The sequence below is a fragment of the Ignavibacteriales bacterium genome (assembly GCA_026390815.1).
Classification (GTDB): Bacteria; Bacteroidota; Ignavibacteria; order Ignavibacteriales; family SURF-24; genus JAPLFH01.
In genome coordinates, this window is sequence record JAPLFH010000007.1 from 115344 (window position 1) to 230686 (window position 115343).

Consider the following 115343-nt stretch of genomic DNA (forward strand, 5'->3'; position numbering starts at 1 on the left):
CGGAGCAATTCAGGATGTACTAAGAGCATTGCAATCGCTTCCAGGGGTGCTTGCTATTAATGATTTTTCATCTCAGTTGGTTATACGCGGAAGCGGTCCAGATCAGAACTTAATTGTAATGGACGATATCGAAGTATTCAGTCCATACCGGTTATATGGTGTTATCAGTATGTTCAATCCGGAAGCTGTTTCGGATATAAGTTTAATAACGGGTGGTTTCCCGGCAAGATATGGGGATAGACTTTCTGCTGTTCTTGATGTAACAAACAAAGAAGGAACTAAGAATAATCTTTTCAAAGGAAATATTAATGCAAGCATTGTAAGCGCAAATTTAGTTCTCGAAGGAAAAAATCCATTCAACATAAAAGGAAGCTGGTTGTTTAATTCTCGAAGAACTTACTATGATTTAATTATAGAACCGTTTGTTAAAAAGGCTGGACTCGTGGAAGATAATGTGGCATTCCCAAACTTTTATGATTTTCAAGCAAAGCTTACATTTGGACCATTTAGCGGGCACCGGTTTTTACTTAACGGAATTTTATCGCGTGATGCAGTTCATGTTGTAAGCGGAGCAAAAAGAGTAACCCCGGATAGTGTGGCAATACAAGATCAAACTAAAAATGATCTGGCAGGATTCGCATGGCATTATTCTCCAACACAAAAATTTCTTAATAAAGTAATTTTATCCTGGTATCGCAATGGAGGCGATTCTGGTTTGGATGCAGAAGTTCTGGATCCATCTATCGATCGCGATAGATTTAAAGGAGCAATACCGGATACGCTTGCTGCATACCTGGTTGGGTTTGGTTTTAATTCAACTTACGCATACCGCAAATATTCCATTGATGATAAATTTATTATCAATTGGGGAAGCAATGAGTTTGAAGCTGGTGCTGGGTATGATTTAATGCAAACCACTATCGATTTAAACTTCAAACTCTCACCGGAATTTCGGGCGGTACTTGTAAACAATCCAAGCTTTCGTGCGGCATTTAGCAGTTTAAAAGATGTTAAAGATTATTCACGCAGCCGGTTCTATGTCCAAAATAATTTTAAGGTTTCGCAAAATTTATTTCTGCAACCTGGTTTACGTTTTGATTATTCCGGTATTCTGGATAAATATTATATTGCTCCAAGATTTTCCTTCTCGTACGCATTTAATAATATAACAACGCTGCGTGCTGTCTGGGGAATTTATTATCAATCACCCGGATATGAAAAGATGCGGGACGCATATGTTCTTTTTGATTTAAGTGAAAAAAATACTAAAACTCTGCAGGCAGAAAAAGCAACTCATTATGTTTTAAGTTTAGAAAGATGGCTTAGCGAAGAATGGCATGCAAAATTTGAAACTTACTTCAAAAAGTTTGATGATCTGATAGTTCAAAAAAGAATTGTTGGAACAAAGTTTTTTACTGAGTCAATTCCCGGTAAAGACCTTCGCTTTAAAGATGCCTGGACAAGTCCCGTTCCGATTCGTGCTGATTCAACTACCCAAGTTCCAGTTAATAATTCTAATGGAGAAGCTTATGGATTTGAGTTTCTTTTAGAAAAGAAAAACGTAGTTGGTTCAAATATTTTATCCGGTTGGATTTCCTACACACTGGCATGGGCAAATAGATACGAGGAAAATTATAATTTCCCATTTAGGTTCGATCAAAGACATACTATAAATATTGTTCTTGATTACCAGGCTAACAATTGGTTGACAATTGGATTACGATTTCAGTTTGGGTCTGGATTTCCTGTAACTCAGGCAATTGGAATTAAACCACGTGTAATTCTAAAAGATGAAAACGCAGACGGTATATCGGAAACCCCGGAGATTGTTACTGTAAGAAATTATTCGGATCCTTCAACTGGTCCTGTAGTTGTGTACGATATAGATTATGGTGGAAGAGAAAATTATTTTAAATCAAGAAAACCAGACTATCATAGACTCGATTTAAGGTTTACGGCTGCAACCAACTTTTGGGGATACGATTGGAATTTTTACCTTGATGTCATAAACGTTTACAACCGGACAAATGTAATTAATTATGATTATTTTGTTACACCTGATTTAAAACTTGGTAAAAGAGCAACCGGTATGTTCCCGATTCTTCCAACGTTTGGATTTAATGTTAAATTTTAATGGCTAAAGAAATGTCATTTCTTGTAAGATAAAACATTTCTAAATTTCAATATGAACGAAATACTTACAGTAAGCGGATTAACAAAACTGATAAAACTAACTCTTGAAGAAGAGTTTACGGATATATCTGTTGAGGGAGAAATTTCTAACTATAAAGCTCATGTTTCGGGGCACTGGTATTTCAATCTTAAAGATTCCACCGCAGTAATTAATTGTACGATGTGGCGTGGATTAAACAGTTATGTTTTCTTTACACCAACTGATGGAATGAAAATTATAGTTAGCGGAAGAATTACTGTTTATCCACCGCGAGGCAACTATCAATTAGAAGTTCGTTCAATGAAACCAGCCGGTGAGGGTGAACTGCAGGCAGCATTTGAAAGATTGAAAAGGAAACTTCAAGCAGAAGGATTGTTTGATGAACAATTCAAAAAACCAATTCCCTCTTTCGCTAAAAAAATTGGAATTGTTACTGCAATTGATGGTGCTGCATTCAGGGATTTGATAAGCATTGCACGTAGAAGATTTCCATTGATTGAATTAGTCATCGCTCCTTCCAAAGTTCAGGGAGAAGGCGCCGCTATATCGATTGTTGAAAGTATTGAGATGTTGAATACTAAGAAAGATATTGATCTGATAATTGTTGGCAGAGGTGGTGGTTCATTGGAAGATCTTTGGGCTTTTAATGAAGAAGCAGTTGCCAGGGCAATCTTCGCATCAAATATTCCTGTTGTTAGCGCCGTTGGACATGAAGTTGATTTTACAATTGCTGATTTTGTTGCTGACTTACGTGCTGCAACACCTTCTGCGGCAATGGAAATTGTAACACCAAACCAGGAAGACTTAATGAATTTTTTAGAAGAATTTTCGTTAAAATCAACCGAGATTATTTCATATATTTTAGATGACAAAAAGAAAATGATATGGAATATTATGAACTCGTACGGTTTTAGAGTTCCGCAAGATAAGGTGAAAATAAAAATTCAGGAATTAGATAATCTTTTTTATAGAGTACAACAAAAGATCGATGGTAAATTGAACTCTATAAAAAACAAATTCCAGCTTTTAGTTAAAGATCTCGAAGCGAATGACCTTAAGAAAATTTTGAAGAAAGGATTTGTTCTTGTTAGGCAGGATACCAAAATAATAAGTCGTGCAAAACAATTTGATGGGAACCTACCTGCATCATTAAATTTTTACGATAACGAAATTGTAGTGAAAAAAACTTTATGAAAAAAAACAATGTAAAATCATTTGAAGATTCTTTAAAAAGATTAGAAGAAATTTCAAATTTACTTGATAGCGAAGAAGTTGGGTTAGACCAGGCAATATCTCTTTATGAAGAGGGAATTGAGCTTTCTAAAATTTGCATGAACAAATTGAAAGAAGCCGAATTGAAAATTTCTTCATTTAAGAAAAATCTGGAAGACAATACAATTGAAGAAACTGAATTTGAAGAATAAATGAATTACTGTCGACTTAATCATATTTTTTAATAGTATGCTTAAGCAAATTGTTTTTGATAATTAGGTCTTGTATTAAAGCATCATAAGAATTAAGTTGAATAGCACACAGGCAAAGGATGGATGACGAAATTAAATATAAATTACTTTCCAAGATAAACTCTCCAAAAGATATTAGAGATTTTGATTCTGGTGAGCTTAAACTTTTATGTTCAGAAATCAGGGAATTTTTAATCGATGTAATTTCGCAGGTTGGCGGACATTTTGGCGGTGGTCTTGGCGCCGTTGAATTAACTGTTGCACTTCATAAAGTTTTTGACACACCGAATGACATTCTTGTTTGGGATACAGGTCATCAAGCTTATCCTCATAAAGTTCTTACAGGTAGAAAAGATTCCCTTAATACAATCAGGCAATTAAATGGTCTAAGCGGCTTTCTTAAAAGAAGTGAAAGTGAATACGATGCATTTGGGGCAGGGCATGCTTCAACCTCAATTTCAGCAGCACTGGGTATTGCGCTTGCACGCGATTTAAATAAGGAAAGCAAGAAAGTAATTGCTGTTATTGGTGATGGAGCAATGACTGGCGGGATGGCTTATGAAGCTATGAATAATGCCGGAGTTCGTAAATCTGATTTAATTGTTGTACTCAATGATAACAATATGTCTATTGGTCCAAACGTATGGCAGATTTCCAATTATTTTACTGAAATGATTTCCCACCCCGAATATAATAGATTCAAAGCACGCATTTGGGACTTGACTGGAAAGATGGATAATTTGGGAGACAGGGTTAGAAAAATTGCAGCTAGAATTGAAGGAGGAATTAAGGCAGTTATTACTCCAGGTATGCTGTTCGAAGCTTTAGGTTTCAGATATTTTGGACCGGTGAACGGGCACAATGTTACACAATTAATAAAATTATTTGAGCATGTTAAGCACTTGAAAGGACCGATTCTTATCCATGCATTAACGCAGAAAGGAAAAGGTTACAAACCAGCTGAAGAACATGTTCAGCGTCTTCATGCTTCTACTCCATTTGATAAACTTACCGGCAAAGCTTTTAAAAAAGTTGGGGCGCTTCCATCTTTTACAAAAATATTTGGTGAAGCTATAGTAGAAATTGTAAAAGATAATCCTAAGGTTGTTGGTATAACGGCAGCAATGCCGGATGGTACAGGGATGGATATTTTACAAAATGCTTTCCCTCAAAATTATATTGATGTTGGAATAGCCGAAGAACATGCTGTAACTTCAGCTGCCGGTATGGCAACACAAGGAATAATTCCTGTTGTTGCAATTTATTCAACATTTCTTCAACGCGCTTTCGATCAAATTATTCATGATGTTGCATTGCAAAAACTTCATGTAGTTTTTATTTTAGATCGCGCCGGACTGGTGGGAGCTGATGGTCCAACTCATCATGGTACTTTTGATTTATCGTATCTTAGATTGATTCCGAATATGGTAGTTATGGCTCCAAAAGATGAAGTTGAATTGCGCAATATGCTCTTTACCGCTATCGAGTATAAAGACGGACCTGTTGCAATCCGCTACCCACGTGGTAATGTTTTCGGGCTTCAGATAAAAAATGGATTTGAAAAAATTGATATTGGGAAAGTTGAAATTTTGAATACCGGAGACGATGTTGCGATTCTCTCAGTTGGTTCTATGGTAAACAATTCTTTAAATGCGGCGGAAATACTCAAGGAAAATGAAATTAATGCTGAAGTTGTAAATATGAGATTTATAAAACCGCTCGATATAGAATTTCTTGATAGAATTGCTTCCACACATAAAAAAATTGTTACTTTAGAAGAGAATTCTTTGATGGGCGGTTTTGGCAGCGCTGTGGTTGAATATTTTGCTGATAAAAATTATCGAAATGAAATTCTACGATTAGGAATACCGGATAAATTTATTGAGCACGGAACGCAACAAGAATTGCATAAACTACTCGGACTGGATGCTTTGGGAATTGCCGATAAAGTTAAACTCTTTTTGAAAGGAAAAGCAACTCACCAGGAGATAATTTTATAATGGGGAAAAAGAAAATTGCAATAATTGGCTTGGGCGGAATTTCACAACTGGTTCATTTGCCAATTCTTTCTAAATTTAAGGATATTGAAATTAATGCTGTTTCTGAAATAAATAAAAACAGATTAAATGTTGTTGCTGATAAATTTTCTATTTCCAACAGGTACCAGGATTATAACAAAATGCTGGAGCAAGTAGAATTGGATGCCGTTATTATCGCGACTCCAACGAACACTCATACACAAGTAGGCATCGATTGCCTTAAAGCCAAAAAAAATATTTTTGTTGAAAAGCCAATAGCCAGAAGATTTGATGAAGCTGAACTAATAAATGAAGAAGCAAAGTTGAATAAGAGAAATGTAATGATTGGAATGAACCAACGATTCAGACCGGAATCAATGCTTTTGAAAAGTATTATTAAAACTGGTGAACTTGGGGATTTATATTTTTTAAAAGCTGCCTGGGCAAGAGAGCAAAGCAGCAGAGAAAAATGGATGTTGAAGAAAAGCGAATCTGGTGGTGGTGTTCTTCTGGATTTGGGTATCGTCCTTTTAGATTTAGCAATGTGGTTATATGATTACCGCAGTGTAAGTACTGTTACTGCCCAACATTACTTTCATTATACAAAAGAAGTTGAAGACACAGCTGTTGCTTTTATCAGGTGTAAAGATTCTTCTGTAATTGGTATCGAAGTAAGCTGGGTGCCAAAACCAGTTAAAGAACAAATGATACTTACAGTTTATGGTTCCAAAGGTTGGGCGCAACTTAATCCATTAAAAGTTTATAAACGAATAAATGATCAGTACATCGATTATTCTCCTGCACAGTTGAAAGATGAAAAAGGGATCTTCAAAAAATCCTATGAAAATGAATTGAGATATTTTATTGGTGCTCTTAGAGGCGATTTTCCATATATGTCTACCAGCGAAGATGCCGTGCTGAGAATGTCCTTAATAGAATCTATTTATAAATCTGCTGAAACAAAAACCGAAGTTAAAATTTAAGGCTGGATATGAAGTCTAAAATACTATTAGTCGATGATGAACACGATATAATTGAATTTCTCCAATACAATTTGGAGCAGGAAGGATTTGATGTTATTTGTGCTTATGACGGAGAAGATGCATTACAAAAAATTATTGAAAAGCCGGATCTTATTATTCTTGATGTTATGATGCCAAAACTTGACGGCTATGAAGTATGTAAAATTATTCGTCAAAAAAAGGAATTTGAAAATACTCCAGTAATTTTTTTAACAGCAAAATCCGGTGAAAAGGATGAGATAAAAGGACTTGATCTTGGAGCTGACGACTTTATACAGAAACCGATTTCACCAAAGAAATTAATTGCACGTGTAAAATCCAACTTAAGAAAGTTGGAAAGTTTATCTGAATTCAATCTACCAGGAAAATTAGTAATTGGAATTCTGGAAATTGATCGGGAAAAATATATTGTAAATATTGCTGGCGATGATTTGGTTCTCCCAAGAAAGGAATTTGAAATATTAAATTACCTTGCCACTCATCCAGGTAAAGTATTTAGCAGAGACGCAATTTTGCGGGATGTTTGGGGTACAAATGTTTTTGTTGTTGAAAGAACAATTGATGTACACATTAGGAAAATAAGAGAGAAGTTCGGGAAATATTCAGAAATGATTGAAACAATAAAGGGAGTTGGTTATAAATTCAAAAGCATTGAAAAACATTTTTAACAATATCTTTTCTTCAAGATTTTTTGGAAGTGGAATATTTGCTGCAAGTGCATTGTTATTTTTTATTTGTTCCTTTTCTTTTTCTATCAATGGTTATAATATTATTTATTTGTTTGTTATCATCCTTATTTTTGATATCGCAATCCATTTCATCATTAGCAAAAAACGAAATACAGAAATAGAAAAAATAAAAAATGTTATCCAATCAATAAGAAACAACAACTTTACTTCTCCGGATGAAATATTGCTTGATAAATCACTTGCAGGGTTGCAGGAAGAAATTCAAGCGATGTTTTTGAAATCGAAGAATGATATTGATAATCTTAAACGACTCGAACGAGTGCGAACGGAATTTCTTGGTAATGTTTCCCACGAACTTAGAACACCAATTTTTGCTATACAGGGATTTTTAGAAACTCTTCTCGATGGGGCAATAGATGATCCTAAGGTGAATAAAAGTTTTCTAAAGAAAGCAAATAACCACACTGAGAATTTAAACCAGCTTTTAAATGATCTGATTGATATTTCGATGATCGAATCCGGTGAGATGCACTTGAGTTTTCGTTATTTCAATATCAAAGAATTTCTTGAACAAATTGTGTTTGAAATAAAGCATTTGGCTGAAGAAAAAAATATCGAGCTGTTGCTTCTTCATGGTAATGAAAATCTCCAACTATTTGGTGATAAGAACAAACTTAAACAGGTTATGATTAATCTGATTCAGAACGCCATAAAGTATACAGAGCAAGGAAAAGTTGAAGTAATTATTGAAGAGAAAGATAAATTTGCCAAAATAATTGTTAAAGATAGCGGAATAGGAATTGCAAAAGAGAACTTAAATAGAATATTTGAACGATTCTACCGGGTCGATAAAGACAGGTCGCGCGCAATTGGTGGTACAGGTTTAGGATTAGCAATTGCAAAACATATAATCGAAGCACATTCATCCAAAATAGAAGTTGATAGTGATCTGGGAAAAGGTTCAACCTTTTGGTTCAATTTGAAAAAATAAATATTGTTTTATAATTTGAATCATCCAGAAATTACTAGTGGATTTCAAAAGATAAATAAAGCATTAAAAAATCAGCGGAGTTAACGATGTCTCAATTATCTAAATCGGAAATCTGGCAGAATCTTAAGAAACATCAAAAGAAAATATCAAAAATTCATATGCGGGATATGTTTAAGGAAGATCCAAAAAGATTTGAGAAGTTTTCATTAAAGGTAAATGACATTTTACTTGATTACTCAAAAAACAGAATCACAGAAGAAACGATGAATTTATTCATTCAGCTTGCTGAATTTTCGGATCTTAAAGCCTGGACACAAAAAATGTTTTCCGGGGAAAAGATTAATTTTACTGAAGGCAGGGCAGTTTTGCACACAGCTTTAAGAAACCGTTCAAATAAACCAGTTTATATGGATGGGAAAAATGTTATGCCGGATATAAACTCAGTGCTAAATCATATGAGAGAATTCAGTAACTCAGTACGTAGCGGTGAGTGGAAAGGATATTCTGGAAAACCGATTATCGATGTTGTAAATATTGGAATTGGCGGTTCTGATCTTGGACCGGTTATGGTAACGGAAGCGCTGAAACCATATTCCGATTCCGGATTGAATGTTCATTTTGTTTCTAACATTGATGGAACACATCTGGCTGAAGTGCTAAAAAATATTAAACCGGAAACAACTTTATTTATTGTTGCATCCAAAACATTTACTACCCAGGAAACTTTAACAAACGCAATCTCTGCTAAAAACTGGATTTTGGATTCTTCAAAAGATGAATCAGCGGTTGCAAAACATTTTGTTGCTCTTTCAACAAATGAAGTTGAAGTAGTAAAATTTGGTATCGATCCTAAAAATATGTTTGAGTTTTGGGATTGGGTTGGTGGTAGATATTCACTTTGGTCTGCAATTGGATTATCCATAGCCATTTATATTGGAATTGATAACTTTGAACAACTTCTTGCCGGCGCGTTTGAAATGGATGAACATTTCCATCATCAACCTTATGAGAAGAATATGCCAGTAATCTTAGCTTTACTTGGTATCTGGTATAATAATTTTTTCGATGCAGAGACACATGCAATTCTTCCATACGATCAATACTTGCATCGCTTCCCGGCTTACTTCCAGCAGGGAGATATGGAAAGCAATGGCAAAAGTGTTTCTCGAGATGGTAAGAAAGTAGATTACTCAACGGGCCCAATAATTTGGGGTGAGCCTGGCACGAATGGACAGCATGCTTTCTACCAGTTAATTCATCAGGGCACAAAATTAATCCCCTGCGATTTTATCGCGCCAATCGAAACTCAAAATCCAATTGGCGATCATCATGTTAAATTGCTTTCTAATTTTTTTGCACAAACCGAAGCAATGATGAAAGGAAAGTCAAAAGAAGAAGCGAGGAAGGAATTAGAAAAATTTGGACTGGCTGAAGAAGAACTTGAAAATCTTTTACCACACAAAGTTTTTGAAGGGAACAAACCTACAAATACAATTCTTGTTAATAAGGTTACACCAAAAACTCTCGGTTCCATAATTGCTCTTTATGAACATAAAATTTTTGCGCAAGGGATAATCTGGAATATTAATTCATTTGATCAATGGGGAGTAGAACTTGGGAAACAACTTGCAAAAGTTATTTTACCGGAATTGGTTAATCAGGAAAAGATTAAGGCTCACGATTGTTCTACCAACGGACTAATAAATTATTTCAAAGAAAACAAAAATGATTATTAAAAAAGGAAATTTTATTATGAAGTATTTTGGATTTCGCCTTTTAAAAATATTTATTTCAATAAGTTTGTTCTTCTTACTCACATCGAATGTAAAAGGACAGGTTAAAACCATACCCGTTTGGTCGAATGGAATTCCGGGTGCGATAGAAAATAATGATTATAAAGAGGGAACTCTAAAAACTTCAATAGATCATATTGCAAAAGTAACTGAGCCAACTATTTCAATTTATTCCCCACCAAAGGATAAATCAACAGGAGCGGCAATAATTATTTGCCCTGGTGGGGGATATGCTATGCTGGCAAATGGACACGAAGGTAAGGATATTGCAGCATGGCTTAATGAATTAGGTATTACTGGAGTCTTACTTAAATATCGTCTGCCAAGCGATGAAATCATGAAAAATAAAAGTATTGGTCCGCTGCAAGATATTCAGGAAGCAATTCGTATCATAAGACGCAATGCAAAAGATTTTGGGATTGATGTTAAGAAAATTGGTGTTATAGGTTTTTCTGCTGGCGGACATCTTGCATCAACAATAAGTACGCATTATTTAGAAAAAGTTTATGAATCTGACACAACAAGCTGTCGCCCCGATTTCTCTATTTTAATCTACCCTGTCATTTCAATGGAATCAAACCTTACTCATTCTGGTTCAAGAGAAAACCTTTTAGGTAAAAATCCAGGTAAGGATTTGATAGATCATTTTTCAAATGATCTTCAGGTAGATGAAAACACTCCTCCTGCTTTTCTTGTGCATTCTGCCGATGATAATGTTGTTTCTGTGCAAAACAGTATCAATTACTTTTTAGCTTTGAAAAAATTCAATGTTCCAGTAGAACTTCATCTTTATGAAAATGGTGGACATGGTTTTGGTCTTGCAAAAAATGGAGGAACAGAATCTACTTGGGCTGAATCATGTAAAAACTGGCTAAAAGCAAGAGGAATACTTTAATTATTCGCAAATAGAAGGGATTTAGATCTTAATATTCGCTTTAAATGTTGATGTGATCAAACTGATGAATTAAATATTGATGATACAATTTCTTTTTCAGGCAATAATTGACTTAACCGCATAACTTTTCGTATATTTAACACTCAAATTTTAGAAAGTGGAGGAATATTAATGTTCGCTGTGGTAGATATATTAGGGCAGCAGTTTAAGGTAACTGAAAAGACAAAATACTATGTGCCGAAGCTTAAAGCCAATGTTGATTCAGAAATTGAATTCGACAATGTTTTGTTACTAACTGATGATAACGGAACCAAAGTAGGCACTCCAACCGTTACTGGTGTAAAAGTAACTGCAAAAGTTTTGGAACACTTGAAAGATGATAAAGTTATTGTTTTCAAGAAAAAAAGAAGAAAAGGCTACAAAGTAAAAAAGGGTCATAGACAGCAATTATCAAGAATTGAAGTAACTAAGATAGCATAAAGAGGTAATTTATGGCACATAAAAAAGGACAAGGTTCATCCAGAAACGGTCGTGATAGTAACTCACAACGTCTTGGAGTAAAGCGTTTTGGTGGCGAATTAGTTTCTGCTGGATCGATTCTGGTTAGACAAAAAGGTACAAAATTCCATCCTGGCGAAAATGTTGGAAAGGGAAGCGATGATACTTTATTTGCAAAGATTGAGGGTAAGGTTAAATTCGAAACAAAAAAAGCCGATCGAAAATATATCAGCGTTTACGCTGCTTAAATAAAAAGTCCACCTTTCGGTGGACTTTTTTTTGTAAAAATTAGCAAAAATATTTCTCCATTTACAACTCGAATTATTAGAAACTAAAAATGCCCAGTTTATTAAATTTTATTAATTGAGTTTTACAATCCTAACCTGTTCATATCTTCAACTAACTCTTTAACTGATTTAACAGAATTATCAAGAGCAGCTTTCTCTGTTTCATTAAGACTAAGCTCAATTATCTTTTCTACTCCATTCGAACCAAGGATGGCAGGAACTCCAACATAAAATCCGCTAATTCCAAATTCACCACTTAGGAAAGCACAAACTGGGAGTAATCTTTTTTCATCATATATTATTGATTCAGCCATAGCAATTGCTGAAGAAGCTGGTGAATAGAATGCCGAACCAGTTTTTAGTAATTTTACTATTTCACCACCAGCCATTTTAGTCTTTTGCACCATTGCTTCCATAACTTCTTTAGCTTTTATTGCATCGTTATATTTTCGTTCAAGCATTTCCATAACGGGAATACCATTAACATTTGCATATCTAACCAGCGGAACCATTGTATCTCCGTGTCCGCCAAGAACCATGGCATTAATATCTTTTACAGAAACACCTAATTCCCAGGCAATAAAAGATGCAAAACGAGAGGAATCAAGAACTCCTGCCTGACCGATAACATGGTTTGATGGAAATCCAGTAATCTTTTGAAACAGTGTAACCATCGCATCAAGTGGGTTGGAAATAATAATTGCAATTGAATCCGGAGCATATTTCTTAACTCCTTCAGCAACATCTCTCATAATCTTTGCATTTGTTACTAATAAATCATCACGACTCATTCCAGGTTTTCTTGGTAAACCTGCAGTAACAATTACAAGATCAGCTCCCTGAACATCAGAATACTGGTTTGTACCAATCACGTTTACATCAAACCCATCAATACGGGAAGCCTCAGCAACATCAAGAGTTTTTCCCTGCGGTAAATCTGTTACGATGTCAAAAAGAATTACATCAGCGAGCTGCCTTTGCGCAATTAACTGAGTTAAAACACCACCAATCTGTCCACCACCAATTAAAGCAATTTTTTTCCGAGACATTCTGCCCTCCTTTTAGTATTTAAGTTTTATAATGTTGAAAAATATAAATAAAATAAATGGGAATGCAAAAAATTTACGAAGAATGTTCAGGTAGATAAAAAGAAAAAATTAAAAAGCTAAAGTTTCATCACAAGAAATAGTTCAGTTCCTTTAGGTGTAAAATTATAGTTAACCACATCCATACAAGTATTCATAATATATAAACCGCGCCCGCTTTCTTTATAAAGATTTTCTGGTTCGGTAGGGTCCGGTACCTCTTTGGGATTAAAACCATTGCCTTCATCTTTAATTACGGATTTAATTTCAGAATCAGAAACTGAAATTGAAATTTTTACTTTTTTTTCAAAATTACCTTTATTACCGTGCATCATTCCATTTGTAGTTGCTTCGTTAATCGCAAGGACCAGGTTGTTTTGCTTAGTCTTTTCAATATTATTTTCAGTGCCAATCTTTTGTAAAAATTCCTCTATTTCCGGAAGGTAGTTTGGATCACTATGAATTTCTATGTAATATTCTTTTACAGACAAAATTTCTCCGTAACTATGTATTAGGTGTGTGAAAAATAATAAAAATATTTTACTTTTCAATCTTTCAATGCTAACAAGTCTGTCGTTCTCAATTATAGAAAGTACACCGCAAATTTAATTACATAAATGGTGATAAAATTTTTCTACAAATTCCAAAACATCTGAACATTTAAATTTGCTAATTCGCGTCTTTTATTATCTGTCTTGATAAATTCATACCAACCATATAATCTTATATTTAATTTTTTTAAAATAATTGAAATTTCTGCAAGTGGGCCCACACTTCTATAGTCGGATTCTTTTGATCGTAAATTACTTTTATACATATAAGTTTTAAGAGTTAAATACCGGATACCTATTCCATAAAATAATCCTAAAATCTTTACATTAAGTTTAGGCTCAATATAAATTTCTTCAAGGTCCCTAATAGGTCTTCCAGAAAAATTTGTCCATTTGAAATCACCTTGTTCAGATAATTTAATATAGCCATAGAAATTAAAAAATAATCTATTTGTTAATCTGATTGATGATGAGTCCTGGTACGATAGCTGCCGGAATGAAAAACTTCTATAATTTGGATTCAAATCCTCAAAATCATATACAGTATAATTGGATGAAACCTCAAAAAGATTTCTAGAAGAAATATTTTTACCATTATAATTACCTCCGCTGCCCAACCTAATTACCCGCTGATAATTATTATTTGAACTTCTTTCAGAATAGATGTAGACAATATGATTAAGACTTCCCTCAAGATTTATAAAAACATCAAAGAACGGATTCAATTTTCTTATGTAATATAATCTAACAATTGAAAGCAATTCATCTCTATCGTCAAAATTATTTTTACTGGGTGTATCGTATTGTAATTTGTTATGGAGCAAACTAAAAGATAAGGTGTCAACAGTGGAAATTCTATATCTGCCACTTAATGAGATTGAAATTCTGTCTGCCCGATTATTCTTTTCACTTTCTGTAGAGGATCTTTCCTCAAAAGCTTTTTGTCTTTCATCAAAAAGGAATACATTTGATTCACCGAAATTTTTGGTTAAATGTCTTTCATCTCTTTCAGAATACATTAATCTGATATTGCCATCGAAATCTGTTGATTTAATATTTCCAGTTGATTCAAATTCCAACCTGAATTCATTTACTTTAACATCAAAAATTGAAGATGAGATATTTGCTACCGAGCGATACCTGGTGTCCCGATCAATATCTCTCCAAACAACTCTGCCTATTAAATCAAAAGAAAATGGATTTGTTGAATTATAAAATGCAATTTTGTCCTGAAGAAAATAGTTCGATTCAGTTCTTGATTGAATGTTATTTGTTATATTAAAATCATTTGATATGGCTGAATCTGCTTTAAAATAAAAATCCTTTCTGCTCTGCTGAAAACTTGAACTAAGTATATTTCTGAAAGATTCATCAAAACTGTTGGAAAGATTTAGATTAAAATAGCGTAAAGTATTTTTGCGTGGAGAAATGTCATCGTTAAGAAATTTAAAAGTGGAATGAATTTCAAAATCTGATATTGTTAGAGATTTAACGAGTGCTTCGGCACCATATAAATAACCTGCATCATTTTCTCCAATTTGTCTATTGATTGAATAACCGAAGTGTGGTGCTATAGTAACACTATCATAGGGTCTCCACCTTGTAAAAAAGGAAGCACTGAAAATTGATGCCTCATTTAATCCAAGTTTTCTATCATCCGATAAAATATTATTATTTAAGAATATTCCTGTTTGGAAATTATTATGCAAAGAATATTCAGTTATGAAAGAGAAGTATTGTTCATCTTTAATGCTTTTAGGATTTAACTTGATTAAAGTTGAAAAATAATCTTCGTAAAGACCAACAAAATAATTTCCAAAGTTTTCATTTAGATAAAGTGAATTTCTGAGATTATAGGTACTTAGTTGTTTGTCAAATCTAGTAGAAAAAATGTTTGCTGGTCTGTTGGTTGAAGCAAAAATTAAACTATCACTTCGTATTTGTGCGTAGCTAAATTGCCCACCTAAACAAAAAAAGATCATTACTAAAATAATAAAATTTAACTGTCGGTTTATTTTACAAGAAGTTTGTGAAATTGGAATAATGGAAAATAGAAAAATTTTAATAGTCTCAAATTTCGTGATCGCAATATTCCAATGTCCCATCATTCTGTTCACTGTTTTATTATAAAGCTGAACAAATTGGTAATACTATTTGGCTCTAAACTGTTTGCTGAATAAGTAGCAATCCTCCAGTAATAAATTGTATTGGCAGTAATATAATTTGCATCAAACGAAATTGAAATTGTATCATTTACAACAGAGCTTTCAAATTCTTTACTCCAAATTTCTCCAAAGTATTGGTTGGTTTGAACAACAATTTTATATCTTGTTGGGAAGGGAAGTGCCGTAATTAAAAAATTAGTAAAGTAATTTACAGTGCTGTTATCTTTAGGAAACAGAATTTTTGGTGTACCTAAAATTAAATCAGAAACTTGCAGGCTGGAGTTACTTTCTAATCCACCTTTATCTATCGCTTTTATTTTAAAGTAATAGATTTTATAAAGCTCCAGATTATTTTTATCAGTAAACGAATTTACTTTTGTATTACCAATGAAAGTATTGTTATCTGGATTAAAATCCGGGGATTCACTTCTGAAAACTAAATATCCTGCAACATCACTTTCAAAATTCGCATCCCATTTTAAAAATATTGAAATACTATCAATCCAATTCCTCGCATTTATTTCTAAATTTCTTGGTGTATCTGGTGCTTTATAATTAATGGGTTTTTCCGAAACAATATTGCTTCTTCTGCTTTCTTTATTTTCATTATCAACAGCAGATATGTAATAATAGTAAGTTGAATCGTAGTACAGAGAATCGTTATAGAAATAATCGCTTGATGTAAAATAAATTTTTATAAAATTAGCTGTGTCATTTATACTTCTGTAAATATTATAACCTTTCAAATCAACTTCACTATTTCTTTTCCATTCCAGACCAATAGTTCCGTCCTGGGCGTAAAAAATATTTAAATTAGCTGGAACCGCTGGCGGTAAACCATCATCATTAAAATTATTGCTGGTTACTCTATCGCATCCAAAAACTATTGGAAGAATGAATAACAGAAAATATTTTTTAAAGCTTAAAGACATCACCTTTTTCAGGAATGGTAATATTTGCAAATTCTATAGAATTTAACCTGTCTTTAAATTTTAGCTGCTGATCATAATCTCCGTGTACCAGGAAAAAGTTTTGAATCCTACTTTTATCAAGCAGCTTGCAATAATCAATAAGTTCATTAGAATCCGCATGTGCACTCAAAGAGTTCATAACAATAACTTCAGCATTTAAATGGAATTCCTCACCAAAGATTTTAATTATCGGTTCTCGTTCTACAATCCTTCTTCCAAGTGTGTGTTCAGCATTATAGCCAACAATTAAAATTATGTTTTTAGGATCTTCCACATTATTGGCAAGGTGGTGAAGAATTCTTCCAGCTTCAGCCATTCCTGAACTGGCAATAATCATACATGGTCCGTCAATATCATTTAGCTTTTTTGAGTCAGCAACATCTTTAATGTATGTAAGTTTGTTGAATCCAAAAGGATCTCTATGTTTTAATATGAATTGAGAAGTTTCATAATCAAAACATTCCGGATGCAGCCGAAAGACTTCTGTTATGTTTACAGAAAGCGGACTATCTACAAAAACTGGAATTCTTGGAACAGCACCACTTTCAAAAATATTGTTAAGTGCGTAAACTAATTCTTGTGTTCTTCCAACACTAAAAGCTGGAACAATTATCTTAGCTTTCTTTTCAATCGCTTTTTGTATTACACCCGCAAGTTTCATTTCTGTTTCATCTGCAGTGTCATGAAACCTGCCGCCATATGTGCTTTCACAAATAAATAGATCAACATCGGGAATTTTTTCCGGATCCTTTAGAATTGGCATATTCGGTCTGCCTAAATCTCCGGTGTAACCAAGCTGGATTAATCTTCCATTCTCATTAATAACGATCAAAGTTAAAGCCGAACCCAAGATATGTCCGGCATCAAAAAAAGTTATTTTTATTTCCGGGGTAATTTCAAACTCGCGATGATAATTTATTCCAACGAAATGTTTAAGCGATTCTTCAACATCCTCGTTAGTGTAAAGCGGAGTAAAAGGATTTTGTCCATTTTTAATCCTTCTTTTATTTACAAAAGCAACATCTTTTTCCTGAATGTAGGCAGTATCTTTTAACATTATTGTTGCCAAATCCCGCGAGGCAAACGTAGTGTAAATATTTCCGGTAAATCCATTCTTACTGAGGTTGGGAATATTGCCCGAGTGATCAATATGTGCGTGGGAAAGAATTACAAAATCAATTTTGGAAGGATCAAAAAGATCGAAATTTTTATTTAGTTCATAGGCTTCTTTTCTTTTTCCCTGGTACAAACCACAATCTAAAAGAAAGGTTGTTCCATTGGTTTTAATCAGATGCATTGAACCGGTAACTGTGCGGGCAGCGCCAATAAATTGAATTTCCATATTCACCTTATTTTTAATTCAAAACTATCTAAAGTTGGTTAGAGATTCAATGATGATATGAAAATTCTTTCAACTATTATCTGGTATTCAACATTCCGAATCCAACATAATCAAATGATTTTCTTGTTATAGTCTAACAATATTTTTAATTTCGCAAAGTAATTTCATCAAATAAGGATTTTAAGTATGCCCGAAAGAACAATTCCAGCAATGTTTGAAGAAAGTGTTCAAAAATATTCCGGCAATGTTTTAATGTGGGAAAAGAAGAATAGTATTTATGAAGGTTTAACTTACAAAGAGATGCGGAAGATTGTACACAGTTTTGCTGCTGGTTTAATAAGGTTGGGAATTGGGAAAGGTGATAGACTTGCATTAATTTCTGAAGGAAGAAATTACTGGGTGATGAGTGAATTAGGAATCCTTTACGCCAGTGCTGTTAACGTTCCTATCTCGGTTAAGATTGATGAGCTGAATGATTTGAAATTCCGCATTTCACATTCAGAGTGTAAGATGGTTATTGTTTCCCAAAACCAGGTTGCCAAGATTAGAAAAATAAAACGCGAACTTCCTGATTTGCAGAAAATTATTCTTCTTGATAAGCTTGATAGTTTTGAAGAAGATGAAATTTTTGTTGAGGATGTTTTCAAATGCGGTGAAGAGTTTATAAAAATGCATCCGGAAGAATTTTCCAAAACCTGGCAAGAGCTAAAAGAAAATGATTATGCAAACATCTGTTATACATCGGGTACAACTGCCGATCCTAAGGGAATAATTTTAACTCACAGAAATTATACTGCAAACGTTGAGCAATCATCGGCGCTTCTTGTAATTCCGGAATGGTACACTTCGCTTTTGGTTTTACCATGGGATCATTGCTTTGCACACACCGCCGGCATTTATACATTGATGAAGAATGGAGCCAGTATGGCTTCAATTCAACTTGGTAAAACACCGTTGGAGACTTTGAAAAATATCCCAATAAATATTAAAGAAATTAAACCAACTTTTCTTTTAAGTGTTCCTGCACTTGCAAAAAACTTTAGAAAGAATATTGAAAAAGGAATTAAAGAAAAAGGATTTATAGTTGAGCACATATTTAATGATGGTTTGAAAGTGGCTTATGCATATAACGGAATAGGTTGGAATAAAGCAAAAGGCTGGCGGAAACTTTTAAAACCATTAATGAAATTCTACGATAAAATTCTTTTCAGTAAAATCCGTGAAAGTTTTGGAGGCAGATTGGAGTTCTTTATTGGCGGTGGAGCCTTGCTTGATATTGAACTTCAGCGATTTTTTTATGCACTTGGAATTCCGATGTTCCAGGGGTACGGACTTTCAGAATCATCACCTGTAATTTCCTGCAATGTTCCATTGAAACATAAACTTGGTTCATCTGGATTTATTGTTCAAGATCTTGAATTAAGAATTTGCAGCGATAAAGGAATTGAATTACCAATCGGTGAGAGGGGAGAAATAGTTGTTAAAGGCGAAAATGTAATGGCTGGTTATTGGAAGAATGAAAAAGCAACTAAAGAAACCATTCGTGATGGCTGGCTTTTTACCGGCGATCTTGGTTATTTGGATAAGGATGGATTCTTATATGTTCTTGGTCGTGATAAAAGTTTGTTAATCGCCAGTGATGGTGAGAAATATTCTCCGGAAGGAATTGAAGAAACAATTACAGAACATTCACCGTACATTGATCAGATTATGCTTTACAATAATCAAAGTCCTTACACTTCGGCGCTGGTTGTTCCAAATAAGGAAGCTTTAGTACGTATGATAAAAGAAAATCATTTAAGTGTTGATACAAAGGAAGCGCAGGAGAGAATTCTAAAAACTATTGAAAATGAAATCAACCATTATAAAAACAATGGTAAATATGCAGGAATGTTTCCGGAGAGATGGCTTCCTTCTGCAATTGCAGTTTTGGAAGAGCCGTTTACTGAACAGAACCGTTTTCTCAATAGTACCCTTAAAATAGTTAGAGGAAGAATTACGGAGCATTATAAAAGAGAATTGGATTTTCTTTATACTCCTGAAGCAAAGAATATTTGTAACCAACATAATATCGATGTCATTAAAAAATTATTAAATAATTAAAACAGATTTAGAATAAAAACCGGAATCAAAGAGAAAAATGCTAAACGATGATTTATGATTTCATATATAAGGAAGAAGGCTAAGCAAAATCAATCTGCTCTTGGAGACATATCATTCCTAAAATTTTGTTATTTCAGCACCACAAACTTTTTAGTTTCAACAAAACTTCCTGCCTTAAGCTGATAAAAATAAATTCCGCTTGGCAATTTATTTTTATCAATTGAGAATGTATAATTATAGTTACCAGCATTTTGTTCTTCATTTACTAAAGTTGCAACTTCTTTTCCTAAAACATCATAAACCTTTAATGTAATTAAAGTCCCTCCTTGGGAGGGATTTAGGGAGGCAGCTATCTGATAACTGATAGTTGTACTTGGATTAAATGGATTTGGATAATTTTGGGATAGAGCAAACTCTTCTGGTAAATCATTCCGTTTCTGTTCTTCCACCTCTACAATCTTGGATAAATCGAAGATGCTACCGTAAATATCATAACCACTTCCTTCGTTTCTTGCATCAGACCAGACAAAGAAAACTTTATTACCGTTTACCACAACTGTTGGCTGTTTTTTGAATGATTGAACGTTGGAATGAATTATAAATTCCTTCGATTTTTCTTTCCCTTCGTTTGAAAAAGCTTTTGCAAAAAGCTGGTTATTCTTAATGTAAAGGACAAGGAAATCATTATTTGTTAACGGATAAATATTAAAAAATCTATCTAAATATCTTTCAATAACATCGCTTACAATTTTAAAACTTTTTACTAAAGTATCCCCAGTAACTGATAAAATAGTTCCATAGCGGTCCCAGTTATAATATGGGCGGGTTATTTGTAAAAATTTATTGTTTCCTAAGTAAGAATCAAAGGTGAGGTTATATATTTGAGAAATTTGTTCTAAGTCTCTATTGAAGTATTGTAATTTGTCACCCCATTTAATAAAAAAGGAAGTATCATCAACCGAAAATAATTTCAACTCCTGATCGTAACCAATATCAAAATTTGATTCCTTAATAATCTCACCGATATTATTCAACAATCTCATAAATAATCTATTCCCATCTGTGTAATACATAACCATGGAAGCAATAGACAACTTTAAAATATTGGGAAATTGTGAACTACCTGTACCAAACTTTACCAAGGTATCTTTCAGCATTATATCCCAATCTTTATCGTATAATGTATAACCTTTGTGTGTAAAAGGAATACAACCGGAAATGCCTGAGAAAAGCCAAAAATTATAACAGTTACCATTGGGTAAGATAAAACAATTGCTGCTTTCTAAGTTGACCTGATTACCGATTAAATTTCCTTTGCTGTTTACAGTTATTCCACTGGATATTGTCTCTCGATTCCAGGAAATAAAAAATGAATCGTCCTTTACCGGAATAATATTGGGCAACTGATCATTACTTCCTGAAGTATCATCATTAATTTTTATTATATCATTTGAATATGAAGATAAATTGAAAACTGTTTTAAGAAATACATCTTTTTCATCACTGATAACAGTATACAATGTGCTGTCATTAATCTGGAAAAAGTTGCTTGGATAGAAAAGTGATGTTATACCACCAGGACCTAAAACTTTCGTATCAGAATTTTGATGAATAAATGTTCCATCCGAATTAAATAATAATAAATAATTATTGAACATATCCCAGCCACCTTGTAAGTTCAATTCAGTGGAAATATAAATACAGAATTTATTATCCTTAATTGGGGTAATGGTAAAATTATGTATAAATCTTTCTCCACTAAAAGGAGTAATTGAAATACTTTTAAGACTATCAATAAGATTTCCGTCGTTATTAATTAAAGCATAATTTAAAGAAATTGGATTTCCTTCCAGCCAAAATATTTGCCAGCGGTTATTTGCAATACTTGCACATTTAATTGGAGGTGTATTCCATGGATTGAACTCTGAATTATTGTTTGTTTTAAATTCTTTTATAAAAACAGGTGTAGTATTTAAAGAATCATTGGAATCGAAAATAGCTGCATAAATACCTATAGGTATTGAATCATTAAGATTTTCCCAATTAATATTGCGTGCATTAAACCAACATAATATGTAATTACTGTTTAAATCTTTATCACAATCAAACTTTGATGATCTTCTGTTGAAAATATTAGAAGGGAGAGATTTTTTTCGGATAAGATTTCCATTTATATCATAATGATTTAATACTATTGCACCATCTATACGGATGATAACATTAAATCCATCTTTCATACTTATACATTTAAAGTCCATCCCCAGGCAATCAACATCGCAACCACTTAATCCTGCTTGAAAAATATTGAAATCAAAGCTTGAAGATCCATCCGGATAATATATTTTTCCATCAATGTAAGTAATATCATCCATATGAGGATAATAATATCCAGTCCATTCATTTAATGATAAAAAAGAGCCATCCATGTTTATGGCTATATCGTCATCATCTAATATTCTTAAATTATTCCCAACAGATTTCCCAAGCGAATCATACCACTGTGCATAAGTAGTTGCTTCACCTTCGCGATAATCTTTCCAGGTTGTTAAAAACCTTTTTGTTCCATTACAAAATAATTTGGGAGAATTTTGAATAATTGTTGATGGCGAATTGTCTGTACTTATCTTAAAATCTTCGACTAATTTTGTGGGTGAGTATTGAGCACTCATTATGCCCGAAAGGAAAAAGTAAGTCACTAAAAGAAAATTCTTGCTGTTCATTCTAAGTCCCCTTAAAGTTTTGAAATGCCATACTTTTATGATATGGCATTTCTAAAATACAAATATTACATCTTAAGTAAATCAAAAATATTTTTCATCACTATATCTCTAATTTCCTCGCTTTGAATTGTTTCAAACGGAAAACCGAAAACAACTACTCCATAATCATTTTTATAAAACGTTGCAGCAGAAAACTTGTTTTCGAAATATCTTAAGATTGTTTTGCTTCCGCCAAATGGACCAATTGCATCCGGTGCATCAACATGGTAAATATCTTTCGTCAGCTCAGTGTTGAAAAGGAAGGTCATATTTTTTACAATAAACGAGTTTGATGTTGAAACAACTTTACCAATCTTAGCTGCGTGATCAGAAATCCAATTAAACTTCAGAATATCATGAGCAAACTTAATATCGGTGCTGTCTTTTCCTTTGGGTTTGAACAGATCAGTACCAATGTAAGATCCGGAAACAAACAGGTTTCCGCCAGCTTTGGTAAAGTTAGTTAGCGCCGCTTGTAGTTTTACCGGGAAAGCAACAAACTGAGTTCCGTTCAGTGAATCAACGATTGCTTTCTGCCAGTGAGTTTCTTTTTCCTTACCAAGAATTAAATCGATGAATTTATATTTTGTTAAATCAACAAAATTATCCCACACTGCTTCACCGCTTGCAGATGAATAAGAATAACCACAGCTTTTAATGGAATTACCATGAATGAACGGATAATCAAAACTATTTCCGGCGAAAATTAATCCTTCATTGTATGCGTAACTTGCACCGTGTCCTGGTGCATCATTAGTTCTGAAATCAGAGACGGGATCAAAGTTATATTGAGTACCGGTAAAATTAAAATCATATTTATCTGGTACACCAGCATCAACAAAATTTGTGAAGCCGGAAAATTCTTTTGTATCAACTGTTGCTGGTCCGCAGATTCTATCAAAGCCATTAACAATCAATACCGGATCTTTTTTATTGTTCATCCAGCATACAGAAAGAATTTCGGATGGAAAACTTTCTCCGCCTTCATTTACTGCTGTTACTTTAAAGCTGTATATCTTTCCCGGTTTTAAATTTGGAAGTTTAAAAGAATTTCCTTCAACCAATATTCCATTATCAAAATCGTTGTCATCCATTCGTGTATATAAAACATATTTAACAGCTTTTGCCGTTGGCTTCAACGGATCATCAACTGGCTGCCATTTCAATTCAACTCCGCTATTGTTATCAAGTATAGCTTGAAAATGATCGACTGGCAATGGCTGAACTACATAATCGGTTCCGTTTTGTGTTGAAATGAATCGTAGCATAGCTTTGTAAATTGCACGGGAAACCGTAAATCGGAAACGTGGATCGAGAACATATTTCATATCAAGAAAATTTTGATGTGAAAGAAGTTCTAACAATACCGAAGGAATGTTTGGTCTGCGCGATTCGCTGTAATCAGCTTCCCGAAGTTGTCTTCTACTCCAGGCAGGATCAAATTTTGCTTTAATGTCATCACAAATTTGTGTTTGAACAAGATCAGCTAAATCTCTGTTAGCAAACCTGGAATAACCTGAAGGGAAAACATCTTTCTTATCGTTGTCTTCAATTGTATAAATGGAAAGTGTTCCAATCGTTGTATCGTTATGCGTTATTCCTGCATCCGTGTGGAAAGCCATGGTAAGATCAATTGGAATTCCCAACCCTTTTTCATTCCGGTTTTTATTTGGACCAGATGGTGCTCCGTTTAGATAGTTGGCGTATTCTGCACGACATTGATAATCATCTCTGTAATCATCTTTGTCTTTCATAAAACTATAAACTAAAGTATCAGGCATTCCGGAATATTGAAGATTGTAGCGGGCGCTTTCAACATACTTGGGTCTTCCACTGGTGGAACCATTGCGGCTGATAATTCCCATACCGCCACCAAATCTAACTGCATCTGCTGAAACAATTTTACCTTCAGGATTTTCACCAGTCATATTTGAAAGAAGTACTTTTCCAGTTGTTGGATTATATCCATTTCCAAACTTGAACTTTCCTAAATAAATCCAAGTACTGCCACCGATTTTTTGATTAACTACAAAATCAGTTATTCCACCTTCGTGATAAACCGAATAATGGGCATCGGAAATATTTTTATCTGAAGCAGGATAAGAAATATAAACTGCATAGTAACCAGTTTCGGGAATATCCGGAATCCAATTTACAAGCGCTGTGGATTTGCTATCAGCCTGAACAAATCTGGCTGTTCCCTTTTTAAATGGATTATATCCTTCCGGATACGGTGGATTACCTACCGCAAAGCCAGCTTGTTCACTTGTTTTGAAATGATGATTTTTATCTACGTTTGCTTCCAGATATTTTTCATTACCAGCTTTTAATTCATTAACATCATTATCCACAACCGCTTCATTTGTCTGTGTATCTCTTTCTCGCGGCATAAAAATGTTAGCTCCGGCATTTTCCAGCATTGGTAAAATGTACGGCAAAACAAAAGATGTTGGAATTAAATCCTCAACAGTTTGAAACAACCTTGGGCGTTGCCATTCCCAGCGGTCTTCATCACTGCTGTAATACCAACCGTGACTATTCCATAGAACAATGTTACGTTGGAATAATCCTTTATCAATTTTAAATGGCTTACTAATATTCTGAACCACAGGCGACGGTCTATCAAATGTTTTAGATGGAAGTCTGGAAAGATCAAATTCACTTTTATCTTTTCTAAAGTAATTTGGAATTAGTTGTTCAATTGGTTTGTGTAATGTCTGGATGGAAAATTTGTAATCGCTGTAATCAACTCCAAAAAAATCTTTAATTGAAGAATAAATTTGTTCTACATTTTCCTGTCGGAATGGAAGATTTGAAAATTCTCTGTTAAAATTAATCTGGATTGATTTATTCGTTTCGTCAGAAATTACCGTGTCTACTTTAGCTAAAGGAGGTAAAGGAATAGTAAATTGCTTTTTCTTTACAACTTCTCTAAATGAAGCAGCCAGCTCTGGAAAAGAAAGTTTTGTTTTTATGTTCTCTTCTTTTTTTTCAAGAGCCTTTTCTTCTTTGGTAATTGATTTGGTGGCACAACCTGTTATGAGTAAAATAGAAATAAAAACAGTTGAAAGTAAAAATCGTTTTTTCATTTTAATTTGTTCCCAATAATGAATAAACAGAAATTAGTTTAACCAGCTTAAAACGTTAATCTTTTACTTCCTTTTCTATTTGAAAAACTGGTTTAATGTCTACCGGAAGTTTAACAAGTTTATTACGTAACGTAACCATCGATGGAGAATCCACAGCATATTTTTCAATTAATTGTTTAGCGCCGTTGTAATCGCCAGTTGCCTGAATTGTTAAAATTATTTTTGCTAATTCTTTTAAAGCTGAATGCACTTTTGCGAAATCAACTTTAACTTTTTGAGTTTTAGCATCGTAAACATATCCACCTTTTTCCAACAGGAAGTTATAAATGATTGCACTGCCTGCGCCGTGTGCTTCATTTATTCCAAATCGAACTGAGCGGAAAATACCAGCTAAGAATGTTGCCCAAATTTGCTTTTCAGATTTTTTTGGATAAACACCTTTATCGACTAAGAAGTTATTGTTATACATTCCAAGTATGTCCGCTTTACATTCTTCAATTTTGGAATAAGTTTCCTTTAATTCAATTTTAACTTCTGACTTTAATCCATTCACTGTTATATAGCCGGGACCTAAGCCATGAGACATTTCGTGCATTAAAGTATGATTAAAGAATCCATCAAATGTAACATAAGGTAATTGGCTTTTATCCATTACAATCTGAGCGATTGGTTTAAGAAGTTTTTCAAACTTTGCTTCGTGAACATTTTTAATCATTACCTTCTTGGAACCTTTTGCAGAGCGCACTCTTTCATCGTTTGGAAGATTGAACGCAAGAGTTTGAACGCCGCGCTTTGCATCACCCGCTGTATAAATTTCGTTTACCACCACTATTGGAGATTCTGAACCGCGATCAAAATTCTTATACTTATCATCGTATGGAAGATTTTTTTCCATCTCAGTTAGGTACTGTCCAAACTTCTCAAGTTTTTTACTTTCACCAGGATCTTTGATTGTAAGAAATGATTCAAATGATGCTTTATAATTAAACAATCCATCTTCGTAAACTTCGTAAGGTCCAATTACTACTTCAATTTTGCTGTCTTTCAAATCCATCCAAGCCATGTCGCTTTCGTAATAATCATTAGTTTCAAATGCCAGGGCACGTGTTAATAAATATTTTTTAAGGGATTCGTTATCACTATAACCAGCGGCTTCTCTTAAAAACTTTGCGGCTTTGGTTAGCTTATCTCCATAATATTTTGAATATGGGATAGCAATCAATTTATGATCTGTTCTGCGAATTATGGAGAATTCAGAAGTAAAGCTGTTTTTATCAGAAGGATTATTCTTTATCCAGTTTTCAAATTCTTCCTTTGTCATATCATCAGGATAAAAATTTGCACCAAGAGGTTTTTCTTTCCCTCCATAAAATGGATCGTCATGGTTTAACCGGTCAAATGGACCGCAGTTTATATTAAAATATTTTAAAGTAAGAAAAGCAAGTTCGTTAGATTGCTTTTGCAATTCGTTTTTAAGCTCTTCATTTTTTGCATAAACCTGATCAAGAAAAATTTCATCAATAACTTCTGATGCCTGGTATAGTTTCTTAACTACTAATTTTTCTCTTTCATTAAGCAACTTATGATCATATTTAATTTTAGTTTCGACGTATTGAGAAATCATCTTTTTTAATGTTTTGGTATCCATCTTCTCCTGCCCGCTTGTTTTAATTGTTGTTAATATTAGAACAACTGATAGAAAATAAATAATAGTTTTCATATTAATCCCTTATTTATATTTTTAATTCTACTTTCTTTTTGTGAAATATAAAGAATTTTAAGAAAGTATTTAACTACACAAGTGTAGTAAAAATTGTTATTAGTGTATAAAAAAAACAACAAACCATTTACTAAAACTTCTAAAAATCACAATAATCAATTCAATCTTTTTGGCATTTAGGTTGAATATAAATGAGAGTGTTAATTAAAAAGCAGAGGTATAAAATGAAAAGGATAATTTTATTTGCAGCATTCTTGATTTTTGTTTCAAGCAGTTTAACAAAAGCCAGGACTTATTTTAACGGGGATGTTTCATTTAATTTCTTCTATTCATCTTTGTCACCTTATGGTGAATGGATTGAAATTGATAATGATCTTTATGCATGGAAACCAGATCGTGTAAGCCGTAATTGGATGCCTTACTCAGTTGGAAGATGGGTTTGGACAAACCAAGGCTGGTACTGGGATTCCTACGAACCTTACGGTTGGGCAACTTACCATTATGGAAGATGGTATGATGATGATTATTATGGATGGATTTGGGTACCAGATTATGATTGGGCACCTGCATGGGTAGAATGGAGATATAATGATGACTACATCGGTTGGGCACCATTACCACCATATGCATCTTTCAGTATAAATTCAGGAATTCATTTTTCAATCAGCTGGAACTCTCCACATCATTACTGGAACTTTGTACATTACAATCACTTTTGCGGATACGATATTGACCGATACGTTGTTGGTGAAAAATATAGAAACAGGATTTACAATAATACGCGTTACAGAAATGATTATGGTTATCGCGATGGTAGAGTAATCAATCGTGGAGTTGAAAGAGATTTTGTTGAACGTCGGTCAGGAGGCAAAATTGCTGAACGCGATATGGTTGAAACTTCTAAACTAAGAGATAATGTTGGATCGAGAACAAGGGATGACCGCAGAGTAGAAGTTTACAGACCAAGTAATGATGATGTTAAAAAGAGCCGAGAGATTAATAAAATAGAAGTGAAACGAAATGACAGAAAAACTTCTCTTGAAGTTTCAAAGGTTGATATCAAAGAAAGAATGAAACCGGACAGCAGAAAAGTAGAAAGCAGAACTCGTGATGAAAATGTGAAAGCAGTGGAAAGAAATAAGATAGAAGTTAAACGGAATATTGATACGCGCACAACAGAACCAAAAAGAGAAATTAAAACTAACACAAATACGGGTAGAGATGTTTTACCTAAAAATGAAATTGAAAGGAAAGTAAACCAGAATGAAAACCGAGTAATTGAAAAACCAGTTCGTGTAAATTCGGAACCACCAAAAAGGGAAGTAAGAATTCTGGAGAATAATAAACCGAGAAATGAAGCTCCTAGAATTGAAAACCGTTCTTCAGGAAATAAAAATGTTGAAGTACGGGAAAGACCAAAAGTAGAAGAAAGAAAAGTTGAACCAAAGAAAGAAACAAGCAGGGATAATAGTTCAAGAAGTTCTAATGGCGGGGGTGAAAGAAGAAGATAGATTGTTCAATTACAAATTTCGAATTACGGATTACGAAGAATTGAAATCCTCTCACTTCGTAATTCGTAATTTCTAATTCGTAATTTTAATTAAACGGTTTTGTGCGGTCAGTCTTAAATTCGGGGCGATAAAAATTGGTGCTTTCTAATTCTTGTACCCAGCCATTTTTTAATCCATATTTTTCCATCAAACTTAACGCTTTTTCGTATTCAGAAATCCTAAGTGTCCTATCCAGCAAAATTTCCTTATGAGCATTGTTGGTTGGAAAATATTGGGACATAAGAGAAATGTGAACGTTCGGGTTTAATTCTTCAGCAATAAATTTGAAGACATTTTCTGAATCGGAAAGATCGTTTGGCAGAACAAGATGCCTAATTATTAATCCTTTAACCACTACACCATTTTCATAAATTAGTTCATCCCCAACCTGGTTATACATTTCCTTTATAGCAAGTTTTGCAAAATCAAAATAATTTTCTGCGTTGGAATATGATTTACCATTTTCATTATTTCCATATTTTAGATCGGGCAGATAAATATCTATTACATCTTTAAAAAGTTTAAGCATTTCAACAGAATCATATCCATTGGAATTATAAATTATTGGCAGGGATAATCCCTTTTCTACAGCAAGCAAAATTGATTTTAATATTTGCGGTGCAAAATGCGTTGGAGAAACTAATCCAATGTTATGGCAATGTTTGTCTTGCAGTTCAATCATTATTTCAGCTAACTTTTCCAAACTCACTTCATAACTATCCTCTTGCCGCCAGTTCTGACTTATTTCAAAGTTCTGACAATAAATACATTGTAGGTTACAGTTGCCAAAGAAAATATTTCCGGCACCTTTGGTTCCTGATAATCCTGGCTCTTCCCCGTGGTGTGCAGTATAAGATGAAACAATTGGCAAAGAACCGCTTAAACAAATTCCAAAGTTATTATTTAATCGTTCGGCTTGGCAATCATGTGGGCAGCTGTTGCAGAATTCTAAAATTCTGTCGGCTTCGGCAACCTGATTCTGTAATTCACCTGACTTATAAAGTTTTATATAAGAAGGAATAAAAGTCATATTGGAATTCTTTCTTTATCATTTTAATTAATTGTACAGCTAAGATAAATAAATATTAAAAGCAAGAAAAATTTTGGGAGAGATTTTCCTTTCTTCATTACACTAATATTACTTAAATTTCGCTCGACAGTTTTGAAGATATTCTTGTTTAAATTTAGGAGAAATATTTTGATGGAAAAAATAAAGTATTTAATTCTGGTACTTATGCTATTATCTGCAGGTGGATATGCGCAGACAGTAAAAGTTATTAATGTGGAAGAAATAACAAACTTAACTGACGGTGAATTTTATTATCCCAAATTAAGTCTTGATGGTTCAAAGATATTTTTTACTTCTGCAAACTTTACCGGCTTGTGGTACTATGATATGAATTCTAAAAAAATAAATAAATTAGTTTCTGAATTAGGCGCTGGTTATGAATTTACATTTTCAAATGATGGAAAATCAGTTTATTACAGAACCAGTGAATACAACGAAAGAGGTTTAAGAACTTCTCAATCAATTTATAAAATTGGGATTGACAACGGTAAGAAAGAAATTATTCAAAGTTCAAAATCTCTCTCTACTCCACAAGTTTTAACTGATGGCAAAGTTGTTTACACTGCTAATGATAAATTGGTTGAAAAAATAATTGATTCAAAACTAAACAAAATTCAGCTTAGGAATGATTCTTATGTTTGTATAGAAAATCAGAAAATTGCTTTTTACCAAAATGGAAATAAGAAAATTTTAGATCCACTAAATGCTGAAAACTACATTTGGCCATCGCTTTCACCGGACAAATCCAAATTACTTTTTACGGCAGCCGGCAAAGGAAGTTACATTTCCAATTTAGACGGAGCTATACTTGTAAATCTCGGAAAAGCAAATGCACCCAAATGGTCATCTGACGGCAAATGGATTTCTTATATGGTTGATAATGATAATGGAGAAGTTGTTACTTCCTCAGATATATTTTTGGCTTCAGTAGATGGAAAGTTTAAATATCAGTTAACCAATACTTCCAGCATTTTTGAAATGTATCCGGAGTGGTCTTCTGACAGCCAGAGTTTAGTTTACCATAGCAATGATGGTAAAATTTATATAATGAAATTAAAAGTTGATTAACGAGGAAGGCGATGAAAAAATTATTTTTACTGACTTTAGTATTTACTATAAATATTACTTTAATTTTTGCGCAAGATTTTACCGGAATAAAAATTTGCATTAATCCAGGGCATGGTGGTCACGATTCCAATGATAGATTTATTGCAGCAACTGGTTTTTGGGAGTCTGATGGCAATTTAGCCAAAGGATTGTATCTTCGTGATATTCTGAAAAACTACGGTGCTAATATAGTAATGACCAGAACAACCAACACAACAAGTGATGATCTTGCTCTATCTGAAATTGTAGCTATTGCAAATCAAAATAATGTTGATTGGATGCACGCCGTTCATAGTAATGCATTTGATGCAAAATCAAATTATACTCTTTTGCTTTTCCAGGGAAGAAATGCGGCTCCAACTTATCCTGATTGCCTACCAATGGCTAACACAATGGTTGATGAAATTTACAAGGCGAACAGAACGACCCAAAAAATGATTGCCGGTGATTTTGATTTTTATGGAACTGGGCAGGCATATTTAGGCGTCTTCAAAGGGCTTCATATGCCTGGAACATTATCCGAAGGTTCATTCCATGATTATGTACCAGAATCCTGGCGTTTAAGAAACGCTGAATATAAAAAGAATGAAGCCTGGGCAATTGCACGTTCATTTGTTTCTTTTTGGAAATTGACTCCATTTACTCATGGCGTTGCTGCTGGTTTGGTTAGGGATAATTCCCTGAAAGTTGATTATTATTACAACCCCAACGCACGAGATGGAAATGAATCAAGGAAACCTTTGAATAAGATAAAAGTAACACTTCAACCCGGGAATAAAGTTTACAATGGTGATGAGTTTAATAATGGATTCTACATGTTCGATAGTCTTGCTCCTGGAACTTACAAATTATATTTTGAAGCCGACCGGTATTATTTGGACTCGGCTACAGTAAATGTAGTAGCCAATAAGACAGTATTTGCAGATGAATATTTGATATATGATACAACCGCTGCTCCAACGTTGCTTTCCCATACCCCGGAAGATTTAGCGACAAATGTAAAAACTGTTAATCCAATTATTATTAATTTTAATAAAGAAATGAATCAAGAATCAACTAAAAATGCTTTTTCTATTAGTCCAAATGTTGTTGGTGCTTTTGCTTTAGGTGATGAAAATAAAACTTTAATCTTTACTCCAAAAGTTCCACTTGAAAAATCAACTAAATATACTGTTACAATTTCTGCTTCAGCAAAAAGCATTTGGAATGTGCCACTTGAGAATAGCGAATCTTTTAGCTTTACAACAAATGACCGCAACCGGGTTCATTTAGTGAATTCATACCCAAGAGAAAATCAGTATGATATAAGCAATTATGTTCTTTTCAAGTTGACTTTTGATGCACCGATTACGGCTTCGCTAGGTAACTTTAAATTATTTGATTTGAATAACAATGAAGAATCATTGACTAATTTCCGTCTTTCCACTGAAAATGGGTTGGGTGTTGCTTACTTTGAATCTAAAAATGGTTTGGGAATTTTTACAAACTATAAATTAATGATGGATGGTTCAATAAAAGATAACGAAGGTTATCCTTTAGTTGATACCATTTGGCTTCAATTCCAAACTCTTCACGAAAAATATATTTCTGGTGCTGTTGTAGATAGTTTTGAAACAATTGGTAAATGGAAGAATGCAAGTAGAGGTGCAGAATCAACAGGAATTGATACAATTGCTTCTACATTTAAAATTACTTACAGCAAATATTTCCGTGGAAAAAATTCTGCACGACTCGCATATTCATTTAAAAACGAAAACGATGGGATTTGCCAGTATTTTAATTCTGATAAGTTTAATATTGGAAGCAGTTCTTCTTCTGAATTTGGAATGTGGGTTTATGGGGATTTAAGTAATAATATTCTTGAATACTGGTTTGATAGTAACGGAATTGGAAGTTCTAAAATATTTGTTGATACAATAAATTGGTCTGGTTGGAAACTTAAAAGAATTTCAACTTCCAACATTCCAGTAACTGGCGATAAATTTTTCCACAGTATAGTTGTAAAGCAATCAGCAACTGGAACTAAAACTTCTATCATTTATGTAGATGATGCTCAGTATAATATTGTAGTTCCTGTTGAAGAAAATAAAAAAGAAAGCGCTCCTAAAAGATTTGTGCTTCAGCAAAATTATCCAAATCCTTTTAATCCTTCAACAATTATAGAGTATTCCATTCCGGGTGTGGGGGCAGGATCAACATCAAAGGTACTCTTAAAAATTTATGATGTTCTTGGTAACGAAGTAGCAACACTTGTTAACGAAGATAAATCTGCAGGTAACTATCGTGTTGAATTTAATTCGGAAAACTTATCAAGTGGAATTTATTTTTATAAATTGCAGAGCAATCAAAATATTGAAATTAGAAAAATGATTTTGGTGAGGTAAAATAATTTTAGAAAAAACGGAATAAATTAATTCCTGGATTGAATTTTTAATTATTACGAACTAAATTAACCATGAAACAAAATTAATTTAGTTCAAAATTAGTAGGGTAGATGATGACTGCTTATTTGCTTTTTACTTCAAAGAATGATGAACTTATGTGCAACTATATTTTTGCCGAAGAAGAAATTAAGTTGTTCAGTTTTTCACTTGAAGAAGAATTTATTGTTAAAGCTGAAGAAACAAAATACAAAACCGTTAAAGAATTGGAAGCTTCTTATTCAGCAAAAAGTAAAACTGCTAAAAGTAAAAAGCAAAGATCAGTTATTGTACGTAAAGAATATCAGGATATTCGTCAAGCCCTTTACTTCCTTGGAAGCAGTATGGATGACTTTAAGGAAGGAATTCCTGCACATAAAAAATTACCTCAGATTGTAAATCCGTACGATATGGATTTTGAAGAAGTGGATGATGATTTCGATCCAATTAAAAGCAATCTTAACGATGAAGAATTTAATGAAGATAAACTTTTGGATGGTTTGAAAGATTTTCAGGATGATGATGAAGAAAAGAATTTTGATGATCTTGACGATGATGAATACTTCAGGTAAACATCAACATTAGCTTTCTTTAATTTGCAAATACTTTCAAACCAATCATCTAATTTTATAAAATTGAGTTGCACTGCAAGTCATCTTAAATTATCTGCATCAATACATTCGCACAATTAAAAAATCTAAAGGTGATTATATGACCGCAAAACTACTGCGTAAACATTTCCTGGTTGATTATTTTTTTATTTCAATTGGCGCAGCAACTATGGCATTGGGTATTGGGGTGTTCCTGGTTGATGCGCAGGTTGTCCCAGGGGGAGTAAGTGGTCTATCAATGGCTTTTTATTATTTAAGCAATAAAACTATTCCAGTTGGATTGCTCATTTGGGTTTTAAATGTTCCATTATTCCTTTGGGGATTGAAAGAGCTTGGCAAAAAATTTGGAATCCGAACATTTTATGGATTTACACTTAATGCTTTTTTCATAGATTTCTTTCGTGGTTCAATTCCTGGATTCCACTATATCAGGTTGCAGGAAAGCCAAACAATCCGGGATCTACAGCAAAATGATTTTCTTTTTTTAATTCTTATTGGATCTGTTCTCATCGGAATTGGTCTGGGAATAATTTTTAAGTTCAAAGGAACAACCGCTGGTTCTGATATTGTTGCATCCATAATGCAAAAAAAATATGGATTCAAGCCAGGTCAGGCAATAATGTTCATTGATTTTTTTGTTATTGCAGTGGCTGGATTAATAATTGAAGTAAAACATTTATCACCAAATAGACCTGCAATGTCTTTAACATTATATGCTTTCTTTTTGCTGTTTGTATCCAGCAAGCTTGTGGATATAATTATTGATGGTTTTGATTATGCAAGGATGGCTTACATAATTTCTGATAAATATGAAGAAATTGCTAAGGTAATTATGAATGAGCTTAGCCGCGGTGCAACGGGATTAAAAGCACATGGATTGTATAAAAATATGGAAAGAGAAATTTTAGTTACAGTTGTTACATTACGGGAAGTTGGGCAACTAACAGAGCTGATAAAGGAAATTGATCCAGAGGCTTTTGTTATCATTGGAAATGTACACGAGGTATTAGGAGAAGGTTTTAGAAGACGAATTTGATTCATCTTAAATTTTTTTACCTGGTCAATAATTATAACATTGGAAATTTAAAAGGATTTGCTATCTTTTATATAGAAATAACTTAAATACATAATTCAAGATTCCTTTGAAGTGCTTTTAAGAAGTTTACTTTTAATAAAATCGGGGACGCCATGCCATGATTTAGTTAGAGTAACCAGCATTAATAGAGGAGGGCATGATGTGGCTTCGTAGTTGTGTCGTTTATTTACTGATAGTGATATTCCTTGTTCTTACAATTAATAAATCTTTTGCACAAAATTTTGATTATTCCAAAAGTGTTGAAAAGAAGAACCCTTTAAAAGTTCAGACAAGTAACGCAAATATTAAATTGAATTATTTAGAGCAGCCAAAAAAACTAACTGTTGCTGGCTTAAAATCAATTTCATCAGTTTCAGCTAATTCACTTGCAGATATTTTGTTGCTCAACCCAACCATTTATAACCGCTTAACTGGTTCAAACTCACCAGAAAAAATTTCAACTGCAACAAAATTTTCAGCTAGAGTATGCTCAGATGAGTATGAACCTTTTTCACTATATCTCCTGGCAAAATCGGATCTTCATAATATTAAAGTTCAATGGACAGATTTAACCGGTGCCGGTGGTACTATTCCATCAAATGCATTGGAAGCATTTATTGCAAAATCCTGGTACCAAAAAGGTTATGAAATTAATGGACGAGGCTCAAAATGGCTTACTCAGGAATTATTAATTAAAAATGATGACCTGATAAAAGTTGATGAATCACTTCAAACAAATTCTCTTTTGGTTCAAAGACCTGATGGATCCAAAACTTACATTATAATAAGCGATCGTACATCTGCAATTCCTTCCACAGCCAAGATTTTTGATAGCAAAGATTTACTTCCATTTTCTTTAAATACTAATAGAAGCAAACAATTATGGTTTACATTACATACACCTGATAACGCTATCGCTGGTTTTTATTCCGGTACAGTTACTTTAACCTCAGATGAAGGTGAGTTGTCTATTATTCCAATAGAAATTGAAGTGCTTCCATTCAAATTAGATCCATCCAGATTAACCAACGCAATATACTATCACGGATATGTTGATGATAATTATTGGAAAAGGGATCCTTTTACAGCATTTGTTAAAAGCAGTAAACAATATTCAATTGAAATGAAGGATTTAAAAGAACATGGTATTCTTTATCCGACAACAAATCAATCTTATTATAGAATTGGCATTGATTTGAATATTAGAAATCAAGTTGGATTACCCAATGATAAACTTTATTTGAAAACTTTTAGTTCGGGTACACCATCTGCAATACTTGATCTAATTAATTTGAAGAATAAAGTTATTTCCTGGAAAAATAGAATTGCACAGAGTGGGTACTCAAATCTTTATATTTATGGAATTGATGAAGCAGTTGGAAATCGATTGCTATTGGAAAGACTTGGTTGGCAGGCAATCCACGAGGCAGGTGCTAAAGTATTTGCTGCCGGGTACTATACAAATTTTAACGCAGTTGGGGATCTGCTTGATGTTGCTAATATTCAAATGGAACCAATGAAAACACAGGCGGATCTGTATCATTCAGTTAATCACCAGATTTTTAATTATTCCAATCCGCAGGTTGGTATAGAAAATCCAGAAATTTATAGAAGAAACTATGGCTTACTCTTATGGAAAGCCAACTACGATGGTAGTATGAATTATGCTTACCAGCGAGATTTTGGAAGCATCTGGAATGATTTTGATGTGGAATTAAATCAATCCAGCCCTTATAGAGATCACTGCTTTACTTATCCAATTACAGAAGGTGTAATTAGCACGGTTCAGTGGGAAGGAATGCGCGAAGCTGTTGATGATGTTAGATATCTTTCTACTCTTCTTAACAGAATGGATTCTTTAAAATCTCTGGGGAACGACATTTCTTCCTACAAGCAGTTTGTAGAATCAATTGATCCTTCTAAGGATCTTGATAATATACGTGCAAATATAATTGACCAAATATTGAAAATAGAAAAAGGTGGAATAAGTGGGGTTGATCCAACTCCGCCACAACTTGTTAAAGCAATGTTGTATTCAGCTACAAGTTTAAAAATAACTTTTTCAGAACCTGTTTTATCCGATGCATCAGTTGCCAGTAATTATTCGATTTCAAATAATGTAATTGTAACCGATGCATCACTAAGCGCTGACCAAAAACAAGTAACTTTAACAACTTCTCCCCATTTACTTTTTAATAATTACGCCATTACAGTAATAAATATTAAAGACCTTGATGGAAATCTGATTGCCTCTTCTGCTAATAAGCTAAGCTATACTTATAGCGATAAAGTTTTACGTTTTGCAGAAGAAGGTATTCTTACTGATAGCAGCCAACTTACAACCATACCCGGTTCATTTGGGACTAATGTTGTTACTTGTAATACACTCGGAACAACAATTACCTTTACAATTGATTTTCCTAAAACTGCTGATTGGTATGCCTGGGGTAGATTTTATTTTGGTGGCGGTAAAGAGGAACAGAATTCATTTCTTATTAATGTAGATGATGATTCAACTTTTGTTTTTGGTAGTGATAGACGATATTATAAAACATGGCAGTGGGGAAGTGATGGAATAAGGCGTTCTGGTCCGTCTAAAAAATTATTGCTTGGTAATTATTCTGCCGGACTTCATAAAATTACAATTACTGGAAATGAAGATAGCAATATATTAATGTTGGATATGTTATTGCTTACACCAGATAGCAGCTTTGTTCCTTCTGATGAAAATATTGTGTTGTTAAAGGATAATAATCATGTAACAGAAAACAATATTGATTTACCAGAATCGTTTGAACTTTTTCAGAATTATCCTAATCCGTTCAATCCAAGTACAAGGATAAAATTTGGATTGCCAAAAAATTCTTTTGTTAGCCTAAAGATATTTGATATTCTTGGCAGGGAAGTAACAACTTTAGTTAATAAAGATATGGATGCCGGGTATTATGAGATGGAGTTAAATTCAAATGCGATTGGCGGATTAGCAAGCGGTATTTATATCTACAGTTTAATAACAAAAGATTTTACTCAGAGTAGGAAGATGATACTTTTAAAATAAGATTAGGATTTTCTTTTTAGATACAATTGGAGATAAGTACCGTAGTGCTATCATATTAAAAAAAATAGATGAGGAGTTATTAAAAATTCACTCTTTTATTTATTTCCTCTTGTATCCAAATGATTGGACATATGCTCTTTCAACAACAAAAACCTGTCTATTAAGTAGAGAAGTTCCAAAAATTCCTATTCCACCGGATATGTTTGTAAAGACAGATTCATCTAACCTGATAGAATAATTATCCATGTATCCGTTAACACTTGAGTAATAATTGGAAAGGTTTTGATCAAATTCAAGCAATGTAAAATTGACCTCTCTAATTATATAATTAGATTTATTCGGATCACCCGCAGAAATTTGCGCCATAGCAGAATCAATCGCAGCAAAATCGTAACTAATTGAAGGTTCCCGGGTATTAGATGGATAAACCGGTTGATTACCTTGAGCATTTTTTATATACCTCATAGGTATTTCTTTAAAATGGAAATCCTCAACAGAATCCTTAATTATGCTGTATGATAAAATTAATTTTGGAAAGAATAGGTTCCCCTCTTTTGCATCCCACGAAATTATCCAGCTTTTCCCCCATCGCCATTGATCGATCAATGTAGTTATTCCGTGCACAAATGGATATGAATATTCAAACCCTTTAAGAGATGGAATTTTGGTTTTTGCTTCAAGTATTTTTCCATCCGGCAGTACTGCATTAATCTGTAGATTTGCATTCTGAGAAAAACCAAAACTTTTTGATTGCCGATAATAAATTTGTGGTAAATATGGCTCTGTATTGCTGCCTTGCAATGTGATGATCTGCCTACATTTGAAATTCAATTGTGCTACTGTAATCGAAACTTCAGCATTTGGAATTGGAGGTAACTCATGTATTTTTTGTAATGGTTTGTAACCAGGTAAATCATATAACTTTGTAAGAATTACATTAGCACCAGTTGGTAAGAATCTCTGTTCAAACTCAATTATACAGTATAAAACATTCTTGTCTTTCAAACTTTCTTTGGGATTAAAATCTTCCTCACAAGAAGTGATGACTAGTGAAAGAATAATTATTTCCAAAACCAAAAATATTTTTCTTTTCAACATAAATCCTGATTATAAAAATTAGAGTAAGGATTTATAAATAAATTTAATACTTCCTGCTGTAGCCAAAACTGGAGAGGTAAAGTCGATCAACAGAAAATATAACGGAATTCTTCATTGATACACCAAAAATACCAATACCACCATCAACATTTGAATAGACAGACTCATCAAGACGAATAGAGTAATTATCCATGAAGCCATTAGTGCTTGTGTAGTAATTAGAAAGTGGGCGGTCAAATTCAATAATCTCCAGGTCTATTTCTTTTATATAATAATCAGATTTTTTTGGATCACCGGCAGAGATCTGAGCCATTGCAGAATCAATTGCTGCATATTCAAAAGTAATATGAGGTTCTCTTGTTGGCTGCGGATTGATAGGGTAATATCCATTCGATCCTTTAGCATATTTTAATGGAATTTCCTTCACATAAAATTTTTCCAATGAATCTTTTATTGTGCTGTATCTAATCCTTAATCGTGGGATAAACAAATTGCCATCATTGGAATCCCAGGAAATCGTCCAATCATTTCCCCACAGCCACCTGTTCATAAGTGTAGTAATTCCATGTTTGAACTCAAACGAATATTCGAATGTAAGAAATTTGGGCAATCTGGTTTTTGCGGATAGAATTTTCCCATCAGGAAGTGCTGCTGATATGGAAAGATCCGCCCCCTGTGATAAGGACATAGCACCATTGGCTAACTTGTAATAAATCTCCGGCATATAAGGTTTAACACTTTTGCCTGTTAGCGTGTCTTCTAAAAAACTGTATCCGCTACCCATTCCGTTTACCTTCAAACGAATATTTGCTCCAGGGATTGATGGAGCAGTTTTACCATCGTTTGGTGGAATGTAAGCCGGGTTATCATAATTTTGTGTTAGCATTACAATTGGATTAACTGGCTGTAAAGTCTGCTCAACTTCTATAATACAATAAAGAATATTTCTTTCTTTAAAATCTTCTTTAGGACTAAAATTTTCTTCGCAGGAAAGATTTAATAATGATAGAATAGTCAGGATTAAAAACAATGAAAGAACTTTTTTCATAACTCAACTCTTAATGTTAATGATGGCAGGAATGTTAGCATATAAACTTTTTCACCTGTATCGCGATTGAAGTAGAAAATATTTTTCTGATTATAAACATTAGTTATACTTGCGCCAACTGTAACATCAGCCATAAACAGACGGAATTTATTTGTAACGCTTAAATCAAGCCTGTGGTAAACAGGAAGCCTTTTTGAATTTCTTTCTCCCCAGAATGTAACGGGTAAATAATCACCATATAAATAGTTTCCAGCCCAAACATCATTAATCTGAAGTCTGTCGTAAAATCCTGCAATTGGAGTGAACGGCATTCCGGAGCTTAATGTCCACGATGCGTTTGATTGCCAGCCTTCAGCAAAGCTGTAACCGGTAATTATATTTAAGGAATGTCGGGAATCGTACCTTGGAAAATATTTTACACCGTTTTTAATTTTGTAAGCCCAGCTTAATGCGTAATTTGTTTTAAAATAAAAGTTCACATCTTTATACTCAACAGAATATTCCAATCCGTAAGATTCGCCATTAACGTTTGTAAAATCAGCATCGCGCGAAGAATATTTTTCCTGGTTGATATCAATTAAATCGGTTATAAATTTATAATATCCTTCCAACTCCATAATAAAATTTTCTGAAAGATAAGTTTTTACACCTACAATAAAGTGGGTTGTTTCTGGCGATGAATTTTTATCGGGAATGATTACCCATGGCTCAAAAATAGAAATCAATTCGTTTTCATCAGAAAGAGTTGCAACCTCCTGGGAGTATCTGCCAATTGCAGCCTTAAGCGCAAGTGTTGGATTTGGTCTATAAGTAAAATTTAAACGCGGCTCAAAAAGGAATGGGCGATACTTTGTTAAAGCAAGCAGCTTGGCTCTTATTCCAATATCTAAACCAATCTGTTCAAACCGGTAAAATTTGTAGTTGAAATAAATATTCATGTCCCAGCCGCTTTTATCGAACTGGGTTTTTTGTCCAAACAGGTTTACAACATTTAATTTTGTTGACAAACCTTTATTCTGCATACCAAAAGCAATCTCATCACCACCTGGATACATGTATGTAAAATCCCAGTTGCTTGTTATATCCACAACTTTATTTGTACGCGGTTTTGCCTGACTGAAATTTGGAAGTACTTCTGCATCGAATCCACTGTAAGAAAGTGATATGACAGAAAAAAGAGGACTTGACCAGACCTTGTGCCAGTTAATTCCACCAATAACATTCCTGATAATGTAATCCTCTTTTAACGGATCATCATTTTTAATTTCATCCCTGCTCAGGAATCCGTGTGCAACAATTTTACTGTCTTTATCAATATTTGGATTACCATAATTTACTTTAAAGGAAAGATCATAAAAATCGAATGGCGCTTCTTTATCATTTAAATATTTTTTTAGGATTTTAGAATACCAGCTTTTTCTTGCGGTAACGATGAATGAACCATCCGGTATTGGTCCTTCAAAAGATGCTTTGCCGGTTAAGAAACTTGCATTTGCTGCAGCATGATAATTATTTCTATTTCCATCTTTTGTAACCACATTCAGTACAGATGAAAGTCTACCACCATAAATTGGTGGAAAACCGCCTTTGTTGAATTCCAGAATTGAAATCATTTCCGGATCAATCACACTAAAAATGCCAAGTGCATGAAAAGGATTATAAACCGTTGCACCATTTAGCAAAACCAAATTCTGATCACCACCTCCACCACGGACATAATATTTTGATGTAACATCACCGGTGGATCGAACTCCGGAAGTTGTTTGCAAATATCTGAAAATATCGCTCTCAACACCAGTGGGCATCATTTGAATATCCTTTGGAGTAATTCTATCCAAACCAAGATCAGCAGCGTTCTCTCTATCATATCTTTCACCTATTATTGACATTTCCTGAAGCTTTATACTTGTTGGTATAAGTATGATATCAAGCTGCGTAATTTTTTCTGAGTTAATTATAACCTCAAAATTTTTAGGTTTGTATCCAACGCAAGTAACAATTACTTTTTGTTTTCCTTCCGGAATTCCGGCAATGAGGTAATAACCTCTTGCATCAGTCGAGGCACCTTTGCCAGTCCCTTTAACAACAATAGTTGCGTAACTAATAACTTCTCCGCTAGTGGAATCTGTTACGAAACCCCGCAGATAACCTTTTCCGGCGGCGAAAATAGAAGGTTGATAAATTATAAATACAAACAAGAGGCAAGAGAGGATAGCTTTTTTTTTCTGCACAATAATTTTCCGTACAATATTAACTAAGTAAAAAATTTTCGTAAGAAAAATAACAATGTTGAGTATAGATAACAAACTTTCATTAAGAATATTTGAAAATGAATTTTAATTAAATTACTTTATCCATAAAGTTTTAGCAGAATTAGATTTTATCGATGGGAATGATCTTAAATATTGATTAACAGACGATTTTCTTAATTGATACAATTGAAATTGTAAGGAAATTTATGGCAGAAAATATATTAATTGGAAGTAAAGAATATTTCAAAGGAATTCCTAAAATAATTTTTGAAGGGAAAGATTCAAAAAATCATTTTGCATATAAGTATTATGATGAAGACAAAATTGTGGCTGGTAAAAAGATGAAGGATCATTTTCGATTTGCAGTTGCTTACTGGCATACCTTCTGCGGAAATGGCGATGATCCATTTGGATCTGGTACAAAAAATTTTTCCTGGAATCAATCCAAAGATCCAATACAGCACGCTAAAGATAAACTTGATGCTGCTTTTGAATTTTTTACTAAACTTGGCACTCCTTTCTACTGCTTTCACGATCTTGATTTAGTTGACGAAGGAAATTCTGTTATTGAAACTGAAAATCGTTTACGCATTGTTGTTGACTATGCAAAAGAAAAACAAAAATCCTGCGATGTTAAAGCTCTTTGGGGAACGGCAAATCTTTTTTCTAATCCGCGCTATATGAATGGGGCAGCAACAAATCCTGATTTTAATGTTGTTGCATTTGCAGCCGCACAGGTTAAAAACGCAATTGATGCAACAATAGAACTTGGTGGAAGCAATTACGTTTTCTGGGGAGGAAGAGAAGGTTATATGTCTTTACTAAATACAAATATGAAACGGGAAATCGAACACTTTGCAAAGTTTCTTCATCTTGCAAAAGATTACGGAAGAAGAAATGGATTTACCGGAACATTTCTGATTGAGCCGAAACCAATGGAGCCAATGAAGCATCAATATGATTTTGATTCGGCTACAGTTATTAATTTCCTTCGCGAGTTTGACCTGATGGAAGATTTTAAGTTGAACATTGAAGTTAACCATTCAACTTTAGCCAATCATACTTTTCAGCATGAGCTTCAGGTTGCCGCTAATGCTGGTATGCTTGGCAGTATTGATGCAAACAGAGGCGACTATCAAAATGGATGGGATACTGATCAGTTTGCAATTAATATTTACGAATTAACAGAAGCTATGCTTGTAATTCTTGAATCTGGTGGTTTTAAAAACGGCGGTGTTAACTTTGATGCAAAGACGAGAAGAAACTCAACTGATCTGGCAGATATTTTTTTTGCACATATCGGATCAATTGATTCGTTTGCCCGAGCATTATTAATAGCAAATAATATTCTTGAAAATTCAGATTACAGAAAAATGAGAAAGGCAAGATATTCTTCTTTTGATTCCGGCAGCGGAAAATCTTTTGAAGATGGAAAATTAACTCTTGAAAATCTTGGAAATTTTGCTTCTCAATCTGATGAAGCGGAAGTTAGAAGTGGCAAACAAGAATATTTTGAAAATATTATCAATCAATTTATTTAACGTGAGACTTTAATGAAATTATTTACACTAAAATTCGCATCAATATTTATTATCATTCTATTACTGTCAAGTAATGGTTGCAAAAAAAATGAAAATGATCAATCAAAAATGAAAATAAAAATTGGTTTCCTTATGGAAACATATGATCTGGATAGATGGATACGCGATGAGCAGGCATTCACTCAAAGAGCAAACAAGCTTGGCGGAGAAGTCTTTCGAGCAGTTGCTGATGGTGATCAGGATAGACAAAACAACCAGGCGGATGGATTTTTAACTAAAGGTGTTAATGCCCTGGTAGTTGTTCCAAGAAATCTTGGTACAGCAGCCAGAATAGTAAAAAGCGCACACGAAAAAAATGTTCCTGTCGTTGCTTATGATCGATTGATCCGCGACAGCGATGTTGATATGTATGTTACTTTTGATAATGAGAAAGTAGGTTACCTTCAGGCAAAAGGAATTTTGGAAAAAGTACCGGAAGGAAATTTTATTCTGCTTGGCGGAGCTGCCTCAGATAATAATGCCAGACTTCTACGCGCTGGACAGCTTCGTGCAATTAAGGAATATCAATCATCAACGAAAAAACAAATTAATATTCTTGCTGATCCATTTATGGATAACTGGGACCGGGATGACGCCAGAAGAAGAATCAGTTCTATGCTTACAATGTTCAAAGCACAGGGCAAAATTGTTAATGCAATTATCGCTTCTAACGATGCAACCGCCGGCGGAGTTGTTGCTGCATTAATGGCAGAACAAATGCAAGGAAAAATTGCTGTCTCCGGTCAGGATGCAGAACTTCAAGCCTGCCAGAGAATTGTTGAAGGAACTCAGGCGGTTACAATTTATAAACCTGTTAAACAATTAGCAGAAGTTTCTGCAGAAGTTGCAGTTGGTCTTGCGCTTGGAGAAAAACCGGAAGCAATTGCTAAACGCTTAGGATTTACTCTTCAAAAAATAAATAATGGTTATAAAGATGTTCCATCAATTTTTCTTGAACCTGTTTTCGTTACAAAAGATAACATAAATGAAACTGTTATAAAGGATGGTTGGCAAACATTGGAAAAAGTTTACTCAGGTTTGCCTAAAGATCAGTGGAAGAAATAATCTTTCGCAAAATAAAATCTTAACGTAGAAGAACATTATTTAATTTGACGTTTGACATTTTTCATCTGACCATTATTGTTTAACCAATTTAATATCAGTATGAATACAACTGGCCCATATCTTAAAATGTTCGGGATAACAAAAGAATTTCCCGGAGTTCTTGCACTGGAAAAAGTAACTCTCGAAATTTTTGAGGGAGAAATACACTCCATAGTTGGAGAGAATGGTGCTGGCAAATCTACACTTATAAAAATTCTTGGCGGTGTTTACCCAGCGCAATCTTATACAGGCAAAATTATTTTCCTGGAAAAGGAAATGCAATTCAGAACCATACGTGATTCTGAAAAAGCCGGCATTGCGGTTATCCACCAGGAATTAAACCTCGTTCCATATTTAACTATTACCGAAAATATTTTTCTTGGTAATGAATTAGTAAAATATGGCATTCTTGATCGTCACTCGATGATAAATGAAGCGCAAAAATTGCTCGATCAACTCGGACTTAATGTATCAGCAGAAACTGAAGTTTACAAATTAGGAATTGGGCAACAGCAATTAGTTGAAATCGTAAAAGCGCTTTACAAAAAAAGCAAAGTATTAATTCTTGATGAACCAACCGCTGCTTTATCAGTAACCGAATCCGAATTACTGTTTAAGATTTTGAAGAATCTAAAAGAGCAGGGAAATTCCATTGTTTTCATCTCACACAAGCTGGATGAAGTATTGAATATCTCTGATAGAATTTCTGTTTTGCGCGATGGTAAAAATGCGGGGAGCGATATAGTTAAAAACTGGGATCGTCAAAAACTTGTGCAAGCATTGGTTGGAAGAGACTTAACGGAGATGTTCCCATATCTATCAGTTAAGCACGGAGGAAAAATTCTGGAAATTGAAAACCTGTCAGTTGAAAACCCGGCAATTAAAGGAAAGAATTTATTGACTGATATTTCTTTTTTTGTAAATGAAGGTGAAGTGCTTGGTGTTTCCGGTTTGATGGGTGCAGGAAGAACTGAATTGCTTTTAACAATTTTCGGTAATCCACCAGGATTGGTTCTCAGTGGTAATATTAAAATTGATGGTAAAGAAATAGTGATAGATTCTCCTTTGGATGCAATTAAATACGGTTTAGCGCTGGTTCCCGAGGATAGAAAAAGTCTTGGGCTTGTTCTCGGAATGTCAATCATAGAAAATATTTCTCTTGTTCATCTGGAAAATTTTACAAAACTCGGTACGATTGATAATCAGGCTGAAGAAGTAAATTGCTCTTCAATTGCCGGGCAGTTAAATATCAAATCATCTTCGATGTATTCCGCTGCGGAAAGTTTATCGGGTGGTAACCAGCAGAAAATAGTTTTAGGAAAGTGGCTTCTTAAAGAGCCAAAGGTTTTTTTTCTGGATGAACCAACAAGAGGAATTGACATTGGTGCAAAAGTGGAAATCTATAAAATAATAAATCAGCTTAAGGAAAAAGGATTAGCGATTGTTGTGGTTTCCAGTGAATTACCTGAGTTGATAGGAATTTGTGATCGGATAATTATACTTAGAAGTGGCAGGATTACTGGAAATATTTCCAGGGACGAATTTACTCAAGAAAAAATTGCGGAGCTTTCAGTATGAAACTTGAAGTTAAAAATCTGAACATCAATTTCCGATTGTTAAGTATGGTAATCATCCTGATTGTAATGTGGATATTTTTCCGAATCCAGGTTGGTGAATTTTATTTTAATGGGGAAAGCATTGCTAAACTTAGCCGGGATATGGTGAGCTGGACGATATTGGCAGCTGGTGTTACTTTAGTTATTATTTCCGGTAACATCGATCTTTCCGTAGGTTCATTCCTTGCACTTATTGCAGCGTCGTGTGCATTATTGATTAATAAAGAAGGCGGTTATGGAATTCCAACTGAGTGGGCAGTTGTAATCGCACTTGTTATCGGGACATTTTTAGGATTTTTACAGGGAGTTTTAACTGCGTACTTCAAAATTCCTTCTTTTATTGTAACACTTGGTGGGCTATTTATTTTTAGAGGAATTACGCAGCAGCTCAGTGCGTTCGATCCACGTGTTCCTGATTCAAGCTGGATTGTTCAAATTGGTATTGGTTATATTCCTCCATTCGCTGGTTGGTTGATTGGTTTGGCAGCAGTTGCAGTAATTATTTTTCTTCAACTTAAGTCACGAATGAAAAAGAAGCGAATGAATATAAGCGAAGAAAAATTAATGTTTTTTATCCTTAAGATAATTTTCATTTCAGTATTGATTTTTCTTTTTATCTACAAAGTGAATGCGTATAAAGGTATTCCAAATCAAACTCTAATAATGTTCATCGTTTTAATTTTACTTTACTTCATTGCAAAACACACAGTCTTTGGAAGACATATTTATGCAATTGGTGGTAATGTGCAAGCCGCAAGGTTATCTGGAATTAAAGTTGAAAGAAAAATTGTAACTGTCTTTGCCTTGATGGGGTTACTAACCGGAATAGCTGGTGTTATTTGGATGGCTCAGAATCAGGGTTCAACAAAAAATGCCGGACAATTTTATGAACTGTATGCAATAGCTGCCGCAGTAATCGGTGGAACAAGTTTAATGGGTGGGAAGGGAACAATACTTGGGACTTTTCTTGGTGGATTGGTAATGGCAACTGTAATCCAGGGAATGGATTATTCCAATCTGGATAACTGGCTGCAGCTTGTTGTAAGAGGTGCAGTTTTAGTATTTGCTGTTGGTATTGATATCGCAACCAAAAATCCTCCTCGTTGGATGCAAAGACTTAGATTTAAATTTCAGAATCGGGGAATGCGGGAAACAGTTAATTAAACAGGCACCAAAACATAAGTACCAAACTCCAAATAAATAACAAATCCCAGTTTCTAAAAAAATATTTTTAGAAACTGGGATTTTGAATTTGTGTTTTGTTTATTATTCGTCATTTGGAATTTGGTAATTCCTTCACCAAAATAACAATTAAAATGATTTTTTAAATTTATCCAGAACTTCCAACGCATAATCAATATCATACTCTGTGTGGTCAGCAGAAATCTGAAAACGAATCTCTTCATCACCTTTAGGAACAACCGGAAAATTTAATCCTGTAGCAAGTATACCATTTTCAATCAAAAATTTTACGCAATCACTTGTTGTTTTTGTATCCCTTAACATCAATGGAACTACTGGATGCTCACTTTCGATAACTTCATAGCCAAGTTTTATCAAACCTTGTTCAAACTGTTTTTCTCTTGCCCGCATAAAATCCAAAAGCTCAATTCCTTTTGCCGAATCAACAATCTCGAGAGATTTCATGGCAGCACAAGCTTCAGCAGTGGTAATTGGATTTGAGTAAATGTACATCGGGGAAGATTCTCTGAAATACTCTACAAATTTGGCAGATGAAGTTACGTAACCACCGTTTACTCCAAATGCTTTACCAAGCGTTCCAATCAGAACATCAATCCCTTTTGCGTTTGTATATTCAACAGTTCCTCTGCCATATTTTCCAAATGCGCCAACACCATGCGAATCATCAACTATTGTAATAACACCTTCTTCAAATTCTTTATCAAATTTTTCAGCAATTGAAGAAATTATATCAAGTGGTGCATAATCACCGCGCATTGAAAAAATTCCATCGGAAATTATTAATAGTCGTTTACCTTGTCCAATTGTTTTCTTTATAATTTCTTCAAGATGATTCATATCCAGATGTTTATAAACTTCTTTTACTTTTGGGCGGGAAAGTTTAATTGCATTGATTATACAGTTATGGTTAAGTTCATCACTGATGACGATAGTTTCTGTATCTATCAATGATGAAATAACGCTCATAATTGTTGCATATGCTGAAGAGAATATCATCGCTGCTTCTCTTCCATGAAATTGAGAAAGTTTTTTTTCGAGGTCGATGTGTGGTTTATAAGTGCCGCTTATGAATCTTACAGCACCGGGACCTGCGCCATATTTTTTTGCAGCTTCTTCTTCGGCTTCAATAACTTCTTTCCTGAGAGACATTCCAAGGTAAGAATTGGAATTCATCCTTAGAAATTCTTTTTCGCCAAATCCTTCAATAAAAAACCGGGGACCTTTTTTACCTTCAGCTAATTTAATTCCGGTAACAACTTTCTCATTTCCTTTTGCAACACCTCTTGCTTTTAGATCAGCCACCTTATTTGCGAGAACTTTTTCTAATTTTTGAATCGGCATATTTTACTCCATACTTATTTCAATTATAAAAATAATGACAAAAAAATAGACATATTTATTTGAACTGATGTTTCCACTTCACTTCGTAATCCGTAACTCATAATCCGGAATTCAAAATTATATTTCCACACCGAGCTTAACAGCTAACTTTTCAAACATATCTTTTGTCATTGTATCAAGATCGTAATCTGGTTTCCAGCCCCATTCCTCGCGTGCAGCAGTGTCATCAAGTTTGTTAGGCCAGCTATCGGCAATGTTTTGTTTCATAGGATCAACTCTGTAATGCATCTGGAAATTAGGAATGTGTTTTCTAATTACGGTAGCCAAATCTTCCGGATTTATACTCATTGCCGTAATATTAAATGCGTTTCTGTGTTTCAGTTTTGTAGGATCAGCAAGCATTAACTCAATAGCTGCTTTAACTGCATCAGGCATATACATCATATCAAGCTGAGTTTGCGGACCAAGGTAACAGAAATATTTTTTGTGTTTAATTGCTTCGTAATAAATTTCTACAGCATAATCTGTTGTACCTCCACCGGGCAAAGTTTTATTAGAAATGATTCCAGGGTAACGAACACCACGTGTATCAACGCCAAATCTTTTATGGAAATAATCGCACAGAAGTTCTCCAGAAACTTTTGAAATTCCATAAATTGTTGTTGGGCGCTGGATTGTATCCTGCGGAGTATTATCAGGTGGCGTATTTGGACCGAAAGCAGCAATAGAACTTGGAACGAATACACTGCATTTATGTTCACGGGAAATTTCAAGTACATTATAAAGTCCATTCATATTTAAATTCCAGGCAAACTGAGGTTTTTCTTCAGCAGCAGCAGAAAGAACGGCAGCCAGATGATAGATAGTATCTACCTGGTATTTTTTAACAACTTCTGCAAGAGACCGGATGTCTGTGCAATCAACTATTTCAAAAGGACCATCATCCTGTGCTTCTTTTATTCTAAATCGAATATCTGTTGCAATTACGTTTTCAACTCCAAATTTTTCTCTTAAAGCAAAAACCAACTCTGAACCAATTTGTCCTAATGCCCCGATGACAAGAATCTTTTTCATTTTTCCTCCGGTTAATAGATGCTGGAAATAATTTATTTTATTTCAACGATTCTAAAATAAAAAAATAATTTCACATAACATTGAAAGAATGATTTTCATTCCTTGAATAAATTCGTTTTAGTAATAATTCAAAAATTTAAAACTACCAGATTGGTCTGTGGTTAATTTAAATTATTTTTTATAATTTATTTCTTGTAATAAGTTTTATTAAAAATGATTAAATCAAAACTTAAATATGTAACATTCGTTTTTTTAATCCTTCTGATTGTTGGATGCAGAAAGGAAACTCCGGTTGATGTTGATAATTTAGTAACTGATAATTCTAATGAATTTATTACGTTATCATCACCTCAATTTGGGCAAAAATATTCTCCCGGAAATAAATTGGCAATTAGATGGGAAACCACACCTGAAGTAAAAAAAGTAAACATTGATCTTTATAAAAAGAATGAGTTAAGAGGAGCAATTGCTCATCAAATTTCCAATCAGGGTTCCTTAGATTGGGATATACCTATTGATCTTACACAGTCTGTTCATTATAAAATTAAAATTTCCAGCAGCAGTAATTCTGACGTTTTTATATTTAGTGGTGTTTTCAGTATAATTGGTTCAGGTAAATAAAATATTTTAAGAACATTCGCTTAATATGAAAAGTAAAAAAACGGAATCAAACTCATTAACGTTTCTTCACCTCAATCCTTCTAACTGGAGTGACTTTGAAACTCTGTTTGGTGAACGCGGTGCTTGTGGCGGTTGCTGGTGTATGTCTTGGAGATTAAAAACATCTGAATACAAAAAGAATAAAGGAATTGGAAATAAAAAATTTATGATGGGACTTGTTGAAAAAAGTGAAGAAACCGGGTTAATCTTTTATATCAATGCCGAACCAATCGCTTGGTGTTCAGTTGCTCCGCGCAATAGTTTTATCAAACTAGAAAACTCCAGGGTTTTGAAAAGAATAGATGATAAACCGGTCTGGTCAATAGTTTGTTTGTTTATTAGAAAGGATTTTAGAAGAAAAGGATTGTCGGTAAAAATTCTAAATTGTGTTGTTGAATATTGCAAATCAAAAAAAGTTGAAATTTTAGAGGCATACCCCATTATTCCTTACTCCTCAAAAATACCTGATGCTTTTGCCTGGACAGGTTTTCTAACAGCTTATGAAAAAGCTGGATTTATTGAAGCAGCCAGAATAAGTCCTGCCAGACCAATTATGCGTTATTATTTATAACAATCCGGTAGTATTAAAACTTGAAGATGAATGACAAAACCATAAAATTACTTTCTTCACCTTTACTTGATGAAAATAATGTAAAATTAAATCCGTTCGATCAATTTGAAATTTGGATGCAAGATGCTACTAAAGCTAAAGTTTTTGTGCCTACCGCAATGACTTTAGCTACATCTACTAAAGAAGGAAAACCATCTGCAAGAATTGTTTTGTTAAAGAAAGTTGATGAAAGAGGTTTTATTTTTTTTACAAATTATCAGAGTAAGAAAGGGAAACAATTATCCGTAAATCCAAATGCTGCATTGGTATTTCATTGGAAGGAATTAGAAAGACAAATTAGAATTGAGGGATCAGTTAGAAAAATTTTACTTCAAGAATCAGACGAATATTTTAATAGCAGACCATTATTAAGCAGAATTAGTTCTATAATTTCACCACAAAGTGAAATTGTACCGGACAGAAATTGGTTAGTAAAGCATTTTAAAGAAAAAGAATTTGAATCAATTGATAGATTAGTTCGACCACAAAATTGGGGAGGATACTGTCTAAAACCCACAGCAATTGAATTTTGGCAGGGAGGGATAAATCGTCTACATGATAGAATTTTATATAAAAAACAAAAATCTGGCTGGAAAATTGTACGGTTAGCCCCCTAAAAATAATTCTAAATATTTTTCAAAAAACCATTGACAACAGTTTAGATTTAATCTATATTGCTCGTGAGGTTAAATAAACATTAATTTTTTTAATGACCAAAGGGGGTCACATGAAAATTTTAAAGAAACTTACTGTTTCTTGTGCTTCTATTTTATATTCCGTATTTAAATACGAGAATCCAAATCCATTCATTTCTGAGAACCGATCGCCATAGAAATCAATTTTTATATCGTTGATGATTATTCTAAATCATCATCTGTTTTAGTATTTAAAAAAGTTTAAAAATTGTAAAGGAGAAAATGTAATGAAAATAAAAAATTTACTTTTAACATTTGTCAGCCTAATATTTCTGACGATAAATTATGTGAGTGCACAACCAGCGCCGATAACACCAACCAGTGGTGCACCTGGTGTTTCTCTTACTCCTTCATTTACGTGGCAAGACTACGCACCACCAGGAAATAATTATGATTGGTCGATCTGGACAGATGTTTATACCAATCCTGGGGCAACAATGTTGGATATCAAAACTAATATTACTAATAGTACAACTTATGGTGGTGCTACAGCATTAACAAATAACACAACTTATTACTGGTATGTTCAAGACCACGTCACCCCAACATTGTATGGACCTTATACTTTCACAACAATCGTTGCAACCCCAAGCTTGTTAACTCCTGGTGTTGCCGCTGCTGGAGTGGCTGTTTCAGGAACAAATTTAATATGGGATCCATTAGCCGCTAATACAGCTGGTGTTACACTGAATGTCCAATATCAAGTGAATGGAGCTGGTGCTTGGACAGATGTACCATTTGCAGATCCAACAACCACTTCATGTCTATTACCTATTCTTTTATATAACACACAATATAATTGGCAAGTACAAGCTATTGGACCAAATGAAACTACAACTTCAATTCCTCGTTCATTTACAACATTAATGCTACCTGCGCCTGCGTTAACAACACCAGCCACTACTTTAAGTGGTATTTCAATATTGCCATATTTTGAATGGACATGGTCTGGTTTTGGTGCGGTAACATATGACTTAACTATTTATGAGTCTGATGGCATTTCTGTAGTGACAACTAAAACTATCATTACTGAAAAACATTATCAGTTCCTTGAAACTGACTTTGTATTATCAAATAACCATAATTACAAATGGAAGGTTACTGTTAGACAAGGAACTAATGAAAGATCTTCCACTCTTTCAGAATTTAAGACAACTGTTTCTGCTGTTGCTTCACTTAGCAATCCCGGAAGTGGAATCGTATATACTTACGCCCCAGTTTTTTTCTCATGGTATCTTAGCACGTCAGTTGGTTCATTAACTTTTGAGTTACAATATGTTAAGGACGCTGCGAGTAGCGGAACTCCAGATGCAAGTGATTGGGCAAATGTTGCAATCACAACAACTGTTCCTTGCAATAGTGATTTAACTAATAATGATCAAACGTTGGATTCCGGTACGAAATATTGGTGGAGAATAATTACTTTTAGAGATGGAGAAGTAGTTTCGTATGCAACAGCAAGATCATTTACAACAAGTGGTGGTGCTACAATTGCAAAAGCAATACCGTCCTGGCCAATTGGCGGAGCTGGAACTAAAGTATATACTAATACTCCAACATTTTATTGGTATACAAATAGTGGCGACCTTACTGATATTTCATTTGATTTGTTAATTGATCAACACAGCGGCGATTTAGATGTTGGTAGTGAAGTGCATGTAGTAAATATATCGGATCTAAGTTATACTTTGGACGGAACAGCCGGTCAACTATTGCTACCTGGAACGGTATATTATTGGAAAGTAAAAACTTATTATAAACGAGGGGTCGTAGGAATAGAACGAACATATACTCCTACGGCATATGCTTCATTCAAAACAAATGGAGAAGGAACAGTACTAACACCAATCTTATCATACCCAACTGGTAGTGTGACTGTTTATACAGAAACTCCAACGTTATACTGGTACCTTGGTGGATTAAGTGATGGATTAACTTTTGAGGTTTCGATTAATGGACAATTTTATACAACAACAGATTTGTATTTGGATTTATCAACAGTTACAACATCAGCAGGTTTAACCGGAGGGGGCATATATTCCTGGACAGTGAGAGCATATAACGGTAGCGGCGGAACGATAACTTCTGCACCAGCATCATTTAAAATTGCTGGGGGAACAACACAAGGCAAACCAATCGCTTCATGGCCTATTGGAAATCATCCTACTGTTTACACAACAACACCAACATTATATTGGTATGTTTCAGGTTCTACCCTGGGGCTGGATGGGTATAGAGTTGCTTGGTCACAAGCAACAATCGCTCCCAATGCTGCTTGGTCAGCTGTTGTAACTTATGAAAATATTACAGACCTTTCACAGATGAGTTGCAATACATTCACTGGAAATTATGGTGAATCTTGGCATTGGGCAGTGGCTTCTTACATAGGCGGAAGTTTTTCTACATGGTCAACTGGTGAATTCACAATAGCAGGTACAACCGGGTCAATAGTTCCGGTTGCCTCCTATCCAAAAGGTGGTGTAACAATCTATTCAATTTCAGCAACATTGTCCTGGTATGTAAATGGATCAACCACTGGTATCGATCATTACAGAGTTGTATATAGTCGAAGATCAGATATGGATGAATCAGATGTTACAAATACTTTCCACGCAGAACCAACTGATCAATATCTTGATGTAACTGATTTAGTTCCAGGTGCTACATATTATTGGAAAGTTGCGTCGCATAACGGTACGGGTTTATCAGCATATTCAAATCCCACTGCAATATTTGTTGTTGCACCGACTGCAAGTGCGAGTGTTGTAGTTCCTTTAGTTGGGAGTCCTAACCATGGTGTTGGTATTCCTACAACTTCACCTATGTTATCTTGGGTAATTCCAACCCAAACTTCAACACAATTGAACTATGAAATACAATATTCAAAACAACAAGATATGAGCGATGCAATAACAGTCAACGGAATTAAGAGCCCATCTCAAATTGTATCTGATTTGTCAGCAAATCAAGAATACTACTGGAGAGTTCGTTCCGTAAATGATAAAGGAGAGGCATCAGCTTATTCTGAAGCTGGTAAATTTGTAGTTAGTTCAGTAACTGCAGTTGAGGATAAAGAAGTAATTCCGACTAAATTTAATTTATCACAGAATTATCCTAATCCTTTCAATCCGGCAACTACAATCAGGTTTGCGTTACCAGAAGCTTCCCCTGTAATAGTAAAAATATTTAATATTCTGGGTAAGGAAGTGAAAACATTAGTTAATGAAAATATGCAAGCTGGTAATCATTTAGTGGTTTGGAATGGAGATGATGAATCCGGAAAGACATTGCCAAGTGGAACTTATATATACAGAATAACAGCGGGCAATAACTCTCAGAATAGAAAAATGGTTTTATTAAAGTAATTTATCTTTTGTTGTGCCGGGAATATTATTCCCGGCATATTATTTTCCAAAATGTTCTAAAGAAATCAATTTAATTTTTGGGAGAAAATATGACGAAAGCAACAAGTTTATTTTTTACAGTTTTATTTATTGTAACAATAGCTTTAGCATTGTTATCTTGCCAGATTTATATTTTGCAATAATAATTCAGCAGCTTTTTTGTATAAAATTATTTCATAATCATGCCCCTTATTTTAGGGGCTTTAGTATTCAATGATAATAAACAAATAATTTTAGAAGGATTAAATCAAACAAAAAGTAAAAAGAATTAAATTACTGTTACGAATAATGAATGATAATTTTTAAATCATTCCCTAAAACTTTATACTTCACAAAACTTAATTGTCAATTCCATAATTTTCATTATTTCTATTTTCAATTTCTCATTATTTAATTAAATTAGTTCTGAATAAATTAAGAATAATCCAAAATGAAATTCTTTTCGGCAAAAACAGTCTTCCTTTTTATTTTTCAATCATTAATTCTAAACTTAACCATAAATCAACTTATGAAAAGTCAGGATAAGGAAAAAGAAATCCAGGGTATAATTGAACAGGTTAAATCCAAATACGCACCAGACAAACGGGTAGCAATTTTTAATATTTCTCATACTCAAAAAGAAAATGAAATAATATTAAAAGGTGAAACTAATTTGCCCATCATTAAAACCGATTTGAAGCAAAAGCTGGATGAACTAAAATATAAAGTTAAGGATTCCATAAAGATTCTTCCGGCAAAAGATCTTGGAGAAAAAATATTTGGTGTTATTAACATTTCCGTTGCCAATATTAGAACCAAGCCTAACCATCCAGAGGAATTAGCTACTCAAGCATTATTGGGAACACCTGTGAAGGTATATAAAAAATTACATGATGGTTGGTATTTGATTCAAACCCCTGATGATTATATAGCCTGGGCAGAAGATGATGCGGTTCAGTTGATGAACAAAATTGAATATGAGGATTGGATTAAATCCAATAAAATTATTTTTAACGTTAACTACGGAGTTTCATATTTAGAAGCGAATGAAAATTCCCAGATTGTTTCTGATTTAGTTAGAGGTGATCTTTTAAAAATCCTTGATGAAAGGAATGGTTTTTTTAAAGTTGAATATCCTGATAAACGAACTGCATTTGTTCCGGCTAAAAATTGCCAACGATTTGATCAATGGTTAAATAATCTGGATATTAATGAAAGTAACATTGTTCAAACTGCAAAAACTTTTATGGGAATTCCATATTTGTGGGGCGGTACTTCAATGAAGGGAGTTGATTGCAGCGGATTTACAAAATCGGTTTATTACTTAAACGGAATTTTGTTGCCACGCGATGCATCGCAGCAAGTTAATGTTGGAGAACTAGTTTCCGATCAAATTGATTTTGCGAAATTTAAACCTGGAGATTTACTTTTTTTTGGCACTAAAGCTAACAATGGTAAAAAAGAAAAAGCTTCGCATGTTGGTATTTATATAGGTGATGGTAAGTTCATTCACTCATCTGGTTTTGTAAGAATAAATAGCCTGGATAAAAACAGTAAGGATTTCAGTCCTCGCAGATTTAGCACATTTCTGCGTGCTAAAAGGATACTAACTTCACTGGATAAAAATGGAGTTTACCTGCTAAAAAATCAAAAAGTTTACAACGAGGTTAATTAATGAATCAGAGCAGAAGAAATTTTTTAAAAACTACCGGTGTTTTAACCGGATCAACATTATTTGCCGGTTATCCTAAAAATATTTTTGCCAATAATAATAACAACAATATGAAATCAGGAAAATTAAAACTCACGTTCAAACCTTACACTCTCGAACTAAAACATGTATTTACAATTGCAAAAAGCTCCCGCACTACTACACCTGTTATGCTTACCGAAATTGATTATAATGGAATAGTCGGTTATGGTGAAGCTTCTATGCCACCATACCTCGGAGAAAATCAGGATACAGCTTCGGCTTTTCTATCAAAAATTGATTTAAGCAAATTTGAAAATCCTTTTGAACTGGAAAACATACTTAATTATATTGATTCAATTATGGAAGGAAACAAAGCAGCAAAAGCATCAGTTGATATAGCTATGCACGATTTGGTTGGCAAGCTTTTGAACCAGCCCTGGTATAACATTTGGGGCTTTGATGAAACGAAAACTCCTTACACTTCGTTTACTATTGGTATTGATACTGAAGAGGTAGTAAGGCAAAAAACTAAAGAAGCTTCTGAATTTAAAATACTTAAAGTAAAACTTGGTAGAGACACCGATAAAATGATGATTGAAACTATTCGTTCTGTTACAGATACTCCAATTACAGTTGATGTAAACGAAGGCTGGAAAGATAAAAATTTTGCCCTGGAAATGATTCATTGGTTGAGAGAAAAGAACTGTCTTTTTGTTGAACAGCCGATGCCTAAAACACAGATAGATGATATGGCTTGGTTGACAGAAAATAGTCCTCTTCCAACAATTGGAGATGAAGCTGTTCAAAGGCTTGCAGATGTAAACAAAGCTCACGGGATTTATTCTGGAATTAATATAAAGCTGATGAAAAGTACCGGAATGCGTGAAGCTTATAAAATGTTATTACTTGCCCGCTCACTGGGAATGAAAGTAATGATTGGTTGTATGACTGAAACTTCCTGTGCAATTTCTGCGGCATCTCAACTTTCACCAATGGTTGATTGGGCTGATCTTGATGGTGCACTTCTTATAAATAATGATATATTTGATGGAACGAAAGTTATCGATGGAAAAGTAACTTTAACAAACAAACCCGGTATTGGTGTAACAAAAAAGATTTGAAATTAATATTCAATTAAATTAGCAAATAGGTTATCGATCAATCTTGATTTATTATTCTTAACTTAAAAATACTTTTTAAGTTTTCACATTCATCATTTTTATTAATCTCTCAGGAATTAATTTAAAGTAAAGAAAGTTAAATTATGTATGAAATAATTATTATTGGTGCGGGACCCGCTGGAATTAGTATGGCTGCAGAAAGCAGAGTTGCCGGAGTTGAAAAAGAAAATGTTCTAATCATCGAAAAAGCTAATGAACACTCTTTTTCTATTAAAAAATATTATCCGGATAAAAAAGTAGTTACTGCCAATTACAAAGGATTTGAAGTAGTTTGCACAGGAACAATGTGCATAACTGATTTAACAAAAACTGAAACAATATCTTACCTGGATAAATCCATTGCTGAATTTGATTTAAATGTTCATTACAGTGAAACAGTTTGGAAGATTCATCAATCAAAAGGCGAGCAAAGGTTTTCCATTTATACTGATAAAGGTGCATATGACACGAAAGTTGTTGCCATTGCAATCGGAATTTTAGGCAAACCAAATAAACCAGCATATAAATTACCTATCACATTAAAAGAAAAAATTCTATTTGATATTACTTCAGTAGAAATAAAAAACTCTAAAGTTTTAGTTGTTGGTGGTGGGGATTCTGCTTCGGAATATTGTCAATTCCTTTCGCAGGATGATAATGCTGTTTATCTTAGTTACCGTGGTGATGAATTTACAAGAATGAATGATATAAATAAAAAATCTATACTGGCATTAAAACAAAGAAAACTAGTTAAAATATTATATAGTTCTAACATTGCAGAAGTAACTGATATTTCTGGTAAATCAGTTGTTAAATTTGAAGAAAAAAAATATTTAAGTGAACAGTTTGATTACATCGTTTATGCCCTGGGTGGCACAACGCCGCACAATTTTTTAAAAATGATTGGAATTGAATTTAATGGTGAAGAACCAATTCTAAAAAAAGGTTACGAAACCAATGTACCTGGCATGTTTCTTATAGGTGATTTAAGCGCTGGTAATAAAGGCGGATCAATTATCTGGGCATTTAATTCTGCAAATACTGCAATGAAACACATTTGCGAAAAATATCTTGGTAGAAGTTCCAATTAATCCGAAATAATGAAAGATAACATAAAACAAAAATTATTCTTCCTATCCTTTCTATCACTCTTTTTGTTGAGTGGGCACGATATATCTTCAGCAGAAATTTTTATTAGAGTAAACCAGGTTGGTTTCCTTCCTAAGGATTTAAAAACAGCAATTGTTTTATCCAATATGGATTTACTTAATCAACCGTTTTCAATCTGTAATGCTGAAGGTAAGGTTGTACTAAAAGACAAAATGGGAGAAAGCTCAGGCATATTCGGATCTTTTAATTATTCATATCAAATCAATTTTTCTATGGTTAAAAAACCTGGGAAGTACTTTATAGAAATTGAAACTACTAAATCTTTTACCTTTGAAATTGGGGAAGGAATTTATAATAGAGTAGTTGATTCCTTAATGTTATTTTTTAAAGTACAACGCTGCGGATATACAAACCCATTGCTCCACAAAGTTTGTCATCCTTTTGATGCTACAAGTATTATTGATAATGGCAAAGTAATAAATGAAAAACCTGATGTTACCGGTGGATGGCATGATGCTGGCGATTATGTGAAGTTTTTAAATACCACTGCATACGCTACTTATATTTTGATTTTTGCTTACGAGTTTGATCCACAAAAATTTGGGTTTGATAATGATAAAAATGGTGTACCTGATATTTTAGAAGAAGCTAAAATTGGGTTGGATTGGCTTTTAAGATTGAATTATAAGAATCAGAAATTTATTACACAGGTGCAGGATAATAGAGATCATGCGCAAGGTTGGCGAAAACCAGAAGATGATCAACTGGCAACAGATAGACCGGCATTTTTAGGTATTGGAAAAAATTTAATTGGGATTTATTCCGCCACTATGGCATTGGCTGCCCGCACCTGGAATTCAAAAATTAAATTCCCAGAATTCGCTAACCTCTGTTTGACTGCAGCAGAAAATTTTTATTCAATAAGAAATGAAGTTCCTGATTTAGACACATCAACTATTGCTTATCGAGATGCAAAATTTTTTGGCAAGCTTGGAATTGGTGCGATGGAACTTTATCTTACAACTCAAAATCCAAAATATTTGAAGGATGCAAAAATTCTGGCAGATTCAACAAACCCAGATTTTTGGTGGAGTTGGGGAGATATTAATTCTATCCTGTACTATCGATTGGCAAAAGAAGATTCCAAGTTTCAGAATCATCTTTTAAGCACATTAAATCATTTTGACAAATTAAAAGATAAAAAATTGTTTAACGAAGCTGTGAATGATAGCTGGGGATCCAATACTGCATTATTAGGTGTGGCTTTGCAATCAATATTATGGAAGAAATTATCCTACAGCAACCAATTTGATTCCTTGCTTATTTTACAAAGAGATTTTATATTTGGTCGCAATCAATGGGGTGTTAGTTTTGTTTATAATATTGGTAAAGAGTACTCACATAATTTCCATTCTCAATTTGCCTTTTTTAATAATGGCTATCTTCCAGGTGCTGTATCTGCAGGTCCCGTTAGCAAACAAAATTTTTCTAAATATAAAATTAAATTTGAGTCCGATGATAGATTCCAAAAATTTCAAACGGCAGATGCAGTTTACTATGATGACCGAATAGATTTTGTAACAAATGAACCTACAATTACAACAAATGCTACTGCTGTTTTTGTAGTCGGCTGGTTTTCAAAGCAAAATTGACTTAATTGTAATTAAAAATCACTATGTGTTATATTGGATCAAAGTAAATAAATTTCTCAAAATGGTTCAAAATATTTTATGCGATGCTTGGAAAATAGACTATAATGTTAATTTAATACAGGTATACAAATTGTCCTATTTAGTAAAAATTAGGTAAGATTATTATGAAGAGAAATATACAGTTAATTCAATCTGGAATTACACTTGTGGACCAGGCATGGGGCGGATTTTATAAAGGTGGTACATATCTTTTACTCGGTCCCAGAAAATCGGGGCGCACTTTATTAGGTTTACAATATGCACTTCAGGCAGCAAAGCAAAAAGAGATATGCCTTTATTTTACTACTATGCGTCCGAAAGATTTGATGATCCATGCTGCATCAATTGATTTTGATTTGCAAAGTTTTATGAATCAAAATTTAATTGTAGTTGTAAGAGTTGCTCCTCCAACAGAAATAAATGATATTAGAAATCCAGACGAATATTTAATTGAATATTTTAAAGATATTGTAACAGTTGTAAATCAATTTACTCCAAACAGAATAATTTTTGATGAAATTACACCTTACTTAGGATTTTCGAATCTTGAATTACTTCGCAATGCGTTCCTCCAAACATTAGAAACAATAGAAGAAAAAGATATTATCAGTTTGTTTATTATTGGCGAGCCTGCAACCCCGGTTGCCCAATCTATTGTGGATTCTCTTGCACAATTTGTAACCGGTACAATTTATCTTCAGAAAAAACCATTAGGAAGCGAGGGAAAATACCAGGGTGGAAGATTAACTATTACACCTAATATAGGGCATACGGAAGGGCAATTTTCTGCAGATTATTTTATCGAACCATATAAAGGAATTGTTGTTGATTTTAAACAAAACAATTATCAGCAAAACAGTTTTCAGCAAGGTATGCAATTTCCAACTCAAAATTTTCCTGCACCTCAACCACCATCATACAGTAAAAAGGATTCGCGCTATTTAAGCTTATCAAGTTTCGAAATTCCTTCGGAACCATATTCATTTTCTAATCTTTATGATTTTAACGACTTTTTGTTGATCCTTAACAATCAAATTGCTTTATATAAAAGTACGGGACAAGTATTTAACATTGTATCATTCAAATTAGATGCAGGGGCTGAACAGAATGGGTTACTAACAGTTAACCAACTTCAGAATGCAATAAGATTAGCTACTGATAAGAAGGATAAAATTTGTGTTAAGGATAATAAAGTTGTTGTTCTAATAGTTCGTGGAGATAAAAAAGGTGTTCAGGATATGATCTCAAAAATCCAGAATAATTTACCAAATACAAATCCTGATTATGTTAAAGCAGTACTAAATTATATTTCGGTTTTATCTGTGGAGATTGATGAAAATATTGAGAATGCAGAGTCACTAATGAATTATATTACATCAGATGAAATGATATCGCGCGGTAATTTTGATTCATTTAATAAATTTAGCAGATTCTGATGAAGAATTTTTTACTATTACTATTCATTTTCGTCTCATTTCTTTCAACAAATTTACTACCTCAAAATGTAGATGTGTTTAAAAAGGAAGCAATCAAACACATGCAAGCCGGCAGATATGGTGAAGCTATTGATTTGCTGAATAAATACATCTCAGCAGTACCTCATAAAGCAGATGGTTTACATTTAAGGGGATTATGCTATGAGGGGAGAGGAGAGTATGAATGGGCTGCACTTGACTTAAGAAGAGCGGTAAAACTTGAACCAAATAACAATCAAATCCAAAAAGATCTTGCCAGAATTGAAGATATATGGCATGCTTTACTTAACAAGAAAATAGAAGGACATAAAAGAGAGATTGCTATAAATCCAAATATTGCTGTAAACTATCTTGAAATTGGAAAATGCAAAAAAAATCTTGGAGCATGGAAAGAAGCCGAAGAATGGTATGATGAATATTTGAAAAGAGATGATGCTTCATCTGATGAAGTTATTAGATATACGGAAATACTTGCTCATAACAACTCAATTGTAAAAGGGGAAAAAATTCTTAAAAAATACACGGATAGATTTCCGAATGACCAGAGACTTTGGAGCCGTTATGGATTTTTTACAATGTGGCTTGGAAAAAATCGCATTGCAATAAAAGCGTTTGAAAATGCTCTTGCATTAAAACCTTTTTTTAAGGAAGCACAAGATGGCTTAGATCAGGCAAAAGGAAAACCATATCTTTTTGAGTGGGTTGATACAACAGCAAGATATAAAAAAGGTCCTATAGCCAAAGAATATCCTATTGATAAATATTACCGTTCAGTGCGTAAGAATCCAGATGATTATGAAACACGTTTAGCCTTAGTTGAACAACTATATAAAAATGACAGGATTGAAGAAGCTTATCAACAGCTGCAAATTTTGAATAAGGATCATTCTGATATTCCTAAAGTACAACAATATTGGGATAGCGTTACAACCTACAGAGACAAAATTTACAGGGTAAAAATAAAAGAGTACGGTGATAGAATTATAAGCAATCCCAAAGATAGGGAGGCAGTTCTTAAGATAGCGGAATACTATGCCCACCTTGCCGAATATGACAGCGCTTTAGCGGTTTTGGATACTTATCTAAAAGATGTTCCACAGGATAAAGAATTGGAAGTAAGGTTCAGGGATGCACAATATTCAGCCTGGAATTACAATTGGGAAAAGGCAATCGCTCAGTTAAATTATCTTTTAGCTTCAGATCCAAATAATCTGGATTATCAGTTACTTCGTGCACAAATATCGGTTTGGACAGTTCAGGACCTTGATGTGGCAAAAGGTTATTTAATTAATATTGTTGGTAAACAACCGGAAAATTTGAATGCCGTAATTGCAATATCCATTCTTTATGGTCAGCAAAAGAATTTTGATTCTTCTAAAACTTATTTAGAAATGGCTCGGCAGATTGATCCTAAAAGCAAAGGTGTAGAAGCAGCGCAGAATTTTTACGATGATGCATTTGCGTTTAATGAAGAAATGAAATTAGTTGAATTGCGTAGAGAAGCTGGAAATCTGGCGATTGGGGGTGATTGCCCAGGAGCTATCGCTAAGTATGAAGAATATTTATCTAAAGTAAGTAACCCGGATAAGTCTGTGCGGCTTGAATATGCAGAGGCAAATATGTGCGACAAAAATTTCATAAAAGCAATAGAAGTTTATGATCAGATATTGAATGAAGAGTATGATTATAATGTTTCGCTTTTGAGAGCTAAAGCATATTTGTGGGGCGGAGACTCTACACTTGCGCTTACTGAATTAGAAAAACTTGTGATAGAAGATTCTTCCAGTTACGATGCCAAATTTTATTTAGCTGAAGCTTATGTAAGGAATGCTCATTATAATGAAGGAAAGGATTTATATACAGAATTATTAGACAAAACAACAGACTCCACGCAGATAGATATACTTAAAAAAAGAATTGGCTGGATTCCTGTAACGGGAATTGCAGGAATATTTTCTTCATTTCCTGTAGGAGTCGGCATCGCTCCATTGTTTTCTTATTATTCAGATAATTTTGATCTCATCTACAAAATTATTGGAGGAAGAATTGATGTTGGCTTAACTGGATATTTATCAATAGGAGGATCCTTCAATAGGGGAATGCTCCAGAGAGATTTTGTTCATCGGAATTATTCATCTCTTAAAGGTGTAATTTCAATTTGGTTCAATAAATATTTATCGTTTAGTGGTGGATTAGGAAATCTAACTTACGATGGTGCTCACAATCGGACCGTTAGCGACGCTACTTTAAAATATGAAAAAGAAAATTATTTTATGATAGCCGGTTATTATGAAAACACTGATGCTGGATTAATTTTGTATTCTCCATATTTAGTTGATTATAGTTTTTTAACAGATAACAGGATCGATGCGACTTTATATAAAATTATGGGATACTATCAACCAAGACCATCAATAAAATTTTCGGGTCACTTTCATTATTTACAATTATCTGATGGAAATGCCGGCAACGATTTACAATTGCGATTAGGAAAGTTATTTGATTTCGGTCTTTGGGCTGGTTATGAATACTTCTATTCCAACTATGCTAGAAAGGCAGGAAAATCACCGTATGATAACACAAAATTTCTTTATTATTCACCAAAAGATTTCGAATCTCATAGTTTGTGGTTGGATTGGTTTGTTCAAAAAGAATCTTCGCTAGAAGTAATCATTGGTGGCAAGATTGGTTACGTCCCTCAAAGTGATTTCATTATCAGGGAAGTATCCGCTTCAGTAGCGTATAAACCAATTTCTAATTTAACAATTACTGCTAAATTGCAGATAGGCAGTACTTACAGATATGATTCATCATACCGTTATTTATCGTCGTCCATATATGCATACTGGAGTTTTTAACTGTAGTTGATATCTGATACTTCAAAGAATAAATCAGATTCTTTATATTCAAAATAAAAAAGTGAGAACTTGATTTTTAATTTGATTATTTTGTCCTATAAAATTTTAAGTACTTTAAAATAATACGGAGGTTTCAGTTTTGGTTATCACTAAATTAAATTTTAATTTTTTATGTTTGATGGCAATTACCTTTTTAACTCCCACTGTTTTGGTTACTGCAGAACCCTTTTCTGATAATCCAAAAGAATCATTTTTTAATGTACTTGCTGAATCAGTTACTGCAGATAATTTATATTCAACTGCTACAACCTTATTAGGTAAAAAAATTCCCATCACGGGTAATTTAGAGCAGCTTAAATATTTCTTCGGCGCACTTAAGCAAAGTAAAAATAAGAAAGTAAGAATTGGTCATTTTGGTGATTCAATAATATTTGGCGATGTAATTACAGAAGGTTTAAGGGAAAATTTGCAGCAATCTTTTGGCGGAAATGGAGCTGGTTTTGTTTCTATAAATACAGAAGATTATGGTATGAGAAAAACTACGACCGTTTCATTTTCCAACGATTGGAGTGAAGCTTCATTATTTAAAAGAAATGCAAATAATTTACCTTTAGGAATCAATGGTTGTGCATTTGTACCAGCAAATGGAAGCTTTGCAAAATTTGAAACCACAAGACTTACAAAAACCCTCAAATCTTTCAAGACAGTCAGATTGTTTTACAATAATCAGGATGCCGCTTGTTCTGTTAAATATTCCTTTAATAATGGTGCTTCGCAAAGCAAAAAATTAGACGCACTTAATAAAGTAAGAGATTTAGTCCTTACTACACCAACCGACGCTACTTCAATCAGATTTGATTTTAATACTTGTCCAAAAGCCTATATTTATGGTGTAAGTTTAGAGAATGGAAATGGTGTGTATGTAGATAATTTTCCAATGAAGGGACAATCGGGAGTTCAATTAACGGATATTACTTTACCAGTTCTAAAAGATTTTAACGTTTTATTAGATTATAAATTGATAATTCTTAATTATGGTGTGAATGTAATTTCACCGCAAAATAGTGATTATCAATGGTACGAAACCAAAATGGAAAAAGTAATTAATTATTTGAAATCCGCTTTTCCAAATGCGAGTATTTTACTTGTTAGCGTTGGTGATAAAAGTGTTAAAAAAGGAACTTCGTTTGTTACTGATCCAGGGATTCCTTTACTGTTAAAAGCTCAGAAAAATCTGGCTGAAAAAACTAAAATAGCTTTCTGGAATTTGTTTGAAGCTATGGGGGGTGCTAATTCAATTGAAGATTGGGTTAATGGAAAACCACAAATGGCTTTAAGAGATTATTGCCATCTTACTTCTGACGGCGGTAATTTAGTAGCTGATCTTTTAACTGAAGCGCTAATGAATGAATTTAAAAAACAATGATTATTGATGTGATAGTTAAAGTGTTTTACTTTGTCCATTTTGATTCACATATTGGGATGTGTATAAAAGGAGGACACTTTAAGTAACGGTTAATCTAATAATTTGGCTGTTTTGATGTGTTTTGGTGGCACTATAGTTGATTTTATGTTATGATAAGAAATTAAAAAGAGCAATAAATGCCTGATAAAAAAGAAATAGTGAAACGAAAAATTGTTTTGAATAATTATGAAGTTTCATCAGAAATACCTGACCGAGCTTCAAAGCATCTTAAAACAATTATAGGAACTGGAGTACTTTCATTAATTCTTATTTTAGTTATCGTTTTTACTCTACCATTAACCGGATTGGCTTTAAATAGCTTGTTTGTATTCTCATCCATCGTTTCTCTCGTTATTTTTCTTTTTGTACTACTTATCAGATATTTTTCCACCCTATTTATGGCTTACTTTTTTATTACAAGATACTCAGTAAAAAATAAAAATTCATATTCACCATTCGTCTCTATCATTGTTCCTGTTTATAATGAAGGCAAAGTATTAAAAGATTCAATTAAATCATTACTTGAGTTAAATTATTCTAACTACGAAATTATTATTGTAAATGATGGATCAACAGACAATACGAAAATTGTTGGGCAATCATTAGTTGGTATTAGAGATGGTATGAACTCAAAAGTAAGAATTTCGTTAATCAATAAACCAAATGGTGGTAAATCGAGAGCTTTAAATGCTGGGATAGAATATGCAAAAGGGGAATTTGTTTTATGTATGGATGGCGATTCTCACTTATCTGAAAACACCTTGAAGTTTGGTATAACACATTTTATAGATCCAATGGTTGGTGCTGTTGCTGGTAATGTAAAAGTGATGAACAGAAAAAAAATCCTAACCGATCTTCAAGCATTAGAATATCTTGAAGGTTTAAACATGCCCAGAAGTGCACAAGGCTTTTTAAGATTGGTTAATATTATCCCAGGTCCAATTGGCATTTTCAGGAAAAGAGCTATTCAAGATGCCGGCTGGTACTCAAGTGATACTTTTGCGGAAGATGCAGACATCACTTTAAAAATTCTTGCAGCCGGTTGGAGGATTGAATATGAACCGAATGCAATTTCCTGGACTGAAGCTCCTGCTACATTAAATCAATTATTAAAACAGCGATATAGATGGACACGAGGAATTATACAATCAATACGTAAACATAAACGGCATCTATTAAACCCAACTCTAAATTTCTCTAATTCTTTGGTGTTGTGGTCTATGTTTTACGAAGCATTAATATGGCCCACAATGAATATTTTTGCTAACCTATTTTTTATTATCGTAGCGGTGCTTTACGGTATGTCTAATCTGCTGGTTTTTTGGTGGGCTGGCTTAGCGCTATTGGATTTAATGACAGCCCTTTACTGCATTGCTGTTGAAAAAGAGGATGCAAGGTTAATTCCTTACGCTCTTGTTTATCGTGTATTTTTTATACTATTAATCGATATTACAAAATTTATGGCAACAATAGAAGAATTCCTCGGATTCCAAATGACATGGGGAAAACTTGAACGAGTTGGTGTTGCAAAAGCTTAAAAGTTTATTAAAGAGGTGACTTATGGAATTAATTCCTATACTATCGTTCATAATTCTTGTAGCAACAATTAGCACATTTATACTGGCTATTGGAGCTTACGTTTTATACAAGATAAGGGAAGGTAAAGGCAAACTTGCCACTGCTCCTAAACCACGAGCAGTTGAAGGTGAACTTTATACTCCTGCCCAGGTTGTTGTTAGACAGGGTGTACCTGTTCAGCAAAGACAGCAAGTTTTTCAAGATCAATTTTATCAGAACGTGCCTTATGAACAACAAGCGCGACCGGGAACTCAACCAGGACAGCAAGAAAATGTTCAGCAAGGCGAATATAGGCATGGACCTCAACAACGCGCACCTTATCCTCAACAAAATCAGGCTGAAGGTGAATTTGATGAGACCCCAGCTGATAAAAAATTCATGAAATACACTTCTGAAGGTTATGTGCCGGTAAATAAAACTAAAACCGGGGAAAACTTAAAGTGGCGGTAAATCAACCAAATAGGATAAAAGTAAACCAGCTTATTATTTTACTTTCCGGGTTAGTTTTATTAACTGCTTCTGTACTTATTCTGCTGCTTGTACTTAAAAATGTTTATGGTAAGTATGACTTTGCAGAAGTAATACCATCAAAAGATACATTTAAAATATTTAGCTCACAAAAAAAATATAATGTAGGCATTCTTTATTCTAAATATACTGAGAATATGTTGCCACAGGGCAGCACCTGGTTGAATGACAATATTTCCACCTGGAAAAAATTTTTAGACGCTGAAAAAATTAATTATGAAATTATTAACGACCAAAAAATTGAATTAGGTCAGCATTACAAATATGATCTAATAGTTTTACCTGGATCAAAATCACTTAGTGATAAAGAAATATCACAAATAAAAAAGTATATTGAAAAAGGCGGAAGCATTTTTTCCACAAGTGGCACAGCATCTTTTTCTGATGATGGCAAATGGAGAGGATGGGAATTTTTCTCAGAAGTTTATGGATTAAAATTTACCAAAGAAATTACTCCCGAAGAATTTTCGCGAATTCATACGCTCCGCGGAAACCTTCCACTTACTGCTGGCATTCCAACGGGTTATCCTTTAAAAATTGCTACCTGGGATAGACCGATTTCCTGCGAAGTCTTGGACCCACGAACAACCCAAGTTAGTTTTTGGTATAACTTTAGAAAAGAAGCTGGATTAGTAAGGGAAGAAGTAGATAAAAGTGCCGGAATAGTTTATGGTACTTATGGTAAAGGAAGATATGTGTGGTATGGCTTTGAACTAAATTCAGTTATTGGCGAACAGGAAGATTTTATTAATTTCGAAAAACTATTTAAGAACTCAGTTAATTGGTTAATGTATACACCAACTGTCCTTGTTAAAGATTGGCCTCCAACTTACCGAGCAGCAGCCATTATCGTCCCGATGTTAACAAATAAAATTTGGAATGTTAAAAATCTTTTTGGGATTGCTAAAAGTGAAGATGTAAAAATGACGTTTTTTGTTGATCCTGTTATTACAGATGAAAACCAATCTTTATTGAAAGAATTATATAAGTACGGAGAAGTGGGCGACATTGTTGATATTGGATATTTAGAATCAGTAACGGATACTGTAAATAAACTATATGATTACAATACACAGGTAATTCGTTTTAAACAAGGTAAAGCAGGATTGGAAAAAATTCCGAATGTAAAAATTAGCGGAGCTTTACCATTATATGGATTATATGATGAAAATAGTGTTCAAGCATTAGTATCCTCCGGTTATGATTATGTTTTAACTGATTCGCTTACCGACCGATCCGTACCCCGGACTCTGATTAGAGGAGATAAAAAGATTGTTTCTTTTACTAAAACCGCAAGAGATGATTATGAAGTTATTAGAGATTACGGATTGAAGGAAAAAAATTTTCAGCTTTATACTTATGAGGAAGATGTTGATAGACTTTTATTTGAAGGTGGATTATACATTTTTAAAATCCATACAGATTATCAGTGTTCACCGGAATATGTAGAAGTAGTTAGAGATTTAATCAGGTATATGAAAAGTAAAAATGTATGGATTGCAAGTGCTTCAGAAGTTAAAAATTGGTGGCTTTCTAAAAATAATATGGAAATTAGTACGGAAGTAAGAAGCGCCCGTCGTGTTGCCGTAGAAATTTCTAATCCTGGAAATACTGATGTAGATAATGTGATTGTACAGGTTAACTTGAACAAAGATGTTAAAAATATTCAAATCTCTTCAGAAATTTTTGGAACTAAAATTCCTAAGTATGAATTTGATAGCCGTACTCAAATCCTAAGGTTAAAGATAAAAAAATTAGAAGCAGGTGAATCTGTTTCCTATTATGTTGATTACGATAATCTGAATACATAAATCAAAAATGTTTATTTGGGAACCTCAATAGTCATGAAAAAATTTATTTTTAAAATAATGTTAATCATTATTCCTTTAATCATTTCCGTCGTCGGTTGCGTAGATTCATTGAATTCAACTGATAAACTACCTCCAAGTGTTTCAGTCTACAAACCAGCAACGAGCGATACAATTTCAGTTGATACTGTTAAAATAAGTTATACTGCTTTTGATGATCAGGAATTAAGCTCAATAAGTGTTGTGCTGAATGGTATATTCCAGAATAGTTTTAATGCAAAAGAAAATGTTCATCCTGAAGTTTATTTTGTACTGGATTCTACATTTGTTAGTCAACAGATTTCCTATTATTTAATTGCTTATGATGTTGCAGGTAATTCAAAAAAAAGTAACGAAATGACAGGGATTTATATTGTTAAGCAGTTAAGTAAACCTACTTTTCTTAAATTGGAAATTAAATCAAAGTTACACTTTACACTTACCTGGGATTATATTCCTTCAAACGAATTAGGTTATGAAATTCATCGTAAGGAAGGACAGACCGGAGTTTTTAATTATTATAAAACGATTCCTGCTGGAACCAGATCATATGATGTTGTAGAGACCAATGATAAAAAAATCTATTATTATAAAGTAAGAGCATATAATAAATATGGATATTCAAATTTCACAAATCAGGTAAGCTCCATCGGAGATCCACCGCAGGCTCCTACAGGATTAACGGCAATTTCTACTGGTACTAAAACAGTTAAGCTTACCTGGAGAGATAATTCAAACAATGAAACAAGTTTTCTTTTGCAAAGGAAATGGGCTGGTGATGAATCTCCTTATATAAATGTGGCTACTATCAATCCGGACATTAGTGAATATATTGACACAAAAAATATTACCGCTGGAACAGGATTTCAATATAGGATTTGTGCCCAGATAGATACCTTAAAATCTAATTGGTCAAACGAAGTTCAGGTAACAACATTAACTGAAGATATTTTTACACCTACAAACCTTTCGGCTTCGTTTAATCCAACTTCTAAGTCTGTAGTTTTAACCTGGGTTGATAATAATGCAAATGATTTATATACCAGAATATTTAGAAAAAAAGATTCAGATTTAAATTTTGGAAAGATTGATTCAGTAGGTTCTGGAAAAGTTACTTATTCTGACAATAATATTTCAGCAGGCAATTACTCATACAAAGTTCAAGTTTATACAAATGGCGGTAACACAACTGAATTTTCTAACATTGCTCAATTAGATGTTCCGGTAATTCCACCTAATGCACCTTCAAACCTTTCTTTATCCCAGCTTTCTGATAAAGTATTTAATTTAGAGTGGAATGATAACTCTGATGATGAGACCAGATTTGAATTATGGCGTAAAGATGGTAATGCTGATTTTCGTACAGTAAAATATCTTTCTCCCAATACAATTCGCTGTAATGACGCTATAAGTGATACGACATTAATTTATTTTTATAAAGTTCGGTCTGTCCGGGATAATGAACCATCCGATTTCAGTAATTTGGTAAATTCCACCGGTGGAATTAGTACTTACCCAAGACCAACTAAATTTACTGCAATTGCATTGTGCCCAACTCAAATTAAACTTAGCTGGCAAAATAATGCAGTTGATGCGCTAAAATTAATTTTAGAAAGAAAACTTTCTCAATGGGGAACGTATTCCAAAATTGCTGAATTACTTCCTGATGTTCAACAATATATTGATAAAGAGGGAATAAGCGCAGGAATTGAATTTTATTACAGAATAAAGGCTCTAAGCGCTTCAGATGAATCAGATTTTTCGGATGAAGCCAAAGCTTTAACACCATCCTCAGGTAATTGTCCTTGAGCTTTTATAGTATGCTTAACAAGAAACAGGGAGCAGATGTATCTGAATTTTTATAGTACTGCAAAAATTGATTACCTAGAGAGTAATGAACATAGAATTAGATATTTTAAGATTAGTTGACAAAATTAATGATGAAGCCTTTGTATTAGACAATGCAGGTATAATTTTATATTCTAATTCAGCAGCAAAAAAGCTTTTTCCTCCAAGCCTAAACCTGAATAAATTTTCTGAACTATTCCAACCTGAATCGTATCAACAGATTGAAAAACTATTTGATTTTACAGATTCAAATAATCAAAACATAGTTAAAGAAATTGATATTCAATTATTTAATGGAATTACCAGGCAAGTTAACATCTCAATTTCACCTTACAATCTTGATGGAAATAAATTATTTTTAATTATCCTCACGTCTGGCAATGGTGCAAAATCAAGTTCAATAAAGCTAAGGATTTCTAACAAAGACATTGTTGATTTAATTAATGACGAAGTAATTATAAAAGTTATTGAAGAAATCAAATCTCATTTTCCTTTTACGTTAATTGGTAAAAATAATATTCAAAATGAAATTAATAGGCTAAATGAATACTTTTGGATTAAAAATGTTGATGGAAAATATTTAATTGTTAATCAAAAATTTGCTCAATCAGTTGGGCTTAAACCAGCCCAAATTGAAGGACGATTTGAAAGAGAGTTAATTCCCAATTACCTTATCAATTTGTCGCAATCAATTGTAGAGTTTATAGCAAATACTTCAAGCATTTTTATTAAAGAGGGGATTTCTTTCCCGCTTATTTCATCAAACCAAACTCATCAGGTAATTGAATTTCCAATATGCGATTTAGATAATCATGTAATTGCAATTATTGGAATAACTCAGCTTGTTAGTAATCAAGTGTTACAACCAAAATCCAGAGTTACTGAATTGAATGAATTAGTAATGGGAAATATTTCCAATCCCATTTTAGTTCTGAATAAGGAAGCCAGTATTATAATTTCAAATCAACAATTTTTACAGCTTTTTCCATCATTAAACGGGACTAATCTAATTGGAGAAACTTATAATATATTTCCAGAAAGAATAAGAGTAATTATTGGTGAATTTATTTCAGGTAACAAAAACGTTGAAAGAATTGAATTTGAATTTCCCGAATCAAATTCCCTAAAAGATTTCTTTGTTTTTAATTTAAGAAAATTATATAATTCAGTGGGTGAATTGGAAGGTTATCTTGTTCTTGTTGAAGAGAACTTTTCTGATGCATTAAAAACCATAATAAAGGATAAAGGTAAAATGTACGAATTAATAATGCAAAATAGTCCAGAACCAATGTATATCTATGATATTGAAAATTTAAGATTTTTAGAGGTGAACCAGGCTGCTTTGGATTTGTATGGATATAATAAAACAGAATTTCTTCAAATGGATCTGACCGACCTTTATTCGCCTGATGATATTCAGACGTTATTGGATACATCAGTTTCTGCAGTATCGGAACCAAAGTTTACTGGACCTTGGCGACATAAAAAGAAAAATGGTTCTGCTGTGTTTGTTGAAATAAGTAAAACTACATTTGACCATAAAGATAAAAAATCTCATTTCAATATAGTAAAAGATGTAACGGATAAATTAGAATTAGAAAAGAAAGTTCAGCTTTATAAAGCTTCATTCGATAATACAAGTGATCTTTTATTTGTAACTGATCCTGAAGGATTTATAACTTTTGCAAATAATTCTGTTTATGCATTTCTTGGTTATTCTAAAAGTGAATTGAAAAATCGCCCATTTATTACCTTAGCTTCTGATGAAGACAGAATAAAAATCAACAGCGAAGTTTTCAGCGAGTTTCTTAAACAGCCAGTTAAATTAAAAACTGTATTAAAAAAGAAAACCGGGGATTTGATTGATGCTAATTTAGTTGCCACTCCCGTTTTTGATTTTAATAAACAGATTATTTCATTTAATATTCTTGCTTATCCATTATTAGGTGGAAAGGATAAAAAAATATCTTTACCTGATGAAAAACGAACTGGAGAAAAAACTACTGGTATTAGTGCTTCATTCCTTTCGAACATTTTTCATGAAATTCTAACTCCAATGAATGTAATTCTTGGATTTGTTCAAGAAATAACAGAAAATCTTTCTACTCCTACTTCTGAACAAAAAGAAGCGATTGATATAATCGAACAGAACAGGGAAGTTTTACTTCAAACGATGGATTCCTTGATGGAATTTTCACAAATTGAACAAAACAAAATTGAATTGAATCCTAAAAAGTTTTTATTTACGGATGTTGTTGAAACGATTCAAAAAAATACACAAAGAGTTTCCAAGTCAACCAATGTTGAGTTTGCGTATGGAAAAATATCATCATCATTAAACATTGACACCGATCAGCATAAAATGGAATCATTCCTAACTATGTTTGTTTCTACCGCAATGAGAATTACAAGAGAAAAAAAGCTTTATCTTTCAGCATACCAATTTGATGATGAAAATTATATTATTACTATAAAGGATAATAGAAAGGGAGTATCAGAATACTTAGTTAATAATCTTACAAATATTTTTACTTCTGGTGAGGATGGTCCTAAAAAAGATTTTGGTTTATCCAAATTAAAACTTCAATTAACAAAAAGGTTAGGTGAATTGCTGGGTGGGAAATACGAAACTATAAGTCGTGGTGGTGATTTTATAGAAATTGGATTCATTTTTCCGCTTGAATTTAAAATTGCTGAAAAATTTGAGGAAGATATTAAAGTTGAAGAATTATCTGGAGAAAATGTAATATCCGAATTTGAAGTTGTTGAAGAAAAAGAAATTGAATTGATTATAAATAAAAAAGCGGAAATTGTAGAACCCATTCGTAAAAAGAAATCCATAAAAGAAGAAAAAGTAGCTCCGCTTACTGTTGAAGATGAACCAATTGTGGAAGATGAACCAGTTGCTGAAATAATTCAGGTTGTAGATGCAAAACCTGTTGCCGAAATTAAACCGGTTGTTGAAGAAGTTAAATCTGCATCATCCAGTTTATCTAAAGAAAAAATTGATTTATCAAAGCTGGCATGTTTGTATGTAGAAGACCAGGTTGATTCCCAGATATTATTTAAAGTTCAGATGAAGGAATTAAGACAAATTGATTTTGCTGTAAGTTTTGAAGCTGCATTGCCATTCCTTGAACAGAAGAAATATGAATTCATTGTATTAGACATTAACCTTCAAGGTGAGTATAACGGTCTTGACGCACTTAGAATTATTCGTAAACTTCCAAATTACCAAAAGACAAAAATTATTGCGGTTACAGCTTATGTTTTGCCAGGCGATAAGGAAAAATTTATTGCAGCCGGGTTTAACGATTTTATTTCTAAACCAATTTTACGAGAAAAATTAATTGATTCTTTAGAGAAGATTTTAACTTTAGAATAACGCTAATTTTTATTTGTCATCTACTTGACAAATTCTCATCTCTTTTATAAATTGCCATACAGATGTATGGCAATTTTATTTTAAAGCTATCATTCATTAATTATTAAAAGTTTTATTAGAAAAGATAAATTAGAAATGTAACTGAAGGAACCGGAGGTATATTATGTCACGCGAGTTAACAGAAATTCAAAAAAAAATTTTGGACTATCTTCTTGATCAAAAAGTTGAAAGAGGAATGCCACCAACTTTGGCAGAGATTGCACATAAATTTGGATATAAGAACCGAGCTACAGTTCAACAGCATCTTGGTGCGCTTGAAAAAAAAGGATTTGTAAAAAGGAATCCAAAGCTTTCTCGGGGAATAGAAATAACTGTTGAGCACAAATTTTTTATTCCGCGTCCGGTAATTGGAGAAGTTGCTGCCGGCAGCCCTTTAACCATTTATCCGGATGCGATTGATACAGTTGATTTGCCAAGCATTGCAAGAATGCCAAAAGACTCATTTCTGTTGAAGGTAAAAGGTGACAGTCTTAAGGATGCCTACATCTTTAGCGGAGATATTGTTATTGTAAATCCAAACAAAGAATCCACGAACGGGCAAATTGTGGTTGCGATTTTAGATGATGCGGCAGTAATAAAAAGGTTTTATTTGAAGGAAGGAAGAATTGAATTGCATTCTGAAAATCCAGAATATAAACCAATAGTTGTTAAGAAAAATTCTCCCAGATTTAAAGTGGTGGGTGTAGCCGTAGGAATTTACAGAACGATGGAAAAGAAAGCCGGGTAATAAATTTTTATAAGTATGGAACAAATATTTCCAAATCGTAAATCAATTCGATTAAAAGAATATGATTATTCACGGGAAGGGTGGTATTACGTTACAATATGTGCCAAAAATAAAAATTGTTTATTTGGCGAAATTGTAAATGAAGAGATGAAATTAAATGAGAAGGGAAGAATAATCGAAAATTGCTGGGAAAGGATTCCCGATCATTTCGGATTTGTTGAAGTTGACTATTTTGTTGTTATGCCAAATCATTTACATGGAATAATTATTATCAATGAACAGAGTTCTCATCGTAGGGGCGAGGTAACCTCGCCCCTACGATGGAAACATCGAATTACGTTAGGAAAAATCATTGCATATTATAAATATCAAACAACAAAAATAATTAATCAAAGAGATGAAAAAATTGGAGAAAAAATTTGGCAAAGAAATTATTATGAACATATAATCAGAAATGAAAATGACCTTTTCCATATACGGCAATATATTGAAAACAATATCTTAAAATGTTCATTAGATAAACATTATCCTGAAAACTAAAATTAAAATAAGTTATGCCTAAACTTTACATCGGTACTGCTGGCTGGTCTTATAAGGATTGGGTGCCTAATTTTTATCCGAATGCTCAATCAAAAGTATTCGACTGGCTGCAGTTCTATTCAAAATACTTTAATGTTGTAGAAGTTAATGCTTCATACTATGCTTATCTCAATCCCAAAATTGTAAATGGATGGGTGGAGAAGGTTGCCGATGCAGAAGATTTTCTTTTTACTTTTAAGCTTCATCAGGATTTTACGCACAAAAGAAAATTTGATGAACAGAATATAAAATCTGTTCAAATCAATTTGGATATTCTTAAAAAATCAGAACGGCTTGGAGGATTGCTTGTTCAATTTCCTTATTCCTTTGCTTTTAATAATGCTGCTGCGGAGCATATCAGAAATCTTAAAGAGATTTTTCAAAATCATAATTTATTTGTTGAAGTAAGACATTCGTCCTGGAATACTAAAACTGCATACGATCTTTTCCACGAGATGAATCTTACTTTTTGTACAATTGATCAACCGCAGATTGGAAGATCGGTTCCTTTCGAACCAACAGTAACAAACGATAAAGCTTACATTCGTTTTCATGGAAGAAATAAAGAAGAGTGGAAAAAATCAATTAGTAATTTTGGAAAGGAACAGACTTATGAGCAGCAGAGTGAAAGATATAAATATTTGTATTTACCCGGCGAGTTAGTTGAAATTGATAGAAAGCTTAAAGAAATTTATGATAAAGTAAAAGAGATTTATGTAATAATGAACAACCATCCTACAGGATATGCTGTTGCAAACGCTTTCGAGTTGCTTCATTTGCTTAAAGAAAGGATCAAAGTAAGAATTCCGGAAACAACATTGAAAGCTTTTCCAAGACTTGCGAGCTTTTCATTAAACTAACAAATGAAACCGCAATTTCTCTTTTCAAAAAGCATAAATTTGAAGATGAAATCCTTTCCTTTGAAAAACATTTTTAGAAAAGAGTGTTATCAATTATAATGGGTAAATTATTTATGAACATAAAAGATCCAATGTTAACAACTTTACAATTTAATGATTATATAAGTAATCAGAATTTAGAAGGACTTTCCAGATTGATGGCAGATGAGCATACATTTATTGATCGTGATGATAATATACACCAACCTAAGGAATATGTGATTGGATGCTGGGAAAATTTTTTCAAGATGTTTCCCAATTATAAAAATACTTTTAAGAGAGTAGAATTAAAAGATGATTTGGTGATTTTAGTTGGATATGCATATTGGAATGAAGATAATACTTACGATCCTGCAATCTGGACAGCAAAAATTGAAAACGATCTTATTACTGAATGGAGAATTTATTATGATAACACAGAAAATAGAAAATTATTTTTACTTGATCAGAGTTAAAATTAGAAAATGAATTTATTTTATAACCATAAGGAATCAAATCATGCAATGGTATGAAGAACTATTTACAAACTTTGCCGAAAGTTACGATAACCAGGTTTTTGTTAAAGGAACAATTGGTGAGGTTGATTTTATCGAGAAGGAAATTAACCACAACAAATCATTTCAAATAATTGATATTGGCTGCGGAACCGGAAGACATTCGATTGAATTAGCACTAAGAGGATACAAGGTTACAGGAATTGATCTTTCAGACTCGCAGTTGGCAAAAGCAAATCTTAAAGCAAAGGAAACTGGAGTAAATATAAACTTCCTAAAAAAAGATGCGAGAAACTTCAGCTTTCCAAATCCGTTTGATTTTGCAATGATGATTTGCGAAGGTGCCTTTCCTTTGATGGAAACAGACGAAATGAATTTTATGATTTTGCAGAATGCATACAACGCGCTTAAACAAAACGGTAAATTTATTTTTACCACATTGAATGGATTATTTCCGCTGTTCCATTCTGTTAAAGATTTTATAAATAAAAATTCTGGTGGAGATGAAACCAGCGAGAATACTTTCGATTTAATGACGTTCAGAGAATACTCTATCTATGAGACGGCTGATGATGACGGAAATAAAAAATCGCTAAAATGCAATGAGCGGTATTATGTTCCTTCGGAAATAACATGGCTACTTAAATCAATTGGATTTAAGAACATTTCTATCTTTGGTTGTGAGATTGGAAATTTCTGCCGTGATAAAAAACTAACCACCGAAGATTATGAAATGTTGGTGATATGTGAAAAATAAACTTCCAGCCAAAATATAAATTATAAAACCAAAAGGTAAATTATGAACAACATACTAATTGATTTGTACAAGCATCAGTTTTGGGCAGATACCGAACATTGGAAGGCATTCGGGAATTTTCCCATCGCTCTGGATGATGAAGTTATAAAAAAACGACTTTACCATATTCACCTGGTTCAGAATGCATTTCTTGCAGTTGTAAGCGGAGAGAATTTTGCCAGAAAAAAGTTTGAAGACTTTTCAGATATGAATGAACTGAAAGAATACGCAAAATCTTATCACAGTAAAATTCTGGCATTTCTTAAAGATTGTCCTGATTCCAAACTTGCTGAGGTTGTTACAATTCCGTGGTTTAAAGATCCGCCGTTAAGTATTACTGTTGAAAAAGCATTGATGCAGTGTGTTATGCACAGCCAGTACCATCGTGCGCAAAACGCATTAAGGTTAAGGGAACTTGGAGGTGTACCGCCATATTCTACAGACCTTATTACCTGGTACTGGAAGGGGAACCCGGAAGCAATGTGGGAGTAGAATGGTTTTGAGGATTTATTTTATAAAAATTAGCATTTGCATTAAAAAAATAGATAGTTTGAATCAACTTGAAGAAGTGGAAGTGTATTTATAAATTTATAATCAATAAATGACGAAACATTGACTCTATTCTAAAAACAAAAAACAACATATTAGACTTAATAATGATTAAAAAGGGAATAATAAATGAATTAATTAAAACTCAGGACTTAATAAGTCTTGAGAAGCATTTAATCTATTCATATTTGAAAAATAATAAACTCGATTATACAAAGAGCATATTGTTGACAGAGTACTTTCAAAACTTTGAGTCGAGTATTCAACTTTATCTTGATGTATCATCACTTAACATTACTACAATTAAAGAACTTGAAAATTATTTAGAAATAATTATCCCGATAGATGATAGAAAAGTTAATGGTGCATTTTTTACCCCAGATTTTATTGTTGATTTCATAATCAACGAAATTAAACCTGCCGAAAATGAAATAAATCTTGATCCCAGTTGTGGGTGTGGTGCATTTTTAGTTGGCTTAGTTGATTACTATAAAAAAAAATTTAATATATCTATTAGAAAGATTATTAAAGAAAATATTTATGGTTCAGACATTCTTGAATATAATATTCATAGAGCTAAATTGATATTAACGATATATGCTTTGCAGAATAATGAGACTCTTCTTGAGGATGACTTTAATCTTTGGTGTCAAGATAGTTTACGAGTATTCTGGAAAACAAAGTTTGACAATATTGTAGGTAATCCACCTTATGTGAAATTTCAAGACTTATCTGATTATAATAGAGAGCATTTACCTAATCATTGGGAGACCATTAAAGGGGGTTCATTTAATCTTTATTTTGCCTTTTTTGAATTAGGTTATAAACTATTAAAATCAAATGGCAAACTTGGTTACATAACTCCCAACAACTATTTTACTTCACTTTCTGGTGAATCTTTAAGAAGGTATTTTCAAAGTCAACAATGTGTTACAAAAATAGTAGACTTTAATCATAAAAAAGTATTTGATGTACAAACATATACTGCGATCACTTTTTTAAATAAACAGAAAAATGAAATGATCATATTTGATAGAATTCAAGATGATCAAACACCTAAAATGTTTTTGGATAATTCAATTGGTTATATCAATTATTTAAAAAATCAAAACATAAAGAAATGGCGTTTACTGAAATCAGATGAACAAGAGAATATTAAAATTATTGAAAACGTAGGAACACCAATAGGAAATTTATATGAAATCTGCGTTGGTATTGCTACACTCAAAGATGAGATATTTTTTGTAGATGCTAGTATTGAGAAAAATGGTTGTTATCTTAAAGACACTCAAAATGGTAGATTTGAAATTGAAAAAGGAATAACTAAACCTGTTTATAAAATATCTGATTTTAAAAGTCAAGAAGAGGCAGATCGAAATAAGCGTAGAATAATTTGTCCGTACAAAATAAAAAATGGAAACGCAATTCCTATTTCTGAAAATGAATTTAAGAAGATGTTTCCGAAGTGTTATTCTTATCTACTTACAGAGAAAAAACAATTATTGGAGCGAGATAAAGGGAAATATATTTTTGAACCCTTTTATGTTTGGGGTAGAACACAAGGGCTAACTAAAAAAGGTAAAAAACTTCTTAATCCTACATTTAGTCAATATCCTCGTTTTTTATTAATAGAAGAAGAAGCATACTTTACAAATGGTTACGGGATTTTCTTTAAAGAGCAGGAAAAAGAAATAGCATTATTTGAAGAAGTAATGAATCCATTAGCAAAAGTTGAAAATATGGATATATTACAAAAGATATTAAATTCTTACGTTATGCACTATTATATTAGTAAAACCAGTGTTTCTATAGAAGGAGGTTATCCTTGCTATCAAAAAAATTTTATTGAAAACTTCACAATCCCTAAATTTTCGGAATCTGAGTTAAGTATTCTCCGCCTTTTAGATAAACCACAGGAAATTGACGATTTTCTAATAAACAAATATCAATTGAAAGTATTGGAGGGGAATCTTACTGCATAAGTCGATAGTAAATCTTGGACGAAATTATTAAATGTGAGATTTTTAATTGATGTCATGCTATCTTCTTGAATTAATCCATCATCTTTTAATTCAGTGTCCGTATTATAGACTTTAGGTTGGCTTTTACTAAAATCAACAATTAGCAGGCAAACTCTTTCATATTTGTAAAAATCATCATTAATGCTATTCCTTAAATTGATGGCATTAAATGCCATAATATAACTTTCGAAAGGTGACATGTTTCTTGCAAACGCAATTTTCTTTTTTTGAGCCTGGTACTTATTATATTCATAAAGAGGGATCATATATACTTCACCTAAGCACATTTTCGGACAGCGCATATGAAGGTTTAGAGCTTCTGCAAAAGTTCTTTCATAAAGAGTATCAATATTATTCCCAAGACTACTTAACTGACTTCTAACATTTATGGAAATTGTTTTTTCTGTAAGTGAAATTCCATATTCATCATATTGTCCACTTAAGAGACCATCAATCAACTGTTCTCTGACTAGCTCTATTCCATTAGGTAAGACACAAATATCTTGGTCTTTCTTTTTTAAAAAGCCAGCAAGCTTGTATTCACCGGAAGAACTTCCTATATGAGGTTTGATATTGTTATTATTGATACCGTAATTAATCAAAGAAGTTTTAACAACTTCATGAATCAGTTTAATCGGTTTCTGTGAACGTATTAATGCAGTTTTTCCTTCTTCACCTAATGAAATAATAGTTTTTTCAAGAACTGATTTAATTGAATCTAATGCTTCTTGTAAGGAAATTCCAATTTGACCTTTTTCATTTATTAAGTTGTCAAATTCGCTTTTTATTTCTTTCAGTTTTTCTTTTTGCTTTTTATTTAAAGCTGCCATCGTTAAAAAAGTCTTTTATGTTTATTCCTAAAGCAATTACTATCTTCTCTATATTTACAATTGAGATATTTCGTTGACCGTTTTCAACACTTGCGATATAACTTCTGTCTAAATCTGCAGAATAAGCCAAATCTTTCTGAGACATATTGGCTTTTTCGCGAAACTGTTTAATTCTTTGCCCTATTTTTAATTTTATATTCACAATTACAAAATTTCAATTTTGTTGACTATAAATCAAAGACTATAAGTAACATTTAAGAATTTTGTTTTACTTAGTTATCTTAGGATGAGGTTAATACACTTGAAAAATATTTATCTTTTCAGCAAATATTATTAGATTAATGAAGGAGTATGAAAAATGGGAATTTCCATTTGTAGATTATTTTACAGCGAAAGTCGGTTTCAAATAGTTAACCGATGCAAAAATTGCGTGTTAATATTTCGGTTGAGTTGTTTGCATTACAAAACTAATTTTGTAAGAAAAAAGGAATATAAATGTTAACAGAAAAAATTATGTACGAAGCGCTTCTTAATAAAGATGCTTCATTTGATGGAATATTTTTCGTTGGAGTTAAAACCACTGGAATATTTTGCAGATCAACTTGCCATGCAAGAAAACCCAAGCGGGAGAATACGATTTTTTTTAATTCAAGCAAGGATGCAATACTACATGGTTTTCGTCCTTGTAAAGTTTGTTCGCCATTGGAAAAACCTGGCGAAACTCCTGAATGGATAAAAGAATTATTAAATGAAATTGATAACAATCCTTCAACCAAAATCAGGGATTTCAATTTACGCTCAAAAGGAATTGAGCCAAGCAAAATCCGACGATGGTTCAAGAAAAATCATGGTATTACTTTTCATAGCTATCAAAGAATGATCCGCATAAATAATGCTTTCAAACAAATTCAAAATGGAGATAAAATAATTTCCGCTGCATTTGAATCTGGATATGAATCATTAAGCGGGTTTAATGATTCCTTCAAATCGATTGTTGGCAGTTCGCCTGTTAAATCCAAAGAAAGAAAAATAATAAATGTAATTCGAATAGAAACTCCATTGGGACCTATGTTCGCCGGTGCTATGGAACAAGGTATTTGTCTTTTAGATTTTACTGATAGAAGAATGTTGGAAACCGAATTGAAAACTTTATCTAAGTTGTTGAACGCATCCATAATCCAGGGAGCTAATCCTCATTTTGATATCCTGGAAAAACAGCTTACAGAATATTTTGAGGGAAAGAGAAAAGAATTTGATATTCCACTGTGTACTCCAGGAACAGAATTTCAAAATAAAGCCTGGAAAGAATTGCAAACAATTCCTTACGGCACAACGCGTTCTTATAAGGCTCAGGCTGCTTCAATAAATAATCCTGATGCTGTACGAGCAGTAGCAAATGCAAATGGGCATAACAGAATTGCGATTATTATTCCTTGCCACAGAGTAATTGGAGAAGATGGACATTTAACCGGCTATGGTGGAGGGTTGTGGAGAAAGAAATGGCTGCTCGATTTTGAAAGAGAAAATCTCGTTATGCAAAAAAGATGAAGGTTTTGACAGCAATTAATTTTGAACAATAATAGCGAAAAGAAATAAAGAATTCGTATTTACAAAATAGAACAATGAAATAGTACACAATATTTCAATTCTCGAAATGAATGCAACTTTACAGTTGATATAATTGAGGTTGTTGTTTAAGTTGTAAGCGGATTTAATCAGGTAATGATTTGAAATTCAAATATTTAAATAAATAAGTAAAACTAAAATAACCTATTATTATATTTTTGTATGCCTAAATTAGAAAAAGAAAAACAAAAATTAAACTTTAAGAAAGAACTGAAAAAGTTCACTGAGAGTTTGAAAGAATATGTTTCTACTGATACGGGGGAATGGACGGTGAAAGGATTTATAGATGTTTATAAAAATATCTACACCATTTCGTCAGACACTAAGATTGTTTCAAAAATTCTTGAAATCCACATCTTCCCACAGCTATTGAAGTTCGCTGACAGTATTGGTTACTCAATAGTTCTGGCAGAGAAGCAAAACTGGTATCCCGATTTGAGTTTTATAAAGAAAGATAATCCATTTGTTAAATTTGCTGTTGACCTTAAAACTACGTATCGTGACCCTGATTTTCCTGGACACATTAACGGTTTTACTCTCGGCAGTCATGGAACATATTTCAAAGACAGAACGAGTACAAAAAATATTCAGTTTGCCTACGCTGATTATCTCGGACACTTTTGTCTCGGCATTATTTATACACGAACAGACTTTAAGGAGATAGACGAAACAAAAATTTTTCAAGTACGAGAGCTACAAGAAGATTATGAGAACAAGACCAAAAAGGTTGGAGATAGGAAAGTTACGACTGTTATGAATCTAAAATCGATCACTTCTGTAGTTAAGGATTTTGATTTTTTTGTTACTGAAAAGTGGGAAATTGCAAGCGATCATCAAGGATCTGCTAACACAGCAAATATTGGCTCAATCACTAATATTGAAGATTTGAAAAATGGTAACGGAATATTCTCTAACTTAGGAGAAGAATGGTTTGATGAATATTGGATTAATCATGGTTCAGTCACAATGGTTAAAGATGGGAATACTAAGAAAATTACTAAACTAAAAGATTTTTTAGAGTTCAAAGGAAGAAACGATTTATTTGAAAAAATGGTAATTAAATTAACTAAGAAGAAAAGCACAATTTGAAAACTATTGTTCCCCCAATTAAGAGTCAGGGTATAAAAACAAAACTTGTTCCTTGGATTATGGATGTTGTAAAAAAAGCTCAACCTAAAGGAAAATGGGTTGAACCGTTTTTAGGAACTGGAGTAGTTGCTTTCAATTCTGGTTTTAAAGAAGCATTACTTAGCGATACAAATCCGCACATAATTAACTTTTATAAAGGTATCCAAGATGGTATCATAACTCCATCAATCGTAAAACGATACCTTGAAGAAGAAGGAGAAAAATTATCAGTCGCAGATGAGAATGGCTATGTTTATTTCAGGGTTGTGCGTGATAGGTTTAACAAAAATTTTTCTCCTCTCGACTTTCTTTTTCTTTCGCGGACAGGATTTAATGGAATGATGCGCTTTGGGAAAAAGGGAAATTGGAACATTCCATTTTGTAAAAAATCAAATCGTTTTGCGCAATCTTATGTTACTAAAATCGTAAATCAAGTTTCAAAAGTACAAAGCATCATTACTCCTAAATGGACATTGGTGAATAAAAAATTTTCTGATATAATTCCCCAAGCAACTAAAGATGACATAATTTATTGCGATCCTCCTTATTTCGGTCGTTATGTTGACTACTTCAACGGTTGGACAGAACAAGACGAAGAACTTTTATGCAACCAGCTGAGTGAGACAAAAGCAAAATTTATTTTGTCAACATGGCATCACAATGATTATCGGGACAACGAGATGATTAAAAAATATTGGAACAAGTTTAATATCGTTACTAAAGACCATTTTTATCATTCTGGGGGTAAGGTTGAAAACCGTAGAACAATTGTGGAAGCACTTGTTTGTAACTTTGAACTGGATCAGATTAATAAACATAATCACGGATTGGTTGAGAAGTCCAAAATTGAACAATTATCCTTTGAATTGGTGAACTATTAAAATTGAGGTAGTAGTGTTAAATATAATTTTCAATCCTGAGATTTTGCTAAATAGATCAACGAATTTTGAAAAAACTTATCCGAAGCCTGTTAATAAACTTTAGAATAAATATCTTGTATAAATACATTTTGGAGTTTTAATATGCTACATAAGAAACTTCCGGTAAGAATTTCAATTCTTCTGATATATCTTCTTTTTATTTTATCAGTTTCTGCTCAAGAAAAAACAGGAGAAAGTAAAAATCCTTGCGAACTAATTGAAAAGAAATTTGAAGAACTCAATCATCGGCTTGATCAATTAGAGAAATCCGTAGATGATGTTCTTTGGTATAACAAAGTCGGGGATGTTGCTAATATCGATAAAGTTTTTATTGTTGGTCCACCACCGGCTAAAGTTAAAAATCCAACTGCAATGGGAGCAAAGAACCCGGTTAAATTCTGGTGCTATGTTTTCATTCCACAAAAAATAGATCGAAGCAAAAAATATCCGCTGATAATTCTGCCGCACGGCGGAGTTCATGCAGATTTTACAACTTACCATACACATATTATCCGCGAACTAATGGGGCAAGGTTATATTGTTGCTGCACCGGAGTATCGCGGTAGCACTGGCTATGGTGAAGATTTTTATAAGAAGATTGATTATGGCGGATTAGAAATTGAAGACAATAACGCGGCCCGCAACTGGATGGTTGATAACTATGATTTTGTTGATGGGAATCGATGTGGAATTATGGGCTGGAGCCACGGTGGTTTGATTGCCTTGATGGATATCTTTGAGCATCCGGATGATTATAAAGTTGCGTTTGCTGGTGTTCCTGTAAGTGATCTTGTTGCGCGAATGGGTTATTGGGGTGAAGAATATCAAAAAGAATTTTCTGCCGATTATCATATAAGCAAAACTGTCACTGAAGATGTTCAGGAATACAGAAAACGTTCACCGGTTAACCACGTTGAAAAATTACAAACCCCTTTGCTCATCCACACAAACACAAATGATGATGATGTAAATGTTTTGGAAGTTGAACATTTAATTGAAGCATTGAAAGCAGCAGGGAAAAAATTTGAGTATGAAATTTTCAAAGATGCACCCGGCGGACACAGCTTCGACCGTATTGATACTAAGCTTGCAAAAGAAACTAGAATGAAGATATATAAATTTGTCGGGGGATATCTCAATCCTCCTTTTCCTTTTAAATCGATTGATGATTTGGAAAAAGCAGGGTATAAATGATGGATGATGTTTGACCTGGCTGCCGTGTCTATCGCAGGCTATTGCAGAAAGCCAAATTATATCGTGGTGAGCGGAGTCGAACTACGAAAATAACGCAAAATCATATCTCGACTTCGCTCGAGATGAGTGATTAACAAGTTATGCAACAACCTGCTACCGCAGGCAGGCGGCAACGGCAGGTGGAAAATGGATGATGGATTCATCCAATTTATTTATCGGGTTAATTGAATGCCCAAGTTGTTTTTAATTTTGGGTAGTTCTAAAAACTTCAAACTTCTTCGCGTACTTTGCGAAATCTTTGCGTCCTTTGCGTTTAGGCTTTCAATAAATTTTTAGAAGCACCCTTAATAACTTCAGATACATTCCTGCCAATAATTCTTTACAAAGGTACAATCATGAATAATATTATTCAATCAATCAGAACCGAATTAAAAAACAATGCGGATGCTACAACTGAAAAAAGCTATCAGAGATTCTTTAAAGAAGAAGTTACTTTTTATGGAGTAAAAACCGGTACAGTTGGCATAATTGCCAAAAAGTACTGGAAAGAAATTAAAAGCTATGATAAAAAAGAAATATTTAAACTTTGTGAAGAATTGTATCGTTCGTATTACTGTGAAGAAGCTTTTATTGTTTCGTATTGGGTGCCGAATCTTGTTGATAAGTTTGAACAAAATGATTTGTTGTTATTTAAAAAATGGATTGAGAAATATATAAACAACTGGGCAAAGTGCGATGGATTTTGTAATCACTCCGTCGGTGATTTTATTGAAAAATTTCCAGGGAGTATTAAGGAAGTTAAAAGTTGGACGAGCTCTAAGAACCGCTGGATGAAAAGAGCAGTCGCAGTTTCGTTAATTGTTCCAGCAAAGCGGGGCAAATATCTTAAAGATATTTTTGAGATTGCTGATTTGTTGATTACTGATAAGGATGATATGGTTCAAAAAGGTTATGGTTGGCTCCTTAAAGAAGCAAGCAGGCTTCATCAAAAAGAAGTATTTAATTATGTAATTAAAAATAAAAATAGAATGCCCCGTACCGCATTGCGCTATGCTATTGAATTAATGCCGAAAGAATTAAAGCAAATAGCTATGAAGCGCGATTAATCAATTTCACCTAAAATAAATCGATGGAGCTAAAATGAATCATCAAAAAAATGCAAACGAACCTTGCTGTCCAAAATTTAATCCTGAACCATGGGAAGAAAAAACACATGTCTGGCAGGATAAGTTATTCATCCGTGATGAAGTGAGACAGTTATTTCACATTCCTTTAAACATGGGTAAAATTATCCCGCGGATGTGGGAAAAAATTCAAAAGGAAAATGCTGCAACATCAAATGAAGAATTTCTGATGCTTGCTTATGATCCTTCTCCATGGAAATCGGAAATTTACATGAGTGTTACAAAAGAAGTTGTTGATGCAGTGAACGTAAAATTATCTGGTACTTATCTTAGTAAAGTGTTTGATGGTCCGTACAACGCTGTTCCTAAATGGATAAAGGAAATGGATAAGTTTGTCATTCAAAAAGGAAAGAAGGTTAAAAAATATTATTTCTACTACACTACCTGCCCAAAGTGTGCAAAAATTTACGGTAAGAATTATACTGTAGCTTTTGCTGATGTAGAATAGCAAAAAAAAAAGGGCGGAACATAATTACATTTAATAATTTGTGTTCCGCTCGGATCAGGATAAAAATTGTGTATCAATAACTATCGTGTGTTAATACAACTTTCCCTTTAAAGATTCTATAAATAAAAATTGTGTAAATAAGCACTATCGGTACACCAATCAATGCAATGATAAGCATAGTAAAAAGTGTACGTTCAGTAGAAGATGCATTATAAATTGTTAAACTGTTAGCAAAATTAATGCTTGATGGAACTAATCTTGGGAATAAACTTAATGCTGTTAATCCGATCATTGATGTAATTGTAACAGAAGAAGCAATAAATGCTTTTCCAAATTTTACTGCTTTAACTGCAATTGGAATATAAATTATAGAAGCAAAAAGTAAAATAAAAAGTAACCAGAAGAGTGGATTTTTCAACATTCCCACAAACAGATAAGGAGCAACAAAAAAAGACGAAATTGTGGCTAACAGGTAAAGAACAATAAATGCAATCCACGTTTTATTAATCCAGGAAACCATTCTTTCACGCTGTGCACCTTCACATTTAAGAGTCATATAAATTGCTCCGTGCATTGTAAAGAGAACAAGGCTAATTAAACCAACAAGAATTGCATAAGGATTTAATAATCCTAAAAAGGAAATAGAAGTTGAAACCAGCCCATCTTTTATTTCAACAGGTAAACCTCTTAAAATGTTACCCATTGCAACTCCATAAAGTAATGCGGGAACAAGACTGCCAAGTGAAAAAGCTAAATCCCAATACTTTTTGTTCTTTTCAGTTTCAGTATATTTTCTAAATTCAAACGATACTGCTCTAAAAATTAAAGCTGTTAGCAAAAGCATAAATGCAAGATAGAATCCGCTGAATACTGTTGCATAGACAATTGGGAATGCAGCAAATAAAGCTCCACCGCCTGTTAATAACCAGACTTCATTTCCATCCCAAACGGGACCAACGGCATTTAGGTTTATTCGTTTCTCATTTTCTTCTTTTGTAAAAAGATGAAGTATGCCTACACCAAGATCAAATCCGTCAAGAACGGCATATCCAACAATTAAAACGACGAATAGTAAAAACCAAATTATATTTAAGTCCATTATACTAACACCTCCTTTCCTGTAATTGGATCAGGTCCAAAGTTTATTTTTTTATTAATTAAAAAGAGAAGAACAGAAAGAAGCAGAATATAAATCAATCCAAACAGTATAATAGAAAAAATTATTTCTCCCGCGCCCACATTAAGTGAAATAGCATCGCGGGTTTTCATTAACTTGTAAACAATCCAGGGTTGTCTTCCTACTTCTGTTGCTATCCAACCAAGCTGGCAAGCTATTAAAGGTAGTGGAATAGACCAGGCGAGTAATTTTAATAGTTTCTTCTTCTCCCAAAGTTTATTCTTTTTAATCAGATATAAAGACAGTGCCATTATAAAAATGAAATACATTCCAAGAATAACCATGTTATGGTATGATACAAATGTTAAGAACAATGGCGGAATTTCATCTTTAGGAAATTCATTTATTCCCTTTATCTTAGCATTAACATCCCCAAATGCTAACCAGCTTAGTACACCCGGTATTTCAATTTTAGCTTTAAGTTCTGGTGGATGATTAATTGGGAATGCAAATAAAGCAACAGGTGCACCGGATTGTGTTGTATACAAACCCTGTAGAGCTGCAAATTTTTCTGGTTGGGTCTGTGCTACTTGTCTACCATGTTCATGACCAAATGGAAATACTTCTAGCAAAGAAACAATTAAACCAAAGTAGACAGCAAACTTCAAGGATTTTTTAGCGATCTCAACTTCTTTTTTTCTAAGAATAAGAATGGCGGAAATTCCTACCATAAAAAATGCACCGCTAATTAAAGCCGCATCGAAGGTATGTAAAAAACGGGGGAGTGATGAAGGATTAAAAACCGCTTCCCAAAAATTTGTTAATTCTGCTCTGCCGTTTTGAACAACAAAACCAGCAGGTGTTTGCTGCCAGGAATTTGCAACAAGAATCCAGAAAGCAGATATTGTTGCTCCAACAGCAACCATCAGAATTGAAAACCAGTGTACTCCTTTGGAAACCCTATCTCTTCCAAAGATATAAAGACCTAAGAAGGTTGATTCAAGAAAAAATGCAAACACACCTTCCGCTGCCAAAGGTGCTCCAAAAATATCACCAACAAATTTTGAATATTCTGCCCAGTTTGTGCCGAACTGAAACTCCATTACTATTCCGGTAGCAACACCAACAGCAAATATTAAGGCAAGCATTTTTCCAAAGAACTTCCCAATTGAAACATAGAATTCGTTTTTCTTTTTCCAGCCGACAGCTTCAATTATAACAAGCATCCAGGCAAGTCCTATTGATAGCGGGGGAAAAAGAAAATGAAAGCCTACGGTCATAGCAAATTGAATTCTGGATAAGAGTACTGCATCCATTAAGATAGTCTCCTTTTAATGTGAATTAATTGTTTTGAACCTTGATTTATTTTCTTCTGCAAGTTGAGCCATTGTTTTACCGGAAAGCATTTCTTTTAATTTATTTTGCGCTTCGGACCAAAGAGTGTGTACCGAACACCATTTATCATTAGAACAAAAATCGGAACTGATTAAACATTTATTTAAGCTTATTTTTCCTTCAACGGATTCAATTATTTCAAGCGGTGTTAGTAATTCTGCAGGTTTACGTAAACTAATTCCACCACCTATTCCGCGTTGTGATTGTATAATTCCTGATTTGTTTAATTGAGGAATTATTTTTCTAAGGAAACTTTCAGGGATTCCATTGGAAGTTGAAATTTCTGATATCTGGAAAATACTTCCATTTGGTTTTGAACAAATATACACTATTGCACGGAGTGCATATTCGCCAGTCATTGTTAGTTGCATTTTAATACCTCACATTTATTTTCTTTGCACAACAAAAATGCCAAATGGGATAAAATTGGTCACATTTAGAAAAATCAAAATTTTGCTCTAAAAACGAATAATTCTGTCGAAACACCTTCTGCCGATATTTTCAAAAAATTTCATTCTTAAGAAAATAGGAAAGATTTTTTATCAATCTTAAAAAATTCTTTAAACAATATAAAAACGAAATAGGAGAAAAACATTATGGATGAACTAAAAATTAAAGAAGAAATTCTTGGTATACTAGAAAAACTAAATCGATCCTGGGCAGTTGAACATAACACTGAAAAGTTGAAAGAATACTTCCATGAAAATATGGTTGTCTTAGAACCAGGCAGAAAAGAGAGACGTGAAGGAAGGAAAGAATGTATTGATGGATGGAAAAATTTTGTGGAAGCTACTAAAATTCATTACTGGAAAGAGAGTGATCATAAGGTTCAACTTTATGGTGATGGTAAATTTGCTGTTGTTACTTATTATTGGGACATGTCTTACGATATGAACGATCAAACATTCACTCTTGGTGGAAGAGATATGTTTGTTATGGTTAAGGAGGATGGTAAATGGTGGGCAGTAGCGGATCAGTTTTCACCTAATCCATCATAAAGAATAATTAGTGCGCAAACATAATTTAAAAGTCCCTTCACTTAGGCCTGCCTGCCCGGTAGGTAGGGAAGGGATTTAGGGTTAGGCGTTTTTATGCGTATCATTTTTCATCTTGATCTAGATGCTTTCTTTGTTTCCGTTGAACGGGTACTCGAACCATCGCTTAACGGCAAACCTGTTATCGTTGGAGGTGATCCGCTGGGAAGAGGAGTTGTTACTGCCTGCTCATACGAGGCACGTAAATACGGTCTACATTCAGCTATGCCGATTCGTCAGGCGTATAAACTCTGTCCACACGGAATTTATCTCCACGGGCATTTTAAGGAATATGAGAATTACTCGAAAGCAGTGGAAAATATTTTGAAGAAGTACGCCCCGATTTTGCAACAAGCATCGATAGATGAGTTTTATATGGATTTTACCGGCTGCGAAAAAATTTACGGTAATTTTTTTCTTTTCGCATCATTTCTGCAAAAGGAAATATGGGATCAACTTTTACTTCCCAGTTCAATTGGAATTGGAAGCAATAAAACAATTGCCAAGATTGCTTCCGATTGTATGAAGCCACTAGGAATTACTTACGTTCTTCCTGGAATGGAAAAAGATTTTCTTTGTCCAATGCCAGTAGAAACTATTCCTGGAGTTGGCAAAGTAACATTGAAGAGTCTCCGCGAAAAAGGATTTAGAACAATTGGAGAGGTAGCCAAAACAACGCTGGAATATTTTTCTACAGCGTATGGAAAAAGTGGGATTGATCTGTGGGAAAAAGCAAACGGACATGGAACAGATTTTCTAAGCATCTCTCACGAAAGAAAAAGTATTTCCAAAGAAACAACTTTTGATGAAGATGTTGTTAGTAAAATAGTAATCGAGCAAACCTTATTTAAACTTATTGGAACAGTTTGTCAGACTCTACGCGATGAAAACTGGCAGGCTGCAACTATTAGCATCAAACTCCGCTACTCCGATTTTGTTACAATTACAAGAGCAAAGACAATAAGACCAACAGATGATGATAAACTAATATATGAAACCACACTGGATTTATTCCATAAAGCTTTTACAAGGAGGATTGCGGTTCGGCTTATCGGAGTTCACTTAAGTAATCTTACTGATTTTGCTGAACAGGAAATTCTTTTTGAGGATGAAGAAATTAAAAGGAAAAAAATGTTGAAGGCAATTAATACGCTTAGAGCCAAATATGGATTCAAGGCAGTACAGGTTGGAACAGCTACATAGTTGGCAGCTGATCGTTAAAAATCAAATATTGAGATTTATTACCCAATCTGATTTGGGTTTATAAAAAATTGTAATGTAATTTAAAAATTTATAATTTGGCAAGTAGATTTTAAAAATTTGATATAACTGGTCCCTTCTGTGATTTTTTAATCAGTAATTCAGTCAAAAATGAAATTCATTACTCTAATAATTTTCATTGCTTTTTCTTCTCAAGTTCAATTCTATGCACAACAACCATATAGTTCAATATCAGGTTATATTTTTGATAAATCGTCTATGAAGGAATTGTCAAATGTAAACGTTTTTATTTCAGGTACTGATATTGGTATAACCACTGATAATAAAGGTTATTATGAAATACAGACGATTCCAACTGGTAGGCAGAAAATTGTTGTATCTATGATGGGATACGAAACATTTACAACATTTATTGATTTTAGGGAAAACGATAATGTTAAATATAATTTTGAAATAACACCACGAATATATGCAATAGAACCAATCGAGATATCCGCTTCGAAACCTGATGAGTGGTTAAAGAATTTGGAACGGTTTAAAGAAATATTTTTCGCTAATTCAGAGTTTTCTAAAGAATGTAAGATTACAAATGAATCAGCCATAAATTTAAAGTGGATTGATGAAGATATATTGAAAGGTAATAGTGATAGCTTATTAATAATAAACAATGCACTAGGATACAAAGTATTTATTTTGCTTAAAAATTTTACATTTAATAAGAAAACAAAAGAATACAACTATGCAATCGATACAAAATTTGTTGAAATGGATACAACAGAAAAAGAAATAAAGGCTAATTGGTTTAACAATAGAAAAAATGCATACGAAGGTTCATTAAAGCATTTTTTAAAATCGTTAGTTGATTCAACCATTGGTAAGGAAGGATTTATAATTTCTATTGAGAGCACTGATAGACCTAACCATTCATTTAGAGGAATTTCGGATATACATAAGATTATACAAAAAGGTGTGTTGTCCAATGAAAAAATACTGTGTTATAAAGGATATATAAAAGTAAGGCATCAGTTCGAAGAATCATTTATAAAACTGAAACAGCAGGAAGTTACTTTAGATGAATATGGTAATACTCAAGAGGAATATCCGTTTGAAGTTAGAGGAAATTTCCTGGATAGAGGTGTAGCCGAATTACTCCCTAAATATTATAATCCTTCAGAGCGAATAAAAACAGATCAGATAGTTAAAGAAAACCAAAAAACTATAAAGAGCGAATCAATAATTCGGAGATCTTTAGAAAATACAAATGCAAATAAAAGCAATATAAAAAATGATTCTGAGGTAAGAGAATCGCTTAAGGATTCAGTTTTGAAAAATCCAACAGATATAAATCTTCGATTGCTGTACGCAACATCGTTAAAGGGATGTTGTTTAACAAGCGCTGTAAATGAATATCTGGAAATTATAAAAATTGATAGCAGTTGTTCAGAAGCATGGTTTAATTTAGGAAAAATAAGGGCAGAAGAGTATAGCGATTTAAAGAGATCAATAAAAAAAATTCAGTTAGATGATGAAATAGGTTTAGCATTAAAGTTAGAGGATTTAGTATCCCAAATTATTCCGCGGGAAAAAATGGAAATTGAAATTGTACCTCTATCTGAATTTACTATACTAAATTTTAGAGAACTAAGTAAAGAAAAGTTTGATGAAGCAGAAGTAAGTTTAAAAAAAGCAGTGCAATATGATTCTTTAAAAGTAGAAAATTATCTGGAATTATGTTTTCTATATGAAGATGCTGGTGTATATAAAAAGGGTATAGAGGTCTTGGAAAATTTACTAAAAATATATCCTGATATTAAAGATGGGCATCTGTATTTAGGATTATTAAAATATAAAACTCGTGATGTAAAGGCAGCACATAAAGAATACAATAAAGCGTTAGAACTTATGAGCGAAGAAGAAAGAAACGATTTTATAATTAATTCTGTAAAAAAGTTAGTTGAACCAATTTTTGAAGGTAAAATAGATTCACTTGATAACACAGAGCTTAAAGAAGTTCTAAATAAATTTTGGATTTCAGAAGACCCATTATATTTTACAGATTACAATGAACGTTTAATAGAACATTATTCAAGAGTAGTATATGCAAATCTTCGTTTCAGTTATATACAGAGAAATATACCGGGATGGATGACAGAACGAGGAGAAATATTATTAAGATATGGTGAGCCTCTTTATAAAGTACGCTATCGCCCTCAAATTTCCCTAAAAGGATCGCCGGACGGTTTTTTTTCGTCCGAATATTTATTACCGACAGAAGTGTGGTATTATGAAGGGATGGTTTTTAGTTTTACAGATACATTTATGTCTGGTGAATTTGCATTAACAGTACCATCAAATGGAGATTACAAATCACAATTTGAGATTGATTCAAAATCATTTGCTGCAACACTTAGGAAAAAGAAATTTGAAGAGTATAAACCGCTTTTTGCATCAAGTTTCAATCTGAGTGTTAGTACGTCTCAATTCAAAACGCTCGAGGATAAAAGTTCAAAGCTAACAGATGTTTATGTTAACTTTGCTGTGCCTGCATTTGATAAAAAATTTGAAAACCAAAGTATAAAATATAGATGGGGATTATTCTGTTTTGATAGTCTATACAATAAAACTATAGAAATTAAGGATTCACTTACTATTTCGGATCCTCTCCGGCAAATAAGTATATCGGGTTCTGAGAGTATTTATGTAAACATTAAAAATCTAAAGTTAAAACCTTCAACAGAAAATATGGCTCTTGAAGTAATAAGATCCTTAGATGAAGCTGTTTCAACAAACCGGGGTCATCTAAAGATAAAGGATTATAATTCAGATAGTTTGTTAATAAGTGATTTAATTCTTAGTCCCTCCGTAATATTTGGAACAAAGAGTGAGACAGCTATAAATAGAAACGGAATATGGGTATTGCCGAATCCGTCCGGAATATTTTCGAACAAAGAAAAGGTTCATATATACTTTGAAGTATACAATCTTAAATTAGATCGTAAAGGGTATAACAATTTTGAACAAGAAATAAAAATTGTCAGGAAGGATGATAATACATCCTTTGTTGGAAAAATATTCGGAGGTGTTATTGAGTTGTTGAAAGGGGGAAAAAGTATAAATAATTCTATTAAGACAAAACAAAATAGAACCCAGGAAAGGAATATACAGGTGTGTTTTCAATTGGATTTAAGTTCTCTTGAAAAGGGCAACTATAATATTGAATTAACTATGATGGACAATAATTCTAACCAAGAAGTTGCTACCGAAACTACTTTTACAATAAAAAACTAATATCAACAGTAACTGTAAAATTGAAGATTATTTCAATTTTACTTAAGAAATCTTAATGATTTTGCTGCACAGGAAATTCTTTTTGAAGATGAATAAATTAAAAGGAAAAAAATGTTGAAGGCAATTAATACGCTTAGAGCCAAATATGGATTCTAGTCAGTACAGGTTGAAATAGTTTAAAGGAATATTTATTTGATATTTCATAAAGATGAGGTTATATTTGCTTCAGATGAAAAAATCAATTTATATATTTATTAACGGAAATAATAATTGGGTTTGGTGGTGGAACATCCGTGTTTCTCTATCTGGCGCATGATAGATCCAAAATTATATTAAGCCGTAGATAGTGAAACAACTATCTGCGGCTTTTTAATTTTAAAGCCGTGGTGTCAATCACGGCTTTTTTTATGCACATAATAAAGGAAATAGTATTTAACATTAACTAATTTTATAACAACCTTTTAGGAGACAAAAAATGCGTGATAACAAATTCACTCTTCATGTTAAAGAGATGCCCGATCACTGGTATAATATTTTACCAGATCTACCAGTACCACTGGCACCACCAATTCATCCGGGAACTAAACAACCGATAAACCCGGAAGATCTTTCGGCAATTTTTCCAATGGAATTAATTAAACAAGAAATGAGTCCGGAAAGATTTATTGAAATTCCCGATGAAGTTTTAGATATTTATTCACTTAGTCGACCTACTCCCGTAATCCGTGCATACAGGCTGGAAAAGTATCTTGACACACCTGCAAAAATCTATTTCAAATACGAAGGAGCAAATTCCTCTGGCAGTCATAAACTCAATACTTCAATTGCACAGGCTTATTACAATAAAAAAGCAGGGATTAAAAAATTAGTAACTGAAACCGGGGCTGGGCAATGGGGCAGCGCTCTTTCGATGGCTTGTAATCATTTCGATTTGGGATGCCAGGTGTTTATGGTTAAAGTAAGTTTTCAACAAAAACCTTACAGAAAATCATTGATGCAGCTTTATGGTGCAGAAGTAATTCCAAGCCCTTCTGTATTAACAAATGCAGGAAGAAATGTATTAGCGCAATTTCCGGATTCACCAGGTTCGCTTGGAATTGCAATAAGCGAGGCAGTTGAAATAGCTGGACAGAGAGAGGATACAAATTATTCACTTGGAAGCGTTCTTAATCATGTTCTCTTACATCAAACGATAATTGGTGAGGAAGCAAAATTACAGATGGAAATGGCAGATGATTATCCTGATGTTGTAATTGGATGTGTAGGCGGCGGAAGTAATTTTGGTGGAATAAGTTTTTCATTTTTAAGAGATAAGATTAATGGCAACAAAAAGAATTTGGAAGTAATAGCAGTTGAACCTTCATCTTGTCCAACACTTACTAAAGGAAAATTTGCATATGATTTTGGTGATGAAGCTGGTTTTACACCACTATTAAAAATGTACACACTTGGGCATAATTTCGTTCCCGCAAAAATTCACGCCGGAGGATTACGCTATCACGGCGCATCACCAATCGTTTCTCACTTATTAGATCTTGGATTGATTAAAGCTGAATCTTATTACCAGAAAGAAGTTTTTGAAGCCGCAAAAATATTTGCACAGGAAGAAGGAATTGTTCCTGCACCAGAAAGTGCACATGCGCTTAAATCAGCCATTGAATATGCAAAGAGATGTAAAGAAAGTGGTGATAAAAAAACTATCCTGTTTAATATGTCGGGTCACGGACTACTGGATCTTGGCGCTTACGATGCATTCTTAAGAAATGATTTGGAAGATCATGAAATGACCGATGAAGAGATTGCAGGAAATTTGAAAGATTTGCCGCAAGTTGCTGTCTAAATTATTAAAAATGCCATGTCTTTTTGATGTGGCATTTCCCTTTTCTTTAGCGCAATAAAATCATTTTTTTTGTTTGAATAAAATCTCCTGCTTTTAGCTGACAAAAATAAATCCCACTTGGTAAATTGGAAGCATTAAACTCAACTTCATAAACTCCAGCTTGCTTTGCTTCGTTAACAAGAGTTTCTACCTTTCTTCCAAGTATATCATAAACCTTCAAACTCACAAATCCCAATTTCGTATTCCGAAATTTGATTGAGGTAGTTGGATTAAATGGATTTGGATAATTCTGCGATAAACTAAACTGATCAGGAATTGTCCCAGTATTTTCTTGAACATTCGTTATAATTCCAAACCACTTTAGAGCCTGTACCTGTGGAGCAGTTTCACTGAAACCGTACCAGTACTTAACTGGACTTGAACTTATTGAAAGCGGATCGTACGATAAGAATGCGATTCTATTGCCTGCTGTTAATATTCGATGCGAGGCGCAGGGAACTATTTCAACTTTTGATTTTCCTTCTATTCCTCTTGTTTCTACTTTCATATCAGCTTGTACATCCGGTAAAATTTCATAACCGTCAATCCAGTTTTCATAATTAGAAATTCTTTCTGGGTCGCAGATCATTGAATCGGTTGGTTGAGAATTAAATAAAGAATACAAAGGTCCGCCTAATAATAAACCTTGCTGTGGAAAAACTCTTGATGGTATTTTTTGACCAGAATTATCTGCATAACTTACATCATTAAAGGAATGAGTAATACCAAGTATGTCATATTCAAATGATCCTTCGGAAAAGGTTGAATCCTGAAAGCCATATCTTGCACCTAACCACTCCTGTCCTGCCAGAAAATAATTATGATTTGAGTTTACTTTTAGCCATGGAACAATTACAGAGTCATTGTAATATCCGGAAGTTGAAGGAACAATTTCCAAGATGTTGTCATAATAATTTACCAACTCAGTAGTAAGTGGTCCGTAACACCAAATATCGTGATCAAATTGGCGCGGAGTAAAATTAACAAAATCATCGTTACCGAAATATTTTTTACTAATAAAATAATCTGAGAAGAAACTTCCAGGATTATCAAAGACAAGCAAAGTGTTTACATTAGGTGTTGGAGCAAAAATTAGGTACGTCCAAAAAACAGATCTTGCAAAATTTCCATTATCAAATAATCCCTTAATCCAGTAAGTAACTTTAGTATTTGGTGGTTGTCCTGGCAATTTTGCTTTCCAGGTATACTCGCTATCCATTGTCATTGGAATTTCAATCCATTTGTTATTATCATTAATTGAATAGATTAAATACACAGTTTTAATTGTATCTGAGCATCCCCAAAAAACTTTGACAGTAACTTCTCTTGGTTCTGTTGAAAGAGTAGATGGTAAACGAGTAAAATGATTTACATCTGGTGGTTCACAGCCGGTTATATCTATTGCCAAAGCAATATCAAAAGTATATGGTTCAGACCACCAACCCCAAGTGGTAGTGTCTGGATGACCGGGTGAAGATTTTTTTCCGTTAGCATAGAATTTAAATCCATTATAACCAGCATCCTTTGAGGAATATACACCAATCTTCATTGTATCTAAAAACCAATATATATTTCGTAAAAAGATTCCAAAGATATCTCCAGTTTTTAATTTAGGTTCATAACCCATCCATCCGGTAGTATACCAATCATAGGTTTTCTCATTGCCATCATTATGGACCGAAAAAGGTATTTGATCTAACTCCCATAATAGATCACCACAAAAGTACTCCCTGTTATTAAATGGTATCCAAGTTTTTGGTTCGGATGCCTCTTCCAAAAATGGGTTAATATCATTAAATCCATTTCCCTTTGAAATAAAGTAACCCCACCTTTCTGTATCTGCAGAAATAATTTCGTCTTTAGTAAGATTCAATTTATATATTTTAATTTCTAGCATATTGAATTCTTCTATACTAGAGCAGTTAAAACCAATTTTTTTTATTATGAAGTTAGCAGGTGCCTGGAACCATTGCATTATTACATCCTGCCCAGCAAATTTGAAATCAGTATTAAAATTACCGCCAAAACTTCGATAAGATATTGTATCAGTAAATCCAGCAGGTTGTTTCACTTCACTACTTTTATCTTTTAAGATTTTTTGTGTAGATAGTTTGCTGAGTTGACCATTTGGTTTAAGGATAAATCTTTGCTGTGGAAAAGTTGAACTAATCAGAATGAAAAAGATTATGAATATTATTTTTTTTGAAGGCATCCCGATCCTCATCAATATTCTGACTTCAAAATACTCATCTTCTTTATTAAAGTAAATTTTAAATAAAATTTCTTAGCTCAAAGGACCTAAAATTTCCTTCGTGATTATTTTTCTTGAATTTAGTCGGAAAGATTTTTAGTTTCCATTAGAATTAAATAAGAATCTGCTCCTTAAGAGAAAGGTTCTAAAAATTACAACTATACCAACTTACCGGATAATTTTACTTTCCTCAAGATGCAGATAGTTAATTATTTCTTAAGAAAGATTTGTAACACGAAAGGAGGATATTATGAAAGCAGGTATTTTCTTTACAGGATCTGGTCCCATTCTCATCCTAACTTCTTACGATTCTTTAACTAATCCAAATCTGGTTAATAAGCTTTCAGTTAAGGGAATTAAAAAGTTTATCGCTTTTGAAGTTCCTGTTGAAATTGTAAAGGCAAAATACCACTCTCATTACGATGTAGTAATGAGTGACATTAAGCAGGAAGATGATTTGCGGGTTATGGATTACGATGGGCATCATGTATATAGTGAGTTTTCTCTTAAAGAACTCGGAGAACCAGTTTTCTATGAACCGTAGCTGTTAATTGGTTTTAATTCTTTGGCAAAAATTCAGAATCGGAGAAATGGTAAAACGGAGAATGGGCGAATCGGAGAGTTTGTATACCTGAAGGTATGATTGGTGATCACCGTTTCCCCGGATCCCGGTTCTGAAATGTTTAGTTCTTTGCAATAATTTCACCACTCAACCTTAACAATTCAACCTCGGCATACTTTGCAGAATATTGCGCTGAAACTAATCTTGTCTGCGAATCGAGCAAAGCCCTTTGTGCTTCCCGCAATTCTAGCGGTGAGTATGATCCGTTGCGGAAGCGTTCCATAGCTATATCTGCATTCTGCTTAGCCACTGCCAAATTTTCTTCTTCAAGTTTAACCAAAGTTAAACCATTTTTGAAATTCAGATATTCCTGTTCGAAGTTAGCTTCAACACTATTTTTAATAGAATTAAATTGCAGTTCACTATTCATCAAATCGATGTTCGCATTTTCAATTTGCCTTCTTGTGTTCAGTCCGTTAAAAAGATTTAGTGAAAAATTCAATCCGTATGTAAAGCCCTGGTTTTGATTTAGTTTGTAGAGTCCTGCCTGGTAATCGAAACGGCTAAAGTTATAATTGATGAAAGCTCCAACTTGCGGATACAATTGAGATCTTATTCCATTTAAATTAAGAGAGGCAATTTCTCTGTTCTTATCTGCAATTCTTAATTCATTATTCCTGGCAAGGGTTTTATTCTTCAGATCATCATAAGAAAAATTATTATGATTAACGATAGAATCTTTAATTACAAAATCAGTATTCGCGTTCCTAGCTAACAACTTATTAAGCGTAACTTTTGCATTGGATAACGAAATTTGTTGTTTTAAAAGATTAGAACTATCAGCATTCAAATCAACTTTTGCCTGAAGAAGCTCAATCCTGGAAGCTGATCCAATTTTAAATTTATCGCCTGCAATTTTCACTCTCTCACCCGAAATTTCAATCGCATCTTTTATGGCGTTAATCGAATGTTGTATGCTTACAATATTGTAATAATTTTGAATAATCAAAGCAATATTGTTTTCAATTTCAATCCTTGTGTTTAACTCTCCGACTTCACGGAATTGTTTTAATCTGCTATATGAAATGAACATGTTAAAGCCATCAAATAACGTCCAGTTAAGTGCAATACCAGCAATTTTGGAATCTGTTTCCGCACTCGATCGGTTGATGCTTCTGCCATCAGAATATTCCTGTTTTGTATCTGCTTTACTTTTACTAATAGAACCAGTTGCATCAAGTTTTGGTAGAAACCCAGCATTTCCTAAAGAATAATTATTAGAATCAATGCTTGCTTCATTTCTTGCAATTTGGATTTGGTAGTTATTTTGCAATCCAAGCTGGATAGCTTTTTCAAGTGTAAGAACTTTCTGAGAGAACAATGATGATGAAATGAAAATGAACAAAATTATTTTTCTGAACATTGCACTTATCCGATTTATATAAAATATTAACAAACTAATTTACGCAGATGAATTTGATTTTTATTATCACTTTAAATTGTTAATAGACTCAATTACTGTAGCTATTATGCTGCCGAAATTTCTTCAACATTGCTTACAAGCTTTTCCTTTTTGCTTGTAAAGAAAGTATAAATTGCCGGTACAACATAAAGCGTTAGAAAAGTTGAAAATATTAATCCTCCAATAACTGCAATACCCATTGAGACACGGCTACCGGCACCTGCTCCAAGTGCTAACGCAATTGGTAAAGCGCCAAGAATAGTTGATAAGCTCGTCATCAAAATTGGGCGAAAGCGTGCGGTAGCAGCATCTTGCACAGCATCAAAAATTGAAAGTCCCTGTGCTCTTCGTTGATTGGCAAATTCAACGATAAGAATTCCATTCTTGGTAACTAATCCAATCAACATAATTTGACCTATTTCGCTAAAAATGTTTAATGTTTGATTGAAGTACCAAAGGGAGAACAACGCACCTGCTAAAGCAAGAGGAACAGTAAACATTATTATAAATGGATCTCTAAAACTTTCGAACTGTGCTGCCAGAATTAAATACACTAAGACTAAAGCTAACATAAAAATGTAAGCCAGGCTTGAAGAACTTTCTGCAAAATCCTTTGAAGGTCCGGAAAGAGCAGTTGAAAATGTCTCATCCAATACTCTGGAAGCAATATTATCCATCGCTTTAATTCCATCGCCAATAGTTTTGCCGGGCGCCAGGTTTGCTGAAACAGTTGCCGAGATAAACCGGTTATACCTGAAAAGCTGCGGAGGATTTACCTTTTCCGATAAACTTACAACGTTATCTAACTGGATTAATTCACCACGATTATTTTTTACATAAAGTGATTTTAAATCTAAAGGTTCGCTGCGGTTTGCTCTATTCAATTGACCGATAACCTGGTATTGTTTTCCATTCATTATAAAATATCCAAACCGCTGCCCGCTTAAAGAAAGCTGAAGTGTTTGAGCAATATTGAGTGCAGAAATTCCAAGATCTTTTGCTTTATTGCGATTTATATCTACTACAATTTCTGGTTTATTAAATTTTAAATTAACATCTACGATTGCAAAAGTTGGATCTTTAGTAGCTGCCTCCAAAAATTTGGGAAGTGCGATTCTTAGTTTTTCAAAATCCGGTGCTTGAATTACATATTGAACTGGTAAGCCGCCCCGGCTTGCGCCAATTGATTGATCCTGAGCAATTACTGTTCTGGCACCAGTTAATTTTCTTACATCATTGGATAGCTCCGCAAAAATTTGCTGTTGAGATTTTTTCCTTTCATCTGGATCTTTCAATACCAAACGGACAAATCCTGAATTTGCAGTACCACCACCGGCTCCACCTGCAGTAACTGATATTACCGCATCTTTTTGCGAAACTGTATCCTGTACAAGTTTAGATAATTTGTTCATGTAATCATCCATATATTCATACGAAGATCCTTCCGGTGCCGTAGCAATTAGCTGCATCCCGCTTCGGTCTTCAATTGGAGCCAACTCTGATTGTAGTGATCCTCCAAAAATGAATATCATTACTATTGTAACAACCATAATTACAAAAGCAATCCATCTATGCTTCATAAATCTATTTAGGGAATTCTTATATATGTTTGTCATTCCGCTAAAGAATGGTTCAGTCTTTTCGTAGAACCAATTATGTTTAGTTCTATGTTTCAATAACTTAGTGCTTAACATAGGAGTTAGTGTTAAAGCAACAAATGCAGAGATTAAAACTGAGCCGGCAATTACAATTCCAAATTCTCTAAATAATCTTCCGGTTAATCCTGAAAGAAATATAATTGGAAGAAATACTGCTGCAAGCGTTACTGTAGTTGAAATGATAGCGAAGAAAATTTCTGATGATCCTTTTTTACCGGCTTCTAAAGGATGCATCCCTTTTTCAATTTTAGTATAGATGTTCTCAAGAACAACAATAGCATCATCAACTACAATTCCAATGGCAAGGACAATCCCCAGCAAGGTTAAAACATTTATGGTAAAGTTAGCCAGGTACATTATAAAGAAAACCCCGATAAGCGAAATTGGAATTGCAATAATTGGAATCAGTGTAGTTCGCCAATCCCTTAAAAATGCAAAGATGATAAGGATTACCAATCCAAACGCAATAAAAATAGTTTCTTCAACTTCACTAATAGATCTTCTAATAAATTTTGTAACATCGAAACCGATTCCCATCTCTAAGTCCGGAGGTACATCTTTTTTAAGCTGTTCAATTACTTTATAAAATTGATCTACAATTTCTATATGATTTGAACCAGGTTGTGGAATTACAACCACACCTACCATAGGAATGCCATCGCGTTTAAGAATTGTTCTTTCATTTTCCGGACCTAACACAGCTTCACCAACATCACTAAGTTTTACTACATTACCATTTTCCTCTTTAAGGATTAAATTATTAAAATCATCTGGACTTACTAACCTACCAAGCGTTCGTACAGTCAACTCAGTCGATGCACCTTCAATTCTTCCTGAAGGGAGTTCAATATTTTCCGTATTGAGGGCATTTTGCACATCGAGTGGTGTAAGATTATATGCCGATAGTTTTTTAGGATCGAGCCACAGACGCATTGAATATTTTTTTTCACCCCAAATTACAACCTGACTTACACCAGGAATTGTTTGAAGTCTTTCTTTGAAGACATCATTTGCAATTCTGGAAAGATCAAGCAGGTTTCTGGAATTACTTTTTACACTTAAAAATACAATCGGACTTGCATCTGCTTCTGCTTTAGTAACAACCGGTGGATCAACATCAGTCGGAAGATTTCGCATTGCTCTGGATACTTTATCTCTAACATCGTTTGCGGCGGCTTCAAGGTCAACTCCTAAATTAAATTCAACAGTTATATTGCTTCTGCCTTCTCTGCTTGTAGAAGTAAGTGAACGAATACCAGCAATTCCATTTATTGATTCTTCAAGTGGTTCGGTAATCTGAGATTCAATAACATCCGCATTTGCACCCGTGTATGATGTGCTAACTGTTATTACAGGTGGATCTACACTTGGATATTCTCGAACACCCAAAAAGGAATACCCGATTGCTCCAAACAACACAATTACGATTGACATTACGATTGCAAGTACCGGTCGTTGTATACTTAAAGATGATAAACTCATTATTTAATTCTCTTTTAAACTTTTTATGGTTTTTGTTTTATTTATAATTACAAAAATTGTATGATGTTCAACGAAAATTTTACAACAATAAATCCCTTCTCTATACAAGATAGAATAGAATAAAACTCAAATTTCATTTAACTGATGAAACTTTTACCTGAGCATTCGGGCGTATTTGCATGAGACCGGATGTTATTACTGAATCACCTTCGCTTAATCCGCTTACAACCTGGATAATTTTTTCCTTTCTAATTCCCACTTCCACTGGTTTGGGAATAGCTTTTCCATTTTTAACGATGTAGACTTTTTGTCCCTTTACGTCCGGAATTAAAGCTTCTGTAGGAATAGAAAGTGCATTATCAATAACTTTAAGATTAATTTCTACCTGGGCAAATGAGCCCGGGAATATTTCAGATTTTTCATTTTTTGTAATTGCTCTTATTTGAATTGTTCTTGTAGATGCATCTATCTTTGGTTCAATCGCATATATCTTGCCGGAATATTTTTTATTTATTCCCTGGATTCCAAATGTAATCCCGCTGCCCACTTTAATTTGAGTGAAATATTTTTCTGGTATTGAGAAATCAATTTTAAGAGGATTAATATTTTGCAATGTTGCAATTTTTTTATCAGGAGTAACATAGCTTCCATCACTCACAGCTTTCAAACCTATTACTCCATCAAATGGAGCATGAATTTCTGTTTTATCTATCTGAGCTTTAATTAGCTGCAGTTCAGCATCAAGAGAATTTAATTCATTCAAAGAAATATCATATTCTTCCTGACTGATTGCTTCCTTTTTCAGCATTACTTTTTGTCGATATTCCTTTTCTTCGGCAAGTTTTTTTTGAGAATTTGCTTTGAGAAGCTGGGCTTGCAATTCCGAATCGTTAATCTTAATTAACAAATCATCTTTTTTAACTTTTCTACCTTCACTAAAAAATATTTTTGTAATTTTTCCGGAAACTTCGCTGCGCAGTTCAACTTCTTCGTTAGCCAGAATTGATCCGGTTGTTAAAAGTTTATCATCAAGTTTGGATGCTTTAAGAATATAAACATTAACCGGAATTACCTGTTCACGCGATCTTGCGTTAATTAAAGAGTTTTCTTTTGTAGGTGAAGGTTTAAGTCTGGGAATAATAATTAGCCCCAATATAATAATTGAAATTACAGTAAAAAGTATTGTTTTAGTCTTTTTTTTCATCAGAAGTCCAACCTAATTGAATATTTGCATTTTTTTCAGTCAAAATTTAATGTGATTTTTTATCAATCTCTAATGCCAAATTAAACAAATCATTTTTACTTAACAATTTATTTATTATTTTGCAATCGAAATAAAAATAAAATGAAGGTTTCAGGCTATGACTTTATTTTTACTCCTGAAGAAAATAAAGCTTACTAATTAGACGCTGTTTATTAATCCTTTAGTTTTAATTTCATTTTGGTAAACAAAATTTCTGTATGTCTTTCTTAATTAAATTATTACAAACTTATATGGAAATATGATATGAAAACGATTTATGGATTATTTATAATTTCATTAATTCTTTTTGTTTCCTGCAACAAGGGAAACAAACAAAACGAAGATATCAAATCAACTCCCCAGGCTCAAACAAACATAGAACCTAATAAAAGATATCAAATAAAATCCGGGATAATTACCTATGAAATTGCTAACAATCTTATGAAGGGAAAGACAACCCAGGTTTTATATTTTGATGATTATGGAGAAAAGGAAAGTAGGGAGACAATTACTGAATTCAGTATGATGGGTCAAACTATTAAAACTCATAAAATAAGTTTAGCAAAAGACGGATATTTTTACGATCTGGATCTTGAAAAGAAAGTAGGAACAAAAATGAAAAAAATTATGCCACAAGGTTCCGAGTTTGACATTAGTAAATTTTCCGATGAAATGATGAAGGAATATAATATAACGAAAGAAGGGTCTGAAGAAATAGCCGGAAAAACTTGCGAGAAAATCTCGATGGAGAATAAAAAGATGAACATGAAGGGTACAGTGTTCAATTGGAAAGGAATAACATTAAAATCTGATATAGATATGGGGAAAATTAAAGTACAAACAATTGCTACTAAAATTGAAGAAGATGCATCTGTTCCTTCCCCCCGGTTTGAAATACCTTCTGATATAAAAATTGAAGATATGGATAATAAAATGAATCAAATGAAATAATATTTCTTACTTGAAAGAAAAACAAACTGATATAATTTTTAAATTGATCACGGAGTAAATAATGAAATCGTTTTTAACAATTTTAGTCATAGGAATCTTAATTTTAATTCCCTCGCGTCAGGTGTTTTCACAGGATCTTTTAGACAGAATTAAAGATAAAGTAGAAGATCGTGTTGATCAAAAAACAGATGAAGCTATTGATAAAGGGTTGGACAAAGTTGAAGAGGATGCAACTAAAACTGATGAAGAAAAAAAGGCAGATGAACAGAAGGAAGAAAAAGAGGTAACTAAAAAAGACAATAAGTTGGAGTCTGAAACAAAACCGGTTCAACAGGATGATTTAAAAAGTTTCTCTAAATACGATTTTATCCCAGGCGATAAAGTTGTTTTCTACGAAGACTTCAGCCAGGATGCAGTAGGTGATTTTCCGGCTTTGTGGAATACTAACAAATCAGGTGAAGTTATAACTACAAATCGTTTTCCGGGCAAATGGTTAAAAATGAAAGAGGATGGTTTGTTCTGGTTAGAAAAAGGAATTTCGCTTCCAAATAACTGCACAATAGAATTTGATGTAATTCCAGATGATAATGGTGAAGAACAGCAATCACTTAGTTTTGATATAACTATTTTAGCCACTAATGAAGGTGAACTTTATCCAACAATGTATGTTCCCGGCGCTGGCGGTGTTATTTTCAATTTAACTACACCACCTTCATACCATTCAATATCAGGATATTCAGAAGGGAGCTATGGAATGAGAGGGGATTATGAAAAAGAAATTGGACTCTTAAAAGCTAAAGAAATAAATCATGTTGCAATTTGGATCCAGAAAACGCGAGCGAGAATATATATTCATGGAGAAAAAGTATTCGATTTGCCAAAAGTTTTACCTGCCGGAATTCAATTAAATCAATTACGCTTTTGGACTACTGGAGGCTCCGAACCAATGTTTTCAAATATCAGAATTGCAGAGGCTGGTGCCGATATGCGAAGCAAACTTTTAACAGAAGGTAAATTAGTTACTCACGGAATTCTGTTTGATGTTAATTCTGATAAAATAAAACCGGAATCTTATGGTACATTAAAAGAGATTTCTAATGTTCTTAAAGAAAATGAAAGTGTGAAAGTAAATATTGTTGGGCATACTGATAGTGATGGAGATGATGCAAAAAATCTGGATCTATCAAAACGAAGAGCTGCTTCTGTAAAGAGTTTATTAAATTCCGACTTTGGTATAGATGCCTCCAGAATGGAAACTGACGGTAAAGGTGAAAAAGAACCAGTAGCCCCAAATACAACTCCAGAAGGTAAAGCAAATAATAGAAGAGTGGAGTTTATCAAATTATAATTTGCAATAGAATGACTGGTTTTTTATCTTAAGAATAGTAGTTTAAAATATTTGGGCGGGCGTAGCTCAGTTGGTAGAGTGTCAGCTTCCCAAGCTGAATGTCGCGAGTTCGAGCCTCGTCGCCCGCTCTAAAATATTTTATTCTCGTTTGGAATATTGCGGAATAATACCGATATTTCCCCACAAAATTTTTGTTCTTAATTGAAATTTTTAGGGGGCTTAGCTCAGTTGGTTTAGAGCACCTGCCTTACAAGCAGGGGGTCGTAGGTTCGACTCCTTCAGCCCCCACCAGAAGAATGCCCTGTAAATTTTAAATTTACAGGGCATTATTATTTTTAAATTTCTTGACTTTTATGGATTGGGAGTTAAAATTGCAAGGTTTTAAATTAACCAGTAATGTAATCAATCTATTTCTTGTTGAAAGGACTTAAATAAAATTTTGAAATACTGCATTGACTTTATATTTTTATCACAATTTCTCGGAAAGTATTGGTTAAGAAAATTTTGTACAATTTTTAATTTTTAGGTAACTAAAATTAAGTACTGATATACCTGGAGTATATTGGATTATTATTCAAATTTCAATTCTACACTAATACAATTAAAACTAAGAGTGCAGTATATCAGCTTGTTTATTGCTTTAAGGGGAGGATTATTAAACCTCAGTTAAAATAGAAAAGTTGGGTTCATTATAAAATAATAAAGACCACCTTTTTCAATTTTGCATCTCAATTAAGAGTATTGAGTTAAATAATATTTTGAAAAATAAGTTGAAGTATTTTAGTATAAAATTAAGTTGTTTCACTCTTAAAGATGTTGGAAACTCACCCATAAGATGTAGTTCCTTTTTCATCCTTTTGCCCTATTTACCTCCCTTATTTTTCTCACTATTTTAAAATAAATTAATCAAGATAATTATCATGTTAGAACCAATTGCGGTTGTTCTAATTGTTTTGTTTAAAACTGGATTACTCGCATCAAGTATATTGAGTTGTTTTGTTTTTCTTTATTAAGTAATTCCAATTATAGCAATCTTATCCGGATTAGTTACAGGACGACGAGCGGGTCTGGATGTATATTTAGCATCAATATATTTATTGCGGATCAATTTTTGAACACAAACAAACAATTAAAACTAATACAGTTTGGAATTGATAATGCAAATGAAAGCATTTGTTTTGTACATTCTGAAACAGGTATAATAATAAATGCCAACATCAATACTTATAAGTCACTTGGTTTTCAAAGAGAAGAAATCATTGGTCGTCAGTTTTGGTTTTTCGATATTAATTTTCTTCCTGACTATTGGCCTTTATTTGTTGAAAAGCTAAGAGCTGGTGAAAAAGTAAAATTTGAATCTTTACTTTGCAGAAAAGATGAAGTTTTAATTCCTGTAGAGATTAACGCATCATATTTTGAATTTGAAAGTGTTGGCTATATAGTAGCAATTATCAACGATATAACTGACAGAAAGAAAGTCGAAGAGACGTTGCGTGAAAACGAAGAAAAATATCGATTGATATTTGAGTATTCTCCCTTGGGACTTTTATCCTTTGATGAAAGAGGGATAATTGTTGCCTGCAATGATAAGATCGTTGAAATAATAGGATCTTCGCGTGAAGCATTAGTTGGACTAAACATGCTCAACCTTCCAGATAAAAAACTGGTTTCGTGCGTTCAAAAAGCTCTGAGCGGAAGTATAGGAGAGTATGAAGATATATATCATTCCATAACCGCAAAAAAAAGTTCCCCGGTAAGAGCCATTTTTACACCTATAGTAGTTGGAAGTGGACACATTAGCGGCGGCGTAGGAATTATAGAAGACATCACAGAACGCAAGCTGGCAGAGGAGGTTATATATAAAAGTAATAAAAAATTGGAAGCAATAATATCTGCCTCACCCGACGGGATAGGAATGCTTTCGTTAGATGGCAAGATTCAATTTATGAGCGATAAATTATTAAAAATGTACGGCTTTACTGTAGAAGAACGATATGATGTAATTGGAAGATCCGCATTTGATTTTATCGATCCCTCATATCAAAAATTATTGAATGATAATATGCGTAAGCTGTTGATGGGAGAAAGTGATCATAAAGTTAAAGACTATCTAGGAATAAGGAAGGATAACAGCCGGTTTTATTTCGAAATAAATTATAACATTCTGTATGATTCTGGAGAAAAGCCTGTTAGTATTCTTTTTATAGAGCGCGATGTAACAGATAGAAGAAAAACTGATGAGGAATTAATACAAGCAAAAAGAGCTACTGATTTGATACTTGAAACTTCTCTTATTCCAATAGCAGTATCCAATCCCAGTACTGGTGTGTTACTAAGAACCAATCAGGCAATGGCTGATTTCCACCGAACATCCTTGGACCATATTTATGAGCATAAAATAACAGATATTTTTGTCGATGTAAAAAAACAAATGCCACTTATATTTAAAGAAATCAGAGACAAAGGAAATCTAACCGGCTATGAATTGAAATTACGCAGGGTAGGTAACGGTGAAGAAACCTGGGCACTTCTTTCAATTCATCCTGTCGAATACCTTGGTGTTCAAGCTTTTATAGCATCTATTATTGATATAAGTGAAGTGAAAAGGATACAGGGTGAATTAGCTCTTGCAAAAGAAAATGCCGAAGCTGCAACAGTTGCAAAAAGTCAGTTTCTTGCAACTATGTCACATGAAATCAGAACACCGATGAATGCAATTATCGGACTTTTACACCTGGCTCTTAAAACTGATCTTAATAACAAACAGTTAGACTATTTATTAAAAATAGAAAAATCAGCGCATGCTCTTATGGGAATAATAAATGATATTCTTGATTTTTCAAAAATTGAAGCAGGAAGACTTAATATTGAACATACAGAATTAGATTTAGAAAATGTGCTAGACAATGTGTTCAATATCGTATCTCAAAAAGTTCAAGAAAAAGGGTTGGAATTCAGTATACATATTTCTAACGATGTACCACTTAACTTGATAGGTGATCCGCTGCGCATTGGACAAATCATAACAAACTACTGCAGTAATGCTATTAAGTTTACCGAAACGGGTGAAATAGTTGTATCTGCAAATATTCATGAAAAACTTGATAACAAAGTTAAAATTAGATTTGCTGTTAGAGACACAGGTATTGGTTTAACTGAAGAACAGCAGAAGAAAATATTTCAGAAATTTTCTCAGGCAGATAGTTCTACTACAAGAAAATTTGGAGGTACCGGACTCGGTCTTGCAATCTCAAAATTATTAACAGAACTTATGGGTGGGGAAGCCTGGTTTGAAAGTGCAGTCGGCAAAGGAAGCACATTTTTCTTTACTGCAGTGATGGAAGTTCAAAACGTGCAGAAGCGTGATGAATTCAAAACCTCAATTGACCTTAGTGGATTAAACGTTCTTGTAGTTGATGATAATGAAACATCCCGAATAATATTGAAAGAAGCTTTGGAATCATTCTCCTTTAAAGCAACTCTTGCAAAATCAGGCGCTGAGGCAATTGGTTTAGTTGAAAATAACATGAAACATCCTTTCGATCTTGTATTAATGGATTGGAAAATGCCTGATATGGATGGACTTGAAACCGTTATAAAAATTCTACAAGAAAATAGAATTAATACACCCACAGTAATTATGGTTACCACTTTTGAAAAAGATCAAATTGCTGATAAAGCAAAAGAGATTGGAATAAAAAGTTTTTTGATTAAACCGGTTTCTCATTCCTTACTCTTTGATACTATTATGGAGGTATTAGGAAAAGAAGTAAGACCAAAACGAAATCGTACACAAAAAGGAATCAAGCACAAAGATGCCCTTGAAAAAATTAAAGGTGCAAAAATTCTTTTGACTGAAGATAATGAAATTAATCAGCAGGTTGCATCAGAACTTTTTGAACAATCCGAATTCGTTGTAGAAATTGCCAGCGATGGAAAAGAATGCCTTGATAAAGTTTTACTTTCGGGCATTCCTTCCTGTTATGATATCATTTTAATGGACTTGCAGATGCCAATTATGGATGGATATACTGCTACAATAGAAATACGCAAACATTCGGAATACAATGATCTGCCTATTGTAGCAATGACAGCAGATGCTATGGTTGGCATTAAAGAAAAATGTATAAGTGTTGGAATGATGGATTTTATTACCAAGCCGATTGATCCGGATGAAGTTTTTGCCACGCT

The 115343-nt window shown here is 33.4% G+C and carries 82 protein-coding genes and 2 tRNA genes (2 of these 84 cut by a window edge); 61 read left to right on the forward strand and 23 right to left on the reverse strand.

The features are described from left to right. From NTX22_02985 to rpmA, 11 genes are all read left to right on the forward strand, one after another. Window positions 1–2134, forward strand: the 3' portion of a protein-coding gene (locus tag NTX22_02985) for a TonB-dependent receptor (protein MCX6149471.1). 410 nt of this gene lie to the left of the window's left edge; only the last 2134 of its 2544 coding nucleotides appear in the window; its start codon lies beyond the left edge, outside the window; its stop codon occupies window positions 2132–2134. A 51-nt stretch (window positions 2135–2185) separates the two neighbouring features. Beyond that, window positions 2186–3367 (forward strand): exodeoxyribonuclease VII large subunit, encoded by a 1182-nt coding sequence (xseA, locus tag NTX22_02990; protein MCX6149472.1) that lies wholly within the window; start codon window positions 2186–2188, stop codon window positions 3365–3367. Beyond that, on the forward strand, window positions 3364–3597 hold the full coding sequence (xseB, locus tag NTX22_02995; protein ID MCX6149473.1) for an exodeoxyribonuclease VII small subunit: 234 nt from the start codon (window positions 3364–3366) through the stop codon (window positions 3595–3597). The genes xseA and xseB overlap by 4 nt, the downstream gene beginning before the upstream one ends. 119 nt (window positions 3598–3716) lie before the next feature. Further along, complete coding sequence (dxs, locus tag NTX22_03000; protein MCX6149474.1) at window positions 3717–5636, forward strand: 1-deoxy-D-xylulose-5-phosphate synthase; 1920 nt, start codon at window positions 3717–3719, stop codon at window positions 5634–5636. Beyond that, the gene (locus NTX22_03005) at window positions 5636–6637 is read left to right on the forward strand and encodes a Gfo/Idh/MocA family oxidoreductase (GenBank protein ID MCX6149475.1); all 1002 of its coding nucleotides are present in this window, start codon (window positions 5636–5638) and stop codon (window positions 6635–6637) included. The genes dxs and NTX22_03005 overlap by 1 nt, the downstream gene beginning before the upstream one ends. 8 nt (window positions 6638–6645) lie before the next feature. Continuing rightward, window positions 6646–7344, forward strand: coding sequence for a response regulator transcription factor (locus tag NTX22_03010; GenBank protein MCX6149476.1), 699 nt, complete (start codon window positions 6646–6648; stop codon window positions 7342–7344). Then, window positions 7328–8356, forward strand: coding sequence for an ATP-binding protein (locus tag NTX22_03015; protein ID MCX6149477.1), 1029 nt, complete (start codon window positions 7328–7330; stop codon window positions 8354–8356). Before NTX22_03010 ends, NTX22_03015 begins: the two co-directional genes overlap by 17 nt. Before the next feature lie 86 nt (window positions 8357–8442). Beyond that, entirely contained in the window at window positions 8443–10092 is a 1650-nt protein-coding gene (pgi, locus tag NTX22_03020) for a glucose-6-phosphate isomerase (protein MCX6149478.1), read from the forward strand. Continuing rightward, window positions 10082–11044 (forward strand): alpha/beta hydrolase, encoded by a 963-nt coding sequence (locus NTX22_03025; protein ID MCX6149479.1) that lies wholly within the window; start codon window positions 10082–10084, stop codon window positions 11042–11044. The genes pgi and NTX22_03025 overlap by 11 nt, the downstream gene beginning before the upstream one ends. 171 nt (window positions 11045–11215) lie before the next feature. Continuing rightward, window positions 11216–11524, forward strand: coding sequence for a 50S ribosomal protein L21 (rplU, locus tag NTX22_03030; GenBank protein ID MCX6149480.1), 309 nt, complete (start codon window positions 11216–11218; stop codon window positions 11522–11524). A gap of 11 nt (window positions 11525–11535) precedes the next feature. Then, a complete protein-coding gene (gene rpmA, locus NTX22_03035; GenBank protein ID MCX6149481.1) occupies window positions 11536–11790 on the forward strand; it encodes a 50S ribosomal protein L27 in 255 nt (84 codons plus the stop codon). A gap of 122 nt (window positions 11791–11912) precedes the next feature. On the opposite strand, the gene mdh is transcribed toward rpmA, so the two are convergent. The 5 genes from mdh to NTX22_03060 form a co-directional block, all read right to left on the reverse strand. Beyond that, complete coding sequence (mdh, locus tag NTX22_03040) at window positions 11913–12878, reverse strand: malate dehydrogenase (GenBank protein MCX6149482.1); 966 nt, start codon at window positions 12876–12878, stop codon at window positions 11913–11915. A gap of 116 nt (window positions 12879–12994) precedes the next feature. Then, complete coding sequence (locus NTX22_03045) at window positions 12995–13405, reverse strand: ATP-binding protein (protein MCX6149483.1); 411 nt, start codon at window positions 13403–13405, stop codon at window positions 12995–12997. Between the two features lie 143 nt (window positions 13406–13548). Beyond that, window positions 13549–15447: a hypothetical protein gene (locus NTX22_03050; GenBank protein ID MCX6149484.1), complete on the reverse strand. Its 1899-nt coding sequence runs from the start codon at window positions 15445–15447 to the stop codon at window positions 13549–13551. 131 nt (window positions 15448–15578) lie between these two features. Further along, window positions 15579–16562 carry a hypothetical protein gene (locus tag NTX22_03055; GenBank protein MCX6149485.1) on the reverse strand — a complete coding sequence of 328 codons (984 nt, stop codon included), beginning with the start codon at window positions 16560–16562 and terminating at the stop codon, window positions 15579–15581. After that, window positions 16546–17943: an MBL fold metallo-hydrolase gene (locus NTX22_03060; protein ID MCX6149486.1), complete on the reverse strand. Its 1398-nt coding sequence runs from the start codon at window positions 17941–17943 to the stop codon at window positions 16546–16548. Before NTX22_03060 ends, NTX22_03055 begins: the two co-directional genes overlap by 17 nt. A gap of 186 nt (window positions 17944–18129) precedes the next feature. On the opposite strand from NTX22_03060, the gene NTX22_03065 reads away from it, so the two are divergent. Then, a complete protein-coding gene (locus NTX22_03065) occupies window positions 18130–20046 on the forward strand; it encodes an AMP-binding protein (protein MCX6149487.1) in 1917 nt (638 codons plus the stop codon). Between the two features lie 128 nt (window positions 20047–20174). On the opposite strand, the gene NTX22_03070 is transcribed toward NTX22_03065, so the two are convergent. The 3 genes from NTX22_03070 to NTX22_03080 all read right to left on the reverse strand — a co-directional run bounded on the left by NTX22_03070 (window position 20175) and on the right by NTX22_03080 (window position 27614). After that, window positions 20175–22766: a T9SS type A sorting domain-containing protein gene (locus NTX22_03070; GenBank protein ID MCX6149488.1), complete on the reverse strand. Its 2592-nt coding sequence runs from the start codon at window positions 22764–22766 to the stop codon at window positions 20175–20177. Between the two features lie 65 nt (window positions 22767–22831). Beyond that, window positions 22832–25894: a fibronectin type III domain-containing protein gene (locus NTX22_03075; GenBank protein MCX6149489.1), complete on the reverse strand. Its 3063-nt coding sequence runs from the start codon at window positions 25892–25894 to the stop codon at window positions 22832–22834. A 55-nt stretch (window positions 25895–25949) separates the two neighbouring features. Further along, window positions 25950–27614: a peptidase gene (locus NTX22_03080; GenBank protein MCX6149490.1), complete on the reverse strand. Its 1665-nt coding sequence runs from the start codon at window positions 27612–27614 to the stop codon at window positions 25950–25952. 224 nt (window positions 27615–27838) lie between these two features. Here NTX22_03080 and NTX22_03085 point away from each other — a divergent pair, with 224 nt between their 5' ends. Then, window positions 27839–29125, forward strand: a complete 1287-nt coding sequence (locus NTX22_03085; GenBank protein ID MCX6149491.1) for a hypothetical protein — start codon at window positions 27839–27841, stop codon at window positions 29123–29125. An 85-nt stretch (window positions 29126–29210) separates the two neighbouring features. Here the strand turns inward: NTX22_03085 and NTX22_03090 are convergent, their stop codons facing one another. Then, complete coding sequence (locus NTX22_03090) at window positions 29211–30194, reverse strand: radical SAM protein (GenBank protein ID MCX6149492.1); 984 nt, start codon at window positions 30192–30194, stop codon at window positions 29211–29213. Window positions 30195–30365: 171 nt separating this feature from the next. On the opposite strand from NTX22_03090, the gene NTX22_03095 reads away from it, so the two are divergent. From NTX22_03095 to NTX22_03115, 5 genes are all read left to right on the forward strand, one after another. After that, complete coding sequence (locus NTX22_03095; protein ID MCX6149493.1) at window positions 30366–31301, forward strand: hypothetical protein; 936 nt, start codon at window positions 30366–30368, stop codon at window positions 31299–31301. Window positions 31302–31312: 11 nt separating this feature from the next. Further along, window positions 31313–33724: an N-acetylmuramoyl-L-alanine amidase gene (locus NTX22_03100; GenBank protein ID MCX6149494.1), complete on the forward strand. Its 2412-nt coding sequence runs from the start codon at window positions 31313–31315 to the stop codon at window positions 33722–33724. A gap of 110 nt (window positions 33725–33834) precedes the next feature. Next, window positions 33835–34332 (forward strand): hypothetical protein, encoded by a 498-nt coding sequence (locus NTX22_03105; GenBank protein ID MCX6149495.1) that lies wholly within the window; start codon window positions 33835–33837, stop codon window positions 34330–34332. A gap of 139 nt (window positions 34333–34471) precedes the next feature. After that, window positions 34472–35407: a YitT family protein gene (locus NTX22_03110; GenBank protein ID MCX6149496.1), complete on the forward strand. Its 936-nt coding sequence runs from the start codon at window positions 34472–34474 to the stop codon at window positions 35405–35407. A gap of 196 nt (window positions 35408–35603) precedes the next feature. After that, entirely contained in the window at window positions 35604–38504 is a 2901-nt protein-coding gene (locus NTX22_03115) for a T9SS type A sorting domain-containing protein (protein MCX6149497.1), read from the forward strand. Between the two features lie 99 nt (window positions 38505–38603). On the opposite strand, the gene NTX22_03120 is transcribed toward NTX22_03115, so the two are convergent. From NTX22_03120 to NTX22_03130, 3 genes are read right to left on the reverse strand one after another with little or no spacing between them, the layout of a single operon-like run. Continuing rightward, window positions 38604–39602 carry a DUF4249 family protein gene (locus NTX22_03120; protein ID MCX6149498.1) on the reverse strand — a complete coding sequence of 333 codons (999 nt, stop codon included), beginning with the start codon at window positions 39600–39602 and terminating at the stop codon, window positions 38604–38606. A 43-nt stretch (window positions 39603–39645) separates the two neighbouring features. After that, on the reverse strand, window positions 39646–40650 hold the full coding sequence (locus NTX22_03125) for a DUF4249 family protein (GenBank protein ID MCX6149499.1): 1005 nt from the start codon (window positions 40648–40650) through the stop codon (window positions 39646–39648). Then, window positions 40647–42881 (reverse strand): TonB-dependent receptor, encoded by a 2235-nt coding sequence (locus NTX22_03130; GenBank protein MCX6149500.1) that lies wholly within the window; start codon window positions 42879–42881, stop codon window positions 40647–40649. The genes NTX22_03125 and NTX22_03130 overlap by 4 nt, the downstream gene beginning before the upstream one ends. A 227-nt stretch (window positions 42882–43108) precedes the next feature. Here NTX22_03130 and xylA point away from each other — a divergent pair, with 227 nt between their 5' ends. The 4 genes from xylA to NTX22_03150 all read left to right on the forward strand — a co-directional run bounded on the left by xylA (window position 43109) and on the right by NTX22_03150 (window position 48366). Next, entirely contained in the window at window positions 43109–44443 is a 1335-nt protein-coding gene (gene xylA / locus NTX22_03135; protein ID MCX6149501.1) for a xylose isomerase, read from the forward strand. A 12-nt stretch (window positions 44444–44455) separates the two neighbouring features. After that, on the forward strand, window positions 44456–45547 hold the full coding sequence (locus NTX22_03140) for a substrate-binding domain-containing protein (protein MCX6149502.1): 1092 nt from the start codon (window positions 44456–44458) through the stop codon (window positions 45545–45547). Window positions 45548–45646: 99 nt separating this feature from the next. Continuing rightward, window positions 45647–47164, forward strand: coding sequence for a sugar ABC transporter ATP-binding protein (gguA, locus tag NTX22_03145; protein MCX6149503.1), 1518 nt, complete (start codon window positions 45647–45649; stop codon window positions 47162–47164). Next, window positions 47161–48366, forward strand: a complete 1206-nt coding sequence (locus NTX22_03150; GenBank protein MCX6149504.1) for a hypothetical protein — start codon at window positions 47161–47163, stop codon at window positions 48364–48366. Before gguA ends, NTX22_03150 begins: the two co-directional genes overlap by 4 nt. 147 nt (window positions 48367–48513) lie before the next feature. On the opposite strand, the gene NTX22_03155 is transcribed toward NTX22_03150, so the two are convergent. Both NTX22_03155 and NTX22_03160 read right to left on the reverse strand, forming a co-directional pair. After that, window positions 48514–49746 (reverse strand): aminotransferase class I/II-fold pyridoxal phosphate-dependent enzyme, encoded by a 1233-nt coding sequence (locus NTX22_03155; protein MCX6149505.1) that lies wholly within the window; start codon window positions 49744–49746, stop codon window positions 48514–48516. A gap of 117 nt (window positions 49747–49863) precedes the next feature. Next, a complete protein-coding gene (locus NTX22_03160; GenBank protein ID MCX6149506.1) occupies window positions 49864–50820 on the reverse strand; it encodes an L-threonine 3-dehydrogenase in 957 nt (318 codons plus the stop codon). A 213-nt stretch (window positions 50821–51033) separates the two neighbouring features. Between NTX22_03160 and NTX22_03165 the strand changes: the two genes are divergently transcribed. The 23 genes from NTX22_03165 (at window position 51034) to NTX22_03275 (ending at window position 82892) form a co-directional block, all read left to right on the forward strand. Then, a complete protein-coding gene (locus tag NTX22_03165; protein MCX6149507.1) occupies window positions 51034–51441 on the forward strand; it encodes a hypothetical protein in 408 nt (135 codons plus the stop codon). Between the two features lie 25 nt (window positions 51442–51466). Then, entirely contained in the window at window positions 51467–52051 is a 585-nt protein-coding gene (locus tag NTX22_03170) for a GNAT family N-acetyltransferase (GenBank protein MCX6149508.1), read from the forward strand. Between the two features lie 26 nt (window positions 52052–52077). Further along, window positions 52078–52707, forward strand: a complete 630-nt coding sequence (pdxH, locus tag NTX22_03175; GenBank protein ID MCX6149509.1) for a pyridoxamine 5'-phosphate oxidase — start codon at window positions 52078–52080, stop codon at window positions 52705–52707. 305 nt (window positions 52708–53012) lie between these two features. Next, complete coding sequence (locus tag NTX22_03180) at window positions 53013–56150, forward strand: fibronectin type III domain-containing protein (GenBank protein ID MCX6149510.1); 3138 nt, start codon at window positions 53013–53015, stop codon at window positions 56148–56150. Window positions 56151–56619: 469 nt separating this feature from the next. Next, a complete protein-coding gene (locus tag NTX22_03185; GenBank protein MCX6149511.1) occupies window positions 56620–57843 on the forward strand; it encodes a C40 family peptidase in 1224 nt (407 codons plus the stop codon). After that, window positions 57843–58982 (forward strand): dipeptide epimerase, encoded by a 1140-nt coding sequence (locus NTX22_03190; GenBank protein ID MCX6149512.1) that lies wholly within the window; start codon window positions 57843–57845, stop codon window positions 58980–58982. Before NTX22_03185 ends, NTX22_03190 begins: the two co-directional genes overlap by 1 nt. 143 nt (window positions 58983–59125) lie before the next feature. Next, on the forward strand, window positions 59126–60112 hold the full coding sequence (locus tag NTX22_03195) for an NAD(P)-binding domain-containing protein (protein MCX6149513.1): 987 nt from the start codon (window positions 59126–59128) through the stop codon (window positions 60110–60112). Window positions 60113–60121: 9 nt separating this feature from the next. Continuing rightward, entirely contained in the window at window positions 60122–61783 is a 1662-nt protein-coding gene (locus tag NTX22_03200) for a glycoside hydrolase family 9 protein (protein ID MCX6149514.1), read from the forward strand. 164 nt (window positions 61784–61947) lie between these two features. Beyond that, window positions 61948–63258 (forward strand): RAD55 family ATPase, encoded by a 1311-nt coding sequence (locus tag NTX22_03205; GenBank protein MCX6149515.1) that lies wholly within the window; start codon window positions 61948–61950, stop codon window positions 63256–63258. Further along, entirely contained in the window at window positions 63258–66155 is a 2898-nt protein-coding gene (locus NTX22_03210) for a tetratricopeptide repeat protein (protein MCX6149516.1), read from the forward strand. The genes NTX22_03205 and NTX22_03210 overlap by 1 nt, the downstream gene beginning before the upstream one ends. Before the next feature lie 139 nt (window positions 66156–66294). Next, complete coding sequence (locus NTX22_03215) at window positions 66295–67581, forward strand: hypothetical protein (GenBank protein ID MCX6149517.1); 1287 nt, start codon at window positions 66295–66297, stop codon at window positions 67579–67581. Between the two features lie 176 nt (window positions 67582–67757). Beyond that, window positions 67758–69158 carry a glycosyltransferase gene (locus NTX22_03220; protein MCX6149518.1) on the forward strand — a complete coding sequence of 467 codons (1401 nt, stop codon included), beginning with the start codon at window positions 67758–67760 and terminating at the stop codon, window positions 69156–69158. A gap of 22 nt (window positions 69159–69180) precedes the next feature. Beyond that, the gene (locus NTX22_03225) at window positions 69181–69648 is read left to right on the forward strand and encodes a hypothetical protein (protein MCX6149519.1); all 468 of its coding nucleotides are present in this window, start codon (window positions 69181–69183) and stop codon (window positions 69646–69648) included. Next, window positions 69639–71537, forward strand: coding sequence for a hypothetical protein (locus NTX22_03230; protein ID MCX6149520.1), 1899 nt, complete (start codon window positions 69639–69641; stop codon window positions 71535–71537). The genes NTX22_03225 and NTX22_03230 overlap by 10 nt, the downstream gene beginning before the upstream one ends. Window positions 71538–71570: 33 nt before the next feature. After that, window positions 71571–73382, forward strand: coding sequence for a fibronectin type III domain-containing protein (locus NTX22_03235; GenBank protein ID MCX6149521.1), 1812 nt, complete (start codon window positions 71571–71573; stop codon window positions 73380–73382). An 85-nt stretch (window positions 73383–73467) separates the two neighbouring features. Further along, on the forward strand, window positions 73468–76806 hold the full coding sequence (locus NTX22_03240; protein ID MCX6149522.1) for a PAS domain S-box protein: 3339 nt from the start codon (window positions 73468–73470) through the stop codon (window positions 76804–76806). A gap of 163 nt (window positions 76807–76969) precedes the next feature. Next, on the forward strand, window positions 76970–77593 hold the full coding sequence (gene lexA / locus NTX22_03245) for a transcriptional repressor LexA (GenBank protein MCX6149523.1): 624 nt from the start codon (window positions 76970–76972) through the stop codon (window positions 77591–77593). Between the two features lie 15 nt (window positions 77594–77608). Continuing rightward, window positions 77609–78133, forward strand: coding sequence for a hypothetical protein (locus tag NTX22_03250; protein ID MCX6149524.1), 525 nt, complete (start codon window positions 77609–77611; stop codon window positions 78131–78133). A gap of 14 nt (window positions 78134–78147) precedes the next feature. Then, window positions 78148–79032, forward strand: a complete 885-nt coding sequence (locus NTX22_03255) for a DUF72 domain-containing protein (protein MCX6149525.1) — start codon at window positions 78148–78150, stop codon at window positions 79030–79032. Window positions 79033–79145: 113 nt separating this feature from the next. Then, complete coding sequence (locus tag NTX22_03260) at window positions 79146–79526, forward strand: hypothetical protein (GenBank protein MCX6149526.1); 381 nt, start codon at window positions 79146–79148, stop codon at window positions 79524–79526. 43 nt (window positions 79527–79569) lie between these two features. Continuing rightward, complete coding sequence (locus tag NTX22_03265; GenBank protein MCX6149527.1) at window positions 79570–80322, forward strand: class I SAM-dependent methyltransferase; 753 nt, start codon at window positions 79570–79572, stop codon at window positions 80320–80322. A 42-nt stretch (window positions 80323–80364) separates the two neighbouring features. Beyond that, window positions 80365–80853 (forward strand): DinB family protein, encoded by a 489-nt coding sequence (locus NTX22_03270; protein ID MCX6149528.1) that lies wholly within the window; start codon window positions 80365–80367, stop codon window positions 80851–80853. Window positions 80854–81017: 164 nt separating this feature from the next. Next, window positions 81018–82892, forward strand: a complete 1875-nt coding sequence (locus tag NTX22_03275) for an N-6 DNA methylase (GenBank protein MCX6149529.1) — start codon at window positions 81018–81020, stop codon at window positions 82890–82892. On the opposite strand, the gene NTX22_03280 is transcribed toward NTX22_03275, so the two are convergent. Next, window positions 82856–83761 (reverse strand): hypothetical protein, encoded by a 906-nt coding sequence (locus tag NTX22_03280; GenBank protein MCX6149530.1) that lies wholly within the window; start codon window positions 83759–83761, stop codon window positions 82856–82858. The genes NTX22_03275 and NTX22_03280 overlap by 37 nt on opposite strands. Beyond that, complete coding sequence (locus NTX22_03285) at window positions 83745–83963, reverse strand: helix-turn-helix transcriptional regulator (protein ID MCX6149531.1); 219 nt, start codon at window positions 83961–83963, stop codon at window positions 83745–83747. The genes NTX22_03280 and NTX22_03285 overlap by 17 nt, the downstream gene beginning before the upstream one ends. Window positions 83964–84256: 293 nt before the next feature. Between NTX22_03285 and NTX22_03290 the strand changes: the two genes are divergently transcribed. The 6 genes from NTX22_03290 (at window position 84257) to NTX22_03315 (ending at window position 90261) form a co-directional block, all read left to right on the forward strand. Beyond that, window positions 84257–85309 (forward strand): methylated-DNA--[protein]-cysteine S-methyltransferase, encoded by a 1053-nt coding sequence (locus NTX22_03290; protein ID MCX6149532.1) that lies wholly within the window; start codon window positions 84257–84259, stop codon window positions 85307–85309. A 240-nt stretch (window positions 85310–85549) separates the two neighbouring features. Beyond that, complete coding sequence (locus tag NTX22_03295) at window positions 85550–86476, forward strand: hypothetical protein (GenBank protein ID MCX6149533.1); 927 nt, start codon at window positions 85550–85552, stop codon at window positions 86474–86476. Further along, window positions 86473–87396 (forward strand): Dam family site-specific DNA-(adenine-N6)-methyltransferase, encoded by a 924-nt coding sequence (locus NTX22_03300; GenBank protein ID MCX6149534.1) that lies wholly within the window; start codon window positions 86473–86475, stop codon window positions 87394–87396. The genes NTX22_03295 and NTX22_03300 overlap by 4 nt, the downstream gene beginning before the upstream one ends. A 141-nt stretch (window positions 87397–87537) precedes the next feature. Then, window positions 87538–88629 (forward strand): prolyl oligopeptidase family serine peptidase, encoded by a 1092-nt coding sequence (locus NTX22_03305; protein MCX6149535.1) that lies wholly within the window; start codon window positions 87538–87540, stop codon window positions 88627–88629. Window positions 88630–89024: 395 nt separating this feature from the next. Further along, on the forward strand, window positions 89025–89735 hold the full coding sequence (locus tag NTX22_03310) for a DNA alkylation repair protein (protein ID MCX6149536.1): 711 nt from the start codon (window positions 89025–89027) through the stop codon (window positions 89733–89735). 34 nt (window positions 89736–89769) lie between these two features. Continuing rightward, window positions 89770–90261, forward strand: a complete 492-nt coding sequence (locus NTX22_03315) for a hypothetical protein (protein MCX6149537.1) — start codon at window positions 89770–89772, stop codon at window positions 90259–90261. A gap of 73 nt (window positions 90262–90334) precedes the next feature. Here the strand turns inward: NTX22_03315 and cydB are convergent, their stop codons facing one another. From cydB to NTX22_03330, 3 genes are read right to left on the reverse strand one after another with little or no spacing between them, the layout of a single operon-like run. Beyond that, a complete protein-coding gene (gene cydB / locus NTX22_03320) occupies window positions 90335–91360 on the reverse strand; it encodes a cytochrome d ubiquinol oxidase subunit II (GenBank protein MCX6149538.1) in 1026 nt (341 codons plus the stop codon). Next, window positions 91360–92694 (reverse strand): cytochrome ubiquinol oxidase subunit I, encoded by a 1335-nt coding sequence (locus tag NTX22_03325; protein MCX6149539.1) that lies wholly within the window; start codon window positions 92692–92694, stop codon window positions 91360–91362. The genes cydB and NTX22_03325 overlap by 1 nt, the downstream gene beginning before the upstream one ends. A 15-nt stretch (window positions 92695–92709) precedes the next feature. Then, window positions 92710–93144 (reverse strand): Rrf2 family transcriptional regulator, encoded by a 435-nt coding sequence (locus NTX22_03330; protein MCX6149540.1) that lies wholly within the window; start codon window positions 93142–93144, stop codon window positions 92710–92712. 225 nt (window positions 93145–93369) lie between these two features. Between NTX22_03330 and NTX22_03335 the strand changes: the two genes are divergently transcribed. From NTX22_03335 to NTX22_03350, 4 genes are all read left to right on the forward strand, one after another. After that, window positions 93370–93771: a nuclear transport factor 2 family protein gene (locus tag NTX22_03335; protein MCX6149541.1), complete on the forward strand. Its 402-nt coding sequence runs from the start codon at window positions 93370–93372 to the stop codon at window positions 93769–93771. A 93-nt stretch (window positions 93772–93864) separates the two neighbouring features. Further along, window positions 93865–95010, forward strand: coding sequence for a DNA polymerase IV (gene dinB / locus NTX22_03340; GenBank protein MCX6149542.1), 1146 nt, complete (start codon window positions 93865–93867; stop codon window positions 95008–95010). 168 nt (window positions 95011–95178) lie between these two features. After that, window positions 95179–98316 carry a carboxypeptidase-like regulatory domain-containing protein gene (locus tag NTX22_03345; protein ID MCX6149543.1) on the forward strand — a complete coding sequence of 1046 codons (3138 nt, stop codon included), beginning with the start codon at window positions 95179–95181 and terminating at the stop codon, window positions 98314–98316. A gap of 475 nt (window positions 98317–98791) precedes the next feature. Next, the gene (locus NTX22_03350) at window positions 98792–100156 is read left to right on the forward strand and encodes a TrpB-like pyridoxal phosphate-dependent enzyme (protein ID MCX6149544.1); all 1365 of its coding nucleotides are present in this window, start codon (window positions 98792–98794) and stop codon (window positions 100154–100156) included. Window positions 100157–100202: 46 nt separating this feature from the next. Here the strand turns inward: NTX22_03350 and NTX22_03355 are convergent, their stop codons facing one another. Beyond that, on the reverse strand, window positions 100203–102407 hold the full coding sequence (locus NTX22_03355; GenBank protein MCX6149545.1) for a T9SS type A sorting domain-containing protein: 2205 nt from the start codon (window positions 102405–102407) through the stop codon (window positions 100203–100205). Window positions 102408–102696: 289 nt separating this feature from the next. On the opposite strand from NTX22_03355, the gene NTX22_03360 reads away from it, so the two are divergent. Next, complete coding sequence (locus NTX22_03360; protein MCX6149546.1) at window positions 102697–102990, forward strand: hypothetical protein; 294 nt, start codon at window positions 102697–102699, stop codon at window positions 102988–102990. Window positions 102991–103129: 139 nt separating this feature from the next. On the opposite strand, the gene NTX22_03365 is transcribed toward NTX22_03360, so the two are convergent. The 3 genes from NTX22_03365 to NTX22_03375 form a co-directional block, all read right to left on the reverse strand. Continuing rightward, window positions 103130–104431 (reverse strand): TolC family protein, encoded by a 1302-nt coding sequence (locus tag NTX22_03365; GenBank protein ID MCX6149547.1) that lies wholly within the window; start codon window positions 104429–104431, stop codon window positions 103130–103132. Between the two features lie 104 nt (window positions 104432–104535). Then, window positions 104536–107610 carry an efflux RND transporter permease subunit gene (locus tag NTX22_03370; GenBank protein MCX6149548.1) on the reverse strand — a complete coding sequence of 1025 codons (3075 nt, stop codon included), beginning with the start codon at window positions 107608–107610 and terminating at the stop codon, window positions 104536–104538. A 133-nt stretch (window positions 107611–107743) separates the two neighbouring features. After that, window positions 107744–108814 carry an efflux RND transporter periplasmic adaptor subunit gene (locus NTX22_03375; GenBank protein MCX6149549.1) on the reverse strand — a complete coding sequence of 357 codons (1071 nt, stop codon included), beginning with the start codon at window positions 108812–108814 and terminating at the stop codon, window positions 107744–107746. A gap of 303 nt (window positions 108815–109117) precedes the next feature. Between NTX22_03375 and NTX22_03380 the strand changes: the two genes are divergently transcribed. The 5 genes from NTX22_03380 to NTX22_03400 form a co-directional block, all read left to right on the forward strand. Beyond that, complete coding sequence (locus NTX22_03380) at window positions 109118–109804, forward strand: hypothetical protein (protein MCX6149550.1); 687 nt, start codon at window positions 109118–109120, stop codon at window positions 109802–109804. Window positions 109805–109865: 61 nt separating this feature from the next. Continuing rightward, a complete protein-coding gene (locus NTX22_03385) occupies window positions 109866–111152 on the forward strand; it encodes an OmpA family protein (GenBank protein MCX6149551.1) in 1287 nt (428 codons plus the stop codon). A gap of 55 nt (window positions 111153–111207) precedes the next feature. After that, a tRNA-Gly gene (locus NTX22_03390) sits at window positions 111208–111280 on the forward strand. 85 nt (window positions 111281–111365) lie between these two features. Next, window positions 111366–111443 (forward strand) — tRNA-Val (locus NTX22_03395). An 820-nt stretch (window positions 111444–112263) separates the two neighbouring features. Beyond that, a protein-coding gene (locus NTX22_03400; protein MCX6149552.1) for a PAS domain S-box protein crosses the window boundary here: on the forward strand, window positions 112264–115343 show its 5' portion. It continues 667 nt past the right edge of the window; the window shows 3080 of its 3747 coding nt (coding positions 1–3080); its start codon is at window positions 112264–112266; its stop codon lies beyond the right edge, outside the window.

Bases quoted from the DNA above. Each gene is read 5' to 3' on its own strand.
- xseA (MCX6149472.1), top strand. From the start codon at position 2,186: ATGAACGAAATACTTACAGTAAGCGGATTAACAAAACTGATAAAACTA.
- xseB (MCX6149473.1), top strand. From the start codon at position 3,364: ATGAAAAAAAACAATGTAAAATCATTTGAAGATTCTTTAAAAAGATTA.
- dxs (MCX6149474.1), top strand. From the start codon at position 3,717: ATGGATGACGAAATTAAATATAAATTACTTTCCAAGATAAACTCTCCA.
- NTX22_03005 (MCX6149475.1), top strand. From the start codon at position 5,636: ATGGGGAAAAAGAAAATTGCAATAATTGGCTTGGGCGGAATTTCACAA.
- NTX22_03010 (MCX6149476.1), top strand. From the start codon at position 6,646: ATGAAGTCTAAAATACTATTAGTCGATGATGAACACGATATAATTGAA.
- pgi (MCX6149478.1), top strand. From the start codon at position 8,443: ATGTCTCAATTATCTAAATCGGAAATCTGGCAGAATCTTAAGAAACAT.
- NTX22_03025 (MCX6149479.1), top strand. From the start codon at position 10,082: ATGATTATTAAAAAAGGAAATTTTATTATGAAGTATTTTGGATTTCGC.
- rplU (MCX6149480.1), top strand. From the start codon at position 11,216: ATGTTCGCTGTGGTAGATATATTAGGGCAGCAGTTTAAGGTAACTGAA.
- rpmA (MCX6149481.1), top strand. From the start codon at position 11,536: ATGGCACATAAAAAAGGACAAGGTTCATCCAGAAACGGTCGTGATAGT.
- mdh (MCX6149482.1), bottom strand. From the start codon at position 12,878: ATGTCTCGGAAAAAAATTGCTTTAATTGGTGGTGGACAGATTGGTGGT.
- NTX22_03050 (MCX6149484.1), bottom strand. From the start codon at position 15,447: ATGATCTTTTTTTGTTTAGGTGGGCAATTTAGCTACGCACAAATACGA.
- NTX22_03055 (MCX6149485.1), bottom strand. From the start codon at position 16,562: ATGTCTTTAAGCTTTAAAAAATATTTTCTGTTATTCATTCTTCCAATA.
- NTX22_03060 (MCX6149486.1), bottom strand. From the start codon at position 17,943: ATGGAAATTCAATTTATTGGCGCTGCCCGCACAGTTACCGGTTCAATG.
- NTX22_03065 (MCX6149487.1), top strand. From the start codon at position 18,130: ATGCCCGAAAGAACAATTCCAGCAATGTTTGAAGAAAGTGTTCAAAAA.
- NTX22_03070 (MCX6149488.1), bottom strand. From the start codon at position 22,766: ATGAACAGCAAGAATTTTCTTTTAGTGACTTACTTTTTCCTTTCGGGC.
- NTX22_03075 (MCX6149489.1), bottom strand. From the start codon at position 25,894: ATGAAAAAACGATTTTTACTTTCAACTGTTTTTATTTCTATTTTACTC.
- NTX22_03080 (MCX6149490.1), bottom strand. From the start codon at position 27,614: ATGAAAACTATTATTTATTTTCTATCAGTTGTTCTAATATTAACAACA.
- NTX22_03085 (MCX6149491.1), top strand. From the start codon at position 27,839: ATGAAAAGGATAATTTTATTTGCAGCATTCTTGATTTTTGTTTCAAGC.
- NTX22_03090 (MCX6149492.1), bottom strand. From the start codon at position 30,194: ATGACTTTTATTCCTTCTTATATAAAACTTTATAAGTCAGGTGAATTA.
- NTX22_03095 (MCX6149493.1), top strand. From the start codon at position 30,366: ATGGAAAAAATAAAGTATTTAATTCTGGTACTTATGCTATTATCTGCA.
- NTX22_03100 (MCX6149494.1), top strand. From the start codon at position 31,313: ATGAAAAAATTATTTTTACTGACTTTAGTATTTACTATAAATATTACT.
- NTX22_03105 (MCX6149495.1), top strand. From the start codon at position 33,835: ATGATGACTGCTTATTTGCTTTTTACTTCAAAGAATGATGAACTTATG.
- NTX22_03110 (MCX6149496.1), top strand. From the start codon at position 34,472: ATGACCGCAAAACTACTGCGTAAACATTTCCTGGTTGATTATTTTTTT.
- NTX22_03115 (MCX6149497.1), top strand. From the start codon at position 35,604: ATGATGTGGCTTCGTAGTTGTGTCGTTTATTTACTGATAGTGATATTC.
- NTX22_03120 (MCX6149498.1), bottom strand. From the start codon at position 39,602: ATGTTGAAAAGAAAAATATTTTTGGTTTTGGAAATAATTATTCTTTCA.
- NTX22_03125 (MCX6149499.1), bottom strand. From the start codon at position 40,650: ATGAAAAAAGTTCTTTCATTGTTTTTAATCCTGACTATTCTATCATTA.
- xylA (MCX6149501.1), top strand. From the start codon at position 43,109: ATGGCAGAAAATATATTAATTGGAAGTAAAGAATATTTCAAAGGAATT.
- NTX22_03140 (MCX6149502.1), top strand. From the start codon at position 44,456: ATGAAATTATTTACACTAAAATTCGCATCAATATTTATTATCATTCTA.
- gguA (MCX6149503.1), top strand. From the start codon at position 45,647: ATGAATACAACTGGCCCATATCTTAAAATGTTCGGGATAACAAAAGAA.
- NTX22_03150 (MCX6149504.1), top strand. From the start codon at position 47,161: ATGAAACTTGAAGTTAAAAATCTGAACATCAATTTCCGATTGTTAAGT.
- NTX22_03155 (MCX6149505.1), bottom strand. From the start codon at position 49,746: ATGCCGATTCAAAAATTAGAAAAAGTTCTCGCAAATAAGGTGGCTGAT.
- NTX22_03160 (MCX6149506.1), bottom strand. From the start codon at position 50,820: ATGAAAAAGATTCTTGTCATCGGGGCATTAGGACAAATTGGTTCAGAG.
- NTX22_03165 (MCX6149507.1), top strand. From the start codon at position 51,034: ATGATTAAATCAAAACTTAAATATGTAACATTCGTTTTTTTAATCCTT.
- NTX22_03170 (MCX6149508.1), top strand. From the start codon at position 51,467: ATGAAAAGTAAAAAAACGGAATCAAACTCATTAACGTTTCTTCACCTC.
- pdxH (MCX6149509.1), top strand. From the start codon at position 52,078: ATGAATGACAAAACCATAAAATTACTTTCTTCACCTTTACTTGATGAA.
- NTX22_03180 (MCX6149510.1), top strand. From the start codon at position 53,013: ATGAAAATAAAAAATTTACTTTTAACATTTGTCAGCCTAATATTTCTG.
- NTX22_03185 (MCX6149511.1), top strand. From the start codon at position 56,620: ATGAAATTCTTTTCGGCAAAAACAGTCTTCCTTTTTATTTTTCAATCA.
- NTX22_03190 (MCX6149512.1), top strand. From the start codon at position 57,843: ATGAATCAGAGCAGAAGAAATTTTTTAAAAACTACCGGTGTTTTAACC.
- NTX22_03195 (MCX6149513.1), top strand. From the start codon at position 59,126: ATGTATGAAATAATTATTATTGGTGCGGGACCCGCTGGAATTAGTATG.
- NTX22_03200 (MCX6149514.1), top strand. From the start codon at position 60,122: ATGAAAGATAACATAAAACAAAAATTATTCTTCCTATCCTTTCTATCA.
- NTX22_03205 (MCX6149515.1), top strand. From the start codon at position 61,948: ATGAAGAGAAATATACAGTTAATTCAATCTGGAATTACACTTGTGGAC.
- NTX22_03210 (MCX6149516.1), top strand. From the start codon at position 63,258: ATGAAGAATTTTTTACTATTACTATTCATTTTCGTCTCATTTCTTTCA.
- NTX22_03220 (MCX6149518.1), top strand. From the start codon at position 67,758: ATGCCTGATAAAAAAGAAATAGTGAAACGAAAAATTGTTTTGAATAAT.
- NTX22_03225 (MCX6149519.1), top strand. From the start codon at position 69,181: ATGGAATTAATTCCTATACTATCGTTCATAATTCTTGTAGCAACAATT.
- NTX22_03235 (MCX6149521.1), top strand. From the start codon at position 71,571: ATGAAAAAATTTATTTTTAAAATAATGTTAATCATTATTCCTTTAATC.
- NTX22_03240 (MCX6149522.1), top strand. From the start codon at position 73,468: ATGAACATAGAATTAGATATTTTAAGATTAGTTGACAAAATTAATGAT.
- lexA (MCX6149523.1), top strand. From the start codon at position 76,970: ATGTCACGCGAGTTAACAGAAATTCAAAAAAAAATTTTGGACTATCTT.
- NTX22_03250 (MCX6149524.1), top strand. From the start codon at position 77,609: ATGGAACAAATATTTCCAAATCGTAAATCAATTCGATTAAAAGAATAT.
- NTX22_03255 (MCX6149525.1), top strand. From the start codon at position 78,148: ATGCCTAAACTTTACATCGGTACTGCTGGCTGGTCTTATAAGGATTGG.
- NTX22_03260 (MCX6149526.1), top strand. From the start codon at position 79,146: ATGAACATAAAAGATCCAATGTTAACAACTTTACAATTTAATGATTAT.
- NTX22_03265 (MCX6149527.1), top strand. From the start codon at position 79,570: ATGCAATGGTATGAAGAACTATTTACAAACTTTGCCGAAAGTTACGAT.
- NTX22_03270 (MCX6149528.1), top strand. From the start codon at position 80,365: ATGAACAACATACTAATTGATTTGTACAAGCATCAGTTTTGGGCAGAT.
- NTX22_03275 (MCX6149529.1), top strand. From the start codon at position 81,018: ATGATTAAAAAGGGAATAATAAATGAATTAATTAAAACTCAGGACTTA.
- NTX22_03280 (MCX6149530.1), bottom strand. From the start codon at position 83,761: ATGGCAGCTTTAAATAAAAAGCAAAAAGAAAAACTGAAAGAAATAAAA.
- NTX22_03290 (MCX6149532.1), top strand. From the start codon at position 84,257: ATGTTAACAGAAAAAATTATGTACGAAGCGCTTCTTAATAAAGATGCT.
- NTX22_03295 (MCX6149533.1), top strand. From the start codon at position 85,550: ATGCCTAAATTAGAAAAAGAAAAACAAAAATTAAACTTTAAGAAAGAA.
- NTX22_03305 (MCX6149535.1), top strand. From the start codon at position 87,538: ATGCTACATAAGAAACTTCCGGTAAGAATTTCAATTCTTCTGATATAT.
- NTX22_03310 (MCX6149536.1), top strand. From the start codon at position 89,025: ATGAATAATATTATTCAATCAATCAGAACCGAATTAAAAAACAATGCG.
- NTX22_03315 (MCX6149537.1), top strand. From the start codon at position 89,770: ATGAATCATCAAAAAAATGCAAACGAACCTTGCTGTCCAAAATTTAAT.
- cydB (MCX6149538.1), bottom strand. From the start codon at position 91,360: ATGGACTTAAATATAATTTGGTTTTTACTATTCGTCGTTTTAATTGTT.
- NTX22_03325 (MCX6149539.1), bottom strand. From the start codon at position 92,694: ATGGATGCAGTACTCTTATCCAGAATTCAATTTGCTATGACCGTAGGC.
- NTX22_03330 (MCX6149540.1), bottom strand. From the start codon at position 93,144: ATGCAACTAACAATGACTGGCGAATATGCACTCCGTGCAATAGTGTAT.
- NTX22_03335 (MCX6149541.1), top strand. From the start codon at position 93,370: ATGGATGAACTAAAAATTAAAGAAGAAATTCTTGGTATACTAGAAAAA.
- dinB (MCX6149542.1), top strand. From the start codon at position 93,865: ATGCGTATCATTTTTCATCTTGATCTAGATGCTTTCTTTGTTTCCGTT.
- NTX22_03345 (MCX6149543.1), top strand. From the start codon at position 95,179: ATGAAATTCATTACTCTAATAATTTTCATTGCTTTTTCTTCTCAAGTT.
- NTX22_03350 (MCX6149544.1), top strand. From the start codon at position 98,792: ATGCGTGATAACAAATTCACTCTTCATGTTAAAGAGATGCCCGATCAC.
- NTX22_03355 (MCX6149545.1), bottom strand. From the start codon at position 102,407: ATGCCTTCAAAAAAAATAATATTCATAATCTTTTTCATTCTGATTAGT.
- NTX22_03360 (MCX6149546.1), top strand. From the start codon at position 102,697: ATGAAAGCAGGTATTTTCTTTACAGGATCTGGTCCCATTCTCATCCTA.
- NTX22_03365 (MCX6149547.1), bottom strand. From the start codon at position 104,431: ATGTTCAGAAAAATAATTTTGTTCATTTTCATTTCATCATCATTGTTC.
- NTX22_03370 (MCX6149548.1), bottom strand. From the start codon at position 107,610: ATGAGTTTATCATCTTTAAGTATACAACGACCGGTACTTGCAATCGTA.
- NTX22_03375 (MCX6149549.1), bottom strand. From the start codon at position 108,814: ATGAAAAAAAAGACTAAAACAATACTTTTTACTGTAATTTCAATTATT.
- NTX22_03380 (MCX6149550.1), top strand. From the start codon at position 109,118: ATGAAAACGATTTATGGATTATTTATAATTTCATTAATTCTTTTTGTT.
- NTX22_03385 (MCX6149551.1), top strand. From the start codon at position 109,866: ATGAAATCGTTTTTAACAATTTTAGTCATAGGAATCTTAATTTTAATT.